This window comes from Pseudooceanicola profundi, from assembly GCF_050897955.1.
Classification (GTDB): Bacteria; Pseudomonadota; Alphaproteobacteria; order Rhodobacterales; family Rhodobacteraceae; genus Pseudooceanicola.
This window is the reverse complement of record NZ_JBPAXZ010000006.1, coordinates 1-104,396: the sequence shown is the minus strand read 5'-3', so window position 1 is coordinate 104,396 and position 104,396 is coordinate 1. Positions and strand designations below refer to the sequence as shown.

Annotated in this window: 100 protein-coding genes, 2 tRNA genes and 1 other RNA gene; 52 read left to right on the top strand and 51 right to left on the bottom strand. The window is 61.8% G+C overall.

Annotated features, from left to right (window positions below; translation table 11 throughout):
• Positions 1–183: 183 nt before the first annotated feature.
• Complete coding sequence (locus ACRARG_RS20440) at positions 184–771, bottom strand: TetR/AcrR family transcriptional regulator (RefSeq protein ID WP_432691875.1); 588 nt, start codon at positions 769–771, stop codon at positions 184–186.
• Positions 772–942: 171 nt separating this feature from the next.
• Between ACRARG_RS20440 and ssrA the strand changes: the two genes are divergently transcribed.
• Positions 943–1,293, top strand: a transfer-messenger RNA (tmRNA) gene (gene ssrA, locus ACRARG_RS20435).
• A 52-nt stretch (positions 1,294–1,345) separates the two neighbouring features.
• On the opposite strand, the gene ACRARG_RS20430 is transcribed toward ssrA, so the two are convergent.
• Positions 1,346–2,044, bottom strand: coding sequence for an ArsR/SmtB family transcription factor (locus tag ACRARG_RS20430; RefSeq protein WP_432691874.1), 699 nt, complete (start codon positions 2,042–2,044; stop codon positions 1,346–1,348).
• Positions 2,045–2,161: 117 nt separating this feature from the next.
• Here ACRARG_RS20430 and ACRARG_RS20425 point away from each other — a divergent pair, with 117 nt between their 5' ends.
• The 4 genes from ACRARG_RS20425 (at position 2,162) to ACRARG_RS20410 (ending at position 5,064) form a co-directional block, all read left to right on the top strand.
• On the top strand, positions 2,162–2,470 hold the full coding sequence (locus tag ACRARG_RS20425; RefSeq protein WP_432691873.1) for an NIPSNAP family protein: 309 nt from the start codon (positions 2,162–2,164) through the stop codon (positions 2,468–2,470).
• A gap of 80 nt (positions 2,471–2,550) precedes the next feature.
• Positions 2,551–3,843 carry a chromate efflux transporter gene (gene chrA, locus ACRARG_RS20420; RefSeq protein WP_432691872.1) on the top strand — a complete coding sequence of 431 codons (1,293 nt, stop codon included), beginning with the start codon at positions 2,551–2,553 and terminating at the stop codon, positions 3,841–3,843.
• 71 nt (positions 3,844–3,914) lie between these two features.
• Entirely contained in the window at positions 3,915–4,403 is a 489-nt protein-coding gene (locus tag ACRARG_RS20415) for an SspB family protein (RefSeq protein WP_432691871.1), read from the top strand.
• A 103-nt stretch (positions 4,404–4,506) separates the two neighbouring features.
• Positions 4,507–5,064: a class I SAM-dependent methyltransferase gene (locus ACRARG_RS20410; protein WP_432691870.1), complete on the top strand. Its 558-nt coding sequence runs from the start codon at positions 4,507–4,509 to the stop codon at positions 5,062–5,064.
• Between the two features lie 44 nt (positions 5,065–5,108).
• Here ACRARG_RS20410 and ACRARG_RS20405 read toward each other — a convergent pair whose 3' ends face one another.
• Positions 5,109–5,564: a hypothetical protein gene (locus tag ACRARG_RS20405; protein ID WP_432691869.1), complete on the bottom strand. Its 456-nt coding sequence runs from the start codon at positions 5,562–5,564 to the stop codon at positions 5,109–5,111.
• On the bottom strand, positions 5,561–6,136 hold the full coding sequence (locus ACRARG_RS20400; RefSeq protein WP_432691868.1) for a TetR/AcrR family transcriptional regulator: 576 nt from the start codon (positions 6,134–6,136) through the stop codon (positions 5,561–5,563). The genes ACRARG_RS20405 and ACRARG_RS20400 overlap by 4 nt, the downstream gene beginning before the upstream one ends.
• Before the next feature lie 145 nt (positions 6,137–6,281).
• On the opposite strand from ACRARG_RS20400, the gene fumC reads away from it, so the two are divergent.
• The 3 genes from fumC to ACRARG_RS20385 all read left to right on the top strand — a co-directional run bounded on the left by fumC (position 6,282) and on the right by ACRARG_RS20385 (position 8,169).
• On the top strand, positions 6,282–7,673 hold the full coding sequence (gene fumC, locus ACRARG_RS20395; RefSeq protein WP_432691867.1) for a class II fumarate hydratase: 1,392 nt from the start codon (positions 6,282–6,284) through the stop codon (positions 7,671–7,673).
• 89 nt (positions 7,674–7,762) lie between these two features.
• Entirely contained in the window at positions 7,763–7,942 is a 180-nt protein-coding gene (locus ACRARG_RS20390; RefSeq protein WP_432691866.1) for a DUF4169 family protein, read from the top strand.
• Positions 7,942–8,169 (top strand): ribbon-helix-helix domain-containing protein, encoded by a 228-nt coding sequence (locus ACRARG_RS20385; protein ID WP_432691865.1) that lies wholly within the window; start codon positions 7,942–7,944, stop codon positions 8,167–8,169. The genes ACRARG_RS20390 and ACRARG_RS20385 overlap by 1 nt, the downstream gene beginning before the upstream one ends.
• Before the next feature lie 2 nt (positions 8,170–8,171).
• Here the strand turns inward: ACRARG_RS20385 and ACRARG_RS20380 are convergent, their stop codons facing one another.
• The 3 genes from ACRARG_RS20380 to prfA form a co-directional block, all read right to left on the bottom strand.
• The gene (locus ACRARG_RS20380; protein ID WP_432691864.1) at positions 8,172–8,777 is read right to left on the bottom strand and encodes a DUF4167 domain-containing protein; all 606 of its coding nucleotides are present in this window, start codon (positions 8,775–8,777) and stop codon (positions 8,172–8,174) included.
• A 237-nt stretch (positions 8,778–9,014) separates the two neighbouring features.
• Positions 9,015–9,899, bottom strand: a complete 885-nt coding sequence (gene prmC, locus ACRARG_RS20375) for a peptide chain release factor N(5)-glutamine methyltransferase (protein WP_432691863.1) — start codon at positions 9,897–9,899, stop codon at positions 9,015–9,017.
• A complete protein-coding gene (gene prfA / locus ACRARG_RS20370; protein WP_432691862.1) occupies positions 9,841–10,896 on the bottom strand; it encodes a peptide chain release factor 1 in 1,056 nt (351 codons plus the stop codon). Before prfA ends, prmC begins: the two co-directional genes overlap by 59 nt.
• Before the next feature lie 61 nt (positions 10,897–10,957).
• Between prfA and ACRARG_RS20365 the strand changes: the two genes are divergently transcribed.
• On the top strand, positions 10,958–11,263 hold the full coding sequence (locus tag ACRARG_RS20365) for a hypothetical protein (protein WP_432691861.1): 306 nt from the start codon (positions 10,958–10,960) through the stop codon (positions 11,261–11,263).
• Between the two features lie 3 nt (positions 11,264–11,266).
• On the opposite strand, the gene ACRARG_RS20360 is transcribed toward ACRARG_RS20365, so the two are convergent.
• Positions 11,267–12,079, bottom strand: coding sequence for a Crp/Fnr family transcriptional regulator (locus tag ACRARG_RS20360; RefSeq protein WP_432691860.1), 813 nt, complete (start codon positions 12,077–12,079; stop codon positions 11,267–11,269).
• A gap of 295 nt (positions 12,080–12,374) precedes the next feature.
• On the opposite strand from ACRARG_RS20360, the gene ACRARG_RS20355 reads away from it, so the two are divergent.
• Complete coding sequence (locus tag ACRARG_RS20355; RefSeq protein ID WP_432691859.1) at positions 12,375–12,560, top strand: hypothetical protein; 186 nt, start codon at positions 12,375–12,377, stop codon at positions 12,558–12,560.
• Here the strand turns inward: ACRARG_RS20355 and ACRARG_RS20350 are convergent, their stop codons facing one another.
• Together ACRARG_RS20350 and ACRARG_RS20345 are read right to left on the bottom strand one after the other, a co-directional pair.
• Positions 12,561–13,277 (bottom strand): RlmE family RNA methyltransferase, encoded by a 717-nt coding sequence (locus ACRARG_RS20350; RefSeq protein ID WP_432691858.1) that lies wholly within the window; start codon positions 13,275–13,277, stop codon positions 12,561–12,563.
• A 41-nt stretch (positions 13,278–13,318) separates the two neighbouring features.
• Complete coding sequence (locus ACRARG_RS20345; protein ID WP_432691857.1) at positions 13,319–14,431, bottom strand: Ppx/GppA phosphatase family protein; 1,113 nt, start codon at positions 14,429–14,431, stop codon at positions 13,319–13,321.
• 198 nt (positions 14,432–14,629) lie between these two features.
• Between ACRARG_RS20345 and ACRARG_RS20340 the strand changes: the two genes are divergently transcribed.
• From ACRARG_RS20340 to ACRARG_RS20290, 11 genes are all read left to right on the top strand, one after another.
• A complete protein-coding gene (locus tag ACRARG_RS20340) occupies positions 14,630–15,097 on the top strand; it encodes a hypothetical protein (protein WP_432691856.1) in 468 nt (155 codons plus the stop codon).
• A gap of 270 nt (positions 15,098–15,367) precedes the next feature.
• A complete protein-coding gene (locus ACRARG_RS20335) occupies positions 15,368–15,670 on the top strand; it encodes a virulence factor (protein ID WP_432691855.1) in 303 nt (100 codons plus the stop codon).
• A 26-nt stretch (positions 15,671–15,696) separates the two neighbouring features.
• The gene (locus tag ACRARG_RS20330) at positions 15,697–16,623 is read left to right on the top strand and encodes a methylenetetrahydrofolate reductase (RefSeq protein ID WP_432691854.1); all 927 of its coding nucleotides are present in this window, start codon (positions 15,697–15,699) and stop codon (positions 16,621–16,623) included.
• 52 nt (positions 16,624–16,675) lie between these two features.
• Positions 16,676–17,653 (top strand): methyltetrahydrofolate cobalamin methyltransferase, encoded by a 978-nt coding sequence (locus tag ACRARG_RS20325; protein WP_432691853.1) that lies wholly within the window; start codon positions 16,676–16,678, stop codon positions 17,651–17,653.
• A gap of 172 nt (positions 17,654–17,825) precedes the next feature.
• Positions 17,826–18,101 (top strand): STAS domain-containing protein, encoded by a 276-nt coding sequence (locus ACRARG_RS20320; protein ID WP_432691852.1) that lies wholly within the window; start codon positions 17,826–17,828, stop codon positions 18,099–18,101.
• Positions 18,098–18,463, top strand: a complete 366-nt coding sequence (locus ACRARG_RS20315) for a response regulator (protein ID WP_432691851.1) — start codon at positions 18,098–18,100, stop codon at positions 18,461–18,463. The genes ACRARG_RS20320 and ACRARG_RS20315 overlap by 4 nt, the downstream gene beginning before the upstream one ends.
• 9 nt (positions 18,464–18,472) lie before the next feature.
• Entirely contained in the window at positions 18,473–20,635 is a 2,163-nt protein-coding gene (locus ACRARG_RS20310; RefSeq protein WP_432691850.1) for a chemotaxis protein CheA, read from the top strand.
• Entirely contained in the window at positions 20,628–21,086 is a 459-nt protein-coding gene (locus ACRARG_RS20305; RefSeq protein WP_432691849.1) for a chemotaxis protein CheW, read from the top strand. Before ACRARG_RS20310 ends, ACRARG_RS20305 begins: the two co-directional genes overlap by 8 nt.
• Positions 21,083–21,925, top strand: a complete 843-nt coding sequence (locus ACRARG_RS20300) for a CheR family methyltransferase (protein ID WP_432691848.1) — start codon at positions 21,083–21,085, stop codon at positions 21,923–21,925. Before ACRARG_RS20305 ends, ACRARG_RS20300 begins: the two co-directional genes overlap by 4 nt.
• Before the next feature lie 28 nt (positions 21,926–21,953).
• Positions 21,954–22,340 carry a response regulator gene (locus ACRARG_RS20295; RefSeq protein ID WP_432691847.1) on the top strand — a complete coding sequence of 129 codons (387 nt, stop codon included), beginning with the start codon at positions 21,954–21,956 and terminating at the stop codon, positions 22,338–22,340.
• Positions 22,340–22,738: a hypothetical protein gene (locus tag ACRARG_RS20290; RefSeq protein WP_432691846.1), complete on the top strand. Its 399-nt coding sequence runs from the start codon at positions 22,340–22,342 to the stop codon at positions 22,736–22,738. The genes ACRARG_RS20295 and ACRARG_RS20290 overlap by 1 nt, the downstream gene beginning before the upstream one ends.
• Positions 22,739–22,740: 2 nt before the next feature.
• Here the strand turns inward: ACRARG_RS20290 and ACRARG_RS20285 are convergent, their stop codons facing one another.
• The 4 genes from ACRARG_RS20285 to ACRARG_RS20270 form a co-directional block, all read right to left on the bottom strand.
• Positions 22,741–23,247, bottom strand: a complete 507-nt coding sequence (locus ACRARG_RS20285) for a chemotaxis protein CheD (RefSeq protein WP_432691845.1) — start codon at positions 23,245–23,247, stop codon at positions 22,741–22,743.
• Positions 23,248–23,282: 35 nt separating this feature from the next.
• On the bottom strand, positions 23,283–24,317 hold the full coding sequence (cheB, locus tag ACRARG_RS20280) for a chemotaxis-specific protein-glutamate methyltransferase CheB (RefSeq protein WP_432691879.1): 1,035 nt from the start codon (positions 24,315–24,317) through the stop codon (positions 23,283–23,285).
• 14 nt (positions 24,318–24,331) lie between these two features.
• Positions 24,332–26,407, bottom strand: a complete 2,076-nt coding sequence (locus ACRARG_RS20275) for a methyl-accepting chemotaxis protein (protein WP_432691844.1) — start codon at positions 26,405–26,407, stop codon at positions 24,332–24,334.
• Positions 26,408–26,503: 96 nt separating this feature from the next.
• Positions 26,504–27,097: a response regulator gene (locus ACRARG_RS20270; RefSeq protein ID WP_432691843.1), complete on the bottom strand. Its 594-nt coding sequence runs from the start codon at positions 27,095–27,097 to the stop codon at positions 26,504–26,506.
• A gap of 141 nt (positions 27,098–27,238) precedes the next feature.
• On the opposite strand from ACRARG_RS20270, the gene ACRARG_RS20265 reads away from it, so the two are divergent.
• The 3 genes from ACRARG_RS20265 to ACRARG_RS20255 all read left to right on the top strand — a co-directional run bounded on the left by ACRARG_RS20265 (position 27,239) and on the right by ACRARG_RS20255 (position 31,259).
• Positions 27,239–27,796, top strand: a complete 558-nt coding sequence (locus tag ACRARG_RS20265; RefSeq protein WP_432691842.1) for a putative pterin-binding protein — start codon at positions 27,239–27,241, stop codon at positions 27,794–27,796.
• Between the two features lie 22 nt (positions 27,797–27,818).
• Positions 27,819–30,458 carry a hybrid sensor histidine kinase/response regulator gene (locus ACRARG_RS20260; protein ID WP_432691841.1) on the top strand — a complete coding sequence of 880 codons (2,640 nt, stop codon included), beginning with the start codon at positions 27,819–27,821 and terminating at the stop codon, positions 30,456–30,458.
• A 234-nt stretch (positions 30,459–30,692) separates the two neighbouring features.
• A complete protein-coding gene (locus tag ACRARG_RS20255) occupies positions 30,693–31,259 on the top strand; it encodes a TetR/AcrR family transcriptional regulator (protein ID WP_432691840.1) in 567 nt (188 codons plus the stop codon).
• Between the two features lie 18 nt (positions 31,260–31,277).
• Here the strand turns inward: ACRARG_RS20255 and ACRARG_RS20250 are convergent, their stop codons facing one another.
• From ACRARG_RS20250 to iscR, 10 genes are all read right to left on the bottom strand, one after another.
• Positions 31,278–32,498, bottom strand: coding sequence for a SufS family cysteine desulfurase (locus tag ACRARG_RS20250; RefSeq protein WP_432691839.1), 1,221 nt, complete (start codon positions 32,496–32,498; stop codon positions 31,278–31,280).
• Positions 32,498–33,082: a YIP1 family protein gene (locus ACRARG_RS20245; RefSeq protein ID WP_432691838.1), complete on the bottom strand. Its 585-nt coding sequence runs from the start codon at positions 33,080–33,082 to the stop codon at positions 32,498–32,500. Before ACRARG_RS20245 ends, ACRARG_RS20250 begins: the two co-directional genes overlap by 1 nt.
• The gene (locus ACRARG_RS20240; protein ID WP_432691837.1) at positions 33,079–33,564 is read right to left on the bottom strand and encodes a YIP1 family protein; all 486 of its coding nucleotides are present in this window, start codon (positions 33,562–33,564) and stop codon (positions 33,079–33,081) included. The genes ACRARG_RS20245 and ACRARG_RS20240 overlap by 4 nt, the downstream gene beginning before the upstream one ends.
• Positions 33,564–34,883, bottom strand: coding sequence for a Fe-S cluster assembly protein SufD (gene sufD / locus ACRARG_RS20235; protein WP_432691836.1), 1,320 nt, complete (start codon positions 34,881–34,883; stop codon positions 33,564–33,566). The genes ACRARG_RS20240 and sufD overlap by 1 nt, the downstream gene beginning before the upstream one ends.
• Positions 34,880–35,638: a Fe-S cluster assembly ATPase SufC gene (sufC, locus tag ACRARG_RS20230; RefSeq protein ID WP_432691835.1), complete on the bottom strand. Its 759-nt coding sequence runs from the start codon at positions 35,636–35,638 to the stop codon at positions 34,880–34,882. The genes sufD and sufC overlap by 4 nt, the downstream gene beginning before the upstream one ends.
• A gap of 23 nt (positions 35,639–35,661) precedes the next feature.
• On the bottom strand, positions 35,662–36,261 hold the full coding sequence (locus tag ACRARG_RS20225; RefSeq protein WP_432691834.1) for a class I SAM-dependent methyltransferase: 600 nt from the start codon (positions 36,259–36,261) through the stop codon (positions 35,662–35,664).
• On the bottom strand, positions 36,258–36,572 hold the full coding sequence (locus ACRARG_RS20220; protein WP_432691833.1) for a heavy metal-binding domain-containing protein: 315 nt from the start codon (positions 36,570–36,572) through the stop codon (positions 36,258–36,260). The genes ACRARG_RS20225 and ACRARG_RS20220 overlap by 4 nt, the downstream gene beginning before the upstream one ends.
• 36 nt (positions 36,573–36,608) lie before the next feature.
• Positions 36,609–38,129, bottom strand: coding sequence for a Fe-S cluster assembly protein SufB (gene sufB / locus ACRARG_RS20215; RefSeq protein WP_432691832.1), 1,521 nt, complete (start codon positions 38,127–38,129; stop codon positions 36,609–36,611).
• A 29-nt stretch (positions 38,130–38,158) separates the two neighbouring features.
• Positions 38,159–39,202: a cysteine desulfurase family protein gene (locus tag ACRARG_RS20210; RefSeq protein ID WP_432691831.1), complete on the bottom strand. Its 1,044-nt coding sequence runs from the start codon at positions 39,200–39,202 to the stop codon at positions 38,159–38,161.
• Between the two features lie 168 nt (positions 39,203–39,370).
• Positions 39,371–39,853: a Fe-S cluster assembly transcriptional regulator IscR gene (iscR, locus tag ACRARG_RS20205; protein ID WP_432691830.1), complete on the bottom strand. Its 483-nt coding sequence runs from the start codon at positions 39,851–39,853 to the stop codon at positions 39,371–39,373.
• Between the two features lie 172 nt (positions 39,854–40,025).
• Between iscR and ACRARG_RS20200 the strand changes: the two genes are divergently transcribed.
• From ACRARG_RS20200 to ACRARG_RS20190, 3 genes are read left to right on the top strand one after another with little or no spacing between them, the layout of a single operon-like run.
• Positions 40,026–40,679 carry an alpha/beta hydrolase gene (locus ACRARG_RS20200; protein ID WP_432691829.1) on the top strand — a complete coding sequence of 218 codons (654 nt, stop codon included), beginning with the start codon at positions 40,026–40,028 and terminating at the stop codon, positions 40,677–40,679.
• Positions 40,679–40,894, top strand: coding sequence for a hypothetical protein (locus ACRARG_RS20195; RefSeq protein ID WP_432691828.1), 216 nt, complete (start codon positions 40,679–40,681; stop codon positions 40,892–40,894). The genes ACRARG_RS20200 and ACRARG_RS20195 overlap by 1 nt, the downstream gene beginning before the upstream one ends.
• Positions 40,891–41,466, top strand: coding sequence for an HD domain-containing protein (locus tag ACRARG_RS20190; RefSeq protein WP_432691827.1), 576 nt, complete (start codon positions 40,891–40,893; stop codon positions 41,464–41,466). The genes ACRARG_RS20195 and ACRARG_RS20190 overlap by 4 nt, the downstream gene beginning before the upstream one ends.
• Here ACRARG_RS20190 and ACRARG_RS20185 read toward each other — a convergent pair.
• The 3 genes from ACRARG_RS20185 to ACRARG_RS20175 all read right to left on the bottom strand — a co-directional run bounded on the left by ACRARG_RS20185 (position 41,463) and on the right by ACRARG_RS20175 (position 46,821).
• Positions 41,463–42,662: a mandelate racemase/muconate lactonizing enzyme family protein gene (locus ACRARG_RS20185; RefSeq protein WP_432691826.1), complete on the bottom strand. Its 1,200-nt coding sequence runs from the start codon at positions 42,660–42,662 to the stop codon at positions 41,463–41,465. The two genes, ACRARG_RS20190 and ACRARG_RS20185, sit on opposite strands and share 4 nt — an antisense overlap.
• 115 nt (positions 42,663–42,777) lie before the next feature.
• Complete coding sequence (gene mfd, locus ACRARG_RS20180) at positions 42,778–46,236, bottom strand: transcription-repair coupling factor (protein WP_432691825.1); 3,459 nt, start codon at positions 46,234–46,236, stop codon at positions 42,778–42,780.
• Positions 46,237–46,239: 3 nt separating this feature from the next.
• Positions 46,240–46,821, bottom strand: a complete 582-nt coding sequence (locus ACRARG_RS20175; RefSeq protein WP_432691824.1) for a component of SufBCD complex — start codon at positions 46,819–46,821, stop codon at positions 46,240–46,242.
• A gap of 89 nt (positions 46,822–46,910) precedes the next feature.
• On the opposite strand from ACRARG_RS20175, the gene hemB reads away from it, so the two are divergent.
• The 3 genes from hemB (at position 46,911) to ACRARG_RS20160 (ending at position 50,359) form a co-directional block, all read left to right on the top strand.
• The gene (gene hemB, locus ACRARG_RS20170; protein ID WP_432691823.1) at positions 46,911–47,909 is read left to right on the top strand and encodes a porphobilinogen synthase; all 999 of its coding nucleotides are present in this window, start codon (positions 46,911–46,913) and stop codon (positions 47,907–47,909) included.
• Positions 47,910–48,071: 162 nt separating this feature from the next.
• On the top strand, positions 48,072–48,632 hold the full coding sequence (locus ACRARG_RS20165) for a lipid-binding SYLF domain-containing protein (RefSeq protein ID WP_432691822.1): 561 nt from the start codon (positions 48,072–48,074) through the stop codon (positions 48,630–48,632).
• 155 nt (positions 48,633–48,787) lie between these two features.
• Positions 48,788–50,359, top strand: coding sequence for an acetolactate synthase large subunit (locus tag ACRARG_RS20160; RefSeq protein ID WP_432691821.1), 1,572 nt, complete (start codon positions 48,788–48,790; stop codon positions 50,357–50,359).
• A gap of 342 nt (positions 50,360–50,701) precedes the next feature.
• Here ACRARG_RS20160 and ACRARG_RS20155 read toward each other — a convergent pair whose 3' ends face one another.
• The 5 genes from ACRARG_RS20155 to pdxH all read right to left on the bottom strand — a co-directional run bounded on the left by ACRARG_RS20155 (position 50,702) and on the right by pdxH (position 56,838).
• The gene (locus ACRARG_RS20155; protein WP_432691820.1) at positions 50,702–54,355 is read right to left on the bottom strand and encodes a vitamin B12-dependent ribonucleotide reductase; all 3,654 of its coding nucleotides are present in this window, start codon (positions 54,353–54,355) and stop codon (positions 50,702–50,704) included.
• A gap of 632 nt (positions 54,356–54,987) precedes the next feature.
• Positions 54,988–55,064: transfer RNA gene (locus tag ACRARG_RS20150), tRNA-Pro, on the bottom strand.
• Positions 55,065–55,108: 44 nt separating this feature from the next.
• Complete coding sequence (locus ACRARG_RS20145; protein WP_432691819.1) at positions 55,109–55,546, bottom strand: DUF192 domain-containing protein; 438 nt, start codon at positions 55,544–55,546, stop codon at positions 55,109–55,111.
• A gap of 41 nt (positions 55,547–55,587) precedes the next feature.
• Positions 55,588–56,115 (bottom strand): cold-shock protein, encoded by a 528-nt coding sequence (locus ACRARG_RS20140; protein WP_432691878.1) that lies wholly within the window; start codon positions 56,113–56,115, stop codon positions 55,588–55,590.
• A gap of 117 nt (positions 56,116–56,232) precedes the next feature.
• Complete coding sequence (pdxH, locus tag ACRARG_RS20135) at positions 56,233–56,838, bottom strand: pyridoxamine 5'-phosphate oxidase (RefSeq protein WP_432691818.1); 606 nt, start codon at positions 56,836–56,838, stop codon at positions 56,233–56,235.
• A 105-nt stretch (positions 56,839–56,943) separates the two neighbouring features.
• Between pdxH and fabI the strand changes: the two genes are divergently transcribed.
• The gene (gene fabI / locus ACRARG_RS20130; protein WP_432691817.1) at positions 56,944–57,762 is read left to right on the top strand and encodes an enoyl-ACP reductase FabI; all 819 of its coding nucleotides are present in this window, start codon (positions 56,944–56,946) and stop codon (positions 57,760–57,762) included.
• A 33-nt stretch (positions 57,763–57,795) separates the two neighbouring features.
• Positions 57,796–58,302: a xanthine phosphoribosyltransferase gene (gene gpt, locus ACRARG_RS20125; RefSeq protein ID WP_432691816.1), complete on the top strand. Its 507-nt coding sequence runs from the start codon at positions 57,796–57,798 to the stop codon at positions 58,300–58,302.
• 130 nt (positions 58,303–58,432) lie between these two features.
• On the opposite strand, the gene ACRARG_RS20120 is transcribed toward gpt, so the two are convergent.
• Positions 58,433–59,986 carry a helicase HerA-like domain-containing protein gene (locus ACRARG_RS20120; protein WP_432691877.1) on the bottom strand — a complete coding sequence of 518 codons (1,554 nt, stop codon included), beginning with the start codon at positions 59,984–59,986 and terminating at the stop codon, positions 58,433–58,435.
• 492 nt (positions 59,987–60,478) lie between these two features.
• On the opposite strand from ACRARG_RS20120, the gene ACRARG_RS20115 reads away from it, so the two are divergent.
• Complete coding sequence (locus tag ACRARG_RS20115) at positions 60,479–61,126, top strand: invasion associated locus B family protein (RefSeq protein ID WP_432691815.1); 648 nt, start codon at positions 60,479–60,481, stop codon at positions 61,124–61,126.
• Positions 61,127–61,248: 122 nt separating this feature from the next.
• On the opposite strand, the gene mepK is transcribed toward ACRARG_RS20115, so the two are convergent.
• Entirely contained in the window at positions 61,249–61,818 is a 570-nt protein-coding gene (gene mepK, locus ACRARG_RS20110) for a peptidoglycan L,D-endopeptidase MepK (protein WP_432691814.1), read from the bottom strand.
• A gap of 313 nt (positions 61,819–62,131) precedes the next feature.
• On the opposite strand from mepK, the gene ACRARG_RS20105 reads away from it, so the two are divergent.
• From ACRARG_RS20105 to serS, 8 genes are all read left to right on the top strand, one after another.
• Positions 62,132–63,757 carry a L,D-transpeptidase family protein gene (locus ACRARG_RS20105; protein ID WP_432691876.1) on the top strand — a complete coding sequence of 542 codons (1,626 nt, stop codon included), beginning with the start codon at positions 62,132–62,134 and terminating at the stop codon, positions 63,755–63,757.
• Positions 63,758–63,785: 28 nt separating this feature from the next.
• A complete protein-coding gene (gene lpxD / locus ACRARG_RS20100; RefSeq protein ID WP_432691813.1) occupies positions 63,786–64,877 on the top strand; it encodes a UDP-3-O-(3-hydroxymyristoyl)glucosamine N-acyltransferase in 1,092 nt (363 codons plus the stop codon).
• 36 nt (positions 64,878–64,913) lie between these two features.
• The gene (locus ACRARG_RS20095) at positions 64,914–65,174 is read left to right on the top strand and encodes an acyl carrier protein (RefSeq protein WP_432691812.1); all 261 of its coding nucleotides are present in this window, start codon (positions 64,914–64,916) and stop codon (positions 65,172–65,174) included.
• Positions 65,171–66,379, top strand: a complete 1,209-nt coding sequence (locus ACRARG_RS20090) for a beta-ketoacyl-[acyl-carrier-protein] synthase family protein (RefSeq protein WP_432691811.1) — start codon at positions 65,171–65,173, stop codon at positions 66,377–66,379. The genes ACRARG_RS20095 and ACRARG_RS20090 overlap by 4 nt, the downstream gene beginning before the upstream one ends.
• A 299-nt stretch (positions 66,380–66,678) precedes the next feature.
• Positions 66,679–67,965 (top strand): PRC-barrel domain-containing protein, encoded by a 1,287-nt coding sequence (locus tag ACRARG_RS20085; protein ID WP_432691810.1) that lies wholly within the window; start codon positions 66,679–66,681, stop codon positions 67,963–67,965.
• Between the two features lie 160 nt (positions 67,966–68,125).
• Positions 68,126–69,100 carry a diacylglycerol/lipid kinase family protein gene (locus ACRARG_RS20080; RefSeq protein ID WP_432691809.1) on the top strand — a complete coding sequence of 325 codons (975 nt, stop codon included), beginning with the start codon at positions 68,126–68,128 and terminating at the stop codon, positions 69,098–69,100.
• Positions 69,097–69,936, top strand: coding sequence for a metallophosphoesterase family protein (locus ACRARG_RS20075; RefSeq protein WP_432691808.1), 840 nt, complete (start codon positions 69,097–69,099; stop codon positions 69,934–69,936). The genes ACRARG_RS20080 and ACRARG_RS20075 overlap by 4 nt, the downstream gene beginning before the upstream one ends.
• A 116-nt stretch (positions 69,937–70,052) precedes the next feature.
• Entirely contained in the window at positions 70,053–71,342 is a 1,290-nt protein-coding gene (serS, locus tag ACRARG_RS20070) for a serine--tRNA ligase (RefSeq protein WP_432691807.1), read from the top strand.
• Between the two features lie 18 nt (positions 71,343–71,360).
• On the opposite strand, the gene ACRARG_RS20065 is transcribed toward serS, so the two are convergent.
• From ACRARG_RS20065 to ACRARG_RS20050, 4 genes are all read right to left on the bottom strand, one after another.
• Entirely contained in the window at positions 71,361–72,218 is an 858-nt protein-coding gene (locus tag ACRARG_RS20065) for a dioxygenase family protein (protein WP_432691806.1), read from the bottom strand.
• 232 nt (positions 72,219–72,450) lie between these two features.
• Positions 72,451–73,938: a ribosome biogenesis GTPase Der gene (gene der, locus ACRARG_RS20060; RefSeq protein ID WP_432691805.1), complete on the bottom strand. Its 1,488-nt coding sequence runs from the start codon at positions 73,936–73,938 to the stop codon at positions 72,451–72,453.
• A 53-nt stretch (positions 73,939–73,991) separates the two neighbouring features.
• Entirely contained in the window at positions 73,992–75,356 is a 1,365-nt protein-coding gene (locus ACRARG_RS20055; RefSeq protein WP_432691804.1) for an outer membrane protein assembly factor BamB family protein, read from the bottom strand.
• A gap of 29 nt (positions 75,357–75,385) precedes the next feature.
• Positions 75,386–76,090, bottom strand: coding sequence for a tetratricopeptide repeat protein (locus ACRARG_RS20050; protein ID WP_432691803.1), 705 nt, complete (start codon positions 76,088–76,090; stop codon positions 75,386–75,388).
• A gap of 296 nt (positions 76,091–76,386) precedes the next feature.
• On the opposite strand from ACRARG_RS20050, the gene ACRARG_RS20045 reads away from it, so the two are divergent.
• Positions 76,387–77,637 (top strand): efflux RND transporter periplasmic adaptor subunit, encoded by a 1,251-nt coding sequence (locus tag ACRARG_RS20045; RefSeq protein ID WP_432691802.1) that lies wholly within the window; start codon positions 76,387–76,389, stop codon positions 77,635–77,637.
• On the top strand, positions 77,634–81,206 hold the full coding sequence (locus ACRARG_RS20040; RefSeq protein WP_432691801.1) for an efflux RND transporter permease subunit: 3,573 nt from the start codon (positions 77,634–77,636) through the stop codon (positions 81,204–81,206). The genes ACRARG_RS20045 and ACRARG_RS20040 overlap by 4 nt, the downstream gene beginning before the upstream one ends.
• Before the next feature lie 15 nt (positions 81,207–81,221).
• Here the strand turns inward: ACRARG_RS20040 and ACRARG_RS20035 are convergent, their stop codons facing one another.
• The 4 genes from ACRARG_RS20035 to ACRARG_RS20020 all read right to left on the bottom strand — a co-directional run bounded on the left by ACRARG_RS20035 (position 81,222) and on the right by ACRARG_RS20020 (position 84,358).
• Complete coding sequence (locus tag ACRARG_RS20035; protein WP_432691800.1) at positions 81,222–82,085, bottom strand: DMT family transporter; 864 nt, start codon at positions 82,083–82,085, stop codon at positions 81,222–81,224.
• A complete protein-coding gene (gene fabG, locus ACRARG_RS20030) occupies positions 82,085–82,822 on the bottom strand; it encodes a 3-oxoacyl-[acyl-carrier-protein] reductase (protein WP_432691799.1) in 738 nt (245 codons plus the stop codon). Before fabG ends, ACRARG_RS20035 begins: the two co-directional genes overlap by 1 nt.
• Positions 82,823–82,932: 110 nt before the next feature.
• Positions 82,933–83,874 carry an ACP S-malonyltransferase gene (gene fabD / locus ACRARG_RS20025; protein ID WP_432691798.1) on the bottom strand — a complete coding sequence of 314 codons (942 nt, stop codon included), beginning with the start codon at positions 83,872–83,874 and terminating at the stop codon, positions 82,933–82,935.
• Positions 83,875–84,070: 196 nt separating this feature from the next.
• On the bottom strand, positions 84,071–84,358 hold the full coding sequence (locus ACRARG_RS20020; protein ID WP_432691797.1) for a hypothetical protein: 288 nt from the start codon (positions 84,356–84,358) through the stop codon (positions 84,071–84,073).
• A gap of 322 nt (positions 84,359–84,680) precedes the next feature.
• Here ACRARG_RS20020 and rpsF point away from each other — a divergent pair, with 322 nt between their 5' ends.
• The 3 genes from rpsF to rplI are packed head-to-tail and all read left to right on the top strand — an operon-like array spanning position 84,681 to position 85,924.
• Complete coding sequence (gene rpsF / locus ACRARG_RS20015) at positions 84,681–85,037, top strand: 30S ribosomal protein S6 (RefSeq protein ID WP_432691796.1); 357 nt, start codon at positions 84,681–84,683, stop codon at positions 85,035–85,037.
• A 29-nt stretch (positions 85,038–85,066) separates the two neighbouring features.
• Entirely contained in the window at positions 85,067–85,294 is a 228-nt protein-coding gene (gene rpsR / locus ACRARG_RS20010; RefSeq protein WP_432691795.1) for a 30S ribosomal protein S18, read from the top strand.
• 12 nt (positions 85,295–85,306) lie between these two features.
• The gene (gene rplI / locus ACRARG_RS20005; RefSeq protein WP_432691794.1) at positions 85,307–85,924 is read left to right on the top strand and encodes a 50S ribosomal protein L9; all 618 of its coding nucleotides are present in this window, start codon (positions 85,307–85,309) and stop codon (positions 85,922–85,924) included.
• Between the two features lie 193 nt (positions 85,925–86,117).
• On the opposite strand, the gene ACRARG_RS20000 is transcribed toward rplI, so the two are convergent.
• The 4 genes from ACRARG_RS20000 to ACRARG_RS19985 all read right to left on the bottom strand — a co-directional run bounded on the left by ACRARG_RS20000 (position 86,118) and on the right by ACRARG_RS19985 (position 89,890).
• Positions 86,118–86,936 (bottom strand): glycosyltransferase, encoded by an 819-nt coding sequence (locus ACRARG_RS20000; RefSeq protein WP_432691793.1) that lies wholly within the window; start codon positions 86,934–86,936, stop codon positions 86,118–86,120.
• 288 nt (positions 86,937–87,224) lie between these two features.
• Complete coding sequence (gene tig / locus ACRARG_RS19995) at positions 87,225–88,553, bottom strand: trigger factor (RefSeq protein ID WP_432691792.1); 1,329 nt, start codon at positions 88,551–88,553, stop codon at positions 87,225–87,227.
• Positions 88,554–88,755: 202 nt separating this feature from the next.
• Complete coding sequence (locus ACRARG_RS19990) at positions 88,756–89,586, bottom strand: hypothetical protein (RefSeq protein ID WP_432691791.1); 831 nt, start codon at positions 89,584–89,586, stop codon at positions 88,756–88,758.
• 220 nt (positions 89,587–89,806) lie between these two features.
• Positions 89,807–89,890, bottom strand: a tRNA-Leu gene (locus tag ACRARG_RS19985).
• Positions 89,891–90,116: 226 nt separating this feature from the next.
• Here ACRARG_RS19985 and ACRARG_RS19980 point away from each other — a divergent pair.
• Positions 90,117–90,599: a Hint domain-containing protein gene (locus ACRARG_RS19980; RefSeq protein ID WP_432691790.1), complete on the top strand. Its 483-nt coding sequence runs from the start codon at positions 90,117–90,119 to the stop codon at positions 90,597–90,599.
• Positions 90,600–90,747: 148 nt separating this feature from the next.
• Here the strand turns inward: ACRARG_RS19980 and ACRARG_RS19975 are convergent, their stop codons facing one another.
• Positions 90,748–91,602: an NAD(P)H-hydrate dehydratase gene (locus ACRARG_RS19975; protein ID WP_432691789.1), complete on the bottom strand. Its 855-nt coding sequence runs from the start codon at positions 91,600–91,602 to the stop codon at positions 90,748–90,750.
• A 355-nt stretch (positions 91,603–91,957) separates the two neighbouring features.
• Between ACRARG_RS19975 and ACRARG_RS19970 the strand changes: the two genes are divergently transcribed.
• The 3 genes from ACRARG_RS19970 (at position 91,958) to ACRARG_RS19960 (ending at position 94,651) form a co-directional block, all read left to right on the top strand.
• Entirely contained in the window at positions 91,958–92,296 is a 339-nt protein-coding gene (locus tag ACRARG_RS19970; RefSeq protein ID WP_432691788.1) for a P-II family nitrogen regulator, read from the top strand.
• 30 nt (positions 92,297–92,326) lie between these two features.
• Positions 92,327–93,730: a type I glutamate--ammonia ligase gene (gene glnA / locus ACRARG_RS19965; RefSeq protein WP_432691787.1), complete on the top strand. Its 1,404-nt coding sequence runs from the start codon at positions 92,327–92,329 to the stop codon at positions 93,728–93,730.
• 210 nt (positions 93,731–93,940) lie between these two features.
• Positions 93,941–94,651 carry a hypothetical protein gene (locus ACRARG_RS19960; protein WP_432691786.1) on the top strand — a complete coding sequence of 237 codons (711 nt, stop codon included), beginning with the start codon at positions 93,941–93,943 and terminating at the stop codon, positions 94,649–94,651.
• Here the strand turns inward: ACRARG_RS19960 and ACRARG_RS19955 are convergent.
• Both ACRARG_RS19955 and ACRARG_RS19950 read right to left on the bottom strand, forming a co-directional pair.
• Positions 94,648–95,379, bottom strand: coding sequence for a heme-dependent oxidative N-demethylase family protein (locus ACRARG_RS19955; RefSeq protein ID WP_432691785.1), 732 nt, complete (start codon positions 95,377–95,379; stop codon positions 94,648–94,650). The genes ACRARG_RS19960 and ACRARG_RS19955 overlap by 4 nt on opposite strands.
• Positions 95,380–95,418: 39 nt before the next feature.
• Positions 95,419–96,633: a DUF2254 domain-containing protein gene (locus ACRARG_RS19950; protein WP_432691784.1), complete on the bottom strand. Its 1,215-nt coding sequence runs from the start codon at positions 96,631–96,633 to the stop codon at positions 95,419–95,421.
• 178 nt (positions 96,634–96,811) lie between these two features.
• Between ACRARG_RS19950 and ACRARG_RS19945 the strand changes: the two genes are divergently transcribed.
• The gene (locus tag ACRARG_RS19945) at positions 96,812–99,208 is read left to right on the top strand and encodes a GcvT family protein (protein WP_432691783.1); all 2,397 of its coding nucleotides are present in this window, start codon (positions 96,812–96,814) and stop codon (positions 99,206–99,208) included.
• A 21-nt stretch (positions 99,209–99,229) separates the two neighbouring features.
• Positions 99,230–99,823, top strand: a complete 594-nt coding sequence (locus ACRARG_RS19940; RefSeq protein ID WP_432691782.1) for a nucleotidyltransferase family protein — start codon at positions 99,230–99,232, stop codon at positions 99,821–99,823.
• Between the two features lie 228 nt (positions 99,824–100,051).
• Here ACRARG_RS19940 and ACRARG_RS19935 read toward each other — a convergent pair whose 3' ends face one another.
• Entirely contained in the window at positions 100,052–101,155 is a 1,104-nt protein-coding gene (locus ACRARG_RS19935) for a Hint domain-containing protein (RefSeq protein WP_432691781.1), read from the bottom strand.
• Positions 101,156–101,436: 281 nt separating this feature from the next.
• Positions 101,437–104,396, bottom strand: a 2,960-nt coding sequence (locus ACRARG_RS19930; protein ID WP_432691780.1) for a Hint domain-containing protein, incomplete at its 5' end; no start/stop codon positions are given.

Sequence of the window (104,396 nt, the reverse complement as noted above, 5' to 3'; positions counted from 1 at the left end):
CTCCGATCGTGTGGGCGGGGGCACTGCGGCGGCTGTCTTGTTACAACTGGGGGTATAAAATTTGTGGGCCCGCCCGTGGGGCGGGCCCCGGCGGGGGGAGGCGCTGCCTCCCCCTTGCGCCTGCGGCGCAATTCCCCCTCCGGGATATTTTCTGCAAGAAAAACGAGGGTGTCCGGCCGGACTTCAGCGTTTGCGCAGACGGGTCTGCAGCATCGACAGGAACCCCTGTGCGGCATTGCGCAGGGACGAGGCGTCATCTGTCACGCGGGAGACCGACCAGAGACCATTGGCGAAGATCACGATGCTTTCGGCAATTGGCGCGGCATCGGTGGTTTTCATTCCAGAGCTGGCGGTGATCACCTTGGTGAACCCCTGCCAGAGCCGGATGAAATGTTTGTCGATTTCCGCCAGAACTTCCAGGTCCTTGGGAAGTTCGGCCATGGTATTGCCGATCAGGCACCCCGGACCCGGCAGCCCCTCGGCCTCCATCCTGTTGATCATGACCTCGAAATAGGTGGCGATAGCCTGCGCCGGCGCGCCGTCGGCCTCGACAGCGGCCATTGCGGGACCGACGATCTGCTCCTGATACCGCGGGAAACAGGCGACGAAGAGCTTCTTTTTGCCGCCGATATGCTGATAGATCGCCTGCCGGTTGGATCCCGTGACCTTGACGATATCGTCCATGGAGCTTTGAGAATAGCCGTGATGCCAGAAATGGTGCATCGCGCTTTCGATGATCTGGTCAGAGGTCTGGGCAGCGGTTCTGGGCATGGTTCCGATCGGCAGAATATCAGTTCCTTATATCCAATCGAGGTAATGGAACCCATGTTCCGGGTCAAGAGAAAGTGGCGGGTGCCACAAAATATAGTAGAGCGACAGCAAAAAGATACAGCAGCTGGCCAAAGACGGTCTGCGTCAGAAATTGCGCGAGATCTGACGAAGGTATTTGAATTTTAACCGCCCCGGCCCTATATCTGACGCGTCGGGCAACCGACTATAGACATAAACGCGCTCGTAATAAGCGGATCGGACCCGGGGGCGGTACCCGGCGGCTCCACCAACCATCCCTTGTTGGGGGATCATGGGGCCGAAACAGGATCGACGGACGTCTAAAGGGGTTTGCTTTGTCTCGGTGAGATACCACCGTTATCGGTTCACAAAGTACAATTGCCAACAACAATCGTGCTCCGGTTGCTCTGGCTGCGTAAGCAGTTCGAGGAATCGAAATCTAAGCCCTTGCGCCTAGCCGCGTAAGGCGGGGTTCGCAGGCACCTGGCAACAGAAGCCTGCACTTCTTCTGTCTTTGCAGCCTTTTCGTCACGGAAGCCGATTTGTGCTCTTCGGGTCAGTCCCTGCTGCCAAATTCCGGCGCGACCGGCGGGAAGAGCTGATCGAACGCCGCGCGTCCATCTGGCGAAAACCGGATCAGCCGGCTGCCAGGGACACGATGGGCCCAGCCAGTTTCGACAACCCGGATGAGCAGCGCCTTGCCCAGCGGCCCGGCCAGATGCGGGCGCCGCTCTGACCAGTCGAGGCATTCGCGGCAGCGGCTGACCCCGGGGGTGACCCGGAATGGCTCCCCCAGCCCGGCAAGGAGGGCGTGACCGATGTCGGAAAGGCAGAGCCCCTCCGGCCCGCTGACAAACCCGCCCCGCAGGCGCAGACTGTCGTACATCTGCACACCAAGCGTGCCGGCCATATGGTCGTAGCAGGTCCGGGCCAGGCGCATCTCGGGATCGCGGGGACCGGGACGCCGGCGACTGCCGCGGGCCTGAGACAGCGTCATCAATCCCTCCAGCGCATGTGCCACCTCCGGGCCGGACAGCCGATAATACCTGTGGCGCCCCTGTTGCACGACCGACAGGAGCCCGCCCTCTGTCATGCGGGACAGGTGCCCGCTGGCGGTGGAGGCCAGGACCCCGGCCTCCTGCGCCAGCTCTCCGGCGGTGAGCGCCCGCCCGTCAAGCAGCGCCGTCAGCATATTGGCCCGCCCCGGGTCGCCGATCAGCGCCGCAATCGCGGCAATATCCGGTCCTTCTTTCATCACACCTCTCCCGCTCCAGAGAGCCTATACCCAACCGCGCGCAGATGTTTCGGTCAGGGCCGAAACATGTGGCTCCGCGACACTGCTAGACAGGGTCAGCCGCAAAAGGAGACACCCATGCTGACCTGCATCATACGTTATGACATTGCCCCGACGCAGCGCCACCTGTTCGATGAATATGCCCGGACCTGGGGCCAGTGCATCCCCCGGAACGGGGCCGATCTTGTTGGATATTTCTCTCCGCATGAAGGATCATCGAGCCTGGCTTACGGGATTTATCATATCGAGAGCCTGGCCGCCTATGAAACCTATCGCGAACGGCTTGCTGCGGATCCTCTGGGCCGGCAGAACTACGAATTTGCGCAGCGCGAAAAATTCATCCGGTCTGAAAGCCGGACCTGGCTGCGCCGGGTGGATCAGGGCTGAGGGAGACGTCGCAAACGGTTGACATGGGCGGCCCCAGCACGTTTTCTGCGCCTGCATCCACCACCTGACGGGGCTGCCCGATGATACGTCCCGCCTGGTCCGACATGATCCGCAGCTTCGGACGGATCGGGCTGCTGTCCTTCGGCGGACCGGCGGCCCAGATCGCCCTGATGCATGACGAGCTGGTAACGCGCAGAGGCTGGCTGGGCGAGCAGCGCTTCCTCGGTACGCTCAGTTTCTGCATGCTGCTGCCGGGGCCCGAGGCGATGCAGCTGGCCACCTTTGCGGGCTGGCGTCTGCGCGGCCTCAGCGGCGGGCTTCTGGCCGGACTTCTGTTCGTTCTGCCCGGGGCGATTGTGATTGCCGCGCTGGCCTTTGCCTATGCGCAATGGGGCGCTTTGCCGGTGGTGCGCGAAGCTTTCACAGGCGTTAAGGCTCTGGTCATCGTTATTGTCATGCAGGCCTTGTGGAAGCTGTCGCGCCGGGCGCTGGACGACGGGCTGGCCTGGGGGATCGCCGGGTGCTCTTTCCTCGCGCTGTTCCTGTTTGACCTGCCCTTTCCTCTGGTCATTGCCCTTGCCGCCGGCCTGGGCGCCTTTGTGACGACGGGCGGCGGAGCAAAGGCCCAGGAGGCCGCGCCGGAGGACACCCGGGGACAGAATGCTCAGACCCCATCTGCCACCGCTGGCGCATCATGGCAGGCCTCTATGAAAATGGCTCTGGGCTGGCTTGTACTATGGCTCCTGCCGCTCGCGTTTCTCTGGGCCATCGGGAATGACTTTCTCTTCGCCCTGTCGCTGTTTTTCGCCAAGCTCGCGGTTGTGACCTTTGGCGGCGCCTATGCCGTTCTCGCCTATATGGCGCAGGAAATTGTCACCTCCCATGGCTGGCTGACGACAGAGCAGATGATCGACGCTCTGGGGCTGGCCGAAACAACGCCCGGACCGCTGATTCTCGTGACCCAGTTCGCCGCGCATCTCGCCGGGCTGACCAGCGGCGGCGGGGGCATCGGCCTGATCGCCGGGCTTCTGGCGCTCTGGATGGTCTTTGTGCCGTGCTTTCTGTTCATTTTTGTCCTCGCCCCTCATGTCGAGAAAATCCTGTCCATCGGCAGGCTGCGCATGGCGCTCAGAGGGATCACCGCGGCCGTGGTCGGGGTCATCCTGAACCTGTCGCTGTGGTTCGCGCTCCACGTGCTGTTTGGTCAGGTGGAGGGGCACGCACCGCCGAGGCCCGTCCTGTCGAGCTTTTCACCTGAGGCCGCAGGGCTGACACTGCTTGCCGCCGTCGCACTTCTATGGCTGCGGCTGCCCCTGCTGCCCTCCTTGGGGGTTTGCGCCGCACTGGGTGCGATCCTGGCCGGCGCGATCTGAACCGCGTCGATACACCGCTTCCGTTTTTGTCCGAATCCCCTATGTTCAACGGAACGAGCTGGGAAATTTCTATGTCTTCAACGATCGATTACGGCAATCTCATGCACCGCGCCATGCGGGGCCTCATCCAGGAAGTGCTGGCGGATGTCTCTGCCCATGGGCTGCCTGGCAATCATCATTTCTTCATCACGTTTGACACGACCCACGAGGAAGCGCGCCTCGCCGACTGGCTGAAAGAACGCTATCCGACCGAGATGACGGTTGTCATGCAGCACTGGTTCGACAATCTCGAAGTGAGCGATGACGGCTTTGCCGTGACCCTGAATTTCGGCGACAGCCCGGAACCGCTGTACATTCCCTACAACGCCATCCTGACCTTCGTGGACCCGTCGGTGGAATTTGGCCTGCGCTTCGAAACCCAGGACGACGGGACGGATGACGATGATCCGGAACCGCCGCGTCCTCTGCGCGCCCGCAAAGACGACGACGCACCCACGGAACCCGCTGGCGAAAAGTCGCAGGATGCCGATGTCGTTCAGCTGGACAAATTCCGCAAATAACGCCCCCCGGTGAATTTTTTGTAAAACTCTGCTGAGAGGACTTGCCGGAACGCCGTCGCTCGCCTTCATTCCCGGAACACCGGATCAACAGGGGTTTCCGACTATGGCGAGCGATTTCACCGTCTTTCTTGGCGAAATGATGCGGAGGCCGGCCGAGGTTTCGGCCATTGCCCCATCTTCTGCGGCTGTGGCCCGCAAGATGACCGAAGGCGTTGAAAACGTGACCGGACCCATTGTCGAAATCGGCCCCGGCACCGGAAGTTTTACCAAGGTTATCCTGCAGCGCGGCATCGCGCCTGAACGGTTGATCCTGATGGAACTCAACCCCCGGTTCTGCGACGAGCTGCGCCGGAAATTTCCCGGCGTAACCGTCCTGAACCAGCCCGCGCAGGAGATCGAACATATCGGCGTCTCGGGCCTTGGCTGCGTGATCTCCGGCGTGCCGGTTCTGGCGCGGCCCCAGATCCAGCGCGAAGTGGTGGGCAATGCGTTCAAAGTGATGGCGCCCGATGGTGTCTTTGTGCAGATCACCTATTCTCCCAACGCGCCGATCCCCGAGGATGTGCAGGCCTCCATGGGCATCACCGCAACCAAACGTGGCACTGTCTGGGCCAACCTGCCGCCCGCGCGCGTGTTCGAATTCCGCCGGAAAATTCAATAAACACGGCTACTCGGGCCCGGCAGAGATGCCGGGCCCGGCCGGCATTACCGGTGCCGCACCAGACACCAGCGTGTCAAAAGGGCGGAGATCAAAAGCTCTGCCCAGGCGAGCGGCAGTGCCACGGCCAGGATCGAAAGGCTCGTCAGGTTCATATTCCAGAGCCCGAGCCACAGGATCCCGAAAATGCCGAGCCACAGCAGGCTACCGGCAAGAATGGCGGTTCTGGCGTTCAGCCCGTAGCGGTCGAACATCAGACACTGAAAGAAGACCGCAGCGCCGATCAGTATCGTGTCCCAGACGCCCCAGATCAGGAAGACGGGCAGGTTCATCGGCGCCACATCCGGCACCATCGGCAGCTCTGCCCGCATCATGGGCATGACGAAAACGAAATACCGGAACACTTCAGAGGCATTGATCCAGATGAGGTTGGCGATCAGCGCCGTGACAATTCCTTTAGATATTACAGGGGATTGGGGCGCGAGGCCGGTGGCAGTACTCATGACAGGCTCCTTTCGAGCAGGGACAGAAACTCTTGAACATCGCGGCGCAGCGGTTCGGCCTCTGTCACGGCACGTGATCGCGCCCAGAGGCCAGTGGCAAAGGTGGTAATCACGCGGGCCAGCGCTGCGGCCCGCTCCGGGGCCATCCCTTCGGCCAGCAATGCTGCCGCGAACCCGTGGTCAAGCCGCGCCTCATGCCGCGCAACCAGCGCGGCAACCTCGGGGTCATGGGGCGCCGTCTCTGTCGCGGCATTGCCGACGAAACAGCCGATACCCGGCAGGCCCTTGCCCTCTGCCAGCTTGATCTGGCGCTCGAAATACTCGGATATCGCCGACATACCAGCCCCGTCCAGCGGCGCAATCGCCGGCGCGACGACCAGCGTGTGATAGCGGTCGAAACATTCCAGAAATAGCCCGTGCTTGCTGCCAAACGCCTTGTAGAGCGCATGCAGACTGCCCCCCGTCGCCTTGACCAGATCATCGATAGAGGTCGCCTCATACCCTGCATCCCAGAACCGCATCAGGGCGCGGTCCAGCAGGTCGTCACGGCTATGGGCGGGTTTCCGGGGCATGGGCCGAGTCGTAGCAGAGCGATCGCTCTGTTAAAACCCCAAACCCGCCCGAACAGGAGGTTAGCGCAACCGGACGGCCTCACGATTGCGTGGGCCGTGCCAAGGTCGTATAGCGGGACCGACGTCACGCATTGGAGTTTCCGCAATGACCCAGACCCGCACGGAAAGCGACAGCTTCGGCCCGCTGGAGGTCCCCTCGGACAAATACTGGGGCGCTCAGACCCAGCGTTCGATCATGAACTTCCCCATCGGATGGGAGAAGCAGCCGGTCGCCATCGTGCGCGCCCTCGGCGTGATCAAGAAAGCCTGCGCCATGGCCAACAAGACCAATGGCGACATGGAGGCCAAGATCGCCGATGCGATCATCCAGGCCGCGGGCGAGGTTATCGATGGCAAATTCGACGACAACTTCCCGCTGGTGGTCTGGCAGACCGGCTCCGGCACCCAGTCCAATATGAATTCCAACGAGGTCATCGCCAACCGCGCGATCGAGATCCTCGGCGGCGTGATCGGGTCCAAGGATCCGGTGCACCCGAATGACCATTGCAATATGGGCCAGTCGTCCAACGACACTTTCCCGACCGCCATGCATATCGCCGCTGCGATGACCACGCGCGATGTGCTGCTGCCGGGGCTGAAGAAACTGCTCGCCGGGCTGGATGCCAAGGCGGCGGAGTTCAAGGACATCATCAAGATCGGCCGCACCCATACTCAGGACGCGACGCCGTTGACGCTGGGCCAGGAGTTCTCTGGCTATGCGCATCAGATCCGTCAGGGCATCGCCCGGATCGAGGCGGCCCTGCCCGGCATCTACGAACTGGCACAGGGCGGCACCGCCGTCGGCACTGGTCTGAACACCAAGAAAGGCTGGGGCGAACAGGTTGCCGGCAATATGGCCGAAATCACCGGCCTGCCCTTCGTCACCGCGCCCAACAAATTCGAGAGCCTCGCCGCGCATGATGCCATGGTCTTCATGTCCGGCGCCCTCGCGACCGTCGCAGGCTCCTGCTACAAGATCGCCAATGACATCCGCTTCCTGGGCTCCGGGCCCCGCTCCGGTCTGGGCGAGCTGATCCTGCCGGAAAACGAGCCCGGGTCGTCGATCATGCCCGGCAAGGTCAACCCGACGCAGGCAGAGGCGATGACCCAGGTTGCCGCCCATGTCATGGGCAATGACGCGGCGATCAAATTCGCCGGCTCCCAAGGGCATTTCGAGCTGAACGTCTACAACCCGATGATGGCCTATAACCTGCTGCAATCCATGCAGCTGCTGGGTGACGTCGCCGACAGCTTTACCGAGCGCATGCTGAACGGGATCGAGGCCAACAAGCCGCGCATCCAGAAGCTGATGCAGGAGAGCCTGATGCTGGTGACGGCGCTGGCGCCCACCATCGGCTATGACAATGCCACCAAGGTCGCCAAGACCGCGCATAAGAACGGCACGACGCTGAAGGAAGAGGCTATTGCGCTTGGCTTTGTCGATGAAGAGACCTTCGACAAGGTCGTCCGCCCCGAAGATATGATCGGGCCCAAGTAATCGGCTGAAAATGCGGACCGGTCGGGTGAACACCCGGGCCGGTCCTCTTGCGGCTAGGCAAAATCCTTGACCGGGGGTAGGTTTCCCATATGGCCGATATCGTCAATCTCAACCGGTTCCGGAAACACAAAGCACGCGAAGACAAACGCGCGACCGCAGATCAAAATGCCCTAAAGCATGGGCGATCGAAATCCGACAAGGCGCGGGACCAGCTGGAAAAGAACCAGCAGGAACGTCATCTCGACAACCACCGGATTGACGAGGACTGATGTCCGCGCGGCCACGCAAACATTCGCTGACCCTGCACGGGCATCGCACCAGCGTTTCCCTGGAAGATGAGTTCTGGACTGCATTCCGCACAATCGCCCGTGATCGCAATCAGCCATTAAACCTACTGGCAGCTGAAATCGACGAGGCCCGCGGAACGGATGCGGGGCTCGCCTCTGCGATCAGGGTGTTTGTGCTCAACCACTATCGGGACAGAGCGGGCGGCTGAGTTTACTCTGCCGCCGCCGTGCTGTCGGGGCCCGTGGCGACGTTGTCGGACCCTTCCGCCATGCTGTCCGCAGGCTTATCCTTGCGCTTGCGGGTATAGGTCCGCTTCGGCTTGGATTTGGGGGCCGCGTTTGCCTCTGGCTTCTGATCCGACTGGCTTTCGGGTGTCTCAACCAGACCGCTATCTGTTTCGCCACCGTTCTCGATCACGTCAGGTTGATCGCCCAGCCCTGCGGCCTGCGGACGATCTTGGTCGGAATTCGCAGATCCGTCCTGATCCTGATCCTGGCGGGCCCGCTCGCGATCCCGCTCGGACTGGCGTTTGCGATTCTCCGCATCCTGCTGTTCGCGCTGTTTTTCCTGCTCTTTCTGAGCCGCGCCAAGCATCCGCAGATAATGTTCCGCATGCTGCTGGAAGTTTTCCGTCGCCACCCGGTCACCGGACAGCTGCGAATCCCGTGCCAGCTGATTGTACTTGTCGATGATCTGCTGCGGTGTGCCGCGCACCTTCCCTTCGGGACCGGAGCTGTCGAACACCCGGTTTACAATATTCCCGACGGATTTATTGCGGTTCGACTTGTTGCGCGAACGTGATTTCGATGATCTCATGGGCCTCTTGCGAGCCTTGCTCTGCTTCTGTCGGTCAATCCGGCCCGCGCGGTCCGTTCGGCGCTGAGGCGGCAATCGACGCTGTGGGCTTACTGGCAAATGGCGGATGCAAACTGCATCACTGCCGTGCCTGTATATGGAATAAACATGTCCCTCCCACGATTACAAGGGGGAAACCGAAACAAGTTTTACTTTCATCACGAACCTTCACCAGCTGTGACCGAAAGGTCGCGAGCATCAGGGCGCACGCCCTTTGACAACGCGATCGCGGCCGTCCAGATCGGGCAGCACAGTGACATCCTTCAGACCAGCGGCTGCAAAGAGCGCGCTGACATCCTTACCCTGAGTGGGCCCAATCTCGACCATAAGCCATCCTCCGGGGGCCAGAACCCGGCCTATCTCGCCACAGATGCGCCTGTAGGCAATCAGACCATCCGCCCCATCCGTCAGCGCATTTTCAGGATCGAAACACCGCACCTCTCGCGACAGCCCGTCCATTTCGGTCTGCGCAATATAGGGCGGGTTGGACAGGACAAGCCCAAACGGTCCCTCTACCGAGCCGAGCCAGTCCGACTGCTGCAGCCGCATCCGGTCCGCGACGCCGATCCGGCGCGCATTCTCCTCCGCGACAGTCAGGGCGGAGGTCGAAATATCCGTCCCCGTCCCATGCGCACCAGATATTTCCGAAAGTACTGAAATTAGTATACAGCCGCTGCCCGTACCAAGATCCAGAACGGTATCCGCAGGATGTTCCAGCGCCGCCCGAACCAGAACCTCGGTTTCCGGACGCGGATCCAGCACGGCATCCGTGACGCGAAAGACATGCGTCCAGAAGGCCCTTTCTCCTATGATGCGCGAGACAGGACAGCCGTTCCGGCGCATCTCCACCGCGGCTTCGAACCTTTCCAGCTGATCGGCAGAGATCGGGTCATTGCTCACCAGGCTCAGCCGCCCGGGCGCGAGGTCCAGAACCCATTCCATGATCTTGCGAAGATCACGCATTGGATTATCTGCACCATCTAAACTATTCTTATAGTTAAATATTGCCTCAGATATCTTCAGGTCAACCTCCTGCCGACATCTCGGCCAGAAGCTCGGCCTGATGATGCGCCGCCAGCGCATCCACCAGTTCGCCCAGCCCGCCCTGCATGACCTGTTCCAGCCGGTAGAGCGTCAGGTTGATCCGGTGGTCCGTGACCCGCCCCTGCGGAAAATTATACGTCCGGATCCGCTCGCTGCGGTCGCCGCTGCCGACCTGCGCCTTCCGGTCCGCTGCCCGGTCATCCTGCATCATCTGTCGTTTCTGATCAAACAGACGCGTCCGCAGCACCTGCATGGCAATAGCCCGGTTCTGATGCTGAGATTTTTCCGAGGAGGTCACGACAATCCCCGTAGGAATATGGGTGATCCGTACAGCGGAATCCGTCGTGTTCACATGCTGCCCTCCCGCCCCGGAGGCCCGCATCGTGTCGATCCGGATATCGCCGGGATCGATCTGGATATCCACATCCTCCGCCTCTGGCAGCACGGCCACCGTCGCAGCCGAGGTGTGGATGCGCCCGCCGCTTTCCGTCGTTGGAACCCGCTGCACGCGATGCACGCCGCTTTCGAATTTGAGCCGGGCAAACACATTGTCACCCTGAATATTGGCGACCACCTCCCGGATGCCGCCCAGTTCGGTCTCCTGCAGCGTCACGATCTGAAACCGCCAGCCGCAGATCTCGCTGTACCGCTGATACATTCGCAGCAGGTCGCCGGCGAAAAGCGCCGCCTCGTCGCCGCCGGTGCCGGGCCGGATTTCCAGCATGGCTGGACGCCCGTCCGCCGCATCACGCGGCAAAAGCGCCAGCTGAACGGCCTTTTCCAGCTGCGGCACGCGGCGGGTCAAATCCGCCACCTCCTCCTGCGCCAGATCACGCATTTCGGGATCGGCCAGCATGGCCTCGGCCTCCGTCAGCGCCCGTGTGGCCTCCTGCCAGTCCCGGATCGCCTGCACGACCGGTCGCATTTCGGAATATTCCCGCGACAGGGTCGCAAAATCCCCGTCTCCTTCAGCCATCTTGGCTTCCAGGAACTCGAAACGCTGCAGGATCTGGTGAAGACGGTCGTCCAAAATCATGGCCCTGCCTTCCTCCATCCAAATCATTTGGTCAAGAGGTCGCCCCATGATAGACTAAGGAATGCGTCTCCTTGTCTGTCTCAGCCTTCTTCTGCCTGCCCCGCTCCTTGCAGAGAGCGGTACCGGACGAAAAGTGATCGAGTGCTACTGCACCGACAGCACCGGCGGCCGCATCGAACTGGGAGAGGTCATCTGCCTCCGCGTAGACGGGCGCAGCTTTACCGCGCAATGCCAGATGTCGCAGAACGTCCCCATGTGGCGGGAGTTGAACTCGGGCTGCGTCAGCGCCGCCCTGCCCCAATCCGTGCCCAAGTCCGCTTTGCAGGACCCGGCGGAAATTCAACTCGCCGGAATTGCGGGTGAGTAAGGGTCATCCGGTCGCCCCGCGGACCTCTGGCGCCGGAAACCAGCTCAGATCCAGCTCTTCATAACGGTTGTCGTAATCCGCGATGCGGCGCAACCGGTCGAGATCGAGCAGTTTGACATAAGGCCGGTCGATGGCAATCAGTCCCTCCTCGGTCATCTGTTTCAGAAGGCGGTTCACATAAACCTTCGTCAAGCCAAGACATTCGCCGATATCCACCTGCCGGAAAGGCAGTTTGAACCGGCGGCCCATATCAGGGTTGGACAGCAGCAGACGGCTGTGAATATCCAGCAGAAAATGCGCCATTCTCTCACGTGCCGTGCCCACACCCAGCATCGCCAGCCGGTCTTTCAGCGAGACCTGATCAAGGCTGCTGATCGTCATGAGCAGCGCGGCGAGGCGCGGCGTATCTTCGAATATCTCCTGCAAATGATGGCGCGGAAAGGGGCAGACCACGCCTTCTGTCACCATCACCACTTCATGCGCGGCCCGGGAAATACCCAGCGAGGGCAGCCCGACAACCTCGCCGGGCAGATAGACGCGCAGCGTCTGCCGGCGTCCCTTGCTGCAGAGCTTTCGCGCCAGCGCCCAACCGCGTTTCAGAATGAACAGGCGCTCTGCCGGTTCGCCGGTATTCACCAGCACCTCTCCGGCTTTCACGGATTCTTCGGTTTCTTCCATGCGCCGCACAAAGGCACATTCCGGTTCGGTCAGCTTGGCGTAACGTGACAACCGGCTCGCAATACAGCTGCCTGAGGGCATATCCGCCCGCTCCGCGCCGGTCTGCCCCGTCTGGGCAATTCGAGGATAGAGTGCCATGTCTTGCTCTCCTTTCTTCGGACACGTCAGAACGCGCCCGTTTCAATCGGGAGAAAAACACGCAAAAACAAAAGCAGTTCCGCCAATCCGGATCAGACGCCTTTGCAGTAAAGTAAAATGGATAAATAAAGCATTGATCCTAAAGCGTCATTTCGCACCCGGCAAAACCCCGCCGTCCAGCTCCCTCCAGCGGGCCCGGCCCGGTCCCGGCACAGAAAATGCCGGAATTTGATCCAGATTTCGTTAAAATTCGACCATGAGCGACCAGTAGCTTCGCCGAAAAGGAGCATCCGCCATGAGACACCAGACCGCCTTTCCGGCCGAAATGACCGGCCAGCCGCGCCACCGGCGCCTGTTCGAACTGCTGCGTAACAGCGAACCGGCCCCGCGCCCCCAGCCTCGCCATGACGATCGCGCTGAGGTCATCGACCCTCAGGCCCTGTTCCTGAGCGAGGCACAGGACAGTTTCCGCTTCGTCTGATCAGCCACGATATCCTGTGGCAACCACGAATTTCTCGGAACTGTCGGACCGGGATGAGGGCGGTTTGACATTGGCGACCTTGTCGAACTTCTGCTTCAGCAGCTTCTGAAGCTCGCCCTCCGCCCCGCCGGCCAGCACCTTGGCGACAAAGGTGCCGCCCTCCTCCAGCACATCAAAAGCGAAATAGGCGGCGGCCTCGCACAAAGCGATGATCCGCAGGTGATCGGTCTGCTTATGGCCCGAAGACGCCGCGGCCATGTCCGACATGACAACATCCGCCTTGCCGCCCAGCCATTCCTTGACCTTCAGATCCGCGTCGTCTTCCATGAAGTCGAGCTGGTGGATCTCCGCCCCCGGCAGAGGCTCGACCTCCTGAAGGTCGACACCGACGATGCGGCCCACGGCCTTGCCGGACTTCGTGCCAAGCGCATTGATCCGCGGCACCGCCACCTGCATCCAGCCCCCCGGCGCACAGCCCAGATCGACCACCCGCGCCCCATTGACCAGAAACCGGAATTTATCGTCCAGTTCCATGATCTTGTAGGCCGCGCGCCCGCGATAGCCCTCGGCCTGCGCGCGCTGCACATAGGGGTCGTTCAGCTGCCGCTGCAACCAGCGGGTCGAGGACAGTTTACGTCCGCGCGCCGATTTGACCTTGATGGTCAGATCGCGCTGCCCCCGTCCGGAGGTGTTCTTGCCTGTGGGTTTCTTTGCCATGGTGCTGCTCCTCTGGCCAGAAACCCCGCGCAGGTCAAGTCTCAGTAAGGGGTATCTTCAAGAACGCCATGCGCCGACATCTGCGCATAAAGCAGCCCTTCGCGCAGGCCCCGGTCCGCCACCGACAGCCGGTCCGTGGGCCAGCAGCGCAAAAGCGCCTGCAGAATGGCGGCGCCGGACATGATCAAACTCTGCCGGTCCTGCCCGATACGCGGGTCGGCGCGGCGCCCTTCGGGCCCCAGCGACAGGTAATCGCGGATCACCCGGTCGATCTGGTCCGAGGTCATGCGCAGCCCGTCCACCTTGGTCCGGTCATAGCGTTTCAACCCCAGATGGGACGCAGCCACCGTTGTCACCGTCCCGGAGGTGCCGATCACTTGGAACCCCTCCCGCGTCTGTTCGTCCTTATAGGGCGCAAACTCCGCCAGCGATTCCTCAAAGAACCAGGACATCAGTGCAAAGCGCGCCGTGTCGTCCTGCACATCGCGGAACTGATCGCGTAATGTCGCAACACCAAGCGGCACAGAGATCCAGTCCACCACTTTGGCCGCCGGAAACGGGCTTTCGGGCGGATGAAACCCGGCATGCAGCCGCATGATCGCCCGTGGCCGGTCGCGGCGCGGCACGGCGGTCAGATCAATCCAGACGAGTTCCGTCGAGCCGCCGCCGATATCCACGACCAGCAGCTGATCCGTCTTGGTCGACACCAGCGGCGCGCAGGAGATCACGGCCAGCCGGGCCTCCTCCTCCGGCTCGATAATCTCGAGCGACAGCCCGGTTTCGCGCTGCACCTGTTCAATGAAGCGCCGGGCGTTGGAGGCACGGCGACAGGCCTCTGTCGCGACCAGCCGCATGTGACGGACCTTGTGCCGCTTGAGTTTCTGCTGACAGACCCGCAGCGCCTGAATGGTGCGCGTCATCGACGACCGCGACAACTGGCCAGAGCGTTCCAGGCCCGCCCCCAGCTGCACGGATTTGGAGAAACTGTCCACCACATGAAACTGGCTGCCCTTTGGCTGGGCGATCAGCATGCGGCAGGAATTGGTTCCGAGGTCCAGCGCCGCATAAAGCTCGGCGGGATCGGGTTGAGTGGGTACGGGGCTCTCGACCGGTTTCGGGAAAGCGCCCGCACCTTTGGGACGCCTGGGCGCCATGGTCGCGCCCTCCTGATATGTGTTGTGTAGACACTACAATACTGATTTTAACCAATCAAGTGGCCGCAACTCTGCCTAGTGATGACCCGCCTTTTCACTTCCGGTCATCGACTTTCACAATGCAATGCCGGATTGATGCGTCGCTGCGCTCTGGCTAGGCTCCGGCGCAAAGGTTCCTGGGTGAAAGGACCTCTCTCCATGGATGCACGGGCCCGCAAAATCTGGTCCTCGGCGCTTGTCGCGGCCCTTGCCTGTGTCACCGCCGCGTTGCTCCTGCCCGGCTACCTGACCCGCGCGGCGGCCGTGCCTCCGACGGAGGGCAGCTATTTTGTCCGCCGCGCCTTCGACATCCACACCAGAGTATATGACGCGGCCGGAACCTTCGGCCGGCTGTCGTCCACCGCGCAATACGGTGCGGTCACCTCGTTCGACTGTGCCCCCTCCGCAGTGGCCCGGCGGGAGTTTGGCTGGCGTGGCGCGCGCGAGGTCATCTTCGACTGCCCGGCCACATTCACCGACAGTGAAGGCCGCAGCTATGCCTGGGTCTTCCGGGTGCTTCCGGCGGATGACACGGATGAAAATGTCTCCCCTGACGGATACCGGACCATGGGTATCGACGCGGCCGAAGCGCATGGCATTCTGGCCGCCCGGGGGCTTCTGCCCTGAACCGGCGCTCCGCACGCGGCCGACGACTACCGGCTCACGGGCTCAAAATCTTGCGGATTTCTCCGCCCCGTCCCTCTGGTCCTGATGTCCGCAATGTCCTACTCATGACACCGTCGACCACCCGCCACCAAGCACCGGAGGCCGATGCGCCGCCGCGCCGGGCTGACGATCTGCAGCCGCGTCGCCCAAGCCCCGTGTTGTGTCGAAAACGGCACCTGTCAGCGCCCTGCCCTCACGTAAGACGGAAGGCAGGGAAACGTGAGGAAAGACATGCCCCAGACTGATATCACCCTTGTGTGCTGGCGGGACATTCCCGCCCAGGTGATCGTCGGCAAGGGGCGCAAGGCGGCCAAGGCCATTCTGCCCGAAAGGTTTGAACAGGCCATCGACCGCGCCGCCATGAAGGTGGGAGCGTCCGACACCGACGCTTATCTCGCCGAATGGCGCAAACTCTCTCTCGATCCCCAGGAGGGCGACCCCTCCGACATCGCGGCGCGCGAGGTTGCGCGTCTGGATGCCGAGTTCGATCAGGACCGCCTCAAGGCGCTGATCGCCAATGATGGATGGGCATGACGCCCCGGGGATTGAAGGAGGCCTTGATGGCTATTCTCAACTTTGGCCGCCGCAAGGCGCCTGCGACTGCAACCGCCGGGCTGGAAAGCTTCCTTGACGGCTATTCCATCGAGGTCATGCCGCGCACCGCCGAAAAGGTCGAGGATTTCACCACCCTCCTGCCCCGTGGCACGCGCGTCTACATCGCCCATATCGACGGCACGCCCATCGAAGAAATGGTGGCGACTGCCGCCCGCCTCGCCGATGACGGGTTCGACGTCATGCCGCATTTCCCGGCCCGCATCATCCCCGATGCCGCCACGCTGGAAGACTGGATCAACCGCTACCAGACAGAGGCCGGCGTCCGTCAGGGCCTGATCCTCGCCGGTGGCGTGGCCGAGCCGAAGGGGGAATTCCACTGCTCCATGCAGCTCCTGGAGACCGGGCTTTTTGACCGCGCGGGCTTTACCCATCTGCATGTCGCAGGCCACCCCGAGGGCAACCGCGATATCGACCCCAATGGCGGCGATGCGGCGGTGATGGATGCACTGGCATGGAAACAGGCCTTCTCCCAGCGGACCGATGCCAAGATGGCGCTCGCCACCCAGTTCGTGTTTGACGCCGCCCCCGTGATCGACTGGGCCGACCGGCTGCAGGCGGCGGGCATCGATCTGCCCGTCCATGTCGGCGTGGCGGGCCCCGCCAAGCTGCAGACGCTGATCAAATTCGCCATTGCCTGCGGTGTCGGCCCCTCGCTCAAGGTGCTGCAGAAACGCGCCATGGATGTGTCGAAGCTTGTGCTTCCCTACGAACCGACCGATTTACTGGCCGAGCTCGCCGCGCATAAGGCCGCCAATCCGGACAGCCTGATCGCACAGGCGCATATCTTCCCGCTGGGGGGCATCAAGACCGCCGCCAGCTGGGTCACCACAAACGCAGGCAGCGCCGGCACCCCCGCCGCACTGACCGCCTGAGACCAAGATCGCGGCGCGGCCCACGCGCCGCCCAACAGGAAAGACGACCCGCATGACCCGCACCGTGATCGAAAGCAAAACCAAAACTGTCACCATCGGTTTTGACGAACCCTTCTGCGTGATCGGTGAACGGATCAATCCCACGGGCCGCAAGAAGCTCGCCGCCGAGCTGGAGATGGACGATTTCACCACCGTCGAGAAGGACGCGCTGGAACAGGTCGCCTGCGGGGCCATGGTGCTGGACATCAACTCCGGCGCCGTCTTCACCAACAAGATGGCGTCCGACCCGCGCTATGCCGACAATAACTTTGTCGAACCGATGCTGATGCCGGAGCTGGTCAAACGGGTGCAGTCGCTGGTCGACGTGCCGCTCTGCATCGACAGCTCTGTTCCCGGCGCCCTGGAGGCCGGTCTAGAGGCTGCGGAGGGCCGTCCCCTGCTGAACTCGGTCACCGGAGAGGAGGAACGGCTGGAGCTCGTCCTGCCGCTGGTCAAAAAATATAACGTGCCGGTGGTGGCGATCTCCAACGACGACACCGGCATTTCCGAAGACCCCGATGTCCGCTTCGCCGTCGCCAAGAAGATTGTCGAACGCGCGGCGGATTTTGGCATCCCCGCGCATGACATCGTCGTTGACCCGCTGGTCATGCCGATCGGTGCCATGGCGACAGCCGGCCAGCAGGTCTTCACCCTCGTCCGGCGCCTGCGGGACGAATTGGGCGTGAACACCACCTGCGGAGCCTCCAACGTCTCCTTCGGCCTGCCAAACCGGCACGGGATCAACGCGGCCTTCCTGCCCATGGCGATTGGCGCCGGCATGACCTCCGCCATCATGAACCCCGTGCGTCAGGTCGAGATGGAGGCGATCAAGGCTGCGAACATGCTGATGAACCACGATCCGAACGGCAGCAACTGGATCGCCTTTACCCGTATCCTCGATGCGACCAAGGAAGGGGCAACCTTTGCCGAGGCCGCACAGGCCGCTGCAGCCGCAGGCAGCGGACGCGGCGGGCGTCGTCGGCGCCGCTGACTCGGATACAGTCAGCTGCCACGCCCTGCCGTGCAGCGAATTTCCGTGGCCGCGTAACCTCACCTTAACTCGCAGAGCTCTACACCCGTCCCATCCGACCATGGAAGGGATGCTGAAATCATGCTGCGAACGATGCCTCCGACGGCAATGAGTTACTTCCGGGTGGTGAGCGATGGCTGACTGCGTAAAGCTTCCCGCGCGCCTCGATCTCTCCGCGGCCCCGCCGCTCGCCCAGGAGCTGCGCGATAGACTGGGGGCCGATCTGGCCCTCGATGCCGCGGAGGTCATTCAAATCGGTGCGCTCTGCACACAGGTCATCCGGTCCGCCGTGATCAGCCTCGCGGCGGAAGGGTATCGTCTCGACATCTTAAATCTGTCTGACAAATGCGCGGATCAGCTCGGCCACCTCGGGTTCACCCCCGCCACTCTGACGGAGGCCCGGACATGAGCCAGACTGTCCTTGCCGTCGACGACAGCCGCACCATGCGTGACATGATCAGAATGTGCCTGGCTCCGGCCGGTTTCACCGTCCATCTCGCTGACGACGGGGTTCACGGGGTTGAGGTTCTCTCAGCCATCCAACCAGACGCCATTATCACTGACATCAATATGCCGCGGATGGATGGCTTCGGGTTCATCAATGCCGTGCGCAGCCAGTCCCAGTATCGTGGCGTTCCCATTCTCGTGCTGACAACCGAAAGCGCTCCTGAACTGAAGCACCGCGCGCGGGAAGCCGGCGCCACCGGGTGGATCGTCAAACCCTTCGACCCGACAAAGCTTGTTCGCGCGCTGAACATGGTCACCGGGTAGGACCTGCTCATGACCGATACCAACGACCCAATGGCGGAAATCCGCGCTTCGTTCTTCATTGAATGCGAAGAACTTCTTGAATCGCTTCAGGATGGTTTGCAGGCCATGGATGACGGCAGCGATGATCCGGAAACCATCAACATCGTATTCCGCGCAGTCCATTCGATCAAAGGCGGTGCCGGAGCCTTCGGCCTCGAAAAGCTTGTTCGTTTTGCGCATCGGTACGAAACAGTTCTGGACAAGGTGCGCAATGGCACCCTGAACGCAGACCCCGAACCGCAAAAGGTCTTCTTTCAGGCCGCGGATCACCTGTCGGACCTCGTGCGCATGTCCCGCGACGGCACCGACATTCCCGAAGACGCAAGCCACCAGCTGATCGCGGCCCTCGACAATCTCCTCGGCGAACATTTTGAAGAAGAAGACGTAAGCGCAGACGATTTTCAACCGCTTGGTCTGTCCCTTGATCTGCCCGACGTCGACCAGCCTCCGATCGAAGAGGACATCACACCGGAATTTGTCATTAAGTTCCAACCCGGTCAGGAGCTTTTTGCAACCGGTAATGAACCGCAAATTCTTTTGCGCAACCTTTCACAACTGGGCGAGGCCACGGTCGTCTGCGACGACACCTCGCTGCCAGAGCTCAAAGATCTCGCACCGGAAACGCCGTATTTCCGGTGGATCGTCACGCTCCAAACCCGGGTCACAGAAGACGAAATCCGGGAAGTTTTTGAATTTGTCGAGGGGCTCTGCGAGCTTGAGATAACCAGTTCCCCGCCGTCCGGCTCGGGAGAGCAGCCCCCCCTTGTTCCGCAGGACGATAGTCCGGTCGAAAGCGCGGTCGAAGTCCAATCCGACACGCCTGCCGCTGCCCCAATAGAAACGGCGCCCGCGTCCACGAAAGACGCCCCACCCGCACGAACAGCGACGCCAGAACCGAAAAATACCTCCGGACCAAAATCGGTGGTCAGGGTCGATCTGGAACGTATCGAACGATTGGTAAACCTCGTCGGTGAGCTCGTGATTAACCAGGCAATGCTGGCCCAAAGCCTCGATCAGGCCGGTCTCTCGCCGCATTCCGATGCGATGAACGGGCTGGAAGAATTTCAGCGCCTGACCCGGGACATCCAGGACAGCGTCATGATGATCCGCGCTCAGCCTGTCAAATCTCTGTTCCAACGCATGTCCCGCATTGTCCGCGAAGCCTCAGCGGCCGTGGGTAAGGAAGTACGCCTCATCACCGACGGCGAAGCCACCGAAGTGGATAAAACTGTAATCGAACGACTCGCAGATCCACTTACCCACATGATCCGCAATGCAGTCGACCATGGCCTGGAAAAAAGCGCCCAGGACCGGACAGCATCAGGCAAGCCACCGGTTGGCCAGGTCCGCTTGTCTGCGGCGCACCGTTCCGGACGCGTCATCATCGAAGTTTCCGATGACGGAGCGGGAATCAACAGGCCAAAAGTTCTCGAAATAGCCAAATCCAAAGGATTGATATCGCCGGAAATAAGCCTGACAGATACAGAAATTGACGGCCTACTATTTCTCCCGGGGTTTTCCACGGCATCAAAAGTTTCCGATCTTTCCGGGCGCGGTGTTGGCATGGATGTTGTGAAAACGTCGATACAACAATTGGGCGGCCGAATATCCATACAATCCGATCCAGGGCGCGGAACAACGTTCACCATAAGCCTCCCGCTGACGCTTGCGGTTCTCGATGGCATGGTCGTGAATGTCGCGGACGAAACGCTGGTTCTCCCACTCAACGTCGTTGTCGAAACCTTATCGCTTGGCCCCGATGACGTCGACATGCTCCGTCCGGGGCGCCACGTCGTACGCGTCCGTGGGGGATTTGTTCCACTTTATGATCTGGGTGTCATGCTGGGCTATCGCCAACCACGCACGACATATGACGGCGCCATAGTTTTGCTGATTTCGCTTGAAGACGGTACAAGAGCAGCCCTCGTTATCGACGCAATCCACGACCAGCGCCAGGTCGTCATTAAGGGACTCGACGACAGCTTTTACAGGGCTCCCGGCATAGCAGCGGCGACCATTCTCGGCGATGGAAGGATTGCCTTAATCCTGGACCCGGCCGATGTCATCGCAGAGGCCAATTCAAATCGGCCGACCGACCTGATGGCCGCGGAAAGGAGAACTGCAAATGAATGAAGTTGCGGCAACCGGCGCACTGGAATTACTCACATTCAAGGTCGCTGACCAGGAATATTCCCTCGACATTATGTCTGTCCGCGAAATTCGTGGTTGGACCCGCACAACACCAATGCCGCACGCACCTGAGTACATGCGTGGCGTCATAAATCTTCGCGGTACAGTTTTGCCTGTAATGGATCTCGCGCGCCGGCTCAAACTGCCGGCGAGGGAAACAACAGATCGAAACGTCATCATAGTGGTCACCATTAAAGGCACAGTCACTGGTCTTCTGGTCGATGCAGTTTCTGACATAGTCGCAATGTCAGAAAACGACCTGCAACCACCTCCGGAGATGTCGTCCGACCCACAGATGTCTGTCGTAAGAGCGCTCACTGTCATTGATGACCGGATGATACGAGTACTCGATTTGTCGTCTGTAGTACCTGGCACCACGGAAGAAGTGGCATGACCGAACACCAGCTCGCACGACCGGTCGAAATGAATATCACCTGCTTTCGCAAAATATCCGACCTCGCAAAATCGGAAGCAGGACTAATTTTGCCTGACAGCAAAAAGACCATGGTTCAGTCTCGCCTACGCAACCGAATGAACGAGCTGAACATCTGCGATTATGAACAATATTTTGAATATGTCAGTGGCGATGCTGGCGCCTCCGAACGCAAGCTGATGATCTCAGCATTAACGACAAACGTTTCACATTTCTTTCGAGAACAGCACCATTTCGACTCCTTCCTCAAAGATGTACTACCCGATCTAGCGACGCGCGCAAAATCTGGTCAACCAATTAGGATCTGGTCCGCAGGATGTTCAAGCGGACAAGAGCCCTATTCAATCGCAATGACAATTCTTTCGCACGCACCAGAAATTGCTTCACTAGATGCCCTCATCCTCGCGACAGATATTGACACAAAAATACTAGAGGCGGCGAAGTCAGCAAAGTACAGCGAGCAACAGATTTCCGGCATACCCGAACAGTACCTCAACAGTTTTGCAGATAAGAGGACGGCCGGCGGATATACAATGAAAGAACAAGTGCGGCGGCTTGTTAGATTTAAAGAGCTGAACCTGCTTCGCGAATGGCCCATGAAAGGAAAATTTGACGCAATTTTTTGCAGAAATGTCGTGATCTATTTCGACACTCAAACTCAGTCCAAATTATGGCCACGATTTCACGAGGCTCTACGCCCCAATGGGTGGCTATACCTCGGACACTCCGAACGAATATCAGACGAACATTTAAAACGATTCCAAACAGTTGGCGTCACCGCCTATCGCAAAATCCAATGATGCCAAACCAAAACGAGAGGCAAGACTGATGGCCCTAAGAGATAAACTTAGAGTAATGGTGGTTGACGACACATCGACCAGCAGGGGGCTCATCACCCAGGCTCTGGACACGTTTGGTATAAAGAATGTCAGCGCTACAAGCGATGGGCCATCCGCAATCATAGAGATTGAACGATCACCCGTTCACCTAGTCATTTCCGACTATAATATGCCTGACATGAACGGTCTTGAACTTCTTAAACGGCTGCGAAGCGCACCGAAGACAAAAGGGGTTGGGTTTATTTTGATTACAGGTAAAGCGGACAAAGCCATCATCGACCAAGGACGCGCTTTGGGGATGAACAACTTCATCAAAAAGCCGTTTGACGTTGGCGGGCTACAAAATTGCATAGAAGCGGTGGTCGGTAGAATTTGATGCCCCGCACATCTGACACCACGGGAAACGGAGAAGAGATCATACCCGCCGATCGAGCGTTGAGCCTTCTTCTTGGGAACGCCATCGAAATGCAAGAAATTGCGGTTGGCCTAGAGAATACCTATACGCGAAACCTGCCAGAAAGAGGCGAGCTCAGCTCCGAAGCCATTCAAACAATTCAGAGACTTGACTATTTGACACAATCATTGACGGACTTGTGCGCCATCATCGAAATGATGGCACCGAGGCTTGGCTGGAACCCCCAAGCCGAACCGAATTATAACGCATTTGCGTCTTCAGTAAGGCTCGAATCTAGCCTCCAAAAATTATCGCCAAGTGCATCGCAAAAATCGGATATCAGCGAAGATCAGATTTGGTTCAACCCCGAACAAATGTGAAATTAGAACAACTCCATGCCGTTGCCGACTGGCGGAGTTATTATTTCCTCTTGAGGGATCGCGCTGACTGTCTTCTGCATCGCGCGCCCACTCCCGGGATAAAATTTTATTTGTCGCGCAGTCGTACCCCCCAGTGAAGCGTTCAGGCAAGAAATGTTTTCTCTGCTTAAGAAATTCAAAGCGAACTCTCCATTGGCTTGCCCGACATCCGACAATCCCCGTACCATGCGAGCGCCGCCAAAAATCTTTGCGCACAAATTTCCACGCACCCCGCCCTTCCTGACTATACCATTAATCAGCAATTCCATCGCATTGACCCCGGCGAAATCCGAAGGCATGCCGTTAACAGTTGTTCTTGCGACAAGAATATGGTTCATGCCGCCAATCATATTCACTGGATCCCAGAGACATACCGCCACACAGGACCCCAGTATCGTTGTGATCACGGTGTCCGGCCCTCCTCCAACACCAATCTCACCCTGGGTAATTGATATATTGTGCTCAGACATAATCCGATCCCTGGTGTAAAAAATTCAGTATGTGCTTATGCTACAGAACACAATTTCACAATTTCAAGTGGCATTGATCCAAGCGCCAATTGTTTGGTAATTGCCCCACGCTCCATCGCAGCGCGGGGCATTCCGTACACAACGCTCGTTTGTTCGTCCTGGCCAAGTGTGACAGCGCCGGCCTCATGCAGCTTCGCGATCCCGCTTGCACCGTCGGTACCGATACCGGTTAAAAGAACTGCAACAATTTTATCGGCGAAATTGGTCGCGGATTTGAACAATTCATCTACGGATGGATAGTGCCCGTTGGTCCGTGGACCTTCAAAGTTACATATTTTCAAACCACTTCCATCTTTCCTGACACCCGTGTGCACGGTCCCACCGGGGGCCACGTAAACATGGCTTTTTTCGATCTTGGCTCCATCATCGGCGATTTCCACCTGGTGGAGTGTTTCCGTGGCCAACCTCTCAGAAAAACTGGTCAAAAAGCTCTTTGGCATATGCTGAGCGATGATGATGGGTGGACCGCCGACCGGAAGATTTTTAAGGATGTATTCGATTGCGGCTACTCCGCCCGTCGAGGCACCTATCAAAACGGTGCGTCCGTTCCATTTAATGGACGGTATGGAAGGTGCGCTCGGATCGACACCTTCCCTATTATGTTGCAAGCGCAGTTTCGAAGCCTTGGCTGCTAAAATGCTTCGGGACAACCTTTGAATAGTCTCGTCGTTCAAACCCGTTGTCGGTTTGACCTGAACATCTACGGCGCCCAGAGCTAAAGCATGGACGGCTGCCCTGCTTCCTTCTGCAGTCACGCTCGAAAACATAATGACCGGCATCGGTCGAAGACGCATCAGCCGCTCGAGAAAGTCGAGGCCGTTCATGCGCGGCATTTCCACATCCAGCAACAAGACATCCGGGTCCAGTAGCTTTATTTTTTCGCGCGCCTCGTAGGGATCAGCCGCCGTTCCGACCACAGCGATAGCAGGATGCTGAGAGAGTGCGTGGCTCAACACATTTCTGATTACGGCCGAGTCATCTACTATAAGAATATTGCATCGTGATCCCATGGCAATTGACCGGCTCAAACTTGATCCCCCCACCCCGTTCCTACGGTGCCCGATGCCTGCCCAACTGTTGCATGCCTGAGGTGCGGGCCATCCACATTCCGGACCCCACTGGTGTGAAACTGACCGGTGGAAACCAGAAGACCCTGCGCTCGGGTCGCTAAAGCATGTGCGGCCGAGTTCGTTTCCTCGAACATCGCGGCATTGCGTTGCGTGGTCTGATCGATCTTCAGTATTGAATCGTTAACCTGACGCAACCCGCTGCTTTGCTCCTCACCGGCCCGGGCGATCTCCTGTATGTGGACAGAAATTTCGGACACAGATATCGCGATGTCCTGCAGGGCTGAATTTGCGCGGGATACGAGTTCGACGCCTCTTGCGACCTGATGTTCCGAAGTTGAGATGAGGTCCGCAATTTCCGCCGCCGCGCCCGAGCAACGCTGTGCGAGTGCGCGAACTTCTGTTGCGACAACGGCAAAGCCCCGCCCCGCCTCACCAGCGCGGGCGGCTTCAACACCGGCGTTCAGTGCAAGCAGGTTGGTCTGAAAGGCTATGTCATCAATGACGCTGATCACTTTCACGATTTCGGTCGAGGACGCCGCGATCGAAGACATCGCCTTTTCTGCGTCTCCAACAACAGCACCCGAGTCCTCGGCCGTCTTTCTGGTTTTTGAAACCAATTCATTCGCGCGGGACGCGCCCTGGGCCGTGTCTGCGATATTCGATGTAAGTTGATCGAGCGCCCCCGCCGTCGCCTGCAAGGTAAGCGCCTGTTGTTCCGTCCGACGCGCCATATCATCTGCCGCCTTGACGATTTCTTCGGTCTGATCGCACATGAGCGAAGATTCAGTTGCGACCGAACCGAGCGCGTTGCAGAGGTTTTGGACTGCCGAATTGAAATCAGTCCGGATCTGCCGATATTCCTCTGCCACTTCGGCCGTAACGCGATGGGACAAATCGCCGTCGGAAATCGCCGAAAGTCCCAGGCTGAGCGCGTCAACAAGGTCGGCCTGTCGCTGTACCGAAAGCAGCTGATCGCGCTCGGCTGATCGCAAGGACAACGTTGTCTCTGTTACATCAGACCCGATGAAAGCTATGGCAGAGGGTCTGCTTTCGCGGTCCAAAATAGGAAAGAAGGCGCCTTCTGCAAATCTCTCTTCCTTACCGGAGACAAGGAAGCGCCCCTGACACGAGTTCCCCTCAACCAAACGCTCGATCACGCCATGCGCGTCAGGGCCTGACTCGCAGGACTGGAAGGTCTCAACCAGGGACAGGTCGCCGGACTGTCCCGCCAAAGCCTTGAACTGCGGACTCCCGCGAAGGAATTTTCCCGACATTGAGAATTCCGCGCTGAGCAGGTCGGATTCGATCGCCTTCAAGATAGATTCTTCCCGCCGGCGTTCTGTGACATCAATCCATTCCACAACAAGACCCGCACGCAGGTTGCTGTCTGTTTCGATCGCATTGAGTTTCAATTGCAGGGCAGCCGAACCGAGCCGGATATCCGTCACAAACGGTAGCCTGTCAGGCTGCAAGAGCATCTCACGGATCCGTCCGGGCACTTTGTGAAAACGGTCCATGTTCAAACCGACAAGCCCGTCCGGCGTGATCTCAGGGTCTATTGTGCGGAAATCCCCAATCCTGTCGCGGACGAGACAGACCAGAGCGGCATTGACGTAAGTAATGGTGAAGTTCGCATCGGTCGTCATCAATGCGGCCGAGGTCGCGCCGGTTGCCGACGCAACATGCTTTAGCTGCTTCTCCGCCTCCAGGCAGTCCGTCATCTTATGCCTCAAACCTTCTGTCGCGGCAAAGACCCGAGCCGCAGGCCAGGTCAGCGAGGGTTCCGGAAACGCGGCCAGATCTCCGCCCTCCAGTGCTGAAATCTGACGGGTCAGCCGGGACAGGATTGCCCCCATCCACAGCGCCGCTCCACCAGCCAGGAGGCCAAGGCACACAAACAAAACGATATTTCCGGGAATCGTCCGCGTCGCCTCTGCCTGGGCGATCGCAGGTAGCGGCCAGATCGCCCCGGTCGAAAGACTGTAGACCAGTATATTACGGCGAGACAGCACCCTGGCTTCGGCAGACATGACAACTCCCTGTGTCGTGGGCCGAAAGGCGACCCGATCGTCCGTCGTTATCGCCACCGCAGGTGAAAATTGATTTAATACCCGAGAGGAAGCCCGTCACACGAGGCCTTCGTCCCGCGCCAGCATTGCCGCATGGGTTCGGTTGCGGGCATTCAGCTTGCGCGACAGGGTCTTCACATGCAGTTTGACCGTCACCTCCTGCACGCCAAGGTCCCGCGCTATCTCCTTGTTTGACAAACCTTCTGCCAAGCCTTTCAACACGTCGATCTCACGACGCGTGAGCCCCAGAGGCCGACCATTGCTCATCTCATCGGGCAGATAGACCTCGCCCCGCAAGAGGGTGTTCACGGCCAGAACAAGATCCTGCGGCGACAGAGTTTTGGGCAAAAAACCTGCTGCACCAAGGTCAATCGCCTGCCGGATGACCGCCGGGCCGGCTGCCCCGGAAAGAAGCGCCACCGGAGCGGACCCCGCCAGTGCCAGGATATCGGCAAGCCCGGCCAGCCCTTCCATCCCGGGCATGCGATAATCCAGCAGCACCAGGTCAGTGCCGCCGAGCGTCTCCAGCGCCGTACGGGCTTCTGTCAGGGAACCGACGCAATAAACGTCTAAGCCACCGGCACGCCTTAGATATTCTGCAATGGTTTCGCGGACCAGATCATGGTCGTCCGCTAACAAGAGATGGGACATTCTTTGCGCTTCCCTTCGCGTTCCTGGTTCGTAGCCTATACAGAAGAACAGGCAAGCTCCATATCACTTGCCCCTGCGTTCATCTCACAGCAACCTTTTATCATCTATGAACCGAACCGGAGCACTGACACGGGGACGGCTATGACTGCACTGACGCGAAACCTCCGCACCAAAGGGTCTTTGATCACAACGATCAAGAATATTGGACACGCTGCGCTATGCGTGCTCGTCACCGGCGTGCTGATCGCGCTTGGTTCGACGTCTCAGGCCGACACCTTTACCTATTCCGACGACGATCCGCTAAGACTTACTGTCATGACCGGCAGGCACAGCTTCAGTTTTTCCGATGGCGGTCTGCGCGGCCTACCTGCAGAGAGTTTTTCCACCACCACGATCTGGACAGAGGGTACACAGCATTTCACGGGTGTATCGGTCGCGTGGCTTCTGGATTACCTCGATATCGACGAAGGTCGGCTGCAATTGACAGCCGCCAACGCCTACCAGATCACCATCCCGGTTGAGGAATTGATGACATCAAAAGCCATTTTGGCCTACGATCGGAACGGCCGCCCCATGACACTTAGGGACAAAGGCCCCCTCTGGCTGGTATACCCATACGACAGCGGACCGGAGTATCAGAATGAAAAAATCTACGCGAATTCGATCTGGCAGCTAGAAGACATTAACGTCGTTCCATGACGATTCAGAGCAAGGGCACCACATGCCGCGCCAGGAAGGCGAAACCGGCCAATCAGCGCAGAACCAGCCTCCATCCAGCCGAAGGCATCAGAGCACGGCGCGTGACCTGACAGCGCGCCATTTTGCGCTGTTCCGGGTCCTGGCGCTTACTGTTCTACTGGGCATCGCAACTGCCGTCGTTCTCTTTCTTCTGACCGAAGTACGCGCCAAATTGCGCGACCTCGCCTCTTCTCCCCGCGACAACATCCAATGGACGTTCGCCCAGTTCGAGGTCGAGTATCTTGAATTTGCACTGGCGCTCAACATCGCCGCGACCCCCTCAGACAAAGCTCCCGAACCAACAGAGCTGACGAACCTCCGCAGACGATACGACATCCTGTATTCACGGCTCCAGACGATGCGCGAAAGCGCCATCTATCAGGAAGCATTTGATCGCGCCGGCACACAGGAAATCTTTCAGGACGTCGCGGATGAGATACAGGGCATGAGCACGACACTTGATCTGCCCGACGCCGCCGTTGCAACCGAACTGGAAGCGCTTCAACGCCGGGTTGCCCCGCTTCGCGACACCACTCGCTATTTGATGACGCGCGGCAATCAGGCCTTGGCCATCATGTCCGATGCGCAGCGATCCCAGATCGCGGTCGTCCTGCAACGCCTTGCCATCGCGACAACCTTCCTTCTGTTTGTTCTTGCCGCATTTGCGGTTCAGTTCCGACGCATCGCCGCCAGGTCAGATACGCAGCTGCAGGAAAATCTGGCCGTATCTGCTGAATTGGAGTCCATTTTCAATACCTCCCGCGACGGTATTGCCGTGATTGACGGCAACGGCATTCTCATCAGCGCCAACCGCGCCGCGATGGACATGTTCGGCCGGACCGAAGACCTTTTGCTGGGGCGACGTATCGGGGTTATCGTCAGGCAGACCGGAGCGGAGCAATCGCCACCGGTAACCGGCCGGGACCTGTTCCAGGCGGCGCGAACCGGCCGGACCTCGGGCATGCGCCTGACGGCAATCCACCGGAACGGCGCGGAGTTTCCCGTTGAGATGTCACTTGGCCTGTCATCAGGCCACCGCCGCACCTGTGTCTGCGTGATCCGGGATATCACCCATCAGATCGCGGCCGAGACCGAACTGCTGGACTCCCGCGATCGCGCCCGCGCCGCCGAACGGGCCAAGGCGCGGTTCCTCGGGACGGTCAGCCACGAAATGCGCACCCCGCTGAACGGCATTATGGGTGCGATCGAACTCATCTCAAAAGCTTCCGAAACCGACGACCGCATCGCCACAACGCTTGCGCCCTATCTTCCTGTATTGCGTGCATCTTCGGAAAGCCTTCTGACCCTGGTCGAGGACGTGCTGGACATCACCCAGATCGAGCGCGGCCTGCGACTGAACGTCCGACGCTTCTGTCTTGAGACGCTGCTGAAAACGCAGGTGCGTACCGCCAGTATCCCGGCGCGCGAACAGGGCAACAGCATCACTCTCGATACCGGTGGCATCGGGTATGTCCGTGGTGACCCGGACCGGCTCCGCCAGGTGATCGCCAACCTGCTGTCCAATGCCGTCAAATTTACTCAAAACGGAGAGATCAGTCTCGAAGTCAGCCGGCAGGCGGGCGACCAGGTCGAGATCCGGCTGTCGGACACCGGATTCGGCATGACCGAGGACGAAACCAGCCGCATCTTCGACGATTTTTTCCGGTCCAACGTCGCTCTGGATCGTCAGATACCCGGCACGGGGCTTGGCCTCGGCATCACCCGGAACATCATCCACGCCATGGGCGGCACGATCAATGTGGAAAGTATCGCCGGCGAAGGCACCGTATTCTGGCTGACGCTCGATCTGCCGGAGGAGACTGCGCTGGAAGAGGCCCCGGCACCCGCGCCGCTCCTTCCGGCCACCACCACACCGGCGCGTCTGATGCTGGTTGAAGACAATGAGACCAACCGCTTCATCGCGCGCCAGATCCTTGAAAACGACGGTCATCATGTGACGGAGGCCAGAAACGGCGCCCAGGCCGTCGATCTGGCGGCGACACATGCGTTTGACCTGATCCTCATGGATGTCTCCATGCCGGTCATGGACGGGATCGAAGCCGCGCGCCAGATCCGGGATCAGCAAAACGGATGCAATCGGCAAACCCGCATCGTGGCCCTCACGGCCCATATAGACAGCAGCCTTGTCGAAACCGGGGCGGCCGAGGTCATGGATGCCATCCTCCACAAACCATTGAACAAGGACCAGTTGCGGGCGGAAATCGCGCTGGTCACTGCGGCGCCTGCCCCGCAGGTTGCCACCCCGGTCGTGACGGCCGACGTGAAACCGGCCGGCGACCTGATCCGAACCCTTGGTCAGGAAACGGCCAGCCAGATTATCCCCCGCATGGTCCAGGAGATCGACAGCACCCTGCCGCGTCTGCTCTCGGCGAAAGAAACCGGCAGTGCCCGGGACATGACCGGCCTTGCCGACGCCTGTCATGATCTGGCCGGGGTCGCCGCCTATCTCAACCTTTCCGCGCTGCATACGGAACTCGTTCGTGCGGAAATGGCATTCCGCAGCGCCTTGCCCGCAGAAGAACCGCTGGCCAGGGCCTCTGCCGCCTGGGACATGACCAGAGGAAAACTGATCGACGCGGTCGAGACGCGGGCAGCAACCTGAACGCCCCCGCTCTTCTGCCGATTGGCCCTTGACCTGACCGCGCGCGATTGTCCAGCATTAGACCAAGAGGTCCAGTGACGCCGCCGGGAAAAGATCAGCCGCCATGACCAAGCAATGGAACAAGGCCCTACAGCTGGTCCATCTGGGATCCGCGCCGACACTCCGGCCCGGCCACGCGCGCCTTGCCGCACCACGGGTCAGTAAGCGCCCCGTTCGTCAGGTCAGCATCGCAACATGACACGCCAAGGCCAGGAAACCCGGCAACGCCTGATCCGGACCGCTCTGACCCTGTTTCAGACGCAGGGCTATCACGCCACCGGAATCGCTGCGATCCTGAGCCATGCGGGCGTTCCCAAAGGCTCGCTCTACCACCACTTTCCGGGTGGAAAAGAGGAACTGGCGATTGCGGCCGTCGATTGGCTAAGCCAGGACATGGCGGAGCGGTTTGACCGCGCCACATCGGGAAATATACCTGCCGAGAAACAGATCCGGCGCCTGTTTGCAGATACCGCAGCCTGGCTGGAAAGCCATTCCTACCGTCAGGGCGCGCTGCTGTCGCTGCTGGCGCAGGAGGTCGAGGAATCGGAAACCGCGTTACGGGCGCGCGTCTCTCTTGCCTATCGCACCGCGTCGGAGCAGCTCTCCTCCGCGCTGGCCGCCGGCGGTGCCGCCAATACGACAGAGCTGGCCACAACTGTTCTGGCCGCTCTGGACGGGGCGACCGCGCGTGCAAGGGCGCAGCGCAGTTCCGTTGGACTTGTGGCCTGTGGAGACATTCTGGCCTCGGCCGTCATGACCTGATTTCGACCTACCGGCCCGTCAGGCCAGCAGGTCATGCGCCAGCTCCAGCGCATCAATCAGGACGTCGACCTCATCGACCGTATTGTACATGCCGAAAGACGCACGACAGGTGGCCGTTACCCCCAGATGCGTCATCAGGGGCCCCGCGCAATGATGACCGGCCCGTACGGCGACGCCCTTTTTGTCCAGGATGGTGGACACATCATGCGCATGCCCGGCCCCGTCGAGCGTGAACGAGAATATCGCGCCCTTGCCCGGAGCCGTCCCCTGAATCTGCAGCCAGTTCAGCCCCTGAAACCGGTTCGAGGCATAGCGCGCCAGCTCCGCCTCATGCGCCGCGATCAGGTCCATGCCGATCCCCATGAGATAGTCGAGCGCCACACCCATCCCGATCGTCTGTACAATGCCGGGCGTTCCCGCCTCGAATTTCATCGGCGGATCGGCGTAGTGGACCGCGTCTTTGGTGACCTCCCGGATCATATCGCCGCCGCCCATAAAGGGACGCATCTCGGCCTGCCGCTCCGCCCGTGCATAAAGCGCGCCGGACCCCGAAGGCCCGTAGAGCTTATGCCCGGTGATCGCATAAAAATCGCAGCCCATGGCCTGCATATCGACCGGATTATGCACAGCCCCCTGAGAGCCGTCGATAACCGACACGATCCCCCGCTCCCGCGCAGCCGCGCAGACCGCAGCGACATCCACCACAGTGCCCGTGACATTGGACATCTGCGTCAGGCAGACCATCTTGGTCCGGGGTCCCATCGCATCGATGACCTTCTGCGCATCCAGCGACCCGTCCGGGTCGATATCGACCCATTTCAGCACCACACCCTGCCGTTCCCGCAGGAAATGCCAGGGTACGATATTGGCATGATGTTCCATCACGCTCAGCACGATTTCATCCCCCGCCGTCAGGCGCGGCGCGGCCCAGGCGTAGGAGATCAGGTTCATCGCCTCTGTCGTCCCGGAGGTGAATATGACTTCCTCCTCCCGGCCGGCATTCAGAAACTTGCGGACGATCTCCCGCACGTTTTCATATTTTTCCGTCGCGAGGTTTGACAGGTAATGCAGGCCGCGGTGCACATTGGCATATTCCTGCGAATACGCGCGGGTGATCGCATCAATCACGACCTGTGGCTTCTGCGCCGACGCGCCATTATCCAGATAAACCAGCGGCTTGCCATTCACCTCTCGGGAGAGGATCGGAAAATCGCGCCGGATCGCGGACACATCGTACATCAGATTTCTCCTGCCTGCGGGGGCACACCGCTGACCGTGGCAATCAGCACCGACAGCCCGACGATCATGACCACAAAGGCCAGAACCAGCGTGGCCACAGCCTTGAGGGCTTCGAACCGGTGCGCGACCGCAATGAAATTGACCAGCACCCAGATGCCCCAGAGCCCGGCAACCGCAGAAAGCAACCAGCCCAGAAGCGGGACCGCCAGCGACAGAACCAGAACCACCAGCTGAAGGATCAGGCGCAGCCCCTGCAGCCAGACCATGATCTGCGCCATATCCAGAAGCGATGCCGCCCCACCGAACAGCCGCCCCCCAAACATGAGAAGATAGATCGTGACAAACAGCATCGCGCCCACGGCCCCGGTCAGCCGGAGCGGCGACTCTACAATCGCAGCCGGCATCAGCGGGCCCCCTGCATGCGGCAGAAGCGACCCGTAGAAAAGTCCGTTAAGCACAACGATAAGGACCAGCCCCAGCCAGACGGCTTTTGGCGCGACCTCAAAATCCAGCACCTGGCGCGCAGCCTTGGCCGGTTCCAGCACGGTATCTTTGACCAGCGCCTGAAGCATTCCGCTGTTCATAGCTGTCCCTTCTCAACCGCCACAACGCCGGTTAGCCAGAACCACAGAAAGACCGCAAGCGCCAGAAGCCCGGTCAGCGATGTTTGCAAACCCGGCCCGGCGAACCCTTGCATGAGGCCGTTCAACAGGAACACCGGACCCGAGGCCAGAAGCGCCCAGAACAGCACCATGCGCGCCGAGTGATAGGCCCCCTGACCGCCAAAAGCGCGACACAGGACATGGCCTATGCCCGCCAGACCGTAGAGAATGAGCGGCAAAATGAACACCAGCGCCATCAGCGACGCCCCCATCAACACATTCAGATCTGCGCCGGTCACAAAGGCCTCCCGCGACAAACGCGGCCATTGGGCAATGAAGAGGATGAGGCAGCCCGCCATCAGAACGGCAAGCGCCCGATCCTCCCGCTGACCACCGGCGAGACGCCGGCGCAACACCGGCACCGGCCCCCGATAGGTGGCCGCGATATCGGCAATGACCGACATCAGTCGCGACGGCGCGCCAGCCAGGCCTCGACCCGGCCAAGGATTTCCTCTGCCAGCGCGGGATCCTCGATCTCAGCCACCGCTTCGGCGATGAAGGCGATGGTCAGAAGGTCAGTTGCCGGACCTTCGGGCACACCGCGCGAGCGCAGATAGAACAGCCCCTCTTCATCAATCGCACCGGAGGTGGAGCCATGTGAACAGGCCACGTCATCGGCATAGATCTCAAGCTCGGGCTTGGCCAGGAACTGGCTCTCCCCATCCAGCAGCAGCGACTGACTGATCTGATAGCCGTCGGTCTTCTGCGCGCCTTCCTTCACCAGGATCTTGCCCTGGAAGACGCCCGTCGCCCCGTTCCGCAGCACCTTCTTGAACACCTGACGGCTTTCGCAGTTGAGCGCGTCATGCGTCACGAAAACCGTGTCGTCATGGTGGAAGTCACCGTCCCCGACACAGGCGCCAGCCACATGGGCCACGGCATCGTCGCCGGTCAGCTCGATCACGCATTCATTGCGCGTCAGACGACCATTGGCGGTGAAGGTAAAGCTCTTGAACGTGCTCTCTTTTCCCAGCCGCGCAAAGATATGCGTCGCCGCCGTCCGCTCATGATCACGCCCCTGAGCCCGGATATGATGGAAGGCGGCGCCATCGGCCACATCGACCTCCATCACCTTGTTGAACCGCGCGGCGGCGGGACCGTTTTCCAGCAGCGTCAGCTCCGCCCCCTCCTCCAGCTTCACCACATGGTGCAGCAGCGCATCGGAGGTTTCGGTCCTATGTTCATAAACCAGATGTATCGGCTTTGCCGCCTTGCCCGTGACATGGATCAGCACACCATCGGTCGCATGGGCCGTGTTCAGCGCGGCCAGCGGACGCGCGACAGGCACCTGCCCGTTCGCCTCAAGCTGACCATAGACATCCTTGGCCCAGTGAATATCGGCCCCTGCCACATCGGCCAGACGGTCGATCTTCACCCCGGCCAGTGACGGATCGTCCGACAGAGACGCATCAAAGACGCCATCGACAAAGACCAGCGAGATCTTGTCGACCTCACCAAAGATCGGCGGCTCACTCGCCTCAAACGCCGGCGCGGGCACAGGCCGCGACGCGGTCAGCGCCGCAGGCTTGGTGAATTTCCAATATTCGTCGCGGCCATGCGGCAGGCCATCGGCCAGCACACGCTCCAGCGCCGATTTCCGCGCCGCAGCCGACCAGCCACCGGCAGGCAGATCACCAAGCGCCGCGAGACGCGCCTCCGTCTCCTGCTGGCGCTGCTCTGCCTGCCGCTGGCGGGCGGGGCTGAGTTTCTTTGCTGCCGTCATGCCTGCACCTCGGCCAGCAGATCGGCATAGCCGTTGTTTTCAACTTCAAGCGCCAGCTCAGGACCACCCGTTTTGATGATCCGGCCATCAGCCATGATATGCACCACATCCGGTTTGATATGGTCAAGCAGACGCTGGTAATGGGTGATCACAAGGAACCCGCGGCCTTCGTCCCGCAGCGCGTTCACACCATCCGACACCAGTTTCATCGCATCGACGTCGAGGCCCGAATCGGTCTCGTCCAGGATACACATCTTTGGCGCCAGTACGGCCATCTGCAGGATTTCGTTGCGCTTTTTCTCACCGCCGGAGAAACCGACATTGACCGGACGCTTCAGCATTTCCGCGTCGATCTTCAGCGTCTTGGCCTTTTCGCGCACGAATTTCAGGAAATCGGCCGCCGACATTTCCTCCTCACCGCGCGCCTTGCGCTGCGAATTCAGCGCGGTGCGCAGGAAGGTCATATTGCCCACGCCGGGGATCTCCACCGGGTACTGGAACGCAAGGAACAGACCGGCAGCCGCCCGCTCTTCCGGCTCCATCTCCAGCAGGTCCGCACCTTCGAGCGACGCCGCACCCTCCGTCACCTCATAGCCGTCCCGGCCCGACAGCACATAGGACAGGGTCGATTTGCCCGACCCGTTTGGCCCCATGATCGCATGCACCTTGCCGGCCTCGACCTCCAGGTTCACGCCCTTGAGGATCTGCTTGTCCTCTTCTTCCAGTTTCACATGCAGGTTTTCGATCTTCAGCATCGTCTTTTCCTTCCTTGCGGCCCTCACAGGGTCGCACACATCAGCTTGATAACCTTCAGGAGATCCCGTTTCGGGAACTCCAGCGGTGTCACGTCAAAGAGCGCCATGCGCCCCACGATCTCGGGCGTGCCGAGGTATTGTTCGACCGCGCGATAGGCCTTGCGCGGCGTGTAATCGTCAAACAGCAGTTTGACCGGTTTTTCGGTCATGAAGGCCGTCGCGAGCGCACAGCCCACCCGGAACCGGCCATCGACCAGCACCGTGTCAGGCGCCGGCATTTCGCCATCGGTCCAGACCCCCAGCGGGTAGCCCGGATAATTTGCCCAGAATTTCGGCCGCTTGGGATAGCCCCATTCCACGGTCGGCCCGATATCGGCATGCACAATCGTCACCGGGCTTTGCCCCGGGTTCGCCGCGAACCAGCCGCGCATCATATTGGCCCAGTCCGGATCGCTCTCCACGCTCCAGACCTGTTTGCCCGGCAGTTCAGAGGCCACAACCGTCGACCCGCCGGAGCCATACTCCAGGATGACCTTCGCCTTGGCATAAGCCGCGCGCACCGCGACGGCCTCTTCCTCCGGCAGGGTCAGCTCCGGACGCTGGATGGGAGCCGCGTCATTCATGCGATCACCACCGCCGTGCCGGAGACCGACACCATCAGCATCGACTCTCCCACCACCTCGTAATCCAGATCAACACCGACAACGGCATTGGCGCCAAGCGCCAGCGCGCGGCCCTCAAGCTCCCGCATGGCAGTGTCCCGGGCATCCTGCAACTTGGCCTCATAGGCCCCCGACCGCCCGCCGACGATGTCGGTGATCCCGGCAAAGAAATCGCGAACGACATTCGCGCCCATGATCGCCTCGCCGACCACGATGCCGCGGTAGTCGGTGATCGTCTTGCCTTCGATATTGTTTGTCGTGGTGATGATCATCTGAAACCCTTTCCGACCGCGGCAGAAACGCCCGTCTTACCCAACAGACCCTTCCAGCGAAATCGCCACAAGTTGCTGTGCTTCCATGGCAAATTCCATCGGCAGGGCCTGCAAAACCTCTCGGCAGAACCCGTTGACAACCAGCGCGACGGCCTCTTCCTCGTCCATCCCACGCTGGCGGCAGTAGAAGAGCTGATCGTCGTCCACCTTCGACGTCGTGGCCTCATGCTCCACGCGGGAAGAGTTGTTCTTCACCTCGATATACGGAACCGTATGTGCGCCGCAGTCCGATCCGATCAGCAGCGAGTCACACTGCGTGTAATTCCGGCTGTTCGTGGCCTTGGGGTGCATGGAGACGAGGCCCCGGTAGGTGTTCTGCGCCCGGCCCGCGGAGATGCCCTTGGACACGATCCGCGACTTGGTGTTCTTGCCCAGATGCACCATCTTCGTGCCGGTATCGGCCTGCTGGTAATTGTTGGTGATGGCGATCGAATAGAACTCGCCCTGGCTGTCATCGCCGCGCAGGATGCAGGAGGGGTATTTCCAGGTCACGGCGGATCCGGTCTCCACCTGTGTCCACATCACCTTGGATCGGTCGCCCCGACAATCGGCCCGTTTGGTCACAAAGTTATAGATGCCGCCCTTGCCGTTCTCATCGCCCGGGAACCAGTTCTGAACGGTGGAATATTTCACCTCCGCATCTTCTTCGGCAATGATCTCCACCACCGCCGCATGCAGCTGCGAGGTATCGCGCTGCGGCGCCGTGCAGCCTTCGAGGTAGCTCACATAGGAGCCCTTGTCGGCGATGATCAGCGTCCGCTCGAACTGGCCGGTATTCTCGGCATTGATCCGGAAATAGGTCGACAGCTCCATCGGGCAGCGCGTGTTCGGCGGCACATAAACAAACGAGCCGTCGGAAAACACAGCCGAATTCAGCGTCGCATAGAAATTGTCCGACACCGGCACGACGGAGCCGAGGTATTTCTTCACCAGCTCCGGATGCTCCCGGATCGCCTCTGAGATCGAACAGAAGATGACCCCCGCCTTCTTCAGCTCCGCCTGAAAGGTCGTGCCCACCGATACGGAATCAAACACCGCATCAACGGCGACCTTGCGGCCCTCCGCCGGCGCATCTTCGGCCCCTTCGACACCGGCAAGGATCATCTGTTCCTTCAGCGGGATCCCCAGCTTTTCATAGGTCGCCAGCAGCTTCGGATCGACCTCATCCAGCGATTTGGGCTTTTCCGCCATGCTCTTGGGCCGGGCGTAGTAATACTGGCTCTGGAAGTCGATCTCCGGATAATCGATCATCGCCCAGTCCGGCTCCTCCAGCGCCTTCCAGCGCTCGAAGGCCTGCAGACGCCATTCCAGCATCCACTCCGGCTCGCCATTCTTGTCCGAGATCAGCCGCACGATATCCTCGTTCAGCCCCATCGGCGCGTAATCGGTCTCGATCTCGGTATCCCAACCGTATTTATAGGTCCCGATCGCCTTGACCGCATCGACCGTCTCCTGATCGACACCATCCTTGACCTGCGGCTCTTCCATCGTGCTCATCTCATCTTCCTTCCTTCGCGCAGGGGGCCTCAGGCGGCCCGGGCGCGATGCTTGTCTCTCTGCGCCAGCCAGATATCGGCAAAGCGCATCAATTCGTCTTCCGTCACGGCCGGGCTGATGGAGACGCGGATCGCCCCCGACGCCGCCGCCGCATCATATCCCATGGCCTTCAGAACAGCGCTCTCGCGGACCTTGCCGCTTGAACAGGCCGACCCAGCCGATACCGCAAACCCTTTCAGGTCCATCTGCATGACCTGCGTCTCACCCTTCCAGCCCGGCGTGATCAGGCAGGAAGTATTGGGCAGCCGCTCCATAGCGCGCCCGGCAATCTCCACATCGCAGGCGTCCAGCAGCCGCGCTTCCAGCGCATCCCGCATCTTCCGCACACGGTCCCAGGCCCCGCTCTCCAGCTCGGCCAGCGCCGCCTCGGCTGCCGCGCCGAACCCGGCGATCCCGATCAGGTTCTCGGTCCCGGCGCGCCGCCCCATTTCCTGCCCGCCCCCGGTGATCTGCGCCGCCAGATCCGTGCCCCGGCGGATCACCAGCGCTCCGACCCCCTTGGGCCCGCCAATCTTATGCGCCGATATAAGCGCCATCTGACAGCCCATCCAGTTGAAGGCCACCGGAATCTTGCCAAAAGCCTGGGTCGCGTCGCTGGCCACCAGCCCCTCGGGTAGCCGCTGGATCACCCCGGTTTCGGAATTCGCCAGCTGCAGGACACCTGTCGCGGGGTCACCAACCGTAACCACGCCGTCGCCATCGACACCCCAGTCACAGGCAACATGACTGCGCACCGCATCATGTTCGACCTCGGCCCCATGCAGCCCGCGCCCCGCCAGCGCCAAAGCCGCGGCCTCCGTCGCGCCGGAGACAAAGACCACATCCGCCCCCTCCGCCCCGAAGGCCCGCGCGACCTGCGCCCGCGCCTTCTCCAGCAAAGCTTTGGCCGCCCGCCCCTCCGCATGAACAGAAGACGGGTTGCCAACCAGATCCATGGCCCCGATCATCGCCACCCGCGCCTCCTCCCGCAGAGGCATCGAGGCATTCACATCCAGATAGACCCGTTCAGCCATTCCGGCCCCCGGACTTTTTCTTGCCGGAAATATCCCGGAGGGGGAATTGCGCCAAAGGCGCAAGGGGGAGGCAGCGCCTCCCCGCCCCCGCCCGCCGCAGGCGATTATCGACACCCCGCCGCAGGCGCGTATCAACACCCCGCCGCAGGCGATATCCCCGGGTGCCCCTCACGCCGAGATCTCCCCCTCATCGACCTCATCGACAACGGCAAACAGGTTTGGCACAGCCGGACAGGGCGCCAGGGAATTCCCGACAACATCCGACAACCGCGTCTGATGCAAAAACACATAGACATGCGCCGAAAGCCCCTCCCACAGCCGGTTTGTCACCGACTGCGCCCGCGATCCCGACAGACCGCCCGATGCGCCCGCACCCTTGTGCATCGCATCAATCGTCTCATCCACCGCGCCCAGAACCTCGGCAATTCGGATCTCGCTTGCCGGCCGGGCCAGCCTGTAACCGCCGCCCGGCCCCCGGACCGAGGTTACCAGCCCGGCCCGCCGAAGCTTCACGAACAGCTGTTCCAGATAAGGCAGCGAAATCTGCTGGCGCCGCGACACCTCCGTCAGCGTCACCAGTCCTTCGCCGGGCTGCAAGGCCATATCTGCCAGCGCCACCATCGCATATCGCCCTTTGGTGCTTAACTTCATACCCGAATCTCCCGGTCCCACGGCAGCAGAGCAGGCCGAATTGATTGACGCCGCCGGAACAAGCGCTTATCTCGCTTCCAGCCCTATAGCCAAGGCCGCGCTGCAGCCTTTAGAATCTTTCTAAAGTAGCTGACCGAAACAGTCAAGATTGCGCGCCCCACAGGAGAGTTTTATGCCCGAGGTCATCTTCCCCGGCCCCGAAGGCCGCCTCGAAGGTCGGTATCACCCCCAAAAGGAACGCGACGCGCCAATTGCCATCATCCTGCATCCGCATCCTCAGTTCGGCGGCACGATGAACAATAAGGTTGTCTACAACCTGCATTATGCCTTCCACAAAATGGGCTTCACCGTGCTGCGGTTCAATTTCCGCGGCGTCGGGCGCAGCCAGGGCGAATATGACCAGGGTGTGGGCGAGCTCTCCGATGCCGCCTCGGCGCTCGATTACCTGCAGTCGATGAATAACAATTCCAAGCATTGCTGGGTTGCGGGCTTCTCCTTCGGCGCATGGATCGGCATGCAACTGCTCATGCGCCGGCCAGAGATCACGGGGTTCATCTCTGTCTCTCCGCCCGCCAATATGTACGACTTTTCCTTCCTGGCGCCCTGCCCGTCTTCGGGCCTGATCATAAACGGCACGGCCGACCGCGTGGCGCCGCCCGCCGATACGACCTCGCTCGTCGGCAAGCTGCAGGAACAGAAGGGCATCACCGTCACGCATCAGCAGATCGAAGGCGCCGGCCATTTCTTCGAAGACCCACATATGGATACGATGATCACCTCCGTCTCGGACTATGTGAAACGGCGGCTGACGGAAAATACCCGCTGATGTCAGCCTCCCTCGACCGCATCGCCGCCAAGCTCGCGGATGAGACGATGGAGATCATGAAAACGAGCGGGAACGACCGGTTCTTTATGGAGGTGGCGCAGATCATCGGCGCCTCCTCCCAGACCCTCGAAGAAGCCTATCTGACGGAGGTGCGGATTCGCCTCGCGGCACGTCAGGCGCTGCAATTCATCCGCAAACACAAGGATGGCGCATGACCCGGCTCGACGCGCAGATGGCCTTTCTGACAGAATCTGACCGGCTGAAATCCATCACCCGCGCCACCACGCTCTGCGATGCCTCGCGTCACGAAAACTCCGCCGAACACTCCTGGCATCTGGCGCTTTATGCGCTGACTCTGTCCGAATATGCCCCGCAGGGCGTATCGATCGACCGGGTGATCCGCATGCTCCTGCTGCACGATCTGGTAGAGATCGACGCCGGGGATGCCCCGATCTATGCCCAGACCGAGGAGAGCAAGGCCGATATGGAACGGGCCGAACAAGCCGCGGCCGATCGCATATTTGGCCTGCTCCCCGACGATCAGATGGCGGCGTTGCGCGATCTCTGGCAGGAATTCGAAGCGGCTGAGACGCCGGATGCCATATTTGCCAAATCGCTCGACCGCTTTCAGCCGCCCAACCAGAACCTCGCCGCAGGCGGTGGCTCCTGGACCGATTACAACGTGACCTTCGACAAGCTCGACGCCCGGGTCGGGCAGCCGATCCGGCGCGGCGCGCCCGCGCTCTGGTCCTGGATTGTTCCGAAAATCCGGGCTGTTATGGGTTAGACCCAGTAAGACAGCGCCTCCGGCATCCAGTGCTGTTCGCGGCGCGACGCCTTGAAATAGCACCGGCCGTAGCGGCTCAGAACATCCTGGTCGATCTCGAACCCCAGACCCGGCGCCTCCGGCAGATCGAACCAGCCATCGCGATGCACAAAAGGCTGGGTAAAGATCATATCCCGCGCCTCCGGCACCCAGCCCGGCTCTGCGATCGGATATTCAAACAGCTCTTCCCCCGCAAAGCCGCTGGCTGCAAACACATGCGCATTGACGATGAAGCCAAAGCCGTTCGACCAGCAATGCGGGGTGAATCGGACCCCACGCTCCCGGCAAAGCCCGGCCACCTTCATCACATGCCCGACACCGCCAACCCACATCGCGTCGGGCTGGTAGATGTTGTAGCAGCGCATGGAGATCATCCGCTCCAGCTCCGCATAGCCCATCAGGTGCAACTCGCTGCCGGCCACGGGCACGCGGGAATAGCTGGTCAGCTCGGCCATGGCGTTATGCCAGTCGCCGTAAAGCGGCTCCTCCACCCAGGCGAGCCCGACATCCGCCGCCGCATCCACAAACCGTTTCGCGCGATCCAGCGACCAGAGCGGCGCGTCCCCGTTGGTCGTCAGACGAAACGCCTGATTAACATCGACAGAGATCCGCATGCGACCCTGCATATGCAGCGCAATGTCGGAAATATGTTCGATATCAACGGATTCATCAAAGTCGTGCACGCGAATTTTCATCGTGCCGAACCCTTCGGAGAACCGCCGTTCCGCCTCTTCCCGCCGCGCGCCGGTATCCTTGATCTCACCGCCCGAGGCATAGAGCGGAATGCGCGACGTGTCGCCCCCAAGCAACCGGTAGAGCGGCACGCCCGCCGCCTTGGCGCGGATATCCCAGAAGGCAGGCTCGATCCACCAGTTGAAACTGCCCCCGGCAGCCATGATCAGGATACGTTCCTGCAGCGCCTCCTGATCGTCGACATCCAGCCCCAGAAACAGCGCGGCCAGCGGATCGCCAAGCCCGGCGCGTTCCCGACCGGAGGCAGGAAACCCGCTCCAGCCCTCGATCCCGTCATCGGTGATAAACCGGACCACGCACATCGACACATGTTCCCGCACGGTTCCGGGTATCCAGGACGGTCGATGCGGCGCCGGCAAAGGCGTTCTGACAAGATACAGCTCAATCCGGTCGATCACAGACATGCCGAGGCTCCTTTCGCGCAGCTTACGCCACGCTAGGCAGGAATTGGACCGGATTGCAGGGCCAGTTCGCGCCGATCAACAGACCAATCCGCCCATGGCTCCGATGACGACCGCGCTAGGCCTTTTTCGCCTCGGCATGTTTGGCAAGGTCCTGCGCGATGGAGAAGGCGCCCTTGATCTTGTCGGCATCGGAGCCCCAGTCGCGCCGGACCACAATCTTGTTGTCCTTGACCTTCGCCTGCCCCTTCTGAGCCTGCACAAAGGCCACCAGCCCGGCCGGAGAGGCGAATTTGTCGTTGTGAAACTGGATCGTCGCACCTTTGGGCCCGCCGTCCAGCTTGGCAATGCCGGCCCGTTTGCACATGGCCTTGATCCGCACGACCAGCAGCAAAGTATTGACTTCCCTCGGCAATTTTCCAAACCGGTCGATCAATTCGGCCGCAAAACCCTCTAGCTCGACCTTGGTCGACAGCGAAGACAGGCGCCGATAAAGCCCCAGCCGAAGATCGAGATCGGGCACATAGTCCTCCGGGATCAGCACCGGCACCCCAAGGTTGATCTGCGGCGCCCATTGGTCATCCGCCTCCGTCAGCCCCTCCAGCTCACCGGCCTTGATCTTGGCAATCGCCTCTTCCAGCATCGACTGATACAGCTCATAGCCCACGTCGCGCATATTGCCCGACTGCTCCTCGCCCAGAAGATTGCCCGCGCCGCGGATATCAAGGTCCTGCGATGCCAGCGTAAACCCGGCGCCCAGCGTGTCAAGAGTACCCAGAACACGCAGTCTCTTTTCAGCAGCCGAGGTCAGCTTCACCCGCGGTTTGGTTGTCAGATAGGCATAGGCCCGTGTCTTGGCGCGACCCACCCGGCCCCGGATCTGATAGAGCTGCGCCAACCCGAACATATCTGCCCGGTGCACGACCATCGTATTGGCCCGTGGAATATCGAGGCCGGATTCAACAATGGTTGTCGCCAGCAACACATCGTATTTCCCGTCGTAAAAGGCATTCATCCGCTGATCCAGATCCCCTGCCGCCATCTGGCCATGAGCCGTGATATAGGACACCTCGGGTACCTCGCGCTTCAGGAAATCCTCGATCTCCGCTAGGTCGGTGATGCGCGGCACGACGTAAAAGCTCTGCCCGCCGCGATACCGTTCACGCAGCAGCGCCTCGCGGATCGTGACCGTATCGAATTCGCTCACATAGGTCCGGATGGCCAGCCGGTCGACCGGCGGCGTCCCGATGATCGACAGATCCCGCACGCCCGACAAAGACAGCTGCAACGTCCGCGGGATCGGCGTGGCCGTCAGCGTCAGAACATGCACATCCGATTTCAGCTGTTTCAGACGCTCCTTATGGCCGACGCCGAACCGCTGTTCCTCGTCCACGATAAGCAGACCGAGGTTCTTGAACCGCACGCCCTTGGCCAGAAGCGCATGCGTGCCGACCACAATATCGACCGTCCCCTTTGCCAGCCCGTCGCGGTGCCGGGCCGCATCGCCTGCCGACACAAAGCGCGACAGCGGCGCGACAGTTAAGGCAAAGCCTCGGAAGCGTTCCGCAAAGCCTTGATAATGCTGACGCGCCAACAAAGTTGTCGGCGCGATAACCGCGACCTGCACCCCCGACATCGCCGCCACGAAAGCCGCCCGCAGCGCCACCTCTGTCTTGCCAAATCCAACATCGCCACAGATGAGCCTGTCCATCGGATGACCAGAGGCCAGATCGTTCAGGACATCTTCGATCGCACCTAGCTGATCGTCAGTCTCCTGATAGGGAAACCGCGCCTGAAAGGCATCCCACTCGCCATGCGGCGCCTCCAGCATCGGTGCCGTGCGCAGCGCACGTTCTGCCGCAACCCGGATCAGCCGGTCGGCCATTTCCCGGATACGTTCCTTGAGCCGCGCCTTCTTCGCCTGCCAGGCCCCGCCGCCCAGCTTGTCGAGAAGCCCCTCGTCATGGCCATATTTGGACAGCAGCTCGATATTCTCGACGGGCAGGTAAAGCCGCGCATCTTCGGCATATTCCAGCATCAGACATTCATGCGCGGCCCCGGCGGCGGTAATCACCTCCAGCCCGTGATAGCGCCCGATGCCATGATCGACATGAACCACAAGATCGCCCGGGCTCAGGCTCTGCGTCTCCGTGAGGAAATTCTCGGCCCGGCGCTTTTTGCGGGCGCCCCGCACCAGACGATCGCCCAGCACGTCCTGTTCGGAAATGACGGTCAGCCGGCGATCCGACTGCCAGGGCCCTTCAAATCCGGCCTCAAGCGGCCAGACGGCCAGATGGACACCGTGCTTTCCTATGCCGCGGGCATCGCGGATGGAGACGGCGCCCACAAGCCCCTCATCCTCGATCAGCCCCTCAAGCCGTTCGCGCGCGCCCTCGGAATAGCTGGCGATCACCACCGGACCAACCTGAAGCTTTTCCTGAACATGATCTTTTAAAGCACTGAAAAGGCTTACATTCTCAAGCTGTCTCTCAGGCGAGAAGTTCCGCCCCACGCGACCACCCGCATCCACCACGCCAGGACCCGAGGCACGGGGCAAAGGCGACATCTGCACGACGCGCAGCGGCGAAACGGCCGCGTCCCAGGCCGCGTCATCCATAAAGAGCAGCGCCGGCGGCACGGGCTTGTAGACCGAATCCATCCGGTCCCGGTTCTGCAGCGCCAGCCGCCGCGTCTCATATTGATCGGCCACTGTCTCCCATCGGGCCAGCCTGGCGGCGGTCACCTGATCGTCCAGCATCACCGACGCCTGCGGCAGGTAGTCGAACAGCGTCTCCAGACGGTCGTGGAAAAACGGCAGCCAATGCTCGACGCCCTGATGTTTGCGCCCCGCGCTCACCGCCTCGTACAGCGGATCATCCGTCCCCGCCGCACCAAATTCGATCCGGTAGTTCTGCCGGAACCGGGTAATCGCCGCTTCATCGAGGATAACCTCGCTGACCGGCGCCAGTTCAACGACATCAAGCTTGTCCGTCGTCCGCTGGCTGGCCGGATCGAACCGCCGCGCCCCGTCCAGAACATCGCCAAAAAAGTCCAGCCGCACCGGGCCGCCCTCGCCCGGCGGATAAATATCGATTATGCCGCCACGCACCGCATAATCGCCGGGCTCTGTCACCGAATGGCTTTGGGAAAAGCCCATGCGCACCAGAAACGCGCGCAGCGCTGCCTCGTCGATCCGCGACCCGACCCGTGCGGTAAAGGCCGCCTCTTTCAGAACCTCCCGCGCCGGTACCCGCTGCGTGACCGCGTTCAGCGATGTCAGAAGCACGAACTGCTCCGGCATGCCATGCGCCAGCCCGGCCAGTGTTGCCATCCGCGCGGCCGAGATATCGGCATTCGGCGACACCCGGTCATAGGCCAGACAATCCCAGGCCGGGAACTGGATAACCGGCATGCCGGGATCGAAAAACCGCAGAGCATCGGCCATGGCGGCCATCCGCTTGTCATCGATCGCCACATGCACGACCGGGGCCTTGCGCCTGGCCACCTCGGCCAGGATGAGAAAGGCGTCAAACCCTTCCGGCGCGCCGCCCAGGGTGATCCGCTCTGCCGTTGGCATGGCTCAGCCTCCCAGTGGACCGATGGAGAAGTTCTGATACATGCCCCACATGGTCGTCAGGAAAATGGACAGCATTCCAATGGCCTGCACCTTCATCCGATGCCGGCCCAGCTGGCGATAGAGCTCTTCTGCCTCCGGCGCCTCTGCCCGGATCCGGAAGGCGGCCCGCATCGACAGAAGCCCGACACAGGTCATCGGCAAGGCCAAAAGAAACAGCGCCTGCGCGAATTCCATCCCGTACAGGAACCCCATGATCAGCAGGACCGTAAGGACAAAGCTGACGGCAACGGTCATCACCAGCCCCGACACCTCTGCGACATAGATCAGGCGGTCGGAATATATCCGCACCAGCTGCGCAACATCGTCCGACACCGGCCCGCCCCGGCGCCGCGCCCGGTTGATCATGTCCCACGGCACCCCCAGCACCCAATGGCTGGCGGTCGACCACAACACGGCAAGCGCAATCCAGAACCACAGGTTCGAGAAACTGCGCATGTCGATCACTTCGAAAATTGTCTCTGCCAGGTTCAACCCGCTGCCCTTCGATCCGCCCTCGGCCCGGGACCTTCCGTCCCGCACGCTCATAGAGCGACAACTTGCCGGTTCTGGCCCACTTGTGATGCAGCCTGATCCATGCCACCCAATGCGGGCCGGATCAAGCCGAAGGATCACCTATGTCACCCCTTACAGCCCCGTTCCCTGCCGCCCGTTTCCGCCGCGCCCGCAAATCCCCCGCGATCCGCGCCCTGATGCAGGAAAACGAGGTCTCGGTGAATGACCTGATCTGGCCGGTCTTTCTGACCGAGGGCACGGATATAGAAGAACCCGTCGCCTCCATGCCCGGTGTCTTCCGCTATTCGGTCGACCGCGTGGTCGAGGCGGCGAAAGAAGCCGCCGACCTCGGGATCCCCGCCATCTGCCTCTTTCCCTACACGCCCATCGAAAAGCGCACCAAAGACTGCGCAGAGGCCTGGAACCCGGAGAACCTGTCGAACCGCGCCACCCGCGCCATCAAGGCGGCCTGCCCGGATCTGGCGGTGATGACCGATGTCGCGCTCGACCCCTATAATATCGACGGCCACGACGGCTTTGTCGTCGACGGCATCATCCAGAACGACGAAACCGTCGAGGCGCTGGTGAAACAGACCCTCAGTCAGGCAGAGGCCGGCGCAGATATCATCGGCCCCTCGGACATGATGGACGGCCGGATCGGCGCCATGCGATCGGCGCTCGAATCCAAAGGACATCAGGACGTTCTGATCCTGAGCTACGCCGCCAAATATGCCTCGGGCTATTACGGCCCCTTCCGCGATGCCACGGGTGCCACCGGCGCGCTCAAGGGTGACAAGAAGACCTACCAGATGAATGCCGCCAATTCGGACGAGGCGCTGCGGCTGGTCACCCGCGATATCGAGGCAGGCGCCGACTGGGTCATGGTGAAACCCGGCATGCCCTATCTGGACATCTGCACCCGGGTGAAGCGCGAGCTTCAGGTGCCCACCTTTGCCTATCAGGTCTCTGGCGAATATGCACAGATTCAGGCCGCCGCGCTGAACGGTTGGATCGACGGCGACCGGGTCATGGCGGAAAGCCTGCTGTGTTTCAAACGCGCGGGCTGTGACGGCATCCTGACCTATTTCGCCCCCGCCATGGCACGTGCCCTGGGCGGCTGAGGATCGGCAAGGCTCCGCTTTCCGTCGCATCACCTACGAGTGATGGTGACATCGTCTGTCCGACCCCCTATAGTTAGTTCAAAATCCGGACGACCGGATCGCCCACAGAGGCATTTTGAGCAAACCGCGCAGCAGCGCATCTTACGACGACAGGCGGAACACATGCAGAAATTTACCCGTCGGGCCGCGACTCTCTCGGCCTTTTCGGCACTGGCCCTGGCCGCGGCCTGTGGCAATGGTGTTGGCAACAGCAATGCGCAGCGCATCGATGCGCGGGTGCAGGCCACGCTGAACTATCTTTACGCCAACTATCCCGACAGCCGGGAAGTGTCGCAGAAATCCGTGGCCCAGCTGGTCATGCCCGTCATCACCGAGGCCGGCTTCGGCATTGGCGGCGGCTACGGTCGCGGCGCCCTTCTCGTGAACGGCGTGCCGGTCGATTACTATTCGGCCACCTCTGCGAATTTCGGAATTCAGATCGGCGCGCAGCAATATGCGCATGTGCTGTTCTTCATGACCAACGATGCGCTGGAACGGTTCCGCCGCACCGACGGCTGGGCCGTGGGCGCCGATATCGAATACGCCTTCTCCAACGTCGGCGAGAATTTCCGCGCCGACAGCAGCTCCTCCGTCTCGCCGGTCGTGGCCTATCTCTTTGCTCAGGCCGGGGCGAAATTCGGCGCGACGCTGGAAGGCGTCAAATACACACGGATCATCCCCTGACGCGATCAACACAGCCCGCGCCGGCATAGCCGTTCCGCATGGCGGAACGCGGTCCCGGATTAAATGCCGGGTTTGCGACGCCTCTGCTGTTTCACTCTGGACCTTCTCTCCGGCGGCGCCAAAACTCCGCCGGAACACTTCAGGGGGAGGGTCAGATGACCGACACAACAGGCAAACCAGGCGAAACCGGCGCGGATGCGCTCTGCGATACGCTGCTGGCCAATGACGTCAATGTCTGCTTCGCCAACCCCGGCACGTCAGAGATGCATTTCGTCGCGGCGCTCGACCGCAAACAGCAGATGCGCTGCGTTCTGGGCCTGTTCGAGGGGGTCGTCACCGGGGCAGCAGACGGCTATGCCCGGATGACCGGACGACCGGCTGCGACCCTGCTGCACACCGGGCCCGGACTGGCCAATTCTCTCGCCAATATGCACAACGCCCGGCGGGCCTTCTCTCCGATGGTCAATGTCGTCGGCGATCACGCCGCCTATCATCTGCCCTATGATGCCGCGCTGACCTCCGATATCGAAAGCCTCGCGCGGCCAATGTCCCATTTCGTCCGCCGGATTGCCGGCCCCGCCGATGTCAGCCCCGCCACCGCGGAGGCCGTCACGGCCGCCATGCGCGCGCCCGGTGGCGTGTCGACCCTGATCCTGCCCGCCGACAGCGCCTGGGGTGCTGCGCCGCAGACCGCCCCGGCCAAGGCCCGCCTCCGCACCCCGACAGCGGCGGACCCGGACCGGATTGCAGCCGCCGCCGACACGCTCAGGTCAGGCGGCCGCACCGTGATCCTGATGACAGGCCAGGCGCTGCGGGCTGCGCCGCTGGCGACGGCTCAGGCCATTGCCGACAAGACCGGCGCCCGGATTATGGCGCAGCAGGCCAATGCCCGGATCGAACGGGGCGCCGGACGCGCCAATGTCGACCGCATACCCTATCCTGTGGATCAGGCCATTGCCGCGCTGAAGGATGTCGACAATATCATCCTCGTCGGCGCCACCTCTCCGGTGATCTTCTTCGCCTATCCCGACAAACCCTCCACCCCCGTGCCGGATGGCTGCAAGGTCACGGTCCTGGCCGATCCCGGCGACGACCTGCCCGCCGCGCTCGAGGCCCTGGCTGAAACGCTTGGCGCAGTGCCCGGCCCGATCTCTCCGGCCCCCGCGATCCCCGATCTCGCCACCGGCAAGCTGACGCCGGAGACGATCGCGATCACCGTCGGCCATATGCTGCCCGAGAATGCGATCATCTGTGACGAGAGCATCACCTCCGGCCGCGACTTCTTCCGCTTCACCCATGACGCCGCGCCGCATGACTGGCTGAACCTGACGGGCGGCGCGATCGGCGTGGGCCTGCCGCTCTCCGTCGGCGCCGCCATTGCCTGCCCCGACCGCAAAGTCGTCAATCTGCAGGCCGACGGATCGGCCATGTATACGAACCAGGCGCTCTGGACGATGGCACGCGAACAGCTCGACATCTGCGTCGTCATCTTCGCCAACCAGCGCTACGCCATCCTGCACGGAGAGCTGAAGGGCGTCGGCGCCGGTGTGGCCGGAGAGAACGCCCGCCGCATCCTCGATTTCGACGCGCCGGGGCTGGATTTCGTTCAGCTCGCCGGATCCATGGGGGTCGAGGCGGCGCGGGCAGAGACGGCAGAACAGTTCACGGACCTTTTCGCAAAAGCGATGAAGACCAGGGGCCCCTTCCTGATCGAAGCGATGATCTGACGGATCGGTTCTGGCGCCTGCACGAGCCGCGCATCGTCGGGCCGCAGTACGGCGATGCACCGTCGGGACAACCGCGATTTATGTCTGCCGTGGTAGCGCGCCAGTCTTGCGCCTCGCGGGACCGGTAACAATCGCCGTGCCGGGGGGCGGCCCGGCGATGCGCGGCGGCCTTCGGCCTTGATTCCGCGCTCTTACACTTGTGACCAAAGAAAAAAGGGCCCCCCGTCGGGGGCCCTCAGTTTCATGGATCGGGCTCACTCTGGTACCGCCCGGTAATTTCTGCCTGCGGCCCGATCCATGTGATGACGCGGCGACGAACAACCACCGCGCCAATTCCTAAACTCAGCTACAGCCCGAGGTCGCCCCGCAGGTGTTGCACTTCATGCAGGTGCCGTTGCGCACCAGGGTGAAATTGCCGCAATCGCCGCAGCTCTCGCCCTCATACCCCTGCATCTTCGCCTTGGTCCGAGCGTCCATCGACACGGTGCCGGAGGCCATCGCGGTAGTAACTGTCGCCGTCTTGACCTCGGGCACCAGCGTCTGCAGCGCCGCCACCGGATCGGTGCCGGTCAGCGCCTGCATGCCGCCCTGCAGAACGACCAGTTCCTGAGGCAGACGCTTGCGCAGATAGCCCGTAGAGGAAATCTGCTTCAGCACTTCCAGAGACCGGGAGGCCGCGTTTTCCGACAGCTCCTCGACATTCGACACGCCTTCCTTGGCCGCCCCTTGTCCAACAGAATCAAAGGTTTCGCCGGAGGGCTTCACATGCGCCAGGTCAGTGCGGTCGAGGTAGGAGACCGCCAGTTCCCGGAAGATATAGTCGAGGATAGACGTCGCGTTCTTGATCGAGTCATTGCCCTGGACCATGCCGGCCGGTTCGAACTTGGTGAAGGTGAAGGCATCCACGAATTCCTCCAGCGGCACGCCGTACTGAAGACCAACCGAAACCGCGATGGCGAAGTTGTTCATCATCGCCCGAAACCCGGCACCTTCCTTGTGCATGTCGATGAAGATCTCGCCCAGCGACCCGTCGGCATATTCGCCGGTCCGCAGATAGACCTTGTGACCGCCGACCATCGCCTTCTGGGTGTAGCCTTTGCGGCGATCGGGCATCTTTTCCCGGCCAGCACGGGCCACTTCCTTGATGACAATCTTTTCGACGATCTTCTCGGCCAGAACCGCTGCCTTCTCCTGGTTGGAGCCGGTTTCCAGCACGTCTGCCGCCTCGTCGTCATCCTCGACCAGCGCGGAGGCCAGCGGCTGCGACAGTTTGGAGCCGTCGCGATAGAGCGCATTGGCCTTGATGCCCAGGGACCAACTCAGCTCATAGGCCTTCTGGCAATCCTCGATCGTCGCATCATTCGGCATGTTGATCGTCTTGGAGATCGCGCCGGAGATGAAGGACTGCGCCGCCGCCATCATGGTGATGTGGCTCTCCGTCGACAGGAAGCGCTTGCCCTTCTTGCCGCAGGGGTTGGCACAATCGAAGATGTTCAGGTGCTCTTCCTTCAGAAACGGCGCGCCTTCGAGGGTCATCGTGCCGCAGACATGATCATTGGCAGCTTCGATTTCCTTCTTCGTGTAGCCCAGGTGGCGCAGCAGGTCGAAGGACGGATCCGACAGCTTTTCTGCCGGGATGCCGAGGGTTTTCTTGCAGAAATCCTCGCCCAGGGTCCACTGGTTGAACACGAAGCGGATGTCAAAGGCCGACGCCAGCGAGGCGTCGACCTTGTCCAGCTCACGCTGGCCAAAGCCGTGCCCGATCAGCGAGGTGTGGTTGATCCCCGGCGCATTGCCGATGGAGCCATGGCCAACCGCGTAGGAGATGATCTCCTCGATCTGGGCAGAGCCGTATCCGAGCTTCTCCAGCGCCGCCGGAACGGAGCGGTTGATGATCTTGAAGTAACCGCCACCGGCCAGCTTCTTGAACTTCACCAGGGCGAAGTCAGGCTCGATCCCGGTGGTGTCGCAATCCATGACCAGACCGATCGTTCCGGTAGGCGCGATCACAGAGGTCTGCGCGTTGCGGAACCCATGTTCTTTCCCCAGCCGCAGCGCCTCATCCCAGGAGGATTTGGCAAGCTGAACAAGGGCTTGATCCGGGCAGTTGGCATGGTCGAGGGCAACCGGCTTGATGTCCAGCCCGTCGTAGCCATCACTCTTGCCATGGGCCGCATTGCGGTGGTTGGCGATGACGCGCAGCATGTGCTTGGAGTTGCGTTCATAACCGGAGAAGGCCCCCAGCTCGCCCGCCATCTCGGCGGAGGTCGCATAGGCCACGCCGGTCATGATCGCGGTCAGCGCACCGGTCAGGGCACGGCCTTCGTCGCTGTCATAGCCAAAGCCCATGTTCATGAGCAGGCCGCCGATATTGGCATAACCCAGACCCAGCGTTCTGAAGTCGTAAGAAAGCTGTGCGATCTCTTTCGACGGGAACTGCGCCATCAGTACGGAGATTTCCAGCGTCACGGTCCAGAGACGGGTGGCGTGGATGTAGTCCTCGGCCTGGAATACGCCGTCCTTGAGGAAGGTTAGCAGGTTCATCGACGCCAGGTTACAGGCCGTATCGTCCAGGAACATGTATTCGGAGCACGGGTTGGAGCCCCGGATCGCGCCGTCTTCCGGGCAGGTATGCCAGGCGTTGACGGTGTCGTGGTACTGGATGCCCGGATCGGCACAGGCCCAGGCCGCATGGCCGATATCTTCCCACAACTCGCGGGCAGAAATCGTCTTGGCGACGGAACCATCGGTGCGGTTCACCAGCTCCCAGGGTTTGTCTTCCTTGACGGCCTTGAGGAAGGCGTCGGTCACCCGGACGGAGTTGTTGGAGTTCTGTCCGGAGACAGAGGCATAGGCCTCGCTGTCCCAGTCGGTGTCATATGTCGGGAATTCGATCGACGCATAGCCCTGCTTTGCGTAATCGAGAACGCGCTTGACGTAGGTTTCCGGGATCGCCGATTTCTTGGCCTCACGGATCGCGGCTTTCAGCGCATCGTTCTCTGCGGGGTCATAGGCGCCCTCTTCGGTGCCGTCCCAGCTGCGGATCGCCTTGAAGATCGCGTTCAGGCACTTCTCGTGCATCTTGGAACCGGCGACGATGGAAGCAACCTTCTGCTCCTCTTTCACCTTCCAGTTGATGTATTCCTGAATATCCGGGTGATCGGCATCGACGATGACCATCTTCGCCGCACGGCGCGTGGTGCCGCCGGATTTGATCGCACCGGCTGCGCGGTCACCGATCTTGAGGAAGCCCATCAGGCCGGAGGATTTGCCGCCGCCCGACAGTTTCTCGCCCGCAGCCCGCAGGGAGGAGAAGTTGGTGCCGGTGCCGGAGCCGTATTTGAACAGACGCGCCTCGCGGACCCAGAGATCCATGATACCGCCGTCGCCCACCAGATCGTCCGCGACGGACTGGATAAAGCAGGCATGCGGCTGCGGATGCTCATAGGCGGATTTGGACTTGGTCAGTTTGCCGGTGACATGGTCGACATAATAGTGGCCCTGCGACGGACCATCGATGCCATAGGCCCAGTGCAGGCCGGTGTTAAACCACTGGGGCGAGTTCGGCGCTGCACGCTGAGTGGCCAGCATGTACCGCATCTCGTCAAAATAGGCGCGAGCGTCCCCCTCGGAGGAGAAATAGCCGCCCTTCCAGCCCCAGTAGGTCCAGGCGCCGGCCAGGCGGTCGAAAACCTGACGAGCAGAAGTCTCGCCCACGATTTCGACGTCATCGCCATCGGCAACGGACCGCCACAGGAATTCGGGAACGCCCTTCTCACGCACCTTTTTCAGACGCGTCGGCACCCCCGCCTTACGGAAATACTTCTGAGCGATCACATCGCTCGCAACCTGGCTCCAGGAGGCCGGAACCTCACAATCGTCCAGTTTGAAAACCACCGTGCCGTCCGGATTGCGAATCTCGGAGGAGGTGGTGACAAACTCCAGCCCGTCGTAAGCGTCCTTACCGGCCTTCGTGAATTTGCGCTCGATCTTCATTGTGAAACAGCCCCATCGTTTCTTGCTTGTCGCAATTGCCCCTGAAGGGGCGAGTTCGTGCCGGAGGATCGTGAGGCAAGGGGCTGCCAGTCGGTGCCTGGGGGGCGCCGCCAAATGGCCGTTCTGCATGGGCCTTGTTGGTGTTCTCTGTCCCTTGCCGCGGCCACCGCTAGATATGGTGGGTGATCCTTCCGGCCTCCACAATCTGCGGTGAAACCCCCTAGATGGTCAACGTCAATTTACCACTAAATTTCCTTGACTGACTTCTCTACAGAATCACTTGCCCGCCAAATGTGGTGACGCCGATTGGATTCCCCTGAAAAACAGTGACCTCACCCAGGTTATCCCCGGAATTTTGCACAGGCGCGGCCAAGAATAAAAACACAACACCCCGGGTTTGCCATGCCCCCAATCCCGGCGTGACGGGAGAATCGCCCGAAAGATAGACACCAGATTTAGACGCGCTGCCGGCGTCGCCACAAAGTATTGATGTCGGAAAAACTTATCCACAGGCAGAGGAAGGCTGAGGCTGCGCCTTGGCCAGCCTTTGTCTTGTCCAACGGCTCGCACGCACGCCCGAAACCGCCGGCGGATATGCCCAGCCCCGGCAGTGTCGCGATAAGAGAGGAATGTGGTCGGGGCGGCGAGATTCGAACTCACGACCCCCTGTACCCAAAACAGGTGCGCTACCAGACTGCGCTACGCCCCGGACCGTGGGCTGTCTTTATATGCAGCAAACCCGGTTGAAAAGGCCTAGCAGGGCCACGCGGCAAATTCACCCAGCACGGGATTGCGCAGCTCCGTCCCGACGCCAATGCCGAGCCTGCGCGCCATCCCGCCGTTGATCTCAAGCACATATTGAATGCCATTGCCGCCGGGCAGTCCCGTCTCATCGAACGGTACGGCATTTTCAGCGATGCGCCGCACCACGCCATTCTGATCGAGAAAGATGATGTCGAGCGGAATGCGCGTGTTCCGCATCCAGAAGGCAATCGTGTCCGACGGGCGTTCATACACGAACAACATACCCGACCACGGGTCGAGTTGATCGCGGTACATAAGGCCCTGCGCACGTTCCCGCCCGTCATCCGCGATTTCGACAGTGAACGCCGCCTGCCCCCAGCTGCCACGCAGGCTGGCCAGATCAGGGCGACAGGCCTGCTCTGCCATCGCGGCAGCGCTGCTGGCCATTTGAACAACAAGAAACGCCAGACACAGACCTAAAACACGGATCACGTTTTTACGGCCGCCTCCCAGGACAGAACTTCGCATGCCATTTTACCACGCCGCCCGTCTATGACACGGATGGACAAGGCCTCTCCGGGCTGCAGCTCCGCCAGGCCGGAAGCGCGCAAGACTTCTATATGCACGAAAACATCTTCCGGACGCCCGAATACATTGGCGAAGCCGAACCCCTTTTCCTTGTTGAACCATTTCACCCGCGCCGGTTCAAGCGGCGCCGCGCTCATGTCCTCCGGGGTCAGGTCCCTGAAATCTTCCAACCCCGGCGCGTCCTGCGCGACGACGGTTTCAATTCCCAGCACCTCGACCGCCTGCACCCCACGTTGAGTGTCTTGAACGAGTACGGAAATCTTGGCGCCATCCGCGACCGAGCTTTGACCGAAGTTACGCAAGACATTCGCGTGAAGCAGGACATCCGGGCCACCTTCCTCAGACACCACAAACCCGAAACCGCGTCCCGGGTCGAACCATTTAACCGTGCCGTCAATCCTGCGGGTTTCTCTAATTTTTTCTTCCACTTTATTCCCCGCAAATTTCACAAACCTCAGATACTGGTCTCCATACAGGTACACATCCTACACAATGGTATACTCTACAAAATCCGCACGTAATGCAGCACCGAAAGTTAAGGCATTTCAAGGATTAAGTCGGGTTACTGTCCACGGTTCGTAGACGCTATTTCGCGTCCAGCGAAACCGGTCGTGCAGCCGAAACGATCCATCCGCCCAGAACTCGAACTCAACGGGCTGGATTCGAAATCCTCCCCAAAACGGCGGCCGATCGGGAGACGTCCCGTGCCGCGCCGTCACCTTCGCCACCTCAGCCATCAGCGAGGCGCGCGATTCCAAAGGCTGCGATTGTTTCGATGCCCAGGCGCCCAATCGCGACTTCAAGGAACGGGACCTGTAATAGTCATCTGCTTTCGTGCCTTCTTCGCGGGAAACGACTCCCCGCACGCGCACCTGACGACGGAGCGTCTTCCAATGCAAGACAAAGGCGACCTTTCCAGCAGTGTCGAGTTCTTCTGCTTTAACGCTTCCGTAATTCGTGTAGAAAACAAAGGCATCCGGCTCGATGTCCTTGAGCAGGACCATCCTGACATTTGGCAGCCCTCCGGCATCGACCGTCGCCAGCGCTATGGCATTGGCATCGTTGGGTTCGCTCGCCTCCGCCTCTTTCAGCCAACGCGACGTCAGCTCGAACGGGTCCGCCCCGGCAAAAATTCCGTCCCTATCAGCCATGCCACACTCTCCTGTTGATTGCCGGCTTCGCCCGGGGCCGCACTTGATGCCACCTGACCTATCGCCTAAAGGAACCGAAAGGGAAATAACGGCGGGATTGGCTGGATGTCAAATCAACTGCTTGCGGGCAAACGCGGCCTCATCATGGGCCTGGCCAACGATAAATCCATCGCCTGGGGCATTGCCAAGGCCTGCAAGGATGCGGGCGCAGAGCTGGCATTCTCCTATATGGGCGATCAATTCAAGAAACGTGTGGTGCCGCTGGCCGACCAGCTGGGCGTTACCACGCTGATCGATTGCGATGTCTCCTCCGAGGAGTCGATCGATGCGGCCTTTGCCACACTGGAAGAGAAATGGGGCAAGCTCGATTTTCTTGTCCACGCCATTGGCTTCTCCGACAAGAACGAGCTGCGCGGGCGCTATGTCGACACGACCCGTGCCAATTTCAAACTGACGATGGATGTCTCGGTTTATTCCTTCACCGCCGTCGCACAACGGGCGGAGAAGCTGATGACCGAGGGCGGCTCCATGCTCACCATGACCTATTACGGCGCCGAACAGGTGATGCCGCATTATAACGTCATGGGCGTGGCCAAGGCGGCGCTGGAGGCTTCGGTCAAATACCTGGCCGAGGATCTGGGCAAGGACGGCATCCGCGTCAACGCGATCTCCGCCGGGCCGATCAAGACGCTCGCGGCCTCCGGCATCGGCGATTTCCGCTATATCCTGAAGTGGAACGAGCTGAACGCCCCCCTGCGCCGCAATGTGGATATCGACGATGTCGGTCGCTCCGCGCTCTATCTTCTCTCCGATCTCGCCTCCGGTGTGACGGGCGAGAACCTGCATGTGGACAGCGGCTATCACATTGTCGGCATGAAGGCCGTCGATGCGCCTGATATCCACAAGGGTGGGAAAGAGGACTGAGGCCCAAGGCCCCGCCAGACACAGGAGCGACAGATGTCCGATCTTCTCCCCCATGAAAAAGGCTTCCACGTCAGCTGGGACCAGATCCACCGCGACAGCCGCGCACTGGCCTGGCGGCTGGACAAACAGGGCCCGGGCGAAGACGGCGCCTGGAAGGCTGTCGTGGCCATCACCCGCGGCGGCATGGCCCCCGCGATGATCGTCGCGCGAGAGCTCGATATCCGGCTGGTCGATACCATCTCGGTCCGCAGCTACCATCATCAGGATCAGGGCCAGGCCGAGGTTCTGAACTACCCGGACCAGGAGATGATGGGCGACGGAACCGGGGTTCTGATCGTTGACGATCTTGTCGACAGCGGCAAAACGCTGGAACTGGTGCGCAAGATGTACCCAAGCGCACATTTTGCGACCGTCTATGCCAAGCCCAAGGGCCGCCCGCAGGTCGATACGTTCATCACCGAAGTCTCTCAGGACACCTGGATTTTCTTCCCCTGGGACATGGCAATGCAATACGTCAAACCCTATCGCGGCGCCGACTGAGAGGAGCGGCGGGGTATCACCCCACCACCGCCCAAACCTGAGCACCGCCGTAGGGTGGGTTATCAACCCACCATCGCCCAACCCCGCGCGTCATCGTTGGGTGGGTTATCAACCCACCACGCCCCGAACCTCAGCGCGCCTTGAACAAACCCCCAAGAATACCACGCACGATCCGCCGTCCGGTTGTCCCGCCCAGCTCTTTGATCACCGCCCGCCCGAGCGCTTCGCCAAGACTGTCGGGCGCGCGTGACCGCGACGACCCGCTCTTGCGTGACGTCCCCCCGCCGCCCGGAGAATAACGACGCGCCGAGGTGAACTCCCGCTCCGCCTCGGCCTCGGCTTCTGCCTCCTGCGCTTCGGCCTTTTCCGCCTCCCGGGCCGCCTCTGCCGCCCGGCGCGTCAGGATCTCATAGGCGCTGTCCCGGTCCCGCAGGGTTTCATATTTCCCAGCAATCGGAGAGCTGTCTATCACGCCCCTCCGGACCGGCCCGTCCACTGGCCCCAGATGCGACGACGGCGGCCGGATCAGCGTGCGTTCCGCCACGCCCGGCACACCTTTCTTTTCCAGAAAAGACGTCACCGCCTCGCCCACACCGACCTCGCGGATAACATCCTCGGTCTTGAACCGGGGATTGTCGCGATAGGTCTCTGCCGCCAGTTTGAGCTCTTTCCTGTCCTTCGCGGTAAACGCCCGCAGCGCGTGCTGCACCCGGTTGCCCAGCTGGCCCAGAATATCCTCGGGCACATCCGCCGGGTTCTGGGTGATGAAATACACGCCCACCCCCTTCGACCGGATCAGCCGCGCCACCTGTTCAACCTTGTCGACTAGCGCCTTGGGCGCATCGTCAAACAGCAGATGCGCCTCATCGAAAAAGAACACCAGCTTGGGCTTATCCGGATCCCCGACCTCGGGCAGCTCCTCAAACAGTTCGGACAGCAGCCACAGAAGGAATGTCGCATAAAGGCGCGGCGACCCCATGAGCTTATCCGCCGCAAGGATCGAGATCATGCCGCGGCCATCGGTATCCGTCCGCATCAGATCGGACAGCTCCAGCGCCGGCTCGCCGAAAAGCTTGGTACCGCCCTGGTTTTCCAGCACCAGAAGCTGCCGCTGGATCGCCCCGATCGACGCGGTGGAGACATTGCCATACCGCAGGCTCAGCTCACTGCGGTTTTCGCCGACCCAGACCAGGAGCGCCTGAAGATCCTTCAGATCCAGCAGAGCCAGCCCCTGCTCATCCGCCACCCGGAACGCAATGTTCAGAATGCCTTCCTGCGCGTCGCTCAGCTCCAGCAGACGCGCCAGCAGCAGAGGCCCCATCTCGCTGATCGTGGTCCGGATCGGATGGCCCTGTTCCCCGAACAGATCCCAGAAAAGGACCGGAAACTTCTCGTAACAATAATCGGAAAATCCGATTTTGCCGGCGCGCTCGGTAAATGCGTCATGCAGTTTGAACGTCTCGCTGCCTGCATCGCACAGCCCTGAAAGATCGCCTTTGACGTCAGACAGGAAAACCGGGACGCCGGCCTTGGAAAACCCTTCGGCCATGATCTGCAGCGTCACCGACTTGCCGGTCCCCGTCGCCCCGGCGACCAGCCCGTGCCGGTTTGCATATTTGAGCGCGATCCCCTGATGAACACCGTAGTCGACGCCACCGCCGCCTATGAATATGGCCTCGTCCATCATCTTGCCCCGTCCTCCGAAGTTTCCGTTCCGGTGGAACATACTATCTTAACCTACCCGTGCCACTATGAAATTCTCCGCGGCACGGTCTGACCGGGCGGCGGATAACTTCCTCCCTGTCAACTGGCCGTGCCCTTCGTGGCACGGTTTTTTTCCGCCTGTCCCGAAACGCCGCGCCGGGGCCTATCCATCGCGGCCACTGACGGCCACAACATATGACAGTTGCACGACAATTTGACTGTTGACGGCTCCGGGCAAAGATCATAGCGTTTGCGCAAATACAAGTCGGCCAGTCCGACAGGGAGCAAAGGGAAAAGGGGCGCAAGCCCCTTTTCTATGCCCGCTTCCGGGGCCAGCTCCTGCAAATCCCCCCATCGGCGGCACCTTATCGCGCAGCGCAGCACCTCTCGCGCCTCTCGCCGATTTGGCCTGACATTCCCCTGATGAAATGATAGGTCCAGCCCAGCCAATACACTTAACGGGATAGATATCTTGAACACGAAAGCTTGGATCTCCGCTCTGGCGTTGGCGGCCTTCGCCGGCGGCGCAATTGCACAGACCACGACGGACGCCGCGCCCGAGCCGGAGACGGAACAACCCGCCGAGACCGCTGAAACCGCCGATTCCGCAAATGTCCCCACGGATCTGGATACCGGCCAGCCCGCCGGTGAACAGGCCGGTGGCGCCTATCTGAAGGAAAAGAGCGGCGACTGGGATGTACAGTGCATCAAAGCAGACGACCCCGCCAAGGAACCCTGCCAGCTCTATCAGCTGCTGCGCGGCGCAGAGAACAACCCGGTCGCCGAAGTGATCATCGAAAAGCTGCCCTCGGGTGGCAATGTCGCCGCAGGCGCCACGATCATCGTTCCGCTGGGCACCGCGCTGAACCGCGACATGCGGATCTCTGTCGATGGGGCGCAGGGCAAGGTCTACCGCTACGCATTTTGCGACGGCAACGCCTGTTATGCACGCATCGGCCTGGTGAACGATGACATCACGGCGTTCAAGGCAGGCAGCAAAGCCACCTTGACTATTTTCCCTTATGAATCACAGAACCAGGCGGTCAATCTGAACCTGTCGCTGTCAGGGTTCACGGCAGGCTTCACGGGTCTGAGCCCGGTCCCCGCCCCGAGCCAATGAGCCACAGCCGTCGTGCCGGACCATCCGGCGCGGCGGACCCGGAAACTGCAAACGCCCGCCGAATTCGGCGGGCGTTTTGCTTTGCTCAGGGCTGGTTGGTGCCAGACACTGGCCAGCGCGGCTCAGGATCCCCAGCTGCGCACGGGGCCACAATCCATATGGACGAAATCGGACCGGGAATACGTTCCCACCCCGCCCGCGTGACAGGCCGAGGCGGCGCGCGCCATCTGGTTGACGGAGCGCGACTGAAGCCGGAGATCGGCCGCCTGCCCCTTCATATGAAGCGAATTCCGCGCCACACCGCCGGAGCGGGACCGCAGCATCGCATTCGTCTCTGGCGAGCGATATCCGGAGAGGAGCATATAGGGTTCGCTCACATCCAGAAGGTTATGCGACGCGGCCATGATATCCATGGTGCGCATATCGATGTTCATGTGTTTGTCATTCCGCCAGTCGCGCATGAAATGCGTAACTTCGTTCACGGCATCGCGGATATATTCACCCTCGATCCAGTAAATCATATCCAGTTTTTCGCCGGTCCGGGCCGAATACATTCGAAGCCTGCGGATGTCGCCGGAATTCCGAAGGAACCCTGCGGCCTTTGAAAACGTTGGTGCTGCGGATACAGCGGTTGCTGCGAAGGCGCCCAGCAAAGCGCGCCGCGAAAATCCCACGGAGCTTGGGGTCGTCATGGTTCGTGCCTGTCCCGTTCTTACCTGCGCTCCGATGTTACGAAGCCGTTTTTACATCTCATCCCCAGATGCACCGCAAAGATTACATATTTTGTTACTTCCACCAACATGCCTTCCTGCTAGTTTTAAACGAATTCAAACCTTTCGGCGGTATTTCGCCAAAACACACCAAACCTGCGCAGTGACATGCCGCCGTTACCCGGGTGCATCAGGCGGGAAACTTGTTTGGAAATTGAACGCTTTGTGAATGGACTTGCCCTGTTCGTCACGCAACGGTGAGCTCAAAGATGTATTTTCGACCGAGGGATAAATGATGACGATATATGCGCTTAAATCCGCGCGTCTGCGCCGCCTTGCCGCAACCGCAACGATCTTTTTGTCATCGGTCGCCTGTCAGGCCACAGCCCAGGACGTCACGATTCGCGTCTCGGTATTTCAGCAGACCATCGCCGAGAACGCGGCCGAAAACCGGGGCCTGGCCACCTTTTATCGTCAGCGCGATTTTCAACCCGTCTGGACGGGGGCCGGCGATACGTTCACCGAACGCCGCCGCGCATTGATCGCGGCCATTCAGCGTGCCCCCGACCACGGATTGCCCCTCGCCGCCTATGACCTGTCCGGTCTGATGGAGGCCATGCGCACGGCCCGGACCGGCCGCGACCGCGCGCTGCTGGACGTCCGCCTCAGCCAGACGTATCTCGACTTCGCCGCCGATATCCAGACCGGCCAGCTGAAACCCTCCGACATCGCGCCGGGCATGGTGCGCGAAGTGCCCCTGCGCGATCCCGCGGAATATATGGCCGGGATCACGTCGGACGACCCCGCAGCTTTCCTCGCCTCGCTGCCGCCTCAGACCGCGGAATATGCCCGACTGATGCGCGAAAAGCTGGCCCTCGAAGCACTGATCAAGACTGGCGGCTTCGGCCCTGCCGTCCGTGCCAGCAGCCTCAAGCCCGGCGCTTCGGGTGGTGACGTCATTGCATTGCGTAACCGACTGATCCGGCTTCAATATCTCCCCCGGTCCGTGGCCACTGAATATGATCCGCAGATGGAAGGCGCGATCATGCAGTTCCAGGCCGACCATGGCCTGCCGGAGGACGGTGTCGCGGGCGCGACCACCCTTCAGCAGATCAACGTCCCGGCGCAGGACCGTCTGAAATCCGTAGTCGTCGCGATGGAGCGGGAACGCTGGATGAACAAGGACCGCGGTCGCCGTCACGTCCTGGTCAATCTGACGGATTTCCACGCCACGATCATGGAAGACGACAAGGTCTACTTTGAGACCCGCTCCGTCATCGGCGAAAACAAATCCACCCATCAGACGCCGGAATTCTCCGATGTCATGGAACATATGATCATCAACCCGACCTGGAATGTGCCGCGGTCCATCGCGGTGCGGGAATACCTGCCCGCCTTCAAGCGCAATCCCTATTCGAACGGGCATCTCAACCTGATCAATTCCCGCGGTCAGGTGGTCGATCGGGGCGCTGTGAACTTTGCCGCCTATACCGCAAGGAACTTCCCCTTTGACCTCAAGCAGCCGCCGTCGTCGCGCAATGCTCTGGGTCTGGTGAAATTCATGTTCCCCAACAAGTATAACATCTATCTCCATGATACGCCGTCAAAATCCCTGTTCGCCCGCGACAGCCGCGCCTTCTCTCACGGGTGCATTCGTCTGGGCGATCCGTTTGATTTCGCCTATGCACTTCTGGCCTGGCAGACCGACGATCCGGAAGGATATTTCAAAGCACGGCTGAACACGGGCCGCGAAACCAAGGTCGATCTGGCCGAACCCCTGCCCGTTCATCTGATCTACCGCACGGCGGTCGGTCAGGCCAAAGGGCACATGACCTATCGCCGCGATGTCTACGGTCGCGACGCGCTGGTCTGGCAGGCCCTCGCGCGCAGAGGGGTGGAACTGCCCGAAGTTCAGGGCTAAGCCGGACCCGAACCATCGGGAGGCCCCAATGCCCCATTCGATTGCAGATATCGCGCAGGCCGTCGGCGGCCTCGCGGTTGGCGACACCTCCATCCTGATATCCGCCGCAGCCGAACCCGCTGCCGCCGGGCCAGACGATCTGGCCCTCGCCATGAACCCCCGCTATGCGGACAATATCGCCCTGGGCCGCGCCCGCGCCGCGATGCTCTGGGAGGGCGCGGATTGGGAGGCGCTTGGCCTGAAAGCGGCCGTGATCGTCAACCGCCCACGACTTGCCATGGCGGGCATGACCGCGGTCCTTGATCCGGGTCAGGCCTATCCCAAGGGCATCGACCCCTCCGCCATGATCGAGCCCTCGGCAAAGATCGGCGCCAATGTCACCATCGGCCCCATGGCCTATGTGGCGGCAGAGGCAGAGATCGGCGATGGCTCTATCATCGGGCCGCAGTGCTACATCGGCCACAAGACCCGGCTGGGTCGCGACTGCGTCGTGCATTCCGGTGTCCGCATCATGGCCCGCGTGCAGATCGGCGACCGCTTCCGCGCCAATCCCGGTGTGGTGGTGGGCGGCGACGGCCACAGCTTCGTCACCCCGCAGGAAAGCACCGTCGAACAGGCCCGCAAGAGCCTCGGCGCCGAGGTCACGGCCACAGGTCAGGCCTGGGTCCGCATTCATTCCCTGGGCTCCGTCCTCATCGGTGACGATGTCGAGCTGGGCGCCAACTGCACCATCGACGCAGGCACGATCCGCCCCACCGAAGTCGGATCCGGCTGCAAGATCGACAACCTTTGCATGGTCGGCCACAATGTTAAAATCGGCCGCGACTGCCTTTTTGCCAGCCAGGTCGGCGTGGCCGGGTCCACCACGATCGGCAATGGCGTGGTCCTCGCCGGCCAGGTCGGCGTGAACGACAATATCTCCATCGGCGACAATGTCGTCGCGGGTGGCGCCAGCAAGATCTTCACCAAGGTCCCCGCAGGCCGCGTCGTTCTGGGCCATCCGGCCGTGAAAATGGAAACCAATCTGGAGATCTACAAGGCGCAGCGCCGCCTGCCCCGGCTCTTCCAGCAGGTCGCCGAATTGCAGAAAGCGGTTTTCAAGACTGCCGATAATGATTAGATCACGGGCAACGTCGCCGTTGGGGGGAACAGTGCCATGGATATCAAGGAAAAGGTCGTCCAGATCATCGCGGATCAGGCCATGATCGACCCGTCCGACGTGACAATGGACTCCACGCTCGAAGACCTCGGGATCGACAGCCTCGGCCTGGTCGAATCCATCTTCGCGATTGAAGAGGCCTTCGACATCCAGGTGCCCTTCAACGCCAATGAACCGACCGAGAGCGATTTTGACATCTCCTCCGTCGCGGCCATTGTCGCAGGCATCCAAAAGCTGGTGTCGGAACAGGCGTCGTGAAACGCGTTGTCATTACCGGCGCAGGCACGATCAACGCGCTCGGCCATTCCGTACCCGACACGCTGGAGGCGATGCGCGAAGGCCGCTGTGGCATCGGCCAGCTGGAATTCCGCGATGTCGAACGGCTCTCGATCCAGATCGGCGGTCAGGTCAAGGGGTTCGAGGCCGAAGCCCAGTTCAACCGCCAGCAGATCGCCCTCTACGACCGTTTCACCCAGTTCACCCTGGTGGCCGCGAAAGAGGCGATCACCCAGTCCGGCCTCGAATTCATCGGCGAACTGGCCGCCAAATCCGGCGTCGTGCTTGGCACGGCCGGCGGCGGCGTCTCCACCTGGGATGACAATTACCGGGCCGTTTACGAAGAGGGCAAGAACCGCGTCCATCCCTTTGTCGTGCCCAAGCTGATGAACAATGCGGCCGCCTCGCACATCAGCATGGAATACAACCTCAAAGGCCCGACCTTTACCGTCTCCACCGCCTGTTCCTCGTCCAACCACGCGATGAGCCAGGCCTTCCAGATGGTGCGCACCGGCATGGCCCCCGCCATGGTCACCGGCGGGTCGGAATCCATGCTCTGCTTCGGCGGCGTCAAGGCCTGGGAAGGCCTGCGCGTGATGTCCAAGGATGCCTGCCGCCCCTTCTCCATGAACCGCAACGGCATGGTCCAGGGCGAAGGCGCCGGCATCTTCGTCTTCGAGGAGATGGAGCATGCAAAGGCCCGCGGCGCCGAAATCCTGGCCGAAGTCATTGGATTCGCCATGTCCTCCGACGCCTCCGACATCGTTATGCCCTCCAAACAGGGCGCTGCCCGCGCCATTACCGGCGCGATGAAGGATGCGGGCATCAACCCAGATGAAGTTGGCTATATCAACGCCCACGGCACCGGCACCGCCGCCAATGACAAGACCGAATGCGCCGCCGTCGCCGATGCGCTCGGCCCCCATGCCGACAAGGTCATGATCTCCTCGACCAAATCCATGCATGGCCACCTGATTGGCGGCACCGGCGCGGTCGAACTTCTGGCCTGCATCATGGCGCTGCGCGACGGCGTGATCGCCCCCACGATCGGCTATGAAGAACCCGATCCCGAATGCGCCCTCGACGTCGTCCCCAACACCGCGCGCGAGGCAAAGGTCAATGTCACCCTCTCCAATGCCTTTGCCTTTGGCGGCCTCAACGCCGTCCTGGCCCTCCGCCGGGTCTGACGCCCCCCTTTTTCTTGCCTGAAATATCCCGGGTGGTTCGGAGGGCAGCGCCCTCCGCCCCGCAGGCGCGGATGCGCCTGCCAGCATCGAAAGCGCGCTCCGCCGGGTCACGACAACCCCGGGACCGCTCGACTAAAAATTTCTTTCCACCCCGGAACCCCGCAATTTCCGGTCTCAATTTCCGTCAGAATAAAACTGGTTTTCCCCGACATCTGAAATCGGCAGGAACCCACGCCCGTCGCCAAGGTTGATCCGGCAAGTGCGGCACCACGCCGCGCATTCAGCAAAGAGAGAGAGACATGAAACATCTTCTGCTCACAACTGCACTGATCGCCGCCGGCACCGCCGGTACGGCCTTTGCCGACACCACAGCCACGATGGACGCCAATGCCGAAGCACAGGCGTCGTCCGGCTCTTCCGCCTTCATGACCGAAGCCTCCGAAGGTGCGATCCGCGCCTCGGACTTCCTTGGCATGCGCGTCTATGCTGCGGCCGACACGGGCGAACTGTCAGAGAATGCCGGCACGGGCGAGCAGTGGGAGGACATTGGCGAAATCAATGACGTCATCATGGGCCGCGACGGCCAGGTCACTGCCGTACTTGTCGATATTGGCGGTTTCCTGGGTATTGGCGAGCGCCAGGTCGCAGCCAATCTGGATCAGATCCAGTTCGTTTCTGACAGCTCCACCGAAGATGCTCAGGATTTCTTCCTCGTGCTCAACGCCGACCCGGCCACTCTGGAGGAAGCCCCGGCCTTTGGCGCACAGCAATCGGCTGCAGCTGACACCATGACGGATGATCCCGCGGCCATGGACACGGCCGACGCCACGGTTGACGAGGGCATGACCTCCGACGCACCGATGGATCAGGCCTCAACCGAGGAAGCCGTCCCGGCGGAGGAAGAGCCCACCGATATGGCCGCAACTGAGGAAGCTGTCCCGGCGGAAGACGACGCCACCGACATGGCGGCAACCGAAGAAGCTGCCCCGGTGGAAGACGACGCCACCGACATGGCCGCAACCGAAGAAGCTGCCCCGGTGGAAGACGATGCCACCGACATGGCCGCAACCGAAGAAGCCGCTCCGGCGGAAGATGACGCTACCGACATGGCCGCAACCGAGGAAGCCGCTCCGGTGGACGACGACGCCGCCGATATGGCCGCAACCGAAGAAGCTGCCCCGGTGGAAGAAGACGCCACCGATATGGCCGCAACCGATCCGGCCATGGACCCTGCGGCAACCGGCACAGATATGGCGGCAACAGAGGCCGCTCCGGCTGACCCGATGGAGGGCTATTCCCAGGCCGATGCAGGCGCGATGACGGCCGAATCCCTCGAAGGGGCACGCGTCTATGACGCCAATGACAAATGGATTGGCGAAATCTCCGAGCTGATCGTGGCCGAAGACGGCCAGATCACGGATGCAATCGTTGATGTCGGCGGCTTCCTGGGTCTTGGCGAAAAGCCGGTCGCTCTCAAACTGACCGATCTCCAGATCATGCGTCAGGATGAAGGCGAAGACATCCGGATCTCCACGGCCATGGCCGAGGAAGAGCTGGAATCGCTTCCCGAGTTTGAAAAGCAATAACTCGATTTAGCCTATGACGACGAAAAAGGGGCCGCAGATGCGGCCCCTTTGACGTTCTCACCAAGGGAACTATCGCACAGCGGTTGCGTTGCTTTTGCAGAACTCGCCGGCGCAGGCCGGATCAACACAGCCAGCCCACCGACCGCGGAGGTACCGTATTGTGAACATTCAGAGCCAATCCGGTCACCGTCAGGCCACACGGGGCGCAACCCGGTCCATCTGCATTATTGCCAACCCGGTATCAGGCAAGGAGGACACAGGTCTCTTTCCCCGGCTCGAACATGTTCTGACAGAGCTCGGCGGCCGCCACGAGTTGCGCGTGGCCGAATCCGGAGGTCAGCTCGAATCCCTCGCCGAACATGCTGTGGGTGACAGGTTTGACGTGATCGCCGCCGCCGGCGGTGATGGCACGATCGCCGCCGTCACCTCTGCGCTCTTTCACGCCCGGAAAGGCGCGGGCTCCGATCTGCCGCATCTCGGGGTGATCCCGCTGGGAACCTTCAATTATGTCGCGCGCGAATATGGCCTGCCGCAGGACGACCCCGAAGCGGCGCTGCGGCTTCTGGCAACGGCACCGGCCCGGCCCATCTCTGTCGGGACGGTGAACGGTCGGGTGTTTCTCAACAATGCCTCCCTCGGCGCCTACCCCGCGATCCTCGACCAGCGCGAGGGCATCTACCGCCGCTGGGGCCGCTCCCGCATCGCCGCCTATTGGTCGGTGCTGCAGGTTCTGGCCAGCCTGCCCAGCCCTCTCTCCATGACCATCGACATCGACGGAGAACAGCGCCGCAAGAAAAGCCCGCTCGCCTTTGTTGCCAATTCCGCCTACCAGATCCGCGAATTTGACCTGCCCGGCGCGGAGGAGGTCGAAGAGGGCCGTTTTGCCATCTACATGGCCCCCGATACCGGCCGCTACGGGCTGATCCTGCGCGCCCTGCGCCTCGCCGGTCGCATCGCCCGTCCCGGCCGCGACATGGAGCTGATGCACGGCCGCACCGTCACTATCGCCACCCGCCAGAAAAAACGCCTGGTCGCCCGCGACGGCGAGAAGACGGAGATGAAGAGCCCGTTCACATTCGAGCTGCACAAGGATGCTCTGACCCTTGTTGCCCCGGACCAAACCGCGACCGAATGACCACCCGCCTGATCCATCTGTCAGACCTGCATTTCGGCCGCGACCGGCCGGAACTGATGCGCCCGCTCCTGAGTGCCATCAACGACCTCTCCCCGGATGTCGTCGCCATTTCAGGTGATCTGACCCAACGCGCCCTCTCCAGCCAGTTCCGCGCTGCCCGCACCTTCATCGATCATATCGAGGCGCCGGTGCTCTGCGTGCCCGGCAATCACGACCTGCCCGTGCACCGCCCTTACAAGAGGTTCTTCGAGACCTTCTCAACCTACCGCAAACATATCGACCGCGATCTTGAACCCGATTATCTGACAGACGACCTCGCCCTCATCGGCATCAACACCATGTCGCCCTGGCGCTGGCAGACCGGCTGGGCCTCGCGCCGGTCGATCCGCAAGGCCGCCCAGACCTGTCGGGAAGGGCCTGCCCACCGTCTGAACGTGATCGTCGCCCACCACCCGTTCGAAATGCCCGAAGGCACCGACAAAAAGCCGATGATCAACGCCCAATGGGGCCTGAAGACACTGGCGGAGTCCGGGGCGGATATTGTCCTGTCCGGCCATCTCCACCTCTGGAACGTCATCTCCCCGCCCGATCCCACCGCCCCGGCCGTGCTGCAAATCCATTGCGGCACCGGACTGTCGACGCGACAGCGCGGCGAGCCGAACGATTTTGCTGTCCTCGACATCGGCAGCGACACCTCTGAAAGCGACCTGACCGTCACTCGCTGGATCGCCGGCCCCGACAACCGTTTCTCCCCCCGCGACCAACACCTCTTCCACCGGGGCGCAGACGGCTGGGAAACCCCGGCCCGCCGTGATCCGGCCCTGTCGCACGGCTGAACAACCACAGCCCGGCGCGAGACGGTTTTGCACCCGCGAAAAATCCGCCATACAGACCGGCATCGGCCCCGGCCGATTCCGTAACCCCATTCCGTCACAGAACCCGGAAGAGAGACATGCACGATATCCGCGCTATCCGCGAGAACCCCGCCGCCTTTGACGCCGCCCTCGGCCGCCGCGGAGTTTCTCCGGTCTCCTCCGAGATTCTGGCCCTCGACGAAAACCGCCGCGCCTGCATCCATGCCGCCGAGACCGCTCAGGCGGAGAACAATGCGGCTGCGAAAAAGGTCGGCGCTGCCAAGGCCAGCGGGGACGAGGCCGAATTCGAACGCCTGCGCGCGCTGGTCGCCGCCAAAAAGACCGAGGTCAGCGATATGCAGGCCAAGGCCAAGGTGCTCGATCAGCAGCTCACCGATCTGCTGCTGGGTATCCCCAACCTGCCCTACGACGACACGCCCGAAGGCGCGGACGAGAATGACAATGTGGAGCTTCGAACCTGGGGCACGCCACCGGAGTTCAGCTTCGCCCCGCTAGAGCATTACCAGCTCCCCGCCGTGCAGGACGGTATGGATTTCGAGACCGCCGCCAAGCTCTCCGGCTCGCGTTTCGTCGTCCTGTCGGGGGGCGTCGCCCGGCTGCAGCGGGCGCTGGCACAGTTTATGCTCGACACCCATACGCTGGAGAATGGCCTGACAGAGACCTGGACCCCCGTTCTGGTGAAGGAAGAAATGATGGTCGGCACCGGCCAGCTGCCAAAGTTCGGCGAAGACAGCTACCAGACCCGCGAAGGCTGGTGGCTCGTCCCCACGGCAGAGGTCACGCTGACCAATATCGTCAACGACACGATCATCGACGAAGGCTACCTGCCCCGCCGCTACGTCGCCCATACCCAGTGCTTCCGGTCCGAAGCCGGCTCTGCCGGGCGCGACACCGCCGGCATGCTGCGCCAGCACCAGTTCGAAAAGGTAGAGATGGTCTCCATCACCCATCCGGACAACAGTCGGGCCGAATTGGACCGCATGACCGACTGCGCGGAGGGCATCCTGCGCAAGCTGGGCCTCGCCTTCCGCACCGTCGTGCTCTGCACAGGCGATATGGGCGCAGGCGCCCGCCGCACCCATGATATCGAGGTCTGGCTGCCCGGCCAGAACACCTATCGGGAGATCTCCTCCTGCTCGGTCTGCGGCGACTATCAGGCCCGGCGCATGAATGCCCGCTTCCGCCCCAAGGAGGGCAAGCCGGAATTCGTCCATACGCTGAACGGCTCCGGCCTCGCCGTGGGTCGCACGCTGATCGCGGTTCTCGAAAACGGCCAGCAGGAGGACGGCTCCGTCAAACTGCCCGAGGCGCTGCACCCCTATCTGGGCGGCCGCACCACCCTGACGGCAGAGGGCGAGCTCATCTGAGCCCGCCCTCGCCGCGCCTCATTCTCCCTTGGGGGGCGGAGGCATCTGACCCGGTGCACCACCGGCTGGGGGGGCCGGCATGGACAGGGTCCGATCTGCATTGAAATCAACAGGAATTGTCAGCCGGCCCGAATAGCCGGCTGACGGATCGCCGGTCATCGCCAGCGTCTGCTGGGCAATCTGCGCATCGGTATTATCGCCAAAGACATTGTCGCTGGGGATGGTGATCCGGCCGAGGTTCCGCACCCCATTGGAATAACGCCCATCCACACCATACACGGCAGCAGCCTCCGCCTCCGGAATGGCGATCTGCGCCGTCAGGACCGAGGCCTTGCCGGAAACCGCCGCCTCCGCACTCTCGAAAACCTCGAAATGGATATGTGGCCAGCGCCCGTCATAGCACCCCGGCACGATGGTCTGAAACCGAACCCGACCCGCGTCATCAGCAATCCCTACGCCACGCAGAAAATTCGCCTCCGTATGGTCATAGAGCGAATATTTACCAATGGCATCACAATGCCAGACATAGATCGCATGTCCCGCCAGCGGCGCACAGCCCTCCGCATTCTCCAGCACCAGATCAAGCGTCAGCGGCACACCCTCTGCCGCCCCCGCCATCCCGGCAAAGGAGGTGGTGATATCCTCCCGCACCACCCCGGCCTGCGTCAGGGCATTCACCACCTGCCCGGCCCTGGAATTGCTCCCGTCCGCCGGATAGGGCCCCGCCGTTTCCCACGGCAAGGCCACACAATCCAGCGCCGCCGCAGGCCCGGCCAGCGCCGCGCCCCCCAAAAGGCCCAGAACACCGCGCCGCCCGATCAGGCGCGGCAGGTCATGCAGAAATCCAAGGTCATGATCATCATGCGAATGCGTCATCGAAATCTCCTTCTCGGCGCCTGACCGGCGCTTCTGAAGGCTTCAACGCATCAACAGGAAACTTCCGTCGAAAAAAATCGACCCTCACTTCATCTTGGCAAAAATACTCCCGCCGGAGGCCGCGCCATCAATCCAGACCACAGCCGGCAAAAGCGTCGCCTCCCCGATATCAGAGCCGGGACTGCGCGGCAGCGCGCAGCTGGATCAAACCCGCCAAATCAGACCCACCGGATCAGCCCGGCTTGCCCTTGCCCAGATGCTTGCGCAGCCGCGACGGCGTCGCCTTCTTGCGTCCCTTATAGGGGTTCTTGTCGGCCTGCGACCGCAGATACAGCCGGATCGGCGTCCCCGGCATGTCGAAATCCGACCGCAACCCGTTCACCAGATAGCGTGTATAGGCATCCGGCACCGCATCGGGATGCGAACACATCACCACGAAGGCCGGCGGCCGGGTCTTCGCCTGCGTCATGTAGCGCAGCTTGATCCGTTTGCCCTGCGGCGCCGGCGGCGGATGCTGCTCCAGCATCGAAGTCAGCCAGCGGTTCAGCTTCGCGGTGGAGGTCCGGCGGTTCCAGACCTCATGCGCCTTGATCACCGCGGCCTGCAGCCGGTCGAGGCCCCGCCCCGTCCGAGCGGAGACAGTCACCAGCGGCGCGCCCCGCAGCTGCGGCAACAGACGCTCGAACGCCTCCCGCAGCCCGGCAAGCTTGGCCTGCTTGTCGTCTTCCAGATCCCATTTATTCACCGCCACCACAACGGCACGCCCCTCGCGCTCCGCCAGATCGGCAATCCGCAGATCCTGCTGCTCAAACGGGATGGCCGCATCCAGCAGCACGATCACAACCTCGGCGAATTTCACCGCCCGCAACCCGTCGGAGACGGAAAGCTTCTCCAGCTTCTCCTGCACCTTGGCCTTCTTGCGCATCCCCGCCGTATCGAAGAGCCGCACCGGCAGCCCGTCCCAATCCATCCGGAGCGAGATCGAATCCCGCGTGATCCCGGCCTCGGGCCCCGTCAGCAGCCGGTCCTCGCCAAGGATCTTGTTGATCAGCGTCGATTTCCCGGCATTGGGCCGCCCGACAACGGCCACCTGCAAGGGCCGCTTGTCCGTGGGCCGCCAGCTCTCATCCCCCTCCTCGGGTTCTTCGTCCACGTCCAGATCGGTCAGCGGCGTCAGCCCTTCGGCCTCCATCGCGCGGGCGGCGTCCTTGTCCCGGGCGGCAAACTCTTCGGCCAGCGGCATCAGCGCGGCGACCAGATCGGCCATCCCCTCGCCATGCTCGGCCGAGATGCCCAGAGGCTCGCCCAGCCCCAGCTCGAACGCCTCGAACAATCCGGCCTCTGCCGCCCGCCCCTCCGCCTTGTTGGCAGCCAGGATCACATGCCGGGCCCGTTTCCGCAGAATCTCGCCAAACACACGGTCCGCTGGCGTCACACCAACCCGGGCGTCGATCACGAACAGGCAGATGTCGGCCATGTCCACCGCCCGCTCCGTCAGCTTGCGCATGCGGCCCTGCAGGCTCTCATCCGTGGCCTCTTCCAGACCGGCGGTATCAATGACGGTAAAGCGCAGATGCCCCAGCCGCGCCTCGCCTTCGCGCAGGTCGCGCGTCACCCCAGGCTGGTCATCGACCAGCGCCAGCCGTTTGCCGACCAGACGGTTGAACAGCGTCGACTTGCCCACATTGGGACGGCCGACAATGGCAAGAGTAAAGGACATGGGTGCCTCAAGGGGTCCGGGAACCGAAAGGCCCCCGATACCCTATTCCCGGCTCAACGGAAAGCGTGCAGTTGGCCGTTGGCCGACACGACATACAGCGTCCCGCCCGCAATCACCGGGTTGGTCGTGGCGCCGCCCGGCAGTTCGGATTGCCCGGTCAGGCTGCCCGAGGCCGGATCGAAGAACCGCAACAGCCCGTCGCCCGAGGCGACAACCAGCCGGTTGCCCGCCAGAACGGGGCCGTGATGCGGATAGACCCGGGCCTGACGACGCGGCCGGTCCTTGGTAAAGAGCGGCAGCTCTATCCCCCAGACTCGTTCCCCGGTGTTCCGGTCCAGCCGCACCAGCTCGTTCCGGTCGCTGACAAGAAAGACCGAAGACCCGGTCATCCAGACCGATGACATCGGCCCTTCCTGCGTCGACCACAGCCGGGCACCATCGGCCATATTAAAGGCCTGCATCCCGCCGGACTGCACCCCGGAAATCAGCATGCCATTCGATACGACCGGATCAGAGGAGATGTCGGTCACGACAGCACGGGCCAGCCCCGGTCGCCGCCCCTGGATGATCCCGCCCCATTCGGTCAGCCCGCTGGCACGGCCCGCGGCCAGAAGCTCTCCGGACGGGAAGGCAAAGACCACCGTCTCACCGGCGATAACCGGGGCGGGTCCGCCAGCCAGATTGTTCCGGTTGGGTGTGCCGCTGATCTGCCAGGCAACGCGGCCATTCTCGGCCCGGATCGCCCAGGCGGTCGAATCCGCGGCCACCATATAGACCAGCCCGCCGGCATATGACGGTGTGCCGGTTCCGGCCGCTTCGAGGTCCTGTTCCCAGATCACCGCGCCGGTCGCGGCGTCCAGCGCCGTCAGCACGCCATAGCCTGTTGACACGAACAGACGGCCATCGCCATAGGCCAGCCCGCCGCCCGTCGCATCGCCGGCATTGTCCAGAGGTGGAACAAGGGTCCGGGTCCACAAAACCGCGCCTGCGGTCGACACAGCCGTAACCCGCGCCTCGGAATCAAGCGCAAAGACCCGTCCGTCTGCGACCACCGGATCCGCCGTGATGCGCGTCTTGCGGGTATCGCCCGAGCCGATATTGACGCTCCAGACCCGCTGCGGCGCAGCAGATATGGCGGCATTATCCGTCCGCGTGGCCGGGCTCCCCGGACGCTGCGGCCAGTTGGCATTGGTTGTGACAGGCGGCAGCGACACCGGTTCGCTGCGGTTGGCCGTCGCAGCCGGATCGATCTCCGGCACGACATCCGTATACACGCTGTCCACATTCTCCCGTTTGCCGGGCAGGATCGGATCTTTCTCTTCGCAGGCGGCAAGCAGCAGAACGCTGACAACCAGCCCGAAACGGAGAGCACCCCGGCAACCGGGCACAATCCCGACCCGCGAATTAACTATGCTCATAGGCAAGCGCCCCACCCTTCCTCGTCTTTTCAGTCAGCCGGCGCATCCGAGGTCTCCGCCCCGGGTTCGCCCGCGTCTTCAGTGGCAGTCCGGTCCCCGCCAAGGGTCACAATCAACTGAGACGTCCGCTGACGCAAGCCCGCCGACGCTTCGGCCTCCTGCTGCAGCTCCCACAGCAGCGCCAGCGCCGCCTCGCGATCCCCCTCCTCGATATAGGTCAGGGCGATCTGTTCCTGCGCCAGAACGCGCAGCGGCGCACCGGGGGCCGTCATGGCCTCGAACCCGGTACGACGTTCCGCCGGCGTAAGGCTGTCGGACTGCAGCACCAGCGCGCGGAACTCCGCCAGGGCGCGATAGATCGGCGGCGTCTCTGCAGAGGCCGCCACCTGCGACAGCAGCGCCACGGCATTTTCCGTATCGCCCGCCGTCGCGGCTTCGGAGGCCTGCAGCATCCGGCGCAGCGCATCCCCCACCGGCCCCGGTGCCGTAATCGTATCCAGAGCCGTCACGCGTTCCTGCGGCGCCTCTTCTTCCAGCGCCGCCAGAAGGCCATCGCCGAACTGTTGCGCGGCTGCAAGGTTCTGCGCCTTGCGGTATTCGTTCCACGCGGCCCCGCCCACAAGCACGACAACGATCACTGCACCAATCCAGCCATACCGCCGGAACGCAGCAAAAAGCCTGTCGCGACGCACTTCTTCGCTGACTTCGTCGATAAAGGAATCCGACTGGCTCACGGCTGCCCTCCGCTGCGATTTGGCGGCGCACTCCGGCCCACCTTCAGGTCGGCACGTCTTAACCTGTCCATCCCCCGGTGCCAAGAGCTGCCCTTCCCCCTGCCGACACCGGTGCGGCACCAAGGTTTTTGCCCGAGGATGAATGTCAGGAGAGAGAGGTACATCCAAAATGCGGCATTGCAGAAACTCCAGGTGAACTATACAGTTCAGAAAATTGAACCGCCCCCCTTGCGCCGGGGCTGTAGAAACGCCACCTCAGCGCAAACTGGTTTAACGAAGACAACAGGACGGCGCCGATGCGTATTATCCCGATCCTCAGTGCACTGCTTGTTACCGCGGCGCTTTACGGAATTATCATCGAACGCGAGAGCCTGATGGCCTGGGCTTACGGCGAAGACCCCGCCACCGCCGAAGCACAGGAAAAGCCCAAGGTCGATGCCGCGGCGGACCGTGCCGCCAAACCCGCGCATGACCCGGTGCGCGTTATTACCCGCAACTCCACCGCCCGCGATATCGACAGTGCGGTGGTCCTGCGTGGCGAAACTGCCGCCATGCGCACGGTTGAACTGCGCGCGGAAACCTCCGGCGCGGTCATTTCGTCGCCGATCCGCAAAGGGTCCGAGATTGCCGAAGGCGACCTGCTGTGTGAAATCGACCCGGGCACCCGCGAAGACAGCCTTGCAGAGGCCGAGGCCAAGCTGGCCGAAGCCCGCGCCGCCGTCCCCTCCTCCGAGGCCCGCGTGATCGAAGCGCAGGCCATGCTGACAGAGGCGAAGATCAATCAGAACGCAGCCAGCAAACTGTCCCAGGGCGGTTTTGCGGCGGAAACCCGTGTGGCATCGGCAGATGCTGCTGTCAGCTCTGCCGAAGCGTCCGTTGCCCAGGCGGAAGGCGGGCTCAGCACAGCCCAGGCCGCCATCCGCTCTGCCGAGGCCGCCGTCGCCTCCGCAAACCGCGAGCTGGAGCGCACGCAGATCGCCGCACCCTTTGCCGGACTCCTGGACGAAGATGCCGCCGAACGCGGATCGCTGCTTCAGGCTGGCAGTCTCTGCGCCACGATCCTGCAGCTCGACCCGGTCAAACTTGTCGGGTTCATTCCGGAAACGCAGGTCTCCCGCGTTCAGGTTGGCGCCAATGCAATGGCCCGCCTTGCCGCGTCCGACCGCGAGGTGATGGGAAAGGTCACATTCCTCTCCCGCTCCGCCGACCCGCAGACCCGCACGTTCCGGGTGGAAATCGAAGTGCCGAACCCCGATCTGTCGATCCGCGACGGCCAGACCGCAGAGATTGCCATTGCCGCCCCCGGCACGCCGGCCCATCTGCTGCCGCAATCCGCGCTGACGCTGAATGACGATGGCGATCTGGGCATCCGGATTGTGGAAGCCGACAATCTCGCCGGTTTTGTCCCGGTCAAACTGCTGCGTGACACCCCCGAAGGGGTCTGGGTCACCGGCCTGCCCGACACCGCCCAGGTCATTGTGATCGGGCAGGATTACGTTATTCCCGGCGTCCCGGTGACGCCCACAGTGCAGGACAGTTCCGAATGACGGGTATAGTTGACTGGGCCGCGTCGCGCGCCCGAATGGTTCTCGCGTTTATTGCACTCTCGTTGATCGCCGGTGGATTTGCCTATGCCACCCTCCCCAAGGAGGGCGAGCCGGATATCGAGATCCCGGCGCTCTTCATCTCCGTCCCCTTCCCCGGCATCTCTGCCGCGGACAGTGAGACCCTGCTGATCAAGCCCATGGAGACAGAGCTGTCTGACCTCGACGGGTTGGACAAGATGACCTCCACCGCCGCCGAAGGCTATGCCGGCGTGGCGCTGGAATTCGAATTCGGCTGGGACAAGACCAAGATCATGGCCGATGTCCGCGACGCCATGTCCACGGCCGAGGGAAAATTCCCCGAGGGCGCCGAGAAATACACCATCAACGAGATCAACTTTTCCGAATTTCCGATCATCATCGTGAACCTGACGGGACAGGTTCCCGAACGCACAATGTCGCGCGTGATCAAAGACCTGCAGGAAGATGTTGAAGGTCTGGACGCAGTTCTTGAAGCCGGGATCGCCGGCAATCGCGACGAGATGATGGAAGTCGTCATCGACCCGCTCAAGCTCGAATCCTACAACATCACCGCGACCGAGCTGATCTCTGTCGTGCAGAACAACAACCAGCTGATCGCAGCAGGTGAGATCGACAGCGCCCAGGGCACCTTTGCCGTCAAGATCCCGGGCTCTTTCAGCGAACCGCAGGACATCTATTCGCTGCCCGTCAAACGCAACGGGGACCGTGTCGTCACGCTGGGCGACGTGGCCGACATCCGCCTGACATTCGAGGACCGCGAAGGGACTGCACGTTTCAACGGTGAAAAGACCACCGCCCTGCAGGTCGTCAAACGCAAGGGTTACAACCTGATCGACACCGCCGCCGAGGTGAAGAAAGTCGTCGAGGCATCGCAGAAATCCTGGCCGCCGGAGCTGAAAGCCGCGGTCGAGGTTGGCACGTCCAACGACCAGAGCCGCGTCGTCGGTTCCATGGTTTCCCAGCTTGAAGGCTCTGTGCTCACGGCCATCGCCCTGGTGATGATCGTCGTGCTGGCCGCACTGGGACCGCGTCCCGCCCTTCTGGTCGGGTTTTCCATCCCGACCTCCTTCCTGCTGTGCTTCGTGCTGCTGGGGCTGATGGGCATCTCTATCTCGAACATCGTGATGTTCGGGCTGATTCTCGCTGTGGGCATGCTGGTCGACGGCGCCATTGTCGTGGTCGAATATGCCGACAAACGGATCTCCGAAGGCTCCGGCCCGATGCATGCCTATGTCGAGGCCGCGCAGCGCATGTTCTGGCCGGTCATCTCCTCCACTGCTACAACCCTTTGTGCCTTTCTGCCGATGCTCTTCTGGCCCGGTGTGCCGGGCGAATTCATGGGCATGTTGCCGGTCACGCTGATCTTTGTTCTCTCCGCCTCTCTCGTCGTTGCGCTCGTCTACCTGCCGGTCATGGGCGGCGTCACCGGCCGCTTTTCCCGCACCCTGACCCGGGCCTCCGACGCGCTGCGCCGCAGCACGCCCTGGTGGCTGCGGGCCCTGCTGGTGCCTGTCTCGCTCTACGGTATCTTCCTCGGCGCGCTTGAGACGCTGAACCCCGGCTATATCTTTGGCGGCAACGCCCCGGTTGCAGGCGCTCTGGCGCTCCTCCCCGGCGCGGTGATCTTTGTGGTCTCTGCCTTCTTCGCCTCCATCACACTGTCGGCCGCCAAGATCACCTGGCGCCGCCCCCGCATCCGGGCCGGACACCGCCGCACCGGGTTCGGCTGGGTGATCAAGGCGCTGGTCGGCAACCCGATCATGCCGCTGGTGATCGTCGCCTGCGTGGTTGCCTTTGTCGGCGTCACATTCACCACCTATGGCGCGAACAACAAGGGAACCGAGTTTTTCGTCGAAAGCGAACCGGAACAGGCGATCGTCTATGTCCGCGCCCGAGGCAACCTCTCGCTTGACCAGAAGGACGAACTTGTCCGCGAGGTCGAGGATATCGTGCTGCAGCACCCCGGCGTCCTGAACGCCTTTGCCTTCGCCGGCGATGGCGGGCTCAACTCCAATACCGGCGGCGCCCAGCCTCCGCTCGATACGATCGGTCAGGTTCAGCTGGAAATCGTGCCCTGGGAAGACCGCGCCGATCAGCCCGAGCTCGACGGCGACATCGTGATTGCCGAACTGACCGAACAGATCCAGACCATCCCCGGCATCAAGGTCGAGATCATTGCGCCCAATATGGGCCCGGCCTCGGCCAAGCCCGTGCATCTGCGTCTGCGCGGCGATGATTTCGACACCCTGCAGGAGGCGACGCTCCTTGCCCGGGAACAGTTCGAACAGACCCCGGGCCTGCGCCTGATCGAGGATACGCTTCCCCTGCCCGGCATCGACTGGCAGATCAATGTCGATGTCGAAAAGGCCGGACGTTTCGGCGCCGATGTGGCCACGGTTGGCGCCATGGTTCAGCTGGTGACGCGCGGCATTCTGCTCGACACGATGCGGGTCGATACCTCTGACGAGGAAATCGACATCCGCGTCCGCCTGCCGGAAAAGGACCGCATGCTGTCCACCCTGGATACGCTCAAGGTGCGCACGACAGAGGGTCTGGTTCCGCTTGCCAATTTCGTAACCCGCGAACCGGTGGCCAAGCTCGCCAAGATCGACCGCGTCGATCAGAAGCGGTTCTACGACGTCAAGGCCGGCGTTGCGGCCGATCTGACGGTGCCGGTGACGCAGGACGACGGATCGGTCACCGAGGTCAAGGTGAACCCGAACGAGCGCATCGCCCAGATTACAAAATGGCTGGAAACCGACCCGCTCCCCACAGGCATCACCTGGGAATGGACCGGCGATCAGGCCGATCAGGAAGAAAGCTCCGCCTTCCTCGGCAAGGCCTTTGCCGGTGCGCTTGGCCTGATGTTCATCATCCTGCTGGCTCAGTTCAACAGCTTCTACAACTCGGTGCTGGTGCTGCTGGCCGTGATCCTGTCGACCACGGGCGTGCTGATCGGCATGCTGGTGATGGATCAAACCTTCTCGATCATCATGACGGGTACGGGGATCGTGGCGCTGGCCGGGATCGTGGTGAACAACAACATCGTTCTGATCGACACCTACCAGGAATATTCCCAGTACATGCCGCGGATCGAGGCGATCATCCGCACCGCAGAAGACCGTATCCGCCCCGTTCTGCTGACCACGATCACGACGATGGCAGGCCTTGCGCCCATGATGTTCGGCCTCAGCCTCGACTTCGTGAACGGCGGCTATACAATCGACAGCCCGACCGCTCTCTGGTGGAAACAGCTGGCAACGGCCGTGGTCTTTGGCCTGGGCGTGGCAACCGTGCTGACCCTGGTCATCACCCCGTCGCTGCTGGCGCTGCGTGTCTGGGCCGGCACCTACGTCACCTGGATCGCCCAGCTGCTCGCCCGGCTGTCCTTTGGTCGGGGCTCCCGTGCCGCGCAGGACTGGGCCCTGCGCCGCGCCGCGCGCCGCACCAAGGCGCCCGAGCTGATCTGGCCGGTCGAGGAAGAGGTTGCGCCGCAATCACGGTCGGGAACGCTGCGCGCCGCCGAATAGTGGCGCGCCCGCGGCTTACTCCGCCATCGGTCCGGGGCGTCGCCGCGCCGGCCATTCGCCCAAAATCATGCCCAGCAGGATCAGCGCCCCGCCAATGAAGGCGCTGACCGGCAGCCGCTCTCCGGCGATGCGCCCGATCAGCGCCGCCCAGACCGGCTCTCCGGTATAGATCAGGGTGGAGCGGGTGGCCGAGACCGACCGCTGCGCCCAGTTCATCGCCCATTGGATCACCGCGCTGGCCATCCCAAGGGCCAGGGCAAAACCGAGGATCCGCCAGTCCCAGCCCGGCACGCTCTCTCCCGTGATCCCCATGCAGGCGAAACTGGCGATGGAGGCAACAGCCAGCTGCACCACCGTCACCCGCGCCGCATCCACCCGATTGGCGAACCGCGAAATCAGGATCACCTCACCCGCGATAGCAAAAACCGACAGGATCGTCGCCATCTCGCCTTCGGAAAATGCGACCCCGCCCCCCTCTGGCCCGGCGATCAGGAACAGGCCCAGGGTCGCACATCCAACCCCGACCAAGGTCAACCGCCCCGGCGGCCGCCCCAGCACCAGCCATTGCAGCACTGGCACAAGCGGCACGTAAAGCGCCGTGATGAAGGCAGACTTGGAGGACGGGATGCTCTGCAACCCGATCGTCTGCAGCCCGTAACCCGCCGCAATCGCCAGCCCGATCCAGAGCCCGGCCTCCAGCTCCACCCGCTTCAGCCGCCGCATCCGCTTGCCCGCCAGCAGCCCGAGGATCACAGCGGCCAGCGCAAACCGCAGTCCAACAAAGAACAACGGCCCCGACCATGTCAGGGCCGTTTGTACAGCCAGGAAGGTGGCCCCCCATATAAAGGTGACCCCCGCCAGAACCAGCTCCGGTCGCATCAGAGCATCGCCATCCCGCCGTTCACATGCAGGGTGGAGCCGGTCACATACCCCGCCTCGGGCGAGGCCAGATACAGCACCGCCGCCGCGATCTCCTCCGGCGTGCCCATCCGGCCCGCGGGGATCTGAACGTTGATCTTCTCTTTCTGATCCTCGGTCAGCTTGTCGGTCATCGCCGTCGCAATGAACCCCGGCGCCACGCAATTGGCGGTAATCCCGCGCGACGCCACCTCATAGGCGATCGACTTGGTCATCCCCACCATCCCAGCCTTGGAGGCGGCATAGTTCACCTGCCCCGGATTGCCAGTCGCCCCGACGATCGAGGAAATATTCACGATCCGCCCCCAGCGGGCCTTCATCATCGGCCGCATCACCGCCCGGCACAGCCGCATCGTCGAGGTCAGGTTCACCTCGATCACCTTCGCCCAGTCCTCATCCGACATCCGCATGAAGATCTGATCCTTGGTGATCCCGGCGTTGTTGACCAGAATATCCAGCCCGCCCATGACCTCCACCGCCTGTTTCGGCAGCGCCTCTACGGCCTCCGCATCGCCCAGATTGCAGGGCAGAACATGTGCCCGCGATCCCAGCTCCCCCGCCAGCGCCTCCAGCGGCTCGACCCGCGTGCCAGACAGGCCCACCGTGGCGCCCGCGCCATGCAGGGCCATGGCAATCGCTCCGCCGATCCCACCCGAAGCGCCCGTCACCAGCGCCGTCTTACCCGTCAGATCAAACATCTTTCACTTTCCCTATCTGCATCGCAGCCATTCCGACCCCAGCTTTTTCTTGCCGGAAATATCCTGCGGGGGGTCCGGGGGGCGCAAAGCCCCCCGGCGGTTCCAAACTCTCAGCCCTTCAGGCTCTCTGCCGCGGCGGTCACATCCTCCGGCGCCCCGACGGCCCGGCAGGCGACCTCTTTGGCAATCCGACGCACCATCCCCGACAGCGCCTTGCCGGCGCCGATTTCCCAGATCTCCTCGACGCCGTTCCCTGCCATCCAGATAACGCTCTCACGCCAGCGCACCGATCCCGTCACCTGCTCCACCAGCAGGGTCCGGATCCGGTCCGGATCGCTCACCGGGCTTGCTTCGACATTGGCAATGACCGGAACACCCGGCGCGCTCAGCTCGACACGCGCCAGCGCCTCGCGCATCACCTCTGCCGCCGGCGCCATCAGCGCACAGTGAAACGGGGCCGACACCGGAAGCAGCATCGCGCGTTTGGCCCCTTTGGCCTTGGCAATCTCCACCGCCCGCTCCACAGCCGCCTTGTGGCCGGACACCACAACCTGGCTCGGGTCATTGTCATTGGCGGCCTGACAGACCTCGCCCTGGGCTGCCTCCTCCGCGACGGCGCGGGCGATTTCGAAATCCAACCCCAGAAGGGCCGCCATAGCCCCCTCGCCAACCGGCACGGCATCCTGCATCGCGGCACCGCGGGTCCGCAGCAACCGGGCCGCATCCGCCACGCTCAAGGCTCCGGCCGCCGCGAGGGCCGAATATTCCCCCAGCGAATGCCCCGCCACATAAGCCGCATCGGAGAGCGCCACACCTTCCGCCTCAAGCGCCCGCATGGCGGCCAGGGAGGTCGCCATCAGCGCTGGCTGGGCATTACGTGTCAGGGTCAGCTCTTCCTGCTCCCCCTCCCAGATCAACGCGCTCAGCCGCTCTCCCAAAGCGTCGTCGACTTCGTCAAACACGGCCTTTGCTGCCGGATAGGCCTCGGCAAGCGCCCGGCCCATGCCGATGGTCTGGGCCCCTTGTCCGGGAAATACGAATGCGCGGCTCATACCTGCCTCCCTTTTCGATCCCGGCGGGGATAGCCCGACTTCCCGCTCAAGGCAATGCCGCCGCGACCGCTCCCCCTGACCGGCACTGACAGACCGTCCCGCGCCAACCGGCCCAACGAAAAACCCCGGACCAAGAGGTCCGGGGCCAGTCATGTGAGGCGGACTTCGTTAACGGTCGCCTCTCTTATCCGAAATCTCAGGCCCGAAGCCCGCGTATCGGCTGTTGTTCAGAAGAATGTGCCCGGGGTTTAAGCGACCGCATCACCCCGATCAGGATGACCAGCCCGACACAGCCGGCCGCCACTTTCACCGCCACCGGTCCGGCCAGTACAGCGGCCAGACAAAGCCCCAGCAGGGCAAGAACGATCAACGACCTCACCGAGGGGATCTGCAGCGTCACCCGCCGCCGCTGATACGGCTCTTCATGATAGGAGATATAATTGCGCCCATAAGGCGACGCGCCATACGCATCGTTTTGTGCCATCTGCTCTGTCTCATCTTCGGCCCGGGGGACCGCCGCGCCCCTTTGTGGAGCGTCGAATTAATTTGCTAACAATCAGTTACCGCAGAATCGTTTCCATGTCGAAAACGATTGTTGCCGGATCGGCGCATTTCCGCCTTTGCATGTCTTTTGACCACAATACTCGCCCAAAAGATGTGCACCTCTTTCCCTTGCCCGCAAGGCCGATCCAGGCTAAGGGAACGCTTCCTTCCGCATATCGTATGAACCGCGCGGACTCTCGTGGATGGGCCGCGGAAGGAACAGGCCCTCCTATGAAACGCGCCCCGACAGAAGTGGAACACACATGCCGCTCTACGAGCATGTCTTTATTGCGCGCCAGGACCTGTCCAACGCGCAGGCCGAAGGCCTTATCGAACATTTTGGTGCCGTCCTGTCCGACAATGGCGGGAAACTCGTGGAACACGAGTACTGGGGCGTCAAGACGATGGCCTACAAGATCAACAAGAACCGCAAGGGCCACTACGCCTTCCTGCGCTCGGACGCCCCGGCCTCCGCAGTCCAGGAGATGGAGCGCCTGATGCGCCTGCATGACGACGTGATGCGCGTATTGACCATCAAGGTCGACGACCATGAGGAAGGCCCCTCCGTCCAGATGCAGAAACGTGACGAGCGCGACGACCGTCGTCGCGAGCGCCGCTGATCCATCGCCTGAGCAAAGGAGTATAACCCATGGCTACGAAACCGTTTTTCCGTCGTCGCAAGGTCTGCCCGTTCTCCGGTGAGAACGCGCCCAAGATCGACTACAAAGACACGAAACTGCTGCAGCGCTACGTATCCGAGCGCGGCAAGATCGTGCCCTCGCGCATCACCGCCGTCTCGGCCAAGAAGCAGCGTGAACTGGCCCGCGCCATCAAACGCGCCCGCTTCCTCGCCCTGCTGCCCTACGCCGTGAAGTAAGGAGACAGACCGATGGAAGTCATTCTTCTCGAACGCGTCGCCAAGCTTGGCCAGATGGGTGACGTTGTCACCGTGAAGCCCGGCTACGCCCGCAACTACCTGCTGCTTCAGGGCAAGGCCCTGACCGCCTCGCAGGAGAACATCGCCCGGTTCGAAGCGCAGAAAGCCCAGCTGGAAGCCACCAACCTGGAGACCAAGAAAGAAGCCGAAGCCCTGGCCGCGCGCCTGGACGGCGAAACCTTTGTCGTGATTCGCTCCGCCTCCGACGGCGGCAACCTCTACGGCTCCGTCACCCCCCGCGACGTCGCGAACGTCACGACCGAGGGCGGCTACACCGTCGAGCGCAAGCAGGTCATCATCCCGCTGCCGATCAAGGAACTTGGTCTGCACAAGGTGGATATCTACCTGCACCCCGAGGTTGAGGTTCAGATCACCCTGAACGTCGCCCGGTCGCCCGAAGAAGCCGAACTGCAGGCCTCCGGCAAATCCATCCAGGATCTGGCTGCCGAAGAAGAAGCGGCTGCGGAATTCGAAATCGCAGAGCTGTTCGACGATATCGGGGCTGCCGCCTCTGACGATGACGACGCCCCTGCGCCGTCTGCCGAGGCCGATAGCGACGAAAACGCCTGATTCCGGTCCGGTTCACCGAACCGCACCGACAAATCCCGAAAGCCGCGTGGTCATCCACGCGGCTTTTTCCGTTTTAGGACCGGCGCATCAAAGCAGGATCAGCAGGCCCACGGCCGAGAATGGCCGGGACAGGCCCTAAGCTTGCCGGACGGGAAGGATGTCAGATGACGGGTAGAGAGGCTGAAACGAGCCCCTACTCTGCCGCGACGCGTAGATGCCCCTTGGGCAGGAAGTTCCGCAGCAGCGGGAACCGCTGGACGATCTTGGGAATAACGTCATCCCGCACCGCCCCGTCCGCATCGAACCCGGTCAGCCCCTCCGTACCGTTCGGAACCAGCCTGAGGTAGTAGGGCATGAGATCGTTGTACACAAAGCTCGGGAATTGCCGCCCGATCTTGCGCGGAGAGACGCGGTACGGGCTGAGACGGGCCGCGACATCGGAGACCGAGGTCAGGCCAATGCTCGTGTAAGGCATATCCCGGTTGTAAAACTTGGGCGTCTTGTCATCGCCGTCAAAGACCATTGAAAGCCCACGCGACAGCGACAGGAAGAAGTGGGTGACATCGTCCGGCAGCTGCTTGCGAAGGCACATCGTCTCTTTCCGAACGCGCCAGATGAAATCCGTCGAAACCGCCTGCCCCACATCAAGGGCTGTCTGCGCCACCTCTGTGCCCGGCGGCAGGATCGCCCGATTGTGCCGGATGAACTGCCGGAATTCAGGCGAGGGTTTCCGCGGAATGACCTCCGCACGGTCGCCGAATGTGTCGCCAATCAGCTGGGTCACCTTCGCCATCTGCAACGCCGGAAGATCGTGCGAGGTCAGAACGGCCAAGCGAAAATCCTTGTTTTCCTGCGCCTCAAGCGAGGGAACAGTTATATCCTTGAGTTGATTGAACAGCGATTCCAGCACGTCAGGCTGAAACAGCTCTTCTTTCGGCAGTCCACCAGAAGACGCACGTTCCGATCCGCTGTCATAAGCGAAACGTATCTGAACGATCGGGGTGACGGACATAGATTCCTGCTGCTTTTTCTGCCTTTTGCAAAATCATGACAGAAATCATCGCGCACGACTAGTTACCTTAGCGTAAACATTCGTGAATACGTGGTTTTGCAGTCACTTGGCAGAAAATCCGGCTGCTTCGCGGAAATTCATCCCGACCCCGCAGGGAATGCCATCCCAGGCAGAAACGTTGCGAAGATGCCCTTCTCCCCCCGTCGCAACACGATAAGAAAAACGCCCCCGCAGGACCTCGCGGAGGCGTTTGCAACACATGTAAGGCCGCAGCCCTGAAAGCGTCGCTTATTCGTCTTCCAGCGCTTCGACGGCTTTCTGAAGCTCTTCCTTGGTGACCTCTTTCTCGGTCACTTCGGCGCCTTCAAAGACATGATCGACAACCTTGTCCTCGAAAATCGGCGCCCGCAGCTGCTGCTGCATCTGCTGGTTCTGCTGAACGAATTCAAAGAACTGACGCTCCTGCCCCGGGTACTGACGTGCCTGGTTCATGATCGCCTGGGTCATCTCTGCATCGGTCACCTCGACCTCTGCTTTCTGGCCCAGCTCGGCCAGCAGCAGACCCAGACGCACACGGCGTTCGGCCAGCTTGGTATGCTCATCGGTCGTGGCGATCTCACCATGGTCATGGCCATGATCATCCGGGTTTTCTTCGTGATAGAGCTGATGCGCGATCTGCTTGGCCTCGGCCTCAACCAGCGACGGCGGCAGGTCGAAAGAGACCAGCCCGTCCAACGCGTCTAGCAGGCCCCGCTTCATCACAGCGCGTGCAGCGCCGGCATATTCGGTTTCCAGACGCTCGGCGACCTGCGCCTTCAGCGCGGCCAGATCCTCGGCGCCGTATTTCTTGGCCAGCTCGTCGTCGATCTCGGCCGCCTTGGGGGCCTTGACCTCTTTCACAGTGCAATCGAACACGGCAGCTTTGCCCGCCAGATGTTCCGCGCCGTATTCCTCAGGGAAGGAGACCTCGACCGCCTTCTCTTCGCCGGCTTTCACGCCCACCAGCTGCTCTTCGAAGCCGGGGATGAACTGGCCGGAGCCCAGCACCAGCGGATAATCCTCGGCAGAGCCGCCGTCGAACGCCTCGCCATCGACCTTGCCGACGAAATCGAACACAACCTGATCGCCGTCTTCCGCAGCACCGTCCTTGGTGTCGAAATCCTGCGCGCTTTCGGCCAGGTTCTTCAGCGCCTCGTCAACCGCCTCGTCTTCGGCTTTCACGACCAGCTTCTCCAGCTTGACGGCCGAAAGGTCGATCTCAGGGATTGCCGGCAGAGCTTCGTAATTCATGTTGACGACGACATCGTCGCCCTCTTTCCAGCCTTCGCCATCGACCATCTCGACCGAGGGCTGCATTGCGGGCTTGTCGCCGGATTTTTCGAAATGGTCAGACATGGCGCCGTCGACGGCTTCCTGCATGGCCTCGCCCAGGATCCGGGGGCCGAACTGCTTTTTCAGCAGCGCCATGGGCACCTTGCCCTTCCGAAAGCCCTTCAGTTCCACTTCGGGCTGCGCTTCGGCGAGTTTCTCGTTCACCTTGGCGTCCAGTTCGGCCGCCGATACGGTGATCTGGTAGCCGCGCTTGAGGCCGTCGTTCAGGGTCTCCGTGACCTGCATCGCTTGTTGTCCTTCCATAACATCCAAGGGCCATCCGCCGAGCGGGGCCAAATCAGGCGCCCTTCTATGCACGAAACGGCTTGTGCGCAAGGCGGATCGCCGGGAAAGCGGGCCGCCATGCCAGTTTTTGCGCCCCCCCCGCGACAGGACCAGCGCGCCACCCGCGCCGGCCCAGCCGCAGAGACCGCGCCAGCCTTGCCGGCTATTTCGCATCCGGCAGGTTCAGACGCGCGTGATGATCCACAATATCGGAAAACACGCGGCTGTTTTTGACCCGCGGCAGGGACCGCATGACATTGTAGTATTTCTTCAGCTTGCGGCGCTTGCGGGCACTGTAGTGGAACGCCGTCATATCCAGACTGTTCTTCTGAACGATATCGGTCACCAGCTTGCCCAGTATGCCCATCCCCGCCAGATGAAGACCCATCATGTGCTGAACATAGGGCACGTTCAGAATCTTCAGATTATGCTCGGGCAGCCGCGCAACATGCAGCCAGTCCGGCGCGAACAGGCGATCGACGACGACATAGACCTGGCGCGCCTGCGCGCATCCGTTTGCGGCATCGGTTTCCGGTCCCTCCCAGCTGACGGAGCGCGCATCGGGATATCTGTCGTCCCACGGTGCCAGGGCCTCGTTCAGGGTGGACTGCGGGTTCAGCGCCAGAACGGTGTCCGCGCCCAGCTCTCCGGCATAGGCCAGCGCCGCATAGCCCCCCATCGAACCGCCATAGGTGATGATCCGGTCGAACCGCCCCAGAAATCCCGTCTCGCGGAGGTTGGTAAAGGCTTCGGACAGATCGGGGCGGCGATACCAGTCCGATGCCTTGTACTTGATCGCGATATGCGACAGTTCGCGCTTGCGGAAAAACCGCGTCCCCCAACCGGGCTGAAACCCGTCCATGTTCTTGGGCGGATCGCCGGAGGCGTCGAACAGCACAACCAGAGGCGAACCATTCCGGAAATCGTAGGCTTCCAGGAAATAATTGTCTGTTGCGATAAAGATGTTTTCGGAATCGACCCGGCTGATCGCCATCAGACAATGCCTCCGTCCGACCGCCTGGCCTTGGCACCCGTGATCTGGGGAAAATACATAAACAACTCCCTGTTTCGGCGGGACCTGCACTTGCCCGCAGCATCGACCGTCGGCAGCCTTGGGACGGTGCCGGACCGCCGGTTCTTCATGCGCCCCGGATCTGTTCCCGCCGCGCATAGACCGCGCCGCAGTCCGACAGACCCGGCAGGCAAACACCGGATGGTGCGGGTGAAGGGACTCGAACCCCCACGCCAAAGGCGCCAGAACCTAAATCTGGTGCGTCTACCAATTCCGCCACACCCGCAACGACGCGCTGGATAGCAAATGCCTGTCCCGGAGGCGAGAGGGAAAAACGCCGCCAGATTCAGTGCCGTTAAAGGAAAATCAGCACTTCGCTGTCAATCTGACCGCGATTTGAGAGGTTTTCGGCGGCTCATAAAGGCGATGACCCACAGAAAACTGGAACGATGCATATTTTTGCCCTATTCTGATGAAAAAACATAGAGGCAGTCGAAGAGGGGAGCAGTCCCATGAAGCCCACCGAACCAGAAGCAACCGCCCGGCCGGCGGTAGATGAGGCCGTGCGCGGCCTGCTTCCCGGCACCATGGTCATGACGCTGGAAGGCGAAATGCCCGTGGAATACCTGTCCATCGGCGACCGTATTGTTACGCGGGACACGGGCATGGCACGGCTGAGCGGCATTCGCGTGCACCGGCAGCGCTGCGCGACCATCGTCATCACCGGCGGATCGCTGGGTCACAACCGCCCCGAATCGGATGTTGTCGTTCCCGACACCCAGGAAATCCTGATCCGCGACTGGCGTGCACAGGCGATCTATGGCCAGAAGACTGCGTTAATCCCGGCCTCCCGTCTGGTCGACGGCGAATATATCCGCCCGGCCGGAATGCAGACTGTAACCCTGTTTGAGCTCGTGTTCGAAGCGGAGCACATCATCTACGCAGGCGGGCTCGAAATTGCATCATCGCGTCAAGAAGCCCTTCTAAGCGCCTGACTCATAAAGCTTACGGCAAAGACCAAAGCGTCTTCGCCAGTCTAAATGAGATGCACACCCCGGCGATTTTGCAAAGCAACGCCGGGGTTTTGCTGTGCGCTCTCGGGTCTCTCCCAAACCGATCTGGCCCAATAGAAGAAGAGCCCCCTCACACACCGATATTGCGCAACACCTCTGGCAACATATCGGGCAGGTCACCGGCCAGAAGCCCGGCTCCGAACCTCCGGGCCGCCTCCACATGAAGCCAGACCGCAATCTCCGCCGCCTTCTGCGGTGTCACGCGACGGGCCAGCAGGCCCGTGATCATACCCGCAAGCACATCGCCTGACCCGGCAGTCGCCAGCCACGGTGCATCCCTGTCCCGTCCGAGATTGTGCTGCGACACCCGCCCCTGAGGCCCGGCGACAACGGTCTGAGCCCCCTTCAAAACAACCACCGCCCTGGTATTCCTGGCGCAGGCCAAAGCGGCCGACACAGGGTCCGCCAGGTCCAGATCAGGGAAAAGCCGCGCGAATTCGCCAGAATGCGGCGTCAATACGCAGCGCCCTTCTGGCAGGGCCGACACGAGCGCCTCCGTCATGCCCTGAAAGGATGTCAGCGCATCCGCATCCAGAACAAACCCGCCCGCAGCTGAGCCAAGAACGGCACCGACCATCTCCCGACAGGCCACGCCCGGGCCAAAACCCGGGCCGATACAGACCGCATTGATCCTCGGATCCGACAGCAACGTCACCGCCCCCGCAGCATCGTCAACGCGCCGGATCATGATTTCGGTCACCTGCGCCGCGACCTCAGATATGGCCTGATCCGGAACGGCGAGCGTCGCCAACCCGGCCCCGATCCGTAGCGCCGCCCGGGCGGCCAGCCGCGCCGCACCCGTATGGCCGTGCCCCCCGGAAAAGATCACCGCATGACCATGACCGTATTTATGCAGCTCAGGATCCTTGCGCAGCAGCGACAGCTCCTCCGGGCCGAGCGTCACCTCCAAAGGCTGCTCCGTCATCGCAACCCCCGACCACCGCCAGACTGGACGGCGACCACATACGCCACCGTATACCCTGTCACTCCCGCCCCGCCCCGACCCATGCCGCGCGACACCGGCGCCCGAACGCCGCCGGCACGGTCCGGCACAGCATCAACCGCCCCGACTGCGCCGCCCGGACGTCTCCGGCAGGAAAGAACCGGGCTTTTCCAGATCACATTTTCTCTGACCGCACATTTTTTCACCACTATGCCCAAAAAATGTCGCCTCCTTCTGTGCCGCACCCACCAGACACCAAAGTTTGCCCCGGGTCGATTGTGAGCCAAGAGCGAACATGTTCTCAACCCTCGGCAGGATATGTGAGGAGTTCCGAAACATGAAAAAGATCGAGGCGATCATCAAGCCCTTCAAGCTTGATGAAGTCAAAGAAGCCCTTCAGGACGTCGGCGTCCAGGGCCTGTCGGTCATCGAGGTCAAGGGATTTGGCCGTCAGAAAGGCCACACGGAACTCTATCGTGGCGCCGAATATGTCGTCGACTTTCTGCCCAAAGTCAAAATCGAGGTTGTGCTCGACGACGATCAGGTGGACGGTGCCATCGAAGCCATTGTGGACGCGGCCAAGACCGAGAAAATCGGCGACGGCAAAATCTTCGTGTCCTCGGTGGAACAAGCTATTCGCATCCGCACCGGCGAGTCCGGTTCGGACGCTCTCTGAACCATAAATTCCAACGAAAGGGGAAAGGGAATGAGCAACAAGGTTCTCAAACTCATGAAGGATGAGGAAGCGGCTTACGTCGATATTCGCTTCACCGATCCGCGCGGCAAAATGCAGCACGTGACGGTGATGGAAAGCGAAGTCGACGAGGACTTCCTCGAAGAAGGCTTCATGTTTGACGGCTCCTCCATCGCGGGCTGGAAGTCGATCGAAGCCTCCGACATGAAGCTGATGCCCGACCTGGACAGCGCCTATGTCGACCCCTTCTATGCTGAGAAGACGATCGCCATCCACTGCTCCATCGTGGAGCCGGACACCGGCGAAGCCTATGACCGCGACCCGCGCGGCACTGCCGAAAAGGCTGAGGCCTACCTGAAGTCCTCCGGCATCGGCGACACCTCTTTCTGGGGTCCTGAAGCCGAATTCTTCCTGTTCGACGACGTGAAATACTCCGTCACCCCGAACAAGGTGTCCTACGAGGTCGACGCCGACCACGCCGCCTGGAACACCGATGCGGAATTCGAAATGGGCAACCTGGGTCACCGTCCGACCTACAAAGGCGGCTACTTCCCGGTGAACCCGATGGACGACGGCCAGGACATCCGTTCCGAAATGCTGTCGACCATGAAGCGCATGGGCATGAAGGTCGACAAGCATCACCACGAAGTGGCGACCTCGCAGCACGAACTCGGCCTGATCTTCGGCTCGCTGACCGAACAGGCAGACCACCTGCAGAAGTACAAATACGTGATCCACAACGTGGCCCATGCTTATGGCCGGTCGGCAACCTTCATGCCGAAACCGATCAAGGGCGACAACGGCTCCGGCATGCACGTGAACATGTCCATCTGGAAGGACGGCAAGCCGCTCTTCGCAGGTGACAAATACGCCGACCTGTCGCAGGAAGCGCTGTACTACATCGGCGGCATCCTGAAGCACGCGAAATCGCTGAACGCCTTCACCAACCCTTCGACCAACTCCTACAAGCGTCTGGTCCCGGGTTACGAAGCCCCCGTTCTGCGCGCCTACTCCGCCCGCAACCGCTCGGGCTGTGTCCGTATCCCATGGACGGAAAACCCGAAGGCAAAGCGTGTGGAAGCCCGCTTCCCCGATCCGTCCTCGAACCCGTACCTCTGCTTCGCCGCCCTGCTCATGGCCGGCCTCGACGGGATCAAGAACAAGATCGATCCGGGCGAAGCCATGGACAAGAACCTCTACGATCTGCCGCCGGAAGAGCTGGCCGACATCCCCACCGTCTGCGGCTCGCTGCGCGAAGCCATGGCGGAGCTGGAAGCCGACCACGACTACCTGCTCGCGGGCGACGTCTTCACCAAATCTCAGATCGAAGGCTACATCGACCTGAAGATGGAAGAGATCGAAGAGTATGAAATGACGCCGCATCCGGCCGAATTCAAAATGTACTACTCCTGCTGATCACCACGTGATCGCGGACGGAAAGGGGCGCCTCAGGGCGCCCCTTTTGCATTTTGGACCGGTCATCAGACGGGCTGAAAAAGAGCCAAATTATTCAGCAAGTTATGTCAATTGAAACGCGCTTGCGCGTCCCGCGCACCATATGCGGCAAAATTTTTCCACATTTCCCCGCCAAGTTGATTGCACAAAAAAAAGTATATGAGGGAAAAAATGCCTGTCACCAAAGCGCACGAAGCGCCCCGCGCAAGTCTCCTGTTTTCTGACGAAACGATGTTCAACATGTCTCTGCTCTGCGACCTGGCTGCGGAGGCATTGCAGAGCTACGGACTGCGATTGGATGCAGATCCGGAGATCGGCGTTGACCATGTCACCCTTTCCGCCTCCGGAGTGGGTCTTCGCATCTGGCTCTGTGACGGCAGCGCACAGGATCAGACCAGCCTTTGCGTGGCCGTCATCCCCTGCCCCGACACCTGCGCCGTTCAGGGCCGTGACGAGGCGCTTCTGGCAGAGATCATGTCGATCCTGATCGAAGGTACCGGCGCGACGGCCATTCTCTGGATGGACACGGGCGTGGTTATTCCCGCACGCAGGTTCCAGTCGGCTTTCACTCCTATGAGGTTTCGGGCGCCCGATCAGATCGATGGCAGTGCCGAATGCATCGTGCCTCGCCGCCCGGGCCGCAAGGCCGGTGCCGCGCCTGCCCCACTGACGCCCAAAAGCCTCATCAGCACCATGCCGGACACGGTCACCCCTCTGGCGCCGCCGCCCAGCCTGGACTCTGTGTTCCGTGACGCGGATGCGCCCGAATCCGCATCGGTCTTTTCAATGAAAACCCTGACAGAGCCCCGGTTGCCGCTGCACATCGTCACGCTTGGCGCGGTGACGCACACACTGACAGGTGTGCTGAGCCTCTCGTTTTAGGGCTTCGCCACGACAAAGGTATGGATCCCGAACACCACCGCCCCGGTTTCGGGCAGCCGCAGCATGGTCTGACGCTCTGACCTGATGTAGCGATGCTCTCGTTTGGCACCATATTTATTCTCGCCCTCCCGACGCGGTTGGAAGAGCGCCGGATCGACATACCCCAGATGGTTGAACCGCCAGAGCGGACGCCCGACCTGCACCCCGTCGAACAGCCGCTGCACGCGCTTGGCAAGGGTCTCGTCATAGGCCGGAACCGGTTTGTGAATGCGGATCAGAGGCCGACCCAGCTTCTCTGCCAGCGTCCAGCCGGCCGGAAAGCACAGCACCGCCCCCGTCAACACATGTTCCGCCTGCCCCTCTGTCTTTTCCAGCAGACAGAAATCGGACTGGACCAATCGCCCCAATGTGCCCAGCGGGTCTGAACGGTCCAGTGTCACCATAACACCATCGGGACGCCGCACCGCCTCAGCCAAAACGATATAGCCCGCGTCAGCACCCAGATGGCGGAGCACCGTATCCAGCAGTTCCAACGCCGCCGCCTGCCCCTCCGGCAGAAGCCCGATCACACGCTCGCGGCTCTGTGCAATCAGCCTGTCCCGCAATGCCATCTGTGCCGCAAAGGCGTCATCCCGCAGCAGCCAGTTTTCCGTGCCGAGCGGACGGGTTCCGGGCAGCCGAAGCTCCGTCGTGTCGTAGGGGATGTGGCTCTGTAGGATCGGTTGCATGCCGCAGCTTAGACATGCAGCGCGGGACTTTACCAGAGCTCAGGCGCTGTCACCCGCCTCTCCGGCGACAGAGCGCGGCGCATGCAGGCGCAGCTCCCGGTCGACCTCCCGGGCGGAGGCCGCCAGATCACGATCTCCCTTCTGGATCAGCACCCTCAGCGACGCGTCACCAGCGCTCGCCACCTCCGGATGGTCCATCCCGAAGCGTAGGATCGCGCCGATACTATCGATCACCAGCAGGCGGCGCGGCAGCGGCGGCACATGGACCCGATCATAGAGCACCTCCTGTTTCTCTTCCGTCGCCAGCTCCGCATCCAGCAGCACCCGCGCGATGCGCCGGATCATGTCCACCGCCGTGCCCGGATCGTTGATGCCGGGCGACAGCGCCCTCTGGCCGATCTCCGCGAGGTTCAGCAGCCCGAATTCCGGATCCTGCACATAATTGCGCAACGACCCGATGGAGACATGACGGGTCACGATCTCCGCGCAAGCCTCATTGGACCCATCGGTCCAGGCAAGGGCCTCTCCCTTGTGAATGAAGCTGCCCACCCGGAGCGGCAGGTAAATGTGCAGACCGGCCTTCTCCGCCTCCGCCTGCAGCCGGTCCTGATAGACCTGCTGGATATAGCCCGACCGGGGCGCCGGGATATCCGTCAGCCCCTCCGGCCGATCGCCGGTCAGCGGCACGGCACCCAGTGTTGGATATTCACAGCGCATGGCATAGGCGTCCCGCGCATGATCCTCGATCCGCTGCGCCGTGCCGATCAGGCTTCCCAGCGTCTCCAGATGCGAAATCCAGCGAATGATCGCGACAATGACCATGGTCACCACGCCCAGCGTCACAAAGAAGAGCACGACCAGCTCTTCGCCTTTGAACACGTCGGTTTCCCGCAGGATGATAACATTGATCGCGTAGAGATAGGCCCCCACGAAAGTCGCCAGCACGGTATGGGTCGTGGTGTCCTGCAACAGCACCTGATGCGACCGCGGCGTCCATTGCGACGAGGCATTGCGGAAGGAGGCGACCATGACCGTCAGCGAAAATGTCGTCACCGTCAGCATGGAATTGGCGATGATCGACAGGATCCGGTCCACCGCATCCGCCCCGATCCGGTCGCCCAGACCCAGCGGAATCAGGTGGCCCAGCAGTTTGGCCAGAGCAATGGCCAGAAAGGCGCAGACCGCGATCAGCCCGACCCGGACAATCAGCCGTCGCGAAAACTCATGCAGGCGGCGCAGCAGTGACGGAAGCATCCGGTCTCCTTTTTGACCCACGGCAGAGATGCCGGGTCGCCTGTTTAAAATGCATGACTTCCCCGGGAGTTCCAGTGCGCCACGCAGCTTTTCCAAATGCGACATCATCTGTCGCGAATGCACAAGCGATGCGCCGCGACGCGCCTAAGGATCGCGACAACAGAAGGAGCCCGGGCCCATGAAAACCACCACGCGCGTTGCAGTCATCGGAGGCGGCGTCGTCGGCTGCTCCGTCCTTTACCACCTGACCAAACTGGGCTGGAAAGACGTGATGCTGCTGGAACGGTCGGAGCTGACCGCAGGCTCCACCTGGCATGCGGCGGGCGGCTTCCACACGATCAACGGCGACACCAATATGGCGGCGCTGCAGGGCTACACGATCAACCTCTATAAAGAGCTGGAAGAGATCACCGGCATGTCCTGCGGCCTGCACCATTCCGGCGGCATCACCCTGGCCGACAGCCAGGACCGGTTCGACATGCTGCTGGCAGAGCGCGCCAAGCACCGGCACATGGGCCTCGACACCCATATCGTCGGCCCGGAGGAGATCGCCAAGATCGCCCCGATCACCAATCTCGACGGCATCATCGGCGCGCTCTACGACCCGCTCGACGGCCACCTCGACCCTTCCGGCACCACCCATGCCTATGCCCGTGCGGCCAAGATGGCGGGGGCGGAAATCGTCACCCATTGCAAGGTGCTGGAAACCAACCAGCGCCCCGACGGCAGCTGGGATGTGGTGACGGAAAACGGCACGATCCACGCCGAACACATCGTCAACGCGGGCGGGCTCTGGGCCCGCGAAGTTGCGGAAATGATGGGCTATTACGCACCGCTCCACCCGATGGAGCATCACTACCTCGTCACCGACGACATCCCGGAAATCTACGAGCGTGACAGCGAACATCCCCATGTCGTCGATCCGGCTGGCGAATCCTACCTGCGTCAGGAGGGCCGCGGCCTCTGCATCGGCTTCTACGAGAAGAAACCCAAGGCCTGGGCCGTGGACGGCACCTCCTGGGATTTCGCGATGGAGTTGCTGCCGGATGACCTCGACAAGATCGGCGACTCGATCGAGTTCTCCTATGCCCGCTTCCCCGTCCTCGCCACCGCTGGCGTCAAACGCGTAATCCACGGGCCGTTTACCTTTGCTCCTGATGGCAATCCGCTGGTCGGCCCCGTCCCCGGCATGCGCAACTGCTGGTCCGCCTGTGGCGTGATGGCGGGCTTCAGCCAGGGCGGCGGCGTTGGCCTGATGCTGGCGCAGTGGATGACGGCCGGCGAATGCGAACGCGATACCTCGTCCTTCGATATTGCCCGCTTCGGCCAGTGGATCGGCAAGGGCTATACGCTCCCCAAGGTGATCGAGAACTACAAGACCCGCTTCTCCGTCTCCTACCCGAACGAGGAAAAGCCCGCCGCCCGGCCCCATCGCCGGACGCCGATGTGGGACGTATTCGACCGGATGGGCGCCGTCTGGGGCCTGCAATACGGGCTGGAGGTGCCGAACTACTTCGCCCAGGGAGATGAGCCGCGCTACGAGACGCCGAGCTTCCGCCGCTCCAACGCCTTCGGCCCCACCGGGCGGGAGGTGAAAGCCGTCCGCGAGGGTGTCGGCATCAACGAGGTGCACAACTTCGGCAAATATTCCGTCACCGGCCCCAACGCCCGCGCGTGGCTCGACCGCGTGATGGCCGGCCGCGTGCCGCAAAAGGGACGCCTGTCGCTGACCCCGATGCTGGCCCAGTCCGGCCGCATCATCGGCGATTTCACCATCTCCTGCCTCAGCGAGACCGACTTCCGCCTGACCGCCTCCTACGGGGCGCAGGCCTACCATATGCGCTGGTTCACCGATCACCTGAGCGACGGCGTGCAAGTCACGAATATCTCTGACACTTCCACCGGGTTCCAGCTGGCCGGACCGCTCTCCGCCAAGGTGCTCCAGGCCTGCACGCGCAGCGATGTCTCGGCGCTGAAATTCCTCGACGTGGTCAAGATGACCGTGGGCCAGGTCGAATGTGTCGTGCAGCGCGTCAGCTATACCGGCGATCTGGGCTATGAGATCTTCTGCGACGCCACCTGCGTCCGCACCCTTTGGGACACGCTCTGGGAGGCCGGTCAGGAACATGGCATCGCCCCCTTCGGCATGCGAGCAATGATGTCGCTGCGGCTCGACCGTCACTTCGGCTCCTGGCTGCGCGAATTCTCGCCCGACTACACGCCGGCCGAAACCGGTCTCGACCGCTTCATCTCCTTCAAGAAGAACGTGGATTTCATCGGTCGTGCAGCCGCCGAGGCGGAAAAGGCCAAAGGCCCGGCCCGTCAGCTCCTCATGTTCGAAATCGAGGGCGGCAAGGCCGATATCCACGGCTATGAGCCGCTCTGGATCGGGGACGACGTCGTGGGCTACTGCACCTCCGGCGGCTATTCGCACCATCTTGGCAAGTCCATGGCCCACGCGTTTGTCCCGACGGCGATGGTCACGCCGGGCATGGAAGCCAAGGTGGAAATACTGGGCGAACTCTGCCCCGCAAAAAGGATCGACGCGCCGCTTTTTGATCCTGACGCGCGCTGAATTCCCGTATAGGTTGCGCGCATGACATGCGCAATTCTGATCCTCGCCTCCGGCGCCTCCTCCCGGATGCGCGGCGGCGACAAACTACTCGAAAAGGTCGGCGGCTGGCCACTTGTGGCCACCCTCGCCCTCAGCGCCCGCACAGCAAGCCCGATGGTCTTTGTCACCGTCCCGACGGTCAATCACCCGCGCGCCGATGCGCTGGAGGGCCTGCCGGCCACCCTCGTGCCAGTCCCGGATGCACAGGACGGCATGTCCGCCTCAATCCGCCGCGGCGTCGATGCCCTCCCCGAAGAGGCCGCCGCCGTCATGCTCCTGCCCGCCGACATGCCGGAGCTGACGGCGCAGGATCTGCGCGATGTGATCACCCTCTGGCGCCAGCAGCCTGATACGATCACTCAGGCCACCGGCCAGGATGGCACCCCCGGCCACCCCGTGATCTTCCCCAGACGCCTCTTTCCGGCGCTCAAGGCCCTGACCGGCGATCAGGGCGCCCGCACGATCCTGCAGGCAGAGACACCGCAGCGCATCGCCCTGCCCGCCCGACATGCCCTCACCGACCTCGACACGCCCGAGGACTGGGCCAGCTGGCGGCGGGCAAACGCGCACCGCTAAGCCACCGGGCCCACGCCCCTGCTTCATCTTTCCCGAAATACTCCGGGGTGAATTGAGCCGCAGGCTCAAGAGGGGCAGCGCCCCTCCCCGTCACCTGCCCCGGACCGGCTCCCAAAATGAAGACGCCCCGGCCCGATCTCGCCGCAGGGGCAGGATCGAACAGGGGCGCTCCGAAGACCAGTCCCCCGACTGGTGGCGCGCCGGACCCGGGGGCCCGGCGCAGCTGCATTACTTCAGCAGAAGCTTCGCTTCGTGCTTCTTCAGCGTGCGGCGTGCCGCGTGATAATCCTCGCGGCCTTCGACCGTGGCCAGCTCCGGGAAGAGCTCCAGAATTTCCTGGCGCTGCGCCGACCCGATCCCGTCCAGGGTCTGGTGACCCGGCTGGAAGCTTTCGGTCCAGGAGCCGTCCGACAGCACAACCTCGTGCTGGTCGAACATGAAGTGGACATAGGTGGTCCGCGCCGTCTCGACCCGGTTCACACCGGCCAGCCCCGTCAGGTGCTTGGCCGCGACCAGAACTTCCCGCTCTTCGAAATAGAGCGCAGTCTTGTCGTTGTTCACCAGAACGCGGTGGTTCGGCGACACCAGCATGTCCCGCTCCGGCAGGCCGTAACCGAGGGAGCCCTTCTGGATCAGAACCGGCTGCAGATGCTCTGCCTTGAGCAGCTCACGGCCCGCCAGATCCTTCATGCCCAGCCAGCGGATTTCCTGGATGCCGTTGTCACGGGTAATGACACGGTCACCTTCGCGCAGGCTCTCCACCGGAACTTCACCACGCGGGGTCGCGATCAGGGTGCCCGGCGTGAAGCAGGGGATCAGCCCCTCGATATCGAAATAGTTGATATTGGCCCAGGCATCTGTCGACGAATTATACAGCGTGATCTGACCGTGAAACCCGTTTCCATTGCCGTCGGGGTTCTGGACCTGATGGACAATCCTGTATCCCTGCGACAGCAGGCCGGACAGGTCCAAAACGTCGTCGTCTTCGCCATCGGAGCCGCCATAGACAGTTGCGTTGCCAACCCCGGAGGAGCCCACGGTGTTGATCACGATCCGGTCCGGTCCCGCCCCGCCATAGAGCTGGTCATTGTCGCCCCCGCCGGTGATCACATCGGCCCCGTCGCCGCCATAGACAACGTCAAAGCCGTCGCCCGCGGTGATTGTATCATCTCCGTCGCCACCGTAGATCAGGTCATTTCCCGACCCGCCGTTCAGGATATCATTGCCGTCTTTCCCGAAGAGCGTGTCATTCCCATCCCAGCCATTGATCAGGTCGTCCCCGTCCCCTCCGGTCAGGTGGTCATTCGAAGACGTTCCGTCCAGTTGTGCCATTCTCGACACCTCTCAGGTACCGGCACCGCCGGCTCGGTGGGCTTCTGCCCCGTGGAAGGGCTTCATATACGGCTTCGTTCCACAATCGGAAGTCTCTGAGGGCCGGCCGAACTCAGGTTGACGCAGCGTTCCAGCCGTTTGGATGGATGCGCCGGCCGGGCGTCGAAACGATCAGCCCGTTATCAACGAATTGGACCCGAGGCGAAAACAATCGCCCCGGGCCCGAAGACCAGTCCCCCGACTGGTGGCGCGCCGGACCCGGGAGGCCCGGCGCAGCTGCATTACTTGAGCAGAAGCTTCGCTTCGTGCTTCTTCAGCGTCCGGCGTGCCGCGTGATAATCCTCGCGGCCTTCGACCGTGGCCAGCTCCGGGAAGAGCTCCAGGATTTCCTGGCGCTGCGCCGACCCGATCCCGTCCAGGGTCTGGTGACCCGGCTGGAAGCTTTCCGTCCAGGACCCGTCCGACAGCACAACCTCGTGCTGGTCGAACATGAAGTGGACATAGGTGGTCCGCGCCGTCTCGACCCGGTTCACACCAGCCAGCCCCGTCAGGTGCTTGGCCGCGACCAGAACTTCCCGCTCTTCGAAATAGAGCGCAGTCTTGTCGTTGTTCACCAGAACGCGGTGGTTCGGCGACACCAGCATGTCCCGCTCCGGCAGGCCGTAGCCGAGAGAGCCCTTCTGGATCAGAACCGGCTGCAGATGCTCTGCCTTGAGCAGCTCACGCCCCGCCAGATCCTTCATGCCCAGCCAGCGGATTTCCTGGATGCCGTTGTCACGGGTGATGACACGGTCACCTTCCTTCAGGCTCTCCACCGGAACTTCACCACGCGGGGTCGCGATCAGGGTGCCCGGCGTGAAGCAGGGGATAACCTTCTCGATTTCCTCGAAATGCGCGGTGCCGGTCAGGTTGTTGTCGGCATCGTAGAACTCGACCGTCCCGTTTTCCGGGTTGGCATCGTAGATGACCTTGAAGTGGCCACCAACCGGTTTGGACCCGGTCAGGTCGAGGATGTCGTAGTCATCCCCGCCGGAGCCGCCGTCGATCCAGTCACCCTCGGTTGCGCCAAGGAAGACGTCGCGATCATTGGCACCGAACATCATGTCCGCACCGGCGCCGCCCGTGATGGTGTCGTTCTCGCCGCCGCCGTCGATGCTGTCATCGCCGGAGCCGCCGTAGAGCTCGTCATCATTGCGGTTGCCACGGATCGTGTCGTTCCCTTCGGAACCGTAGATCGTGTCCTGCTTGCCAGTCCCGGTCAGACTGTCGTCGCCGGAATTCCCGTCGATGAAGTCCTGGCCCTCGCCGCCTTCGATCGTATCGTCGCCCTGGCCACCCAGCAGGGTGTCGTCGCCGGAGCCGCCGTAGATCAGGTCGTCGTCGATGCCACCGTCGATGCTGTCATTGCCAGCGTCGCCGTAGAGCGTGTCATCGTCGTCCTCGCCCAGGATGGTGTCGTTGCCGTCACCGCCATAGACCAGGTCGCGGCCATTTTCCGGGACCGGATCGGTCGCGTCAGGTTCCTGACCCCAGAGCAGATCGTCATCCCCGGCATTGATGAAGTCATCGCCGGAATTGCCGTAGATCGTGTCGGAGCCATGGCCACCGGTGATATTGTCGTCACCCATGCCACCTTCGACATAGTCGTCGTCGATACCTGCGTGGATCGTATCCTCGCCGGAGCCGCCATAGACCATATCCGCATCGTCACCGGTCATGATCGAGTCGTTGCCGGCACCGCCAAGCACGGTATCCATGCCATCGGTCGGTTCAGGATCGCTTTCCGCACCCGGGTACAGCGGGTTCGGCAGGTTCGGATCGTCCCCTTCATAGTCGGAGAAGGTATCGATGCCGACAAGGATCGTATCGTCACCGGAGCCGCCTTCGACATAGTCGGAGCCCTGGACATCGTCGATCAGGTCATCGCCGGCGCCGCCATAGACGACGTCATCATCGATGCCGGAGGTGATGGTGTCATCACCCGATCCGCCGCTGACGGTATCGGCATCGTCGCCGGTGTTGATGCTGTCGTTGCCAAGGCCACCATAGACCAGATCGCGGTCGTCATCCGGATCGGTATCGTCATCGACACCCGGGATCGCGCCGGCATTGTCGGGCGTCCCGTCCTGAGCTGCCGCGTCGATGGTATCGTCGCCCTCACCGCCCAGAATTGTATCGTTGCCGGCAATGCCGCGGATCGAATCGTCGCCAGACCCGCCTTCAAGGCTATCGTCGCCAGACCCGCCGATGACTTCGTCATCGCCCTGTCCGCCATAGACTGAGTCGTCACCGGACCCGCCCCGCAGCACATCGTCGCCGCTGCCGCCGTAGATCTCGTCATCGCCCTGCTGGCCACGGATCGAGTCATCGCCGGAGTCGCCGTAGAGCGTATCGTCCCCGGACATGCCGTAGATCGTGTCGTCGCCAGCGCCGCCATAAACGGTGTCTTCGCCGGACCCGGCATAGACCACGTCGTCGCCGCCATAGGCATAGACAAGGTCGTCATCGCCAGAGGTCGGATCAAGCGCGTCATCCGCGTCGATCATGTCGCCATTCGGATCGCCGTCATAGGCATCGTCGATCACATCGTCGCCCGAGGTGCCCTCGACAATGCCATCCGGCAGGATGGTGTCGTTGACCGTCACCGTCACAGTAGCGGTGGAGGTCAGCCCCTCTTCGTCCTCGATTGTATACTCGAACGTATCCGTTCCGGCAAAACCCGGGTTCGGCGTGTAGACAATGGCGCCAGCCACGATCACCGCTGTGCCGTTTGCCGGAGACCCGACCGACCGCAGGGTCAGCGTGTCACCGTCGACATCCGTGTCGTTGTTCAGAACCTGGATGGTGACCGGTTCCTCTTCATCCGTCTCGGCCGTGTCATCCACGGCCTCCGGCGCATCGTTCACCGGGTCCACGGTCACCACCACCGTCGCGGTCGAGGTGTTGCCGTCCGGATCGGTCACCGTGTAGGTGATCGTGTCCTCGCCGTTGAAGTTCTCGTCCGGCGTGTAGACCAGCTTGCCGTCCACGATCTCAACCGTGCCGTTGGCGGGCTGTTCGACCGATGCGATGGTCAGCGGATCGCCGTCCGGATCGGTGTCATTGGCCAGAACGTCGATAGTGACGGGGGTGTCCTCATCGGTATCGGCAGTATCGTCAACCGCGGTCGGCGCGTCGTTCACGTCATTGACGGTCACGGTCACGGTGGCCGTATCGGTCAGACCCTCTTCATCGACAATCG

What these genes read in the sequence shown, in the direction of transcription:
- der (WP_432691805.1), bottom strand. Translation starts at nt 73,938, where the DNA reads ATGTCCTTTACTCTTGCCATTGTCGGCCGTCCCAATGTGGGCAAGTCG.
- ACRARG_RS20175 (WP_432691824.1), bottom strand. Translation starts at nt 46,821, where the DNA reads ATGAGCGTGCGGGACGGAAGGTCCCGGGCCGAGGGCGGATCGAAGGGC.
- ACRARG_RS20425 (WP_432691873.1), top strand. Translation starts at nt 2,162, where the DNA reads ATGCTGACCTGCATCATACGTTATGACATTGCCCCGACGCAGCGCCAC.
- ACRARG_RS20075 (WP_432691808.1), top strand. Translation starts at nt 69,097, where the DNA reads ATGACCACCCGCCTGATCCATCTGTCAGACCTGCATTTCGGCCGCGAC.
- ACRARG_RS20390 (WP_432691866.1), top strand. Translation starts at nt 7,763, where the DNA reads ATGGCCGATATCGTCAATCTCAACCGGTTCCGGAAACACAAAGCACGC.
- ACRARG_RS20405 (WP_432691869.1), bottom strand. Translation starts at nt 5,564, where the DNA reads ATGAGTACTGCCACCGGCCTCGCGCCCCAATCCCCTGTAATATCTAAA.
- prmC (WP_432691863.1), bottom strand. Translation starts at nt 9,899, where the DNA reads ATGCGCTGGCGGCGCATCATCAGGCCGAGCTTCTGGCCGAGATGTCGG.
- ACRARG_RS20035 (WP_432691800.1), bottom strand. Translation starts at nt 82,085, where the DNA reads ATGCGACCGGAGCTGGTTCTGGCGGGGGTCACCTTTATATGGGGGGCC.
- ACRARG_RS19990 (WP_432691791.1), bottom strand. Translation starts at nt 89,586, where the DNA reads ATGGCGATCAGCCGGGTCGATTCCGAAAACATCTTTATCGCAACAGAC.
- ACRARG_RS20145 (WP_432691819.1), bottom strand. Translation starts at nt 55,546, where the DNA reads ATGGCCAGCAGCGCTGCCGCGATGGCAGAGCAGGCCTGTCGCCCTGAT.
- ACRARG_RS20265 (WP_432691842.1), top strand. Translation starts at nt 27,239, where the DNA reads ATGACTGCACTGACGCGAAACCTCCGCACCAAAGGGTCTTTGATCACA.
- ACRARG_RS20275 (WP_432691844.1), bottom strand. Translation starts at nt 26,407, where the DNA reads ATGTCTGCCGAAGCCAGGGTGCTGTCTCGCCGTAATATACTGGTCTAC.
- tig (WP_432691792.1), bottom strand. Translation starts at nt 88,553, where the DNA reads ATGCAGGTCACGGAGACCCTGAACGACGGCCTCAAGCGCGGCTACCAG.
- ACRARG_RS20210 (WP_432691831.1), bottom strand. Translation starts at nt 39,202, where the DNA reads ATGGCTGAACGGGTCTATCTGGATGTGAATGCCTCGATGCCTCTGCGG.
- ACRARG_RS20285 (WP_432691845.1), bottom strand. Translation starts at nt 23,247, where the DNA reads ATGTCTGAGCACAATATATCAATTACCCAGGGTGAGATTGGTGTTGGA.
- ACRARG_RS20095 (WP_432691812.1), top strand. Translation starts at nt 64,914, where the DNA reads ATGGATATCAAGGAAAAGGTCGTCCAGATCATCGCGGATCAGGCCATG.
- ACRARG_RS19980 (WP_432691790.1), top strand. Translation starts at nt 90,117, where the DNA reads ATGAAGCCCACCGAACCAGAAGCAACCGCCCGGCCGGCGGTAGATGAG.
- serS (WP_432691807.1), top strand. Translation starts at nt 70,053, where the DNA reads ATGCACGATATCCGCGCTATCCGCGAGAACCCCGCCGCCTTTGACGCC.
- ACRARG_RS20200 (WP_432691829.1), top strand. Translation starts at nt 40,026, where the DNA reads ATGCCCGAGGTCATCTTCCCCGGCCCCGAAGGCCGCCTCGAAGGTCGG.
- ACRARG_RS20380 (WP_432691864.1), bottom strand. Translation starts at nt 8,777, where the DNA reads ATGAGATCATCGAAATCACGTTCGCGCAACAAGTCGAACCGCAATAAA.
- ACRARG_RS20240 (WP_432691837.1), bottom strand. Translation starts at nt 33,564, where the DNA reads ATGTCGGTCATTGCCGATATCGCGGCCACCTATCGGGGGCCGGTGCCG.
- ACRARG_RS20340 (WP_432691856.1), top strand. Translation starts at nt 14,630, where the DNA reads ATGGATGCACGGGCCCGCAAAATCTGGTCCTCGGCGCTTGTCGCGGCC.
- ACRARG_RS19940 (WP_432691782.1), top strand. Translation starts at nt 99,230, where the DNA reads ATGACATGCGCAATTCTGATCCTCGCCTCCGGCGCCTCCTCCCGGATG.
- ACRARG_RS20105 (WP_432691876.1), top strand. Translation starts at nt 62,132, where the DNA reads ATGACGATATATGCGCTTAAATCCGCGCGTCTGCGCCGCCTTGCCGCA.
- ACRARG_RS19935 (WP_432691781.1), bottom strand. Translation starts at nt 101,155, where the DNA reads ATGGCACAACTGGACGGAACGTCTTCGAATGACCACCTGACCGGAGGG.
- ACRARG_RS20440 (WP_432691875.1), bottom strand. Translation starts at nt 771, where the DNA reads ATGCCCAGAACCGCTGCCCAGACCTCTGACCAGATCATCGAAAGCGCG.
- mfd (WP_432691825.1), bottom strand. Translation starts at nt 46,236, where the DNA reads ATGCCAACGGCAGAGCGGATCACCCTGGGCGGCGCGCCGGAAGGGTTT.
- prfA (WP_432691862.1), bottom strand. Translation starts at nt 10,896, where the DNA reads ATGATTTTGGACGACCGTCTTCACCAGATCCTGCAGCGTTTCGAGTTC.
- fabD (WP_432691798.1), bottom strand. Translation starts at nt 83,874, where the DNA reads ATGAGCCGCGCATTCGTATTTCCCGGACAAGGGGCCCAGACCATCGGC.
- ACRARG_RS20250 (WP_432691839.1), bottom strand. Translation starts at nt 32,498, where the DNA reads ATGTACGATGTGTCCGCGATCCGGCGCGATTTTCCGATCCTCTCCCGA.
- ACRARG_RS20305 (WP_432691849.1), top strand. Translation starts at nt 20,628, where the DNA reads ATGAATGAAGTTGCGGCAACCGGCGCACTGGAATTACTCACATTCAAG.
- ACRARG_RS19970 (WP_432691788.1), top strand. Translation starts at nt 91,958, where the DNA reads ATGAAAAAGATCGAGGCGATCATCAAGCCCTTCAAGCTTGATGAAGTC.
- ACRARG_RS20190 (WP_432691827.1), top strand. Translation starts at nt 40,891, where the DNA reads ATGACCCGGCTCGACGCGCAGATGGCCTTTCTGACAGAATCTGACCGG.
- ACRARG_RS20260 (WP_432691841.1), top strand. Translation starts at nt 27,819, where the DNA reads ATGCCGCGCCAGGAAGGCGAAACCGGCCAATCAGCGCAGAACCAGCCT.
- ACRARG_RS20320 (WP_432691852.1), top strand. Translation starts at nt 17,826, where the DNA reads ATGGCTGACTGCGTAAAGCTTCCCGCGCGCCTCGATCTCTCCGCGGCC.
- ACRARG_RS20065 (WP_432691806.1), bottom strand. Translation starts at nt 72,218, where the DNA reads ATGACGCATTCGCATGATGATCATGACCTTGGATTTCTGCATGACCTG.
- ACRARG_RS20045 (WP_432691802.1), top strand. Translation starts at nt 76,387, where the DNA reads ATGCGTATTATCCCGATCCTCAGTGCACTGCTTGTTACCGCGGCGCTT.
- ACRARG_RS20310 (WP_432691850.1), top strand. Translation starts at nt 18,473, where the DNA reads ATGACCGATACCAACGACCCAATGGCGGAAATCCGCGCTTCGTTCTTC.
- fabG (WP_432691799.1), bottom strand. Translation starts at nt 82,822, where the DNA reads ATGTTTGATCTGACGGGTAAGACGGCGCTGGTGACGGGCGCTTCGGGT.
- ACRARG_RS20315 (WP_432691851.1), top strand. Translation starts at nt 18,098, where the DNA reads ATGAGCCAGACTGTCCTTGCCGTCGACGACAGCCGCACCATGCGTGAC.
- ACRARG_RS20040 (WP_432691801.1), top strand. Translation starts at nt 77,634, where the DNA reads ATGACGGGTATAGTTGACTGGGCCGCGTCGCGCGCCCGAATGGTTCTC.
- ACRARG_RS20345 (WP_432691857.1), bottom strand. Translation starts at nt 14,431, where the DNA reads ATGGCGCCCAGGCGTCCCAAAGGTGCGGGCGCTTTCCCGAAACCGGTC.
- ACRARG_RS19960 (WP_432691786.1), top strand. Translation starts at nt 93,941, where the DNA reads ATGCCTGTCACCAAAGCGCACGAAGCGCCCCGCGCAAGTCTCCTGTTT.
- ACRARG_RS20020 (WP_432691797.1), bottom strand. Translation starts at nt 84,358, where the DNA reads ATGGCACAAAACGATGCGTATGGCGCGTCGCCTTATGGGCGCAATTAT.
- lpxD (WP_432691813.1), top strand. Translation starts at nt 63,786, where the DNA reads ATGCCCCATTCGATTGCAGATATCGCGCAGGCCGTCGGCGGCCTCGCG.
- fumC (WP_432691867.1), top strand. Translation starts at nt 6,282, where the DNA reads ATGACCCAGACCCGCACGGAAAGCGACAGCTTCGGCCCGCTGGAGGTC.
- sufD (WP_432691836.1), bottom strand. Translation starts at nt 34,883, where the DNA reads ATGACGGCAGCAAAGAAACTCAGCCCCGCCCGCCAGCGGCAGGCAGAG.
- ACRARG_RS20085 (WP_432691810.1), top strand. Translation starts at nt 66,679, where the DNA reads ATGAAACATCTTCTGCTCACAACTGCACTGATCGCCGCCGGCACCGCC.
- ACRARG_RS20325 (WP_432691853.1), top strand. Translation starts at nt 16,676, where the DNA reads ATGACCCGCACCGTGATCGAAAGCAAAACCAAAACTGTCACCATCGGT.
- ACRARG_RS19975 (WP_432691789.1), bottom strand. Translation starts at nt 91,602, where the DNA reads ATGACGGAGCAGCCTTTGGAGGTGACGCTCGGCCCGGAGGAGCTGTCG.
- ACRARG_RS20415 (WP_432691871.1), top strand. Translation starts at nt 3,915, where the DNA reads ATGTCTTCAACGATCGATTACGGCAATCTCATGCACCGCGCCATGCGG.
- ACRARG_RS20270 (WP_432691843.1), bottom strand. Translation starts at nt 27,097, where the DNA reads ATGTCCCATCTCTTGTTAGCGGACGACCATGATCTGGTCCGCGAAACC.
- sufC (WP_432691835.1), bottom strand. Translation starts at nt 35,638, where the DNA reads ATGCTGAAGATCGAAAACCTGCATGTGAAACTGGAAGAAGAGGACAAG.
- ACRARG_RS20255 (WP_432691840.1), top strand. Translation starts at nt 30,693, where the DNA reads ATGACACGCCAAGGCCAGGAAACCCGGCAACGCCTGATCCGGACCGCT.
- rpsR (WP_432691795.1), top strand. Translation starts at nt 85,067, where the DNA reads ATGGCTACGAAACCGTTTTTCCGTCGTCGCAAGGTCTGCCCGTTCTCC.
- ACRARG_RS20225 (WP_432691834.1), bottom strand. Translation starts at nt 36,261, where the DNA reads ATGAATGACGCGGCTCCCATCCAGCGTCCGGAGCTGACCCTGCCGGAG.
- mepK (WP_432691814.1), bottom strand. Translation starts at nt 61,818, where the DNA reads ATGACGACCCCAAGCTCCGTGGGATTTTCGCGGCGCGCTTTGCTGGGC.
- cheB (WP_432691879.1), bottom strand. Translation starts at nt 24,317, where the DNA reads ATGGGATCACGATGCAATATTCTTATAGTAGATGACTCGGCCGTAATC.
- ACRARG_RS20300 (WP_432691848.1), top strand. Translation starts at nt 21,083, where the DNA reads ATGACCGAACACCAGCTCGCACGACCGGTCGAAATGAATATCACCTGC.
- ACRARG_RS20335 (WP_432691855.1), top strand. Translation starts at nt 15,368, where the DNA reads ATGCCCCAGACTGATATCACCCTTGTGTGCTGGCGGGACATTCCCGCC.
- iscR (WP_432691830.1), bottom strand. Translation starts at nt 39,853, where the DNA reads ATGAAGTTAAGCACCAAAGGGCGATATGCGATGGTGGCGCTGGCAGAT.
- chrA (WP_432691872.1), top strand. Translation starts at nt 2,551, where the DNA reads ATGATACGTCCCGCCTGGTCCGACATGATCCGCAGCTTCGGACGGATC.
- ACRARG_RS20185 (WP_432691826.1), bottom strand. Translation starts at nt 42,662, where the DNA reads ATGTCTGTGATCGACCGGATTGAGCTGTATCTTGTCAGAACGCCTTTG.
- ACRARG_RS20400 (WP_432691868.1), bottom strand. Translation starts at nt 6,136, where the DNA reads ATGCCCCGGAAACCCGCCCATAGCCGTGACGACCTGCTGGACCGCGCC.
- gpt (WP_432691816.1), top strand. Translation starts at nt 57,796, where the DNA reads ATGTCCGATCTTCTCCCCCATGAAAAAGGCTTCCACGTCAGCTGGGAC.
- fabI (WP_432691817.1), top strand. Translation starts at nt 56,944, where the DNA reads ATGTCAAATCAACTGCTTGCGGGCAAACGCGGCCTCATCATGGGCCTG.
- hemB (WP_432691823.1), top strand. Translation starts at nt 46,911, where the DNA reads ATGTCACCCCTTACAGCCCCGTTCCCTGCCGCCCGTTTCCGCCGCGCC.
- ACRARG_RS20385 (WP_432691865.1), top strand. Translation starts at nt 7,942, where the DNA reads ATGTCCGCGCGGCCACGCAAACATTCGCTGACCCTGCACGGGCATCGC.
- ACRARG_RS19950 (WP_432691784.1), bottom strand. Translation starts at nt 96,633, where the DNA reads ATGCTTCCGTCACTGCTGCGCCGCCTGCATGAGTTTTCGCGACGGCTG.
- ACRARG_RS20360 (WP_432691860.1), bottom strand. Translation starts at nt 12,079, where the DNA reads ATGGCACTCTATCCTCGAATTGCCCAGACGGGGCAGACCGGCGCGGAG.
- ACRARG_RS20365 (WP_432691861.1), top strand. Translation starts at nt 10,958, where the DNA reads ATGCGTCTCCTTGTCTGTCTCAGCCTTCTTCTGCCTGCCCCGCTCCTT.
- ACRARG_RS20000 (WP_432691793.1), bottom strand. Translation starts at nt 86,936, where the DNA reads ATGTCCGTCACCCCGATCGTTCAGATACGTTTCGCTTATGACAGCGGA.
- sufB (WP_432691832.1), bottom strand. Translation starts at nt 38,129, where the DNA reads ATGAGCACGATGGAAGAGCCGCAGGTCAAGGATGGTGTCGATCAGGAG.
- ACRARG_RS20120 (WP_432691877.1), bottom strand. Translation starts at nt 59,986, where the DNA reads ATGGACGAGGCCATATTCATAGGCGGCGGTGGCGTCGACTACGGTGTT.
- ACRARG_RS20350 (WP_432691858.1), bottom strand. Translation starts at nt 13,277, where the DNA reads ATGGCAAAGAAACCCACAGGCAAGAACACCTCCGGACGGGGGCAGCGC.
- ACRARG_RS20355 (WP_432691859.1), top strand. Translation starts at nt 12,375, where the DNA reads ATGAGACACCAGACCGCCTTTCCGGCCGAAATGACCGGCCAGCCGCGC.
- ACRARG_RS20160 (WP_432691821.1), top strand. Translation starts at nt 48,788, where the DNA reads ATGACCGACACAACAGGCAAACCAGGCGAAACCGGCGCGGATGCGCTC.
- ACRARG_RS20430 (WP_432691874.1), bottom strand. Translation starts at nt 2,044, where the DNA reads ATGAAAGAAGGACCGGATATTGCCGCGATTGCGGCGCTGATCGGCGAC.
- ACRARG_RS20055 (WP_432691804.1), bottom strand. Translation starts at nt 75,356, where the DNA reads ATGAGCATAGTTAATTCGCGGGTCGGGATTGTGCCCGGTTGCCGGGGT.
- ACRARG_RS20330 (WP_432691854.1), top strand. Translation starts at nt 15,697, where the DNA reads ATGGCTATTCTCAACTTTGGCCGCCGCAAGGCGCCTGCGACTGCAACC.
- ACRARG_RS20220 (WP_432691833.1), bottom strand. Translation starts at nt 36,572, where the DNA reads ATGATCATCACCACGACAAACAATATCGAAGGCAAGACGATCACCGAC.
- rpsF (WP_432691796.1), top strand. Translation starts at nt 84,681, where the DNA reads ATGCCGCTCTACGAGCATGTCTTTATTGCGCGCCAGGACCTGTCCAAC.
- ACRARG_RS20195 (WP_432691828.1), top strand. Translation starts at nt 40,679, where the DNA reads ATGTCAGCCTCCCTCGACCGCATCGCCGCCAAGCTCGCGGATGAGACG.
- ACRARG_RS20410 (WP_432691870.1), top strand. Translation starts at nt 4,507, where the DNA reads ATGGCGAGCGATTTCACCGTCTTTCTTGGCGAAATGATGCGGAGGCCG.
- ACRARG_RS19945 (WP_432691783.1), top strand. Translation starts at nt 96,812, where the DNA reads ATGAAAACCACCACGCGCGTTGCAGTCATCGGAGGCGGCGTCGTCGGC.
- ACRARG_RS20245 (WP_432691838.1), bottom strand. Translation starts at nt 33,082, where the DNA reads ATGAACAGCGGAATGCTTCAGGCGCTGGTCAAAGATACCGTGCTGGAA.
- rplI (WP_432691794.1), top strand. Translation starts at nt 85,307, where the DNA reads ATGGAAGTCATTCTTCTCGAACGCGTCGCCAAGCTTGGCCAGATGGGT.
- ACRARG_RS20165 (WP_432691822.1), top strand. Translation starts at nt 48,072, where the DNA reads ATGCAGAAATTTACCCGTCGGGCCGCGACTCTCTCGGCCTTTTCGGCA.
- ACRARG_RS20155 (WP_432691820.1), bottom strand. Translation starts at nt 54,355, where the DNA reads ATGAAGATCGAGCGCAAATTCACGAAGGCCGGTAAGGACGCTTACGAC.
- ACRARG_RS20290 (WP_432691846.1), top strand. Translation starts at nt 22,340, where the DNA reads ATGCCCCGCACATCTGACACCACGGGAAACGGAGAAGAGATCATACCC.
- ACRARG_RS19955 (WP_432691785.1), bottom strand. Translation starts at nt 95,379, where the DNA reads ATGCAACCGATCCTACAGAGCCACATCCCCTACGACACGACGGAGCTT.
- glnA (WP_432691787.1), top strand. Translation starts at nt 92,327, where the DNA reads ATGAGCAACAAGGTTCTCAAACTCATGAAGGATGAGGAAGCGGCTTAC.
- pdxH (WP_432691818.1), bottom strand. Translation starts at nt 56,838, where the DNA reads ATGGCTGATAGGGACGGAATTTTTGCCGGGGCGGACCCGTTCGAGCTG.
- ACRARG_RS20295 (WP_432691847.1), top strand. Translation starts at nt 21,954, where the DNA reads ATGGCCCTAAGAGATAAACTTAGAGTAATGGTGGTTGACGACACATCG.